Source organism: Streptomyces sp. NPDC001832 (assembly GCF_040297265.1).
Taxonomy (GTDB): domain Bacteria; phylum Actinomycetota; class Actinomycetes; order Streptomycetales; family Streptomycetaceae; genus Streptomyces.
Genome location: NZ_JBEOYU010000013.1, coordinates 57,672 through 156,988 on the forward strand (window position 1 = coordinate 57,672; position 99,317 = coordinate 156,988).

General features: G+C 69.0%; 83 protein-coding genes and 6 pseudogenes. 42 read left to right on the forward strand and 47 right to left on the reverse strand.

The genetic code is table 11. The features are described 5' to 3' along the window. Positions 1–315: 315 nt before the first annotated feature. The gene (locus tag ABT115_RS13410; protein ID WP_351788006.1) at positions 316–2,529 is read left to right on the forward strand and encodes a terpene synthase family protein; all 2,214 of its coding nucleotides are present in this window, start codon (positions 316–318) and stop codon (positions 2,527–2,529) included. Here ABT115_RS13410 and ABT115_RS13415 read toward each other — a convergent pair. The 7 genes from ABT115_RS13415 to ABT115_RS13445 all read right to left on the reverse strand — a co-directional run bounded on the left by ABT115_RS13415 (position 2,505) and on the right by ABT115_RS13445 (position 10,514). Next, positions 2,505–4,907, reverse strand: coding sequence for a glycoside hydrolase family 95 protein (locus ABT115_RS13415; RefSeq protein ID WP_351788009.1), 2,403 nt, complete (start codon positions 4,905–4,907; stop codon positions 2,505–2,507). The two genes, ABT115_RS13410 and ABT115_RS13415, sit on opposite strands and share 25 nt — an antisense overlap. 153 nt (positions 4,908–5,060) lie before the next feature. After that, positions 5,061–5,561, reverse strand: coding sequence for a hypothetical protein (locus ABT115_RS13420; protein WP_136202497.1), 501 nt, complete (start codon positions 5,559–5,561; stop codon positions 5,061–5,063). A gap of 319 nt (positions 5,562–5,880) precedes the next feature. After that, the gene (locus ABT115_RS13425) at positions 5,881–6,282 is read right to left on the reverse strand and encodes an ACT domain-containing protein (protein WP_351788013.1); all 402 of its coding nucleotides are present in this window, start codon (positions 6,280–6,282) and stop codon (positions 5,881–5,883) included. 261 nt (positions 6,283–6,543) lie between these two features. Then, entirely contained in the window at positions 6,544–7,710 is a 1,167-nt protein-coding gene (locus ABT115_RS13430) for a thiolase family protein (protein ID WP_351788016.1), read from the reverse strand. Then, complete coding sequence (locus tag ABT115_RS13435) at positions 7,703–8,755, reverse strand: thiolase family protein (RefSeq protein WP_351788019.1); 1,053 nt, start codon at positions 8,753–8,755, stop codon at positions 7,703–7,705. Before ABT115_RS13435 ends, ABT115_RS13430 begins: the two co-directional genes overlap by 8 nt. After that, complete coding sequence (locus tag ABT115_RS13440; RefSeq protein WP_351788022.1) at positions 8,756–9,697, reverse strand: Zn-ribbon domain-containing OB-fold protein; 942 nt, start codon at positions 9,695–9,697, stop codon at positions 8,756–8,758. 16 nt (positions 9,698–9,713) lie between these two features. Then, positions 9,714–10,514 carry a crotonase/enoyl-CoA hydratase family protein gene (locus tag ABT115_RS13445; protein ID WP_351788024.1) on the reverse strand — a complete coding sequence of 267 codons (801 nt, stop codon included), beginning with the start codon at positions 10,512–10,514 and terminating at the stop codon, positions 9,714–9,716. 184 nt (positions 10,515–10,698) lie between these two features. Here ABT115_RS13445 and ABT115_RS13450 point away from each other — a divergent pair, with 184 nt between their 5' ends. The 3 genes from ABT115_RS13450 (at position 10,699) to ABT115_RS13460 (ending at position 14,864) form a co-directional block, all read left to right on the forward strand. Beyond that, a complete protein-coding gene (locus ABT115_RS13450; protein ID WP_351788027.1) occupies positions 10,699–12,327 on the forward strand; it encodes an acyl-CoA synthetase in 1,629 nt (542 codons plus the stop codon). 333 nt (positions 12,328–12,660) lie between these two features. Beyond that, positions 12,661–13,758, forward strand: a complete 1,098-nt coding sequence (locus ABT115_RS13455; RefSeq protein ID WP_351788029.1) for a right-handed parallel beta-helix repeat-containing protein — start codon at positions 12,661–12,663, stop codon at positions 13,756–13,758. 35 nt (positions 13,759–13,793) lie between these two features. Next, complete coding sequence (locus tag ABT115_RS13460; RefSeq protein WP_351788031.1) at positions 13,794–14,864, forward strand: methyltransferase; 1,071 nt, start codon at positions 13,794–13,796, stop codon at positions 14,862–14,864. 67 nt (positions 14,865–14,931) lie between these two features. On the opposite strand, the gene ABT115_RS13465 is transcribed toward ABT115_RS13460, so the two are convergent. The 7 genes from ABT115_RS13465 to ABT115_RS13495 all read right to left on the reverse strand — a co-directional run bounded on the left by ABT115_RS13465 (position 14,932) and on the right by ABT115_RS13495 (position 20,237). Continuing rightward, a complete protein-coding gene (locus ABT115_RS13465; protein WP_351788033.1) occupies positions 14,932–15,267 on the reverse strand; it encodes a TcmI family type II polyketide cyclase in 336 nt (111 codons plus the stop codon). 70 nt (positions 15,268–15,337) lie between these two features. Further along, a complete protein-coding gene (locus ABT115_RS13470) occupies positions 15,338–15,817 on the reverse strand; it encodes an SRPBCC family protein (protein ID WP_351788035.1) in 480 nt (159 codons plus the stop codon). A 1-nt stretch (position 15,818) separates the two neighbouring features. Next, positions 15,819–16,076 (reverse strand): phosphopantetheine-binding protein, encoded by a 258-nt coding sequence (locus ABT115_RS13475; RefSeq protein ID WP_351788037.1) that lies wholly within the window; start codon positions 16,074–16,076, stop codon positions 15,819–15,821. A 16-nt stretch (positions 16,077–16,092) separates the two neighbouring features. After that, on the reverse strand, positions 16,093–17,343 hold the full coding sequence (locus tag ABT115_RS13480) for a ketosynthase chain-length factor (RefSeq protein WP_351788039.1): 1,251 nt from the start codon (positions 17,341–17,343) through the stop codon (positions 16,093–16,095). Beyond that, the gene (locus tag ABT115_RS13485) at positions 17,340–18,608 is read right to left on the reverse strand and encodes a beta-ketoacyl-[acyl-carrier-protein] synthase family protein (protein ID WP_351788042.1); all 1,269 of its coding nucleotides are present in this window, start codon (positions 18,606–18,608) and stop codon (positions 17,340–17,342) included. The genes ABT115_RS13480 and ABT115_RS13485 overlap by 4 nt, the downstream gene beginning before the upstream one ends. Then, the gene (locus ABT115_RS13490; protein WP_351788045.1) at positions 18,605–19,039 is read right to left on the reverse strand and encodes a cupin domain-containing protein; all 435 of its coding nucleotides are present in this window, start codon (positions 19,037–19,039) and stop codon (positions 18,605–18,607) included. Before ABT115_RS13490 ends, ABT115_RS13485 begins: the two co-directional genes overlap by 4 nt. 76 nt (positions 19,040–19,115) lie before the next feature. After that, positions 19,116–20,237, reverse strand: coding sequence for a SchA/CurD-like domain-containing protein (locus ABT115_RS13495; RefSeq protein ID WP_351788048.1), 1,122 nt, complete (start codon positions 20,235–20,237; stop codon positions 19,116–19,118). 267 nt (positions 20,238–20,504) lie between these two features. Here ABT115_RS13495 and ABT115_RS13500 point away from each other — a divergent pair, with 267 nt between their 5' ends. After that, positions 20,505–22,133 (forward strand): FAD-dependent oxidoreductase, encoded by a 1,629-nt coding sequence (locus ABT115_RS13500; RefSeq protein WP_351788049.1) that lies wholly within the window; start codon positions 20,505–20,507, stop codon positions 22,131–22,133. A gap of 29 nt (positions 22,134–22,162) precedes the next feature. On the opposite strand, the pseudogene ABT115_RS13505 reads toward ABT115_RS13500, so the two are convergent. Beyond that, positions 22,163–22,456, reverse strand: a pseudogene (locus tag ABT115_RS13505) (alpha/beta fold hydrolase); the annotation flags it as partial. 114 nt (positions 22,457–22,570) lie between these two features. Between ABT115_RS13505 and paaK the strand changes: the two are divergent. After that, positions 22,571–23,857, forward strand: coding sequence for a phenylacetate--CoA ligase PaaK (gene paaK / locus ABT115_RS13510; RefSeq protein WP_351788051.1), 1,287 nt, complete (start codon positions 22,571–22,573; stop codon positions 23,855–23,857). A 144-nt stretch (positions 23,858–24,001) separates the two neighbouring features. Here the strand turns inward: paaK and ABT115_RS13515 are convergent, their stop codons facing one another. The 3 genes from ABT115_RS13515 to ABT115_RS13525 form a co-directional block, all read right to left on the reverse strand. Then, entirely contained in the window at positions 24,002–25,501 is a 1,500-nt protein-coding gene (locus ABT115_RS13515; protein ID WP_351788054.1) for an acyl-CoA synthetase, read from the reverse strand. Between the two features lie 158 nt (positions 25,502–25,659). Beyond that, positions 25,660–27,210 carry an acyl-CoA synthetase gene (locus ABT115_RS13520; RefSeq protein WP_351788056.1) on the reverse strand — a complete coding sequence of 517 codons (1,551 nt, stop codon included), beginning with the start codon at positions 27,208–27,210 and terminating at the stop codon, positions 25,660–25,662. After that, positions 27,207–28,316, reverse strand: a complete 1,110-nt coding sequence (locus ABT115_RS13525) for an NAD(P)H-dependent flavin oxidoreductase (RefSeq protein ID WP_351788059.1) — start codon at positions 28,314–28,316, stop codon at positions 27,207–27,209. The genes ABT115_RS13520 and ABT115_RS13525 overlap by 4 nt, the downstream gene beginning before the upstream one ends. 174 nt (positions 28,317–28,490) lie before the next feature. Between ABT115_RS13525 and ABT115_RS13530 the strand changes: the two genes are divergently transcribed. Next, positions 28,491–28,622, forward strand: coding sequence for a hypothetical protein (locus tag ABT115_RS13530; RefSeq protein ID WP_351788062.1), 132 nt, complete (start codon positions 28,491–28,493; stop codon positions 28,620–28,622). Between the two features lie 451 nt (positions 28,623–29,073). Then, positions 29,074–32,289 (forward strand): cytochrome P450, encoded by a 3,216-nt coding sequence (locus ABT115_RS13535; protein ID WP_351788064.1) that lies wholly within the window; start codon positions 29,074–29,076, stop codon positions 32,287–32,289. An 83-nt stretch (positions 32,290–32,372) separates the two neighbouring features. On the opposite strand, the gene ABT115_RS13540 is transcribed toward ABT115_RS13535, so the two are convergent. The 4 genes and pseudogenes from ABT115_RS13540 to ABT115_RS13555 form a co-directional block, all read right to left on the reverse strand. After that, positions 32,373–32,996, reverse strand: coding sequence for a TetR/AcrR family transcriptional regulator (locus tag ABT115_RS13540; protein WP_351788067.1), 624 nt, complete (start codon positions 32,994–32,996; stop codon positions 32,373–32,375). Between the two features lie 268 nt (positions 32,997–33,264). Then, positions 33,265–33,462, reverse strand: a complete 198-nt coding sequence (locus ABT115_RS13545; RefSeq protein ID WP_351788069.1) for a hypothetical protein — start codon at positions 33,460–33,462, stop codon at positions 33,265–33,267. A gap of 11 nt (positions 33,463–33,473) precedes the next feature. Further along, a pseudogene (locus ABT115_RS13550) lies at positions 33,474–34,244 on the reverse strand (acyl-CoA dehydrogenase family protein); the annotation flags it as partial. A 234-nt stretch (positions 34,245–34,478) separates the two neighbouring features. Further along, positions 34,479–36,098, reverse strand: a complete 1,620-nt coding sequence (locus tag ABT115_RS13555; protein ID WP_351788072.1) for an MFS transporter — start codon at positions 36,096–36,098, stop codon at positions 34,479–34,481. A 183-nt stretch (positions 36,099–36,281) separates the two neighbouring features. Between ABT115_RS13555 and ABT115_RS13560 the strand changes: the two are divergent. Further along, positions 36,282–37,457 (forward strand): annotated as a pseudogene (locus ABT115_RS13560) (AfsR/SARP family transcriptional regulator); the annotation flags it as partial. A gap of 445 nt (positions 37,458–37,902) precedes the next feature. After that, positions 37,903–39,618, forward strand: coding sequence for an ATP-binding protein (locus ABT115_RS13565; RefSeq protein ID WP_351788074.1), 1,716 nt, complete (start codon positions 37,903–37,905; stop codon positions 39,616–39,618). A gap of 366 nt (positions 39,619–39,984) precedes the next feature. On the opposite strand, the pseudogene ABT115_RS13570 reads toward ABT115_RS13565, so the two are convergent. Beyond that, a pseudogene (locus ABT115_RS13570) lies at positions 39,985–40,056 on the reverse strand (hypothetical protein); the annotation flags it as partial. Positions 40,057–40,548: 492 nt separating this feature from the next. On the opposite strand from ABT115_RS13570, the gene ABT115_RS13575 reads away from it, so the two are divergent. The 4 genes from ABT115_RS13575 to ABT115_RS13590 all read left to right on the forward strand — a co-directional run bounded on the left by ABT115_RS13575 (position 40,549) and on the right by ABT115_RS13590 (position 45,162). Then, the gene (locus ABT115_RS13575; protein WP_351788077.1) at positions 40,549–42,399 is read left to right on the forward strand and encodes a serine hydrolase domain-containing protein; all 1,851 of its coding nucleotides are present in this window, start codon (positions 40,549–40,551) and stop codon (positions 42,397–42,399) included. Between the two features lie 76 nt (positions 42,400–42,475). Beyond that, positions 42,476–43,351, forward strand: coding sequence for a phosphotransferase (locus ABT115_RS13580; protein WP_351788079.1), 876 nt, complete (start codon positions 42,476–42,478; stop codon positions 43,349–43,351). A 359-nt stretch (positions 43,352–43,710) separates the two neighbouring features. Next, positions 43,711–44,931 carry an MFS transporter gene (locus ABT115_RS13585; protein ID WP_351788082.1) on the forward strand — a complete coding sequence of 407 codons (1,221 nt, stop codon included), beginning with the start codon at positions 43,711–43,713 and terminating at the stop codon, positions 44,929–44,931. 9 nt (positions 44,932–44,940) lie between these two features. Continuing rightward, positions 44,941–45,162 carry a hypothetical protein gene (locus ABT115_RS13590; protein WP_351788085.1) on the forward strand — a complete coding sequence of 74 codons (222 nt, stop codon included), beginning with the start codon at positions 44,941–44,943 and terminating at the stop codon, positions 45,160–45,162. A gap of 45 nt (positions 45,163–45,207) precedes the next feature. Here ABT115_RS13590 and ABT115_RS13595 read toward each other — a convergent pair whose 3' ends face one another. Next, complete coding sequence (locus ABT115_RS13595) at positions 45,208–46,329, reverse strand: LacI family DNA-binding transcriptional regulator (protein WP_351788088.1); 1,122 nt, start codon at positions 46,327–46,329, stop codon at positions 45,208–45,210. Positions 46,330–46,553: 224 nt separating this feature from the next. Here ABT115_RS13595 and ABT115_RS13600 point away from each other — a divergent pair, with 224 nt between their 5' ends. From ABT115_RS13600 to ABT115_RS13650, 11 genes are read left to right on the forward strand one after another with little or no spacing between them, the layout of a single operon-like run. Then, the gene (locus ABT115_RS13600; RefSeq protein WP_351788091.1) at positions 46,554–47,822 is read left to right on the forward strand and encodes an ABC transporter substrate-binding protein; all 1,269 of its coding nucleotides are present in this window, start codon (positions 46,554–46,556) and stop codon (positions 47,820–47,822) included. A gap of 12 nt (positions 47,823–47,834) precedes the next feature. Then, a complete protein-coding gene (locus ABT115_RS13605; RefSeq protein ID WP_351788093.1) occupies positions 47,835–48,803 on the forward strand; it encodes a carbohydrate ABC transporter permease in 969 nt (322 codons plus the stop codon). Continuing rightward, positions 48,790–49,713 (forward strand): carbohydrate ABC transporter permease, encoded by a 924-nt coding sequence (locus tag ABT115_RS13610; protein WP_351788096.1) that lies wholly within the window; start codon positions 48,790–48,792, stop codon positions 49,711–49,713. The genes ABT115_RS13605 and ABT115_RS13610 overlap by 14 nt, the downstream gene beginning before the upstream one ends. A 45-nt stretch (positions 49,714–49,758) precedes the next feature. Further along, positions 49,759–50,523, forward strand: a complete 765-nt coding sequence (locus ABT115_RS13615) for an SDR family NAD(P)-dependent oxidoreductase (RefSeq protein WP_351788099.1) — start codon at positions 49,759–49,761, stop codon at positions 50,521–50,523. After that, on the forward strand, positions 50,511–52,301 hold the full coding sequence (locus tag ABT115_RS13620; RefSeq protein ID WP_351788102.1) for a heparinase II/III domain-containing protein: 1,791 nt from the start codon (positions 50,511–50,513) through the stop codon (positions 52,299–52,301). The genes ABT115_RS13615 and ABT115_RS13620 overlap by 13 nt, the downstream gene beginning before the upstream one ends. 3 nt (positions 52,302–52,304) lie before the next feature. Continuing rightward, positions 52,305–54,290 carry a DUF4962 domain-containing protein gene (locus ABT115_RS13625; RefSeq protein ID WP_351788105.1) on the forward strand — a complete coding sequence of 662 codons (1,986 nt, stop codon included), beginning with the start codon at positions 52,305–52,307 and terminating at the stop codon, positions 54,288–54,290. Positions 54,291–54,292: 2 nt separating this feature from the next. Continuing rightward, positions 54,293–54,895, forward strand: coding sequence for a hypothetical protein (locus ABT115_RS13630; protein ID WP_351788108.1), 603 nt, complete (start codon positions 54,293–54,295; stop codon positions 54,893–54,895). After that, entirely contained in the window at positions 54,892–55,047 is a 156-nt protein-coding gene (locus tag ABT115_RS13635; protein ID WP_351788110.1) for a hypothetical protein, read from the forward strand. Before ABT115_RS13630 ends, ABT115_RS13635 begins: the two co-directional genes overlap by 4 nt. 26 nt (positions 55,048–55,073) lie before the next feature. Beyond that, positions 55,074–56,195 (forward strand): SGNH/GDSL hydrolase family protein, encoded by a 1,122-nt coding sequence (locus ABT115_RS13640; RefSeq protein WP_351788113.1) that lies wholly within the window; start codon positions 55,074–55,076, stop codon positions 56,193–56,195. A gap of 10 nt (positions 56,196–56,205) precedes the next feature. After that, entirely contained in the window at positions 56,206–58,629 is a 2,424-nt protein-coding gene (locus ABT115_RS13645; RefSeq protein ID WP_351788116.1) for a polysaccharide lyase 8 family protein, read from the forward strand. A 4-nt stretch (positions 58,630–58,633) separates the two neighbouring features. Then, a complete protein-coding gene (locus ABT115_RS13650; RefSeq protein ID WP_351788119.1) occupies positions 58,634–59,608 on the forward strand; it encodes an acetylxylan esterase in 975 nt (324 codons plus the stop codon). A gap of 60 nt (positions 59,609–59,668) precedes the next feature. Here ABT115_RS13650 and ABT115_RS13655 read toward each other — a convergent pair whose 3' ends face one another. Next, positions 59,669–60,544, reverse strand: a complete 876-nt coding sequence (locus ABT115_RS13655; RefSeq protein ID WP_351788121.1) for a universal stress protein — start codon at positions 60,542–60,544, stop codon at positions 59,669–59,671. Between the two features lie 345 nt (positions 60,545–60,889). Between ABT115_RS13655 and ppk2 the strand changes: the two genes are divergently transcribed. The 4 genes from ppk2 to ABT115_RS13675 all read left to right on the forward strand — a co-directional run bounded on the left by ppk2 (position 60,890) and on the right by ABT115_RS13675 (position 64,930). Then, positions 60,890–61,705 (forward strand): polyphosphate kinase 2, encoded by an 816-nt coding sequence (gene ppk2 / locus ABT115_RS13660; RefSeq protein WP_351788124.1) that lies wholly within the window; start codon positions 60,890–60,892, stop codon positions 61,703–61,705. A 297-nt stretch (positions 61,706–62,002) separates the two neighbouring features. Continuing rightward, a complete protein-coding gene (locus ABT115_RS13665) occupies positions 62,003–62,680 on the forward strand; it encodes a CBS domain-containing protein (RefSeq protein WP_351788127.1) in 678 nt (225 codons plus the stop codon). A 91-nt stretch (positions 62,681–62,771) separates the two neighbouring features. Beyond that, positions 62,772–63,410: a CBS domain-containing protein gene (locus tag ABT115_RS13670; protein ID WP_351788130.1), complete on the forward strand. Its 639-nt coding sequence runs from the start codon at positions 62,772–62,774 to the stop codon at positions 63,408–63,410. A gap of 227 nt (positions 63,411–63,637) precedes the next feature. Next, positions 63,638–64,930: a cation:proton antiporter domain-containing protein gene (locus ABT115_RS13675; RefSeq protein WP_351788133.1), complete on the forward strand. Its 1,293-nt coding sequence runs from the start codon at positions 63,638–63,640 to the stop codon at positions 64,928–64,930. A gap of 73 nt (positions 64,931–65,003) precedes the next feature. Here the strand turns inward: ABT115_RS13675 and ABT115_RS13680 are convergent, their stop codons facing one another. Next, positions 65,004–65,678, reverse strand: coding sequence for a CBS domain-containing protein (locus ABT115_RS13680; RefSeq protein ID WP_351788136.1), 675 nt, complete (start codon positions 65,676–65,678; stop codon positions 65,004–65,006). A 209-nt stretch (positions 65,679–65,887) separates the two neighbouring features. Between ABT115_RS13680 and ABT115_RS13685 the strand changes: the two are divergent. The 4 genes and pseudogenes from ABT115_RS13685 to ABT115_RS13700 form a co-directional block, all read left to right on the forward strand. Further along, positions 65,888–65,995: pseudogene (locus ABT115_RS13685) on the forward strand (DUF1918 domain-containing protein); the annotation flags it as partial. A 95-nt stretch (positions 65,996–66,090) separates the two neighbouring features. Beyond that, positions 66,091–67,437: a nicotinate phosphoribosyltransferase gene (locus tag ABT115_RS13690; RefSeq protein WP_351788139.1), complete on the forward strand. Its 1,347-nt coding sequence runs from the start codon at positions 66,091–66,093 to the stop codon at positions 67,435–67,437. A gap of 159 nt (positions 67,438–67,596) precedes the next feature. Further along, positions 67,597–68,058 (forward strand): Crp/Fnr family transcriptional regulator, encoded by a 462-nt coding sequence (locus tag ABT115_RS13695; protein ID WP_351788142.1) that lies wholly within the window; start codon positions 67,597–67,599, stop codon positions 68,056–68,058. 48 nt (positions 68,059–68,106) lie between these two features. After that, a complete protein-coding gene (locus ABT115_RS13700; protein WP_351788145.1) occupies positions 68,107–68,730 on the forward strand; it encodes a CBS domain-containing protein in 624 nt (207 codons plus the stop codon). 24 nt (positions 68,731–68,754) lie between these two features. On the opposite strand, the gene ABT115_RS13705 is transcribed toward ABT115_RS13700, so the two are convergent. Further along, entirely contained in the window at positions 68,755–69,678 is a 924-nt protein-coding gene (locus tag ABT115_RS13705; RefSeq protein ID WP_351788148.1) for a universal stress protein, read from the reverse strand. Between the two features lie 274 nt (positions 69,679–69,952). On the opposite strand from ABT115_RS13705, the gene ABT115_RS13710 reads away from it, so the two are divergent. Continuing rightward, positions 69,953–70,381 carry a CBS domain-containing protein gene (locus ABT115_RS13710; protein ID WP_351788150.1) on the forward strand — a complete coding sequence of 143 codons (429 nt, stop codon included), beginning with the start codon at positions 69,953–69,955 and terminating at the stop codon, positions 70,379–70,381. A gap of 42 nt (positions 70,382–70,423) precedes the next feature. On the opposite strand, the gene ABT115_RS13715 is transcribed toward ABT115_RS13710, so the two are convergent. Beyond that, entirely contained in the window at positions 70,424–71,029 is a 606-nt protein-coding gene (locus ABT115_RS13715; protein WP_351788153.1) for an Rv1733c family protein, read from the reverse strand. 247 nt (positions 71,030–71,276) lie between these two features. On the opposite strand from ABT115_RS13715, the gene ABT115_RS13720 reads away from it, so the two are divergent. Both ABT115_RS13720 and ABT115_RS13725 read left to right on the forward strand, forming a co-directional pair. Beyond that, positions 71,277–72,008, forward strand: coding sequence for a helix-turn-helix domain-containing protein (locus tag ABT115_RS13720; protein WP_351788155.1), 732 nt, complete (start codon positions 71,277–71,279; stop codon positions 72,006–72,008). Positions 72,009–72,199: 191 nt separating this feature from the next. Next, positions 72,200–72,910: a response regulator gene (locus tag ABT115_RS13725; RefSeq protein ID WP_351788157.1), complete on the forward strand. Its 711-nt coding sequence runs from the start codon at positions 72,200–72,202 to the stop codon at positions 72,908–72,910. Positions 72,911–72,929: 19 nt separating this feature from the next. On the opposite strand, the gene ABT115_RS13730 is transcribed toward ABT115_RS13725, so the two are convergent. Next, positions 72,930–74,645: a sensor histidine kinase gene (locus tag ABT115_RS13730; RefSeq protein ID WP_351788160.1), complete on the reverse strand. Its 1,716-nt coding sequence runs from the start codon at positions 74,643–74,645 to the stop codon at positions 72,930–72,932. A gap of 350 nt (positions 74,646–74,995) precedes the next feature. Between ABT115_RS13730 and ABT115_RS13735 the strand changes: the two genes are divergently transcribed. Further along, positions 74,996–76,051 (forward strand): lysylphosphatidylglycerol synthase transmembrane domain-containing protein, encoded by a 1,056-nt coding sequence (locus ABT115_RS13735; protein ID WP_351788163.1) that lies wholly within the window; start codon positions 74,996–74,998, stop codon positions 76,049–76,051. A 95-nt stretch (positions 76,052–76,146) separates the two neighbouring features. On the opposite strand, the gene polX is transcribed toward ABT115_RS13735, so the two are convergent. Together polX and ABT115_RS13745 are read right to left on the reverse strand one after the other, a co-directional pair. Beyond that, positions 76,147–77,874 carry a DNA polymerase/3'-5' exonuclease PolX gene (gene polX, locus ABT115_RS13740; RefSeq protein WP_351788166.1) on the reverse strand — a complete coding sequence of 576 codons (1,728 nt, stop codon included), beginning with the start codon at positions 77,872–77,874 and terminating at the stop codon, positions 76,147–76,149. A 275-nt stretch (positions 77,875–78,149) separates the two neighbouring features. Further along, positions 78,150–79,373: a glycoside hydrolase family protein gene (locus ABT115_RS13745; RefSeq protein WP_351788169.1), complete on the reverse strand. Its 1,224-nt coding sequence runs from the start codon at positions 79,371–79,373 to the stop codon at positions 78,150–78,152. A 749-nt stretch (positions 79,374–80,122) separates the two neighbouring features. Between ABT115_RS13745 and ABT115_RS13750 the strand changes: the two are divergent. Together ABT115_RS13750 and ABT115_RS13755 are read left to right on the forward strand one after the other, a co-directional pair. Continuing rightward, a pseudogene (locus tag ABT115_RS13750) lies at positions 80,123–80,299 on the forward strand (LutC/YkgG family protein); the annotation flags it as partial. A gap of 123 nt (positions 80,300–80,422) precedes the next feature. Then, entirely contained in the window at positions 80,423–81,106 is a 684-nt protein-coding gene (locus tag ABT115_RS13755; RefSeq protein WP_351788232.1) for a GntR family transcriptional regulator, read from the forward strand. Between the two features lie 27 nt (positions 81,107–81,133). Here the strand turns inward: ABT115_RS13755 and ABT115_RS13760 are convergent, their stop codons facing one another. The 14 genes from ABT115_RS13760 to ABT115_RS13825 form a co-directional block, all read right to left on the reverse strand. Further along, entirely contained in the window at positions 81,134–81,988 is an 855-nt protein-coding gene (locus tag ABT115_RS13760) for an amidohydrolase family protein (protein ID WP_351788171.1), read from the reverse strand. Next, on the reverse strand, positions 81,985–83,013 hold the full coding sequence (locus tag ABT115_RS13765; RefSeq protein ID WP_351788173.1) for an aldo/keto reductase: 1,029 nt from the start codon (positions 83,011–83,013) through the stop codon (positions 81,985–81,987). Before ABT115_RS13765 ends, ABT115_RS13760 begins: the two co-directional genes overlap by 4 nt. Continuing rightward, positions 83,013–83,768 carry an SDR family NAD(P)-dependent oxidoreductase gene (locus tag ABT115_RS13770; protein WP_351788176.1) on the reverse strand — a complete coding sequence of 252 codons (756 nt, stop codon included), beginning with the start codon at positions 83,766–83,768 and terminating at the stop codon, positions 83,013–83,015. The genes ABT115_RS13765 and ABT115_RS13770 overlap by 1 nt, the downstream gene beginning before the upstream one ends. Beyond that, positions 83,765–84,025: a hypothetical protein gene (locus ABT115_RS13775; RefSeq protein ID WP_351788178.1), complete on the reverse strand. Its 261-nt coding sequence runs from the start codon at positions 84,023–84,025 to the stop codon at positions 83,765–83,767. The genes ABT115_RS13770 and ABT115_RS13775 overlap by 4 nt, the downstream gene beginning before the upstream one ends. Next, a complete protein-coding gene (locus ABT115_RS13780) occupies positions 84,018–84,869 on the reverse strand; it encodes a fumarylacetoacetate hydrolase family protein (RefSeq protein ID WP_351788181.1) in 852 nt (283 codons plus the stop codon). Before ABT115_RS13780 ends, ABT115_RS13775 begins: the two co-directional genes overlap by 8 nt. A 72-nt stretch (positions 84,870–84,941) precedes the next feature. After that, a complete protein-coding gene (locus tag ABT115_RS13785) occupies positions 84,942–85,265 on the reverse strand; it encodes an L-rhamnose mutarotase (RefSeq protein WP_351788184.1) in 324 nt (107 codons plus the stop codon). Next, on the reverse strand, positions 85,262–86,806 hold the full coding sequence (locus ABT115_RS13790; RefSeq protein WP_351788186.1) for a sugar ABC transporter ATP-binding protein: 1,545 nt from the start codon (positions 86,804–86,806) through the stop codon (positions 85,262–85,264). Before ABT115_RS13790 ends, ABT115_RS13785 begins: the two co-directional genes overlap by 4 nt. Next, a complete protein-coding gene (locus ABT115_RS13795; protein WP_351788189.1) occupies positions 86,803–87,879 on the reverse strand; it encodes an ABC transporter permease in 1,077 nt (358 codons plus the stop codon). Before ABT115_RS13795 ends, ABT115_RS13790 begins: the two co-directional genes overlap by 4 nt. Continuing rightward, positions 87,876–88,952, reverse strand: coding sequence for an ABC transporter permease (locus tag ABT115_RS13800; RefSeq protein ID WP_351788191.1), 1,077 nt, complete (start codon positions 88,950–88,952; stop codon positions 87,876–87,878). Before ABT115_RS13800 ends, ABT115_RS13795 begins: the two co-directional genes overlap by 4 nt. Further along, complete coding sequence (locus ABT115_RS13805) at positions 88,949–90,037, reverse strand: mandelate racemase/muconate lactonizing enzyme family protein (RefSeq protein WP_351788193.1); 1,089 nt, start codon at positions 90,035–90,037, stop codon at positions 88,949–88,951. The genes ABT115_RS13800 and ABT115_RS13805 overlap by 4 nt, the downstream gene beginning before the upstream one ends. Positions 90,038–90,073: 36 nt before the next feature. After that, a complete protein-coding gene (locus ABT115_RS13810; protein ID WP_351788196.1) occupies positions 90,074–91,162 on the reverse strand; it encodes a substrate-binding domain-containing protein in 1,089 nt (362 codons plus the stop codon). Positions 91,163–91,509: 347 nt separating this feature from the next. Further along, positions 91,510–92,688, reverse strand: a complete 1,179-nt coding sequence (locus ABT115_RS13815) for an acyl-CoA dehydrogenase family protein (protein ID WP_351788199.1) — start codon at positions 92,686–92,688, stop codon at positions 91,510–91,512. Between the two features lie 102 nt (positions 92,689–92,790). Next, on the reverse strand, positions 92,791–93,948 hold the full coding sequence (locus tag ABT115_RS13820) for a methyltransferase (protein ID WP_351788201.1): 1,158 nt from the start codon (positions 93,946–93,948) through the stop codon (positions 92,791–92,793). A gap of 83 nt (positions 93,949–94,031) precedes the next feature. Then, positions 94,032–94,232, reverse strand: coding sequence for a hypothetical protein (locus ABT115_RS13825; RefSeq protein ID WP_351788204.1), 201 nt, complete (start codon positions 94,230–94,232; stop codon positions 94,032–94,034). Between the two features lie 249 nt (positions 94,233–94,481). On the opposite strand from ABT115_RS13825, the gene ABT115_RS13830 reads away from it, so the two are divergent. Then, a complete protein-coding gene (locus tag ABT115_RS13830; protein WP_351788207.1) occupies positions 94,482–95,306 on the forward strand; it encodes an endonuclease I family protein in 825 nt (274 codons plus the stop codon). A 66-nt stretch (positions 95,307–95,372) separates the two neighbouring features. Here ABT115_RS13830 and ABT115_RS13835 read toward each other — a convergent pair whose 3' ends face one another. After that, complete coding sequence (locus ABT115_RS13835; RefSeq protein ID WP_351788209.1) at positions 95,373–95,939, reverse strand: hypothetical protein; 567 nt, start codon at positions 95,937–95,939, stop codon at positions 95,373–95,375. A 243-nt stretch (positions 95,940–96,182) separates the two neighbouring features. Here ABT115_RS13835 and ABT115_RS13840 point away from each other — a divergent pair, with 243 nt between their 5' ends. After that, positions 96,183–97,298 carry a baeRF3 domain-containing protein gene (locus tag ABT115_RS13840; protein ID WP_351788212.1) on the forward strand — a complete coding sequence of 372 codons (1,116 nt, stop codon included), beginning with the start codon at positions 96,183–96,185 and terminating at the stop codon, positions 97,296–97,298. A 133-nt stretch (positions 97,299–97,431) separates the two neighbouring features. Further along, complete coding sequence (locus ABT115_RS13845) at positions 97,432–97,755, forward strand: plasmid stabilization protein (protein WP_351788215.1); 324 nt, start codon at positions 97,432–97,434, stop codon at positions 97,753–97,755. 28 nt (positions 97,756–97,783) lie between these two features. Here the strand turns inward: ABT115_RS13845 and ABT115_RS13850 are convergent, their stop codons facing one another. After that, positions 97,784–99,208: an NADP-dependent succinic semialdehyde dehydrogenase gene (locus ABT115_RS13850; RefSeq protein WP_351788218.1), complete on the reverse strand. Its 1,425-nt coding sequence runs from the start codon at positions 99,206–99,208 to the stop codon at positions 97,784–97,786. Between the last annotated feature and the right edge of the window lie 109 nt (positions 99,209–99,317).

Here is a 99,317-nt window from a genome sequence, read left to right on the forward strand (position 1 = left end):
ACACTCTCTGACCTGAGATGACGGCACGTCAAGGGCTCAGTGGAGGTCATGAGTCGAGCCAGTGGACCAGACCACTGGCAGGGTGTCTGACCTGCGGCCGGAAAGAAGCAACTGGTTGCTGACGGCGCCTCGATACCGGGGATTCACGGAGCCGCCGGCTGGTCGGCGACATGCGCCCGTAGACCACGCACGACCACACTATTTGTGTGACTAATCCCGGATATGCGTGCTCCGAACGGACGAAGGGTAGTGCTCGCGCGGACACGACCGGTCCGTGCAACGTACGCACGGAGATCCAGGAAAGGCCGAACGCACATGGCTCAGCCCTTCACCCTGCCGGATTTCTACGTTCCGTATCCGGCGCGGCTCAACGTCCATGTCGAGGAGGCACGACAGCACACCAAGAAGTGGGCGCGCACCATAGGGATGCTGGAGGGTTCGGGTATCTGGGAGGAGAAGGACCTCGACTCCCACGACTACGCGCTGCTGTGTGCGTACACCCATCCCGACTGCTCGTCCGAGGCGCTCTCGCTGGTCACCGACTGGTATGTCTGGGTCTTCTTCTTCGACGACCATTTCCTGGAGCTGTTCAAGCGCACGCCCGACCGTCAGGGCGGCAAGCGGTATCTGGACCGGTTGCCGTCGTTCATGCCGATGGACCGTGGGGCTCAGATGCCGGAGCCTACGAATCCGGTCGAGGCGGGGCTGGCCGATCTGTGGGCGCGGACAGTGCCGAGCATGTCCGACGCCTGGCGGGTCCGGTTCGCCGAGGCGACGAAGAACCTGCTCAACGAGTCGCTGTGGGAGCTCGCGAACATCAACGAGGGGCGCATCGCGAACCCCGTCGAGTACATCGAGATGCGGCGCAAGGTGGGCGGCGCCCCGTGGTCGGCGGGTCTCGTGGAGTACGCGGCGGGCGCGGAGGTCCCCGAGTCGGTGGCCGACGAGCGTGCGCTGCGGGTACTGCGGGATGCCTTCTCCGACGGCGTACATCTGCGCAATGACCTCTTCTCGTACCAGCGGGAGGTCGAGGACGAGGGCGAAAACAGCAATGGCGTACTGGTCCTTGAGCACTTCCTCGGCTGCTCCACGCAGGAGGCCGCCGATGCGGTGAACGATCTGCTGACGTCGCGGCTGCAGCAGTTCGAGAACACGGCGCTCACCGAAATCGGTCCCCTGTGCGTGGAGAAGGGGCTGGACCCGGCGGACGCGGCGGCGGTTCTGGCGTACGTCAAGGGGCTGCAGGACTGGCAGTCGGGCGGTCATGAGTGGCACATGCGCTCGAGCCGCTACATGAACGACGGCGGGGCCGGTGAGACCGGGCCCGGTTTCGGTATGGCCGCGGCATCGATCCGGCTGACCCCCCGATCGGAGTCGGCCCGACTGCGCAGCCACACCCATGTGCCGTACCAGCATGTCGGTCCGTCACTGCTGCCCGACTTCGAGCTGCCGTTCGATACGACGCTCAGCCCGCATCTGGACGGGGCCCGGGTACGGATCGTCGACTGGGCGAACCGTATGGGGATCCTGGAGGCGCAGCCGGGGGTGCCGGGATCACACATCTGGGACGAGGAGCGGCTCGTCGCGATCGACCTGCCGTTGTGCGCGGCGGGTCTGCACCCGGACGCGACTCCGGAGGAACTGGATCTCTCCTCCCAGTGGCTGGCCTGGGGGACGTACGGGGACGACTGGTTCCCGGTGGTGCACGGGCGGCCCCGTGATCTGGCGGGCGCCAAGCTCGCCAATGAGCGTCTGTCGCTGTTCATGCCCCTGGACGGGTCCGCGATGCCCGAGCCGGTCAACGCTCTGGAGCGGGGGCTGGCCGATCTCTGGGCGAAGACCTCGGCCCCGATGGACGCGAGCGGGCGCCTCGCCTTCCGGACGGCGGTCGAGGACATGACCGCGAGCTGGGTGTGGGAGCTGGCGAACCAGGTACAGAACCGCATCCCGGACCCGGTGGACTACGTCGAGATGCGGCGGAAGACCTTCGGCTCGGATCTCACGATGAGTCTGTGCCGCCTGGGGCACGGCAGGAAGGTGCCGGAGGAGATCTACCACAGTGGTCCGCTGCGCTCGCTGGAGAACGCGGCGTCGGACTACGCGTGTCTGCTCAACGACCTGTTCTCGTACCAGAAAGAAATCGAGTACGAGGGTGAGGTGCACAACGGCGTCCTGGTGGTGCAGAACTTCTTCGGGGTGGACTACCCGACCGGGGTGAAGATCGTGTACGACCTGATGAAATCGCGGCTGCGGCAGTTCCTGCACGTCGCGGAGCAGGAACTGCCGGTGCTGTACGACGACTTCGAGCTGGACACGGAGGCGAGGGAGATCCTGGCCGGGTACGTCCAGGAGCTCAAGCACTGGATCGCGGGCATCCTGATCTGGCACCGGGGCTGCCGGCGCTACCGCGAGCAGGATCTGCGGCGGGGCACCGGCGCCCCGTGGCACCTCAGCGGTCCCACGGGGCTCGGTGTCGCGGCGGCTCGGGTAACCGCGCTGTTCGCTCAGCCCTCGGCCACCAGGGTGTAGCGTCCGCCCGCACGCGCCTTGAAGACCTTTTCGCCGCTCGCGAACAGCGAGCTGCGGACGGTTACTTCGCGGCTGCGGCTCGCCGTGATCACCACACGGCGGGCCTGCCCGGCCGCCCACTCGATGTCGACGGTGAAGCCACCCCGGGCGCGCAGCCCGCGTACCGATCCCTCCGGCCAGCTCGCCGGGAGGGCCGGGAGGATCTCGACGGCGCCGTGCTGGCTCTGCAGCAGCATTTCGGCGATGCCCGAGGTGGCGCCGAAGTTGCCGTCGATCTGGAACGGCGGATGGGTGTCCCAGAGGTTGGGCAGGGTGGAGTTCTTCAGCTGTTCGGCGAGCATCTTGTGGGCGTGGTCGCCGTCGCGCAGCCTCGCCCAGAAGTTGATCTTCCACGCCTTGGACCAGCCGGTGCCGCCGTCGCCGCGGGCGGCGAGGGAGACCTTGGCCGCTTCGGCCCACTTGCTGCCCGGTTCGATCTGCCGCCCGGGATGCAGGGCGAAGAGGTGCGAGACGTGGCGGTGGGTGTCGGCCGGGTCGTCCCGGTCGGCCTTCCATTCCTGGAGCTGGCCCCAGGAGCCGATCCGCAGCCCGGGGTCGAGCCGGTCGAGGGCCGTTTCCAGGCGGCTGCGGAAGGCAGGTGCGTCGCCGAGGGTACGGGCGGCCTCCAGGGTGTTGGTGAGCAGATCGTGGACGATCTGCTGGGACATCGCGGCACCGGCAGTGAAGTCGCCGTGCTCGGGAGAGTAGCTGGGGGTGACGACGAGCAGTCCGTCGCGCGGGTCGGTACGCAGGTTGGCCAGCCAGAATTCGGCGGCCTCCTTCATCGCCGGGTAGGCGGTGGAGCGCAGGTAGTCGGTGGAGCCGCCGAACCGGTAGTGCTCGTACATCTGCTGGGTGAGCCAGGCGGCGGCCTCGGGGAACCAGAAGGCGGTGGACCAGTCGTGGACGCCCGTGAAGCCGTACGGGTTGGTCTCGTTGTGCACGACCCAGCCCGCGGTCCCGAACATTTCCTTCGCCGTCATCCGGCCTGGGGCCCGCATCGCTTCGACATAGCGGTCGTACGGTGCGGTGGTCTCGGCGAGGTTGGTGACCTCGGCGAGCCAGTAGTTCATCTGCAGGTTGATGTTGGTGTGGTAATCGGCGGACCACGGTGGGGTGGTGGAGTTGTTCCAGACACCTTGGAGGTTGGCGGGCAGCGAGCCGGACCGCGAGGAGGCGATCAGCAGGTAGCGGCCGTACTGGAAGAACAGCACTTCCAGGGCGCGGTCGGCGGGGCTCGTACCGTCCGTGTACCGGGCGAGCAGCTGATCGGTGGGCAGGTCGGGTAGTTGCTGGCCGATGTCGAGGGCGACCCGGTCGAAGAGGGCGCGGTGGTCGCGTACGTGGATGTCCCGGACCTTCTCGTACGACGACCGGGCGGCGGAGTCCACGGCGGCGGTGACCGCCCTGTGCGGGTCGTCGCCGCGGTAGGAGGGGTAGCGGTCGGCATAGTCGGTGGCTGCGGCAAGGACGAACCAGGCGCTGTCGGCGCCGGTGACGGTGAGGGAGCCGTCCGCGCCTGCGGTGACGGTGCCGCCGCTGGTCCGGATGCGGATCTGGGCTTCGAAGCGCAGGCCGTTGTCCTTCAGCGCGCCGCGTACGGTGAGCCGGTCCTTGTCAGCGGTGGCGGTGTAGTCACTGCGGGGTGAGGTGTAGCGCAGGGTGAAGGACACCTGTCCCGGACGGTCGGCGGCGAGGCGCCCCACGATGACTCTGTCCGGGTGGGAGACGAAGAACTCCCTTGTGTGGACGGCACCTTGATGGGTGTACGTGACGGCGGCGAGGGCATTCCGCAGATCGAGTGTGCGCCGGTAGGAGGCATCGGGGGCGGCCGGGGCGTTCGGCAGGTCCAGCCGCAGGTCACCGAAGACCTGGTAGGCGCCGTAGCCGCGGCGCGCCTTGCCGAGCTCGGCGGCGACGGCATCCGGGCCGAGAGCACCCTGACTGTCGAGTCGTTGCTGTACGTCGGCGAGGGCGCCGGGCCTGGGGGCGGTCCAGTTCCCGAAGTCGTAGCCCTCGGCGGAACCGGGGCCGCCGGTCCACAGCGTCTTCTCGTTGAAGGTGAGCCGCTCGGAGGCCAGTGTTCCGTACACGCTCGCGCCGAGGGCACCGCCGCCGATGGGCAGCGACTCGCGCTCCCAGCCCGCGGCAGGTGCGTCGTACCGGAGTGTCGTTTCCGTCGGCTTCTTCGAGAATGCGGATCCCTTCACCTCCTTCGAATCATCGGAGGTGCTGGCGGCCGCCGCTGTTCCGGAAAGGGCAGGGATTCCCAGCGCAAGAACGCCGGTTGCGCCAATCGCTGTCTTCACTGTGGTGCGTCGCGTCATCCCGGATGTCATGCGGCCGACGGTAAAGGTCCGACGACTTACTGGACAAGGCACATGACAAAGCGGCCCCTTGGACAGAGGCCGCAAACACTTGGACAGATGGGTCGTTGGGTGCGCCGCGGCCGCCCGATGCGTACGGACGGCCGACGAAGGGACGTTTCAGTTTCAGCCCTGCTGGAACAGCTCGGCGGGCAGCGGCTTCAGCAGGGTGTACAGATCATCGGTGATCGGCCGGTCCCAGCTGGCGATGGTGACGAGCACGCCGTCGCTGCGGTCGAACTGGACGCAGGAGATCCGGCTCTCCGAGAGCTTGACGCGGCGGACGATCAGCAGGTTGTCGCCCTGCATCACGGGCATGTCCTCGGTGCCGGTGACCTCGACCGGTTCGTCGTTCTCGAGCGCGAGCAGCAGCTGGGCGACCTCGAACGGGATCTGGCCCTCCTCGGTCTCGCGAGCGGGCGACCCCTCCGGGAGATTGCCGATGATCATCGCGGGGCCGCGGCCACCGAACAGGTCGTAGCGGAGAAAGACGCCCTGACAGCTCCCGTCCGGCGCGGGCAGCAGACCGGCGCCGAGGTTTCCGGGCCAGTCTCCCGGGTCCATGGCCAAGACGTCGAAGTCGGGGCCAGCGGGTGTGGCGGCGCTACGGCGGCGGAGGAAGGACATGCAGACATGGTACGTGTCCCGGCTCACGTTACGGACCCGGGTCCGCGCAGGCCGGGGGACGGTCGGGCCCACGGGCCGGGGCCGGGAAGCCAGGCGGCTCGGGCTCGGGAGGCTCCACGGACCAGCCGTCGACCGCAACCCACGACTGGTGCCGCCAAGGGCTGTCCCGTGATCCCTGGCGGGCGCACGACGACAGTTACGACACCTCGCCGCATTGCCGGAACGTCCGAGTACATCCAGTTTGCGGACGCCCCTCCGCCTTGCGGCGCACCGCGTCCGACGCCGCGCGCTGATCCACCGGGGGATCACGGGACAGCCCTCAGCTGGATTCCGCGGCCAGTGCCTCCAGCACGTCGACCGCCTCGGCGGCACGGTCGTACGGAACGAACAGGTGATCGTGATGGAAGCCCGCCACCACGTTGCAGCTCAGTCCGGCGTCGGTGAGCGCCAGGGACACGGCGGCGGTGAGCCCCACCGCGTCCAGGGCGGAGTGAATACGGAGCGTGATCCAGCCCGCGACGTAGTCGTGCCGCAGGCCGGCCGAGACGGCTTGCGCCTCCGGGAGCACCAGGGTGAGACCTTCAGGCTCGGTGACCGTGACGACCGGGTCGACGCCCTCGGGCACCGTGCCGTGAGGTGTGGTGGTGAAGACATAGCGGCCCGGGTTCAGCTCCGGGCGCATGCCGCTCAGCAGGGTTCGGAGATCGCGCTCGCCCGTCATGGGCCACCATGCTACGTGGCGCGATGGCACCAGTAATCTCGGGCGCCTGCGGGATGCAGCCCGACCGTCATCGTACGGCCGAAGCCCGGACCGAAGTCGGCCACGTGTTCTTCCCGGCATGGCGCACCCGGGTCAAACTCGCCTTCGAGCGGCTTTCGTTGCCGGGAAGCGGCCCTCTTTCCGAGGAACCCGCACGACGCTCAGTGGGCGGTCCCGGAAAGGCCGCGTGACGGGCTTCCTGCGGTCCGGGACGACCTGCGGTCAGCCGGTGGGAGGTTCGGCTCCGACCAGCCACATGGAGAAGAACTGCGCCCCGCCGCCGTAGGCATGACCGAGAGCCTTCCGCGCCCCCGCCACCTGGTGCTCGCCCGCCTGCCCCCGTACCTGTAGCGCGGCTTCGGCGAAGCGGATCATGCCGGAGGCGCCGATGGGATTCGTGGAGAGCACCCCGCCCGAGGGATTCACCGGCAGATCGCCGTCGAGTTCGGTGACGCCGGCTTCGGTGAGCTTCCAGCCCTCGCCCTCCTCGGCGAAGCCGAGGTTCTCCAGCCACATGGGCTCGTACCAGGAGAACGGCACGTACATCTCGACGGCGTCGATCTCCCGTCGCGGATCGCTGATCCCCGCCTGCCGGTACACATCGGCGGCGCAGTCCCTGCCCGCCCGCGGCGAGACGAAGTCCTTGCCGGCGAAGAGCGTCGGTTCGCTGCGCATCGCGCCGCCGTGCACCCAGGCGGGCGGGTGCGGCGAACGGTCCGCTCCGGCACGGTCGGTGAGGACCATCGCGCAGGCCCCGTCGGAGGACGGGCAGGTCTCGGAGTAGCGGATCGGGTCCCAGAGCATCGGGGCGGACTGGACCTTCTCCAGGGTGATGTCCGGGTCGTGGATGTGCGCGTACGGGTTCTTGAGCGCGTTGCGGCGGTCCTTGTACGCGACGAGGGAGCCGATCGTGTCGGGCGCCCCGGTGCGGCGCATGTACGCCCGGACGTGCGGGGCGAAGAAGCCGCCCGCTCCGGCCAGCAGCGGTTGCTGGAACGGAATGGGCAGCGAGAGGCCCCACATGGCGTTGGATTCGGACTGTTTCTCGAAGGCGAGCGTGAGGACGGTGCGGTGGACCCGTGCGGAGACCAGGTTGGCGGCGACGAGTGCGGTGGAGCCGCCGACCGAGCCCGCGGTATGCACCCGGAGCATCGGTTTGCCCACCGCGCCGAGGGCGTCGGCGAGATAGAGCTCCGGCATCATCAGGCCCTCGAAGAAGTCGGGTGCCTTGCCGATGACGACGGCGTCGATGTCCGCCCAGGTCAGTCCGGCGTCCTCCAGCGCACGGACGGCGGCCTCGCGGACGAGCCCGGCGATGGAGACGTCCCGGCGGGCGGAGACGTGCTTGGTCTGGCCGATGCCGACGACGGCCACGGGCTCCTCAGGCATGAGCGCTCTCCCCTTCGAGTACGGCGACCAGGTTCTGTTGCAGGCAGGGGCCGGAGGTGGCGTGGGCCAGCGCCCGGTCGGACTCGCCCCGGTGGATACGGGACGCGGCCTCGCCGAGACGGATCAGCCCGGCGGCCATGACGGGGTTGGCGGCGAGCGCACCGCCGGACGGGTTGACGGTGACGCTGCCGTCGAGCCCGAGCGCATTGCGCAGCACCACCTCCTGGGAGGTGAACGGAGCGTGCAACTCAGCTGTGTCCACCGGCCGTTCGAAGACACCGGCGCGTTCCGCGGCAAGCCGGGTGGACGGTGATTCGGTCAGATCCCGGACCCCGAGGCTGTGGGCCTCGATGCGGTGGTCGATACCGCGGATCCAGGCGGGGCGAGGGCACAGGGCCCGTGCGGTGTCTTCGGCGGCGAGGATCACGGCGGCCGCGCCGTCGCCCACCGGCGGGCAGTCGCCGGTCCGCAGCGGCTGTACGACGTATTCGCCGGCCGGGACCGGGCCGGCGAGCTGAGCATGCGGGTTGGCCGCGGCGGCCGTGCGGCTGCGGGTGGCGATCGCGGCAAGGGCGGCTTCGTCGGTGTCGCCCGCGTCGATCAGCGCCTGCGCCTGGAGCGCGGCGAGGGCTACGGAGTCCGGCCAGAGCGGGCCGACGTAGTACGGATCGAGTTGGCGGGTGAGGACGTCGCGCACCTCACCGGGCGAGGACTTTCCGTAGGAGTACACGAGCGCGGTATCGGCCGCACCCGTCTGGATCTTCACCCAGGCCTCGTACAGCGCCCAGGCGCCGTCCATCTCCACATGGGACTCGGATATCGGCGGGTACGCGCCGACGCCGTCGAGCGCCATGGTGAAGGAGAAAGCGCGGCCCGCGAGGTAGTCGCTGGAACCGGAGCAGGTGAAGCCGATGTCGCCGGCCCTGAGCCCGGTCGCGTCGAGGACCTGATGAAGGACGGGCATCAGCATCTCGACTTCGGAGAGTTCGTCGGTCCGCCGCAGGTGGTCCGTCTGCGCGAAGGCGACGATCGCTACGTCTCGCATCTACAGCAGCTCCTTGTACGCGTCGTAGTCGGCGTCCGGCTCCCCGGTCGGCCGGTAGTGATCGGGGTGGCGTCCGCCCTCGGTCCAGACCGGTTCGACCCGCAGGCCCATGCGCACCTGGTCGTACGGGATTCCGCCGATCCGTGCGTGCAGTGCGAGGTCGGCACCGTCGAGGGCGATGTGTGCGTAGACGTAGGGGACCTCGATGTCGAGGTTCTTCGCCTTGATGTTGACGACGCAGAATGTGGTGACCGTGCCTCGCGGGCCGACCTCGACCTGTTCCGTGGTGGCGACACCGCAGGTGGGGCAGGCTCCGCGTGGCGGTACGTACACCTTCGTGCAGGAAGGGCAGCGCTCGCCGACGACGCGCCGCTCGGACAGTGCGCCGATGTACGCGCTCTGGGCGCGGCCGGGGGTGTACCGGTAGTCGAGGCGGGCGGGGGTGACGATGCCGCGAACAGGTTCGGTGAACTCATCGCCGTGCGGGGCAGGTTGACCGGCCGGTCCGTCGTACGGCTCGAAGCAGGCGATGTCCGTGATGGCGCCGGTCCGCTCTGGGGCCCAGCAGATCCGTACCCGCATGCCGGTGCGGACGGCTTCCGGGCCGGGCGCGGCAAGGACGTGCAGCAGGGCCGTGTCGGCGCCGTCGAGCCGGACCAGGACCCAGGCGAAGGGGGTGTCGAGGGGCTGGCCGGGGCGCGGGTCCGGGTTCCAGGCCCAGGTGGTGACGGTGCCGGTGGCGGCGACCTCGGTCAGCTCACGGATCTCCTCCGCGGTCACGGGGTCGTACTCGACTGGTGGGACCAGGACCTTTCCCTCACTGGTCCGCACGCCGAGGACGGTGCGTTCGCGCAGTCCGGTGAGGAAGGCGCTCTGCACCGGTCCGAGGGAGCGGGTGAAGGGGAATTCGAGCACCAGCGGTGCGCTGAGGATGTCGGGCACGGTTGGCCTCCTTGGCTCAGGCACGCCGGTAGACGGGCGGGCGCTTCTCGGCGAAGGCGCGCGCGCCTTCCTTGGCGTCGTCGGTGGCGAAGACCGGCCATCCGCGTTTCAGCTCCGCGGCAAGTCCCTCGGTCTCGGTCAGTTCGGCGGTCTCGTACACGGATGCCTTGACGGCTTCGACGGCGAGCGGCCCGCAGGCGTTGATCTGCCCGGCGACGGCGAGGGCCTGTTCCAGCGCGGTGCCGTCGGGGACGACCCTGCCTATCAGCCCAATGCCGGCTGCCTCCTCGGCGCTGTACGGGCGTCCGGTGAGGAGCATTTCGAGCGCGTGGGTGCGGGCGATCTGGCGCGGCAGCCGAACCGTCGACCCTCCGATGGGGAAGAGCCCCCGCTTGACCTCGAAGAGCCCGAAGGTGGCACTGGCCCCGGCGATTCGGATGTCGGTGCCCTGCAGGATCTCCGTGCCGCCGGCCACGCAGTGGCCCTCGACGGCGGCGATGACCGGTTTACGGGGGCGGTGGTGGCGCAGCATCGCCTTCCAGTGCAGATCGGGGTCGGCGGCCATCCGGTCGCGGTACTGCTCGCCCTCCATCCCCTTGCCCGCCAGGGCTTTGAGGTCCATGCCGGCGCAGAAGCAGCCGCCCGCGCCGGTGAGGACGACGGAGCGAACGGTGTCGTCCTCGTCCGCCGCAAGCCAGCCGTCGTACAGCCCTACCAGCATCGGCAGCGAGAGGGCGTTCTTCGCCTCCGGTCTGTTCAAGGTGAGCACCAGCGTGGCGCCCTCGCGCTGCACGGTGAGGTGTTCCGTACCACCCATTGCCTGTCTCCTGTCTCAAGACCCAGGGCGTGTTTCGGAAGAGAACAGGTTGCAGCAGGCGCGGGTCCAGTTCAATAGTTTTCTGACAGTCAGTCAGATTTCTTCGACAGCACCCCTTCCCACTTGTGCCTCCCGGCGCTCTAATGACCGCCGAGCCAGTCTGCATCCGGGGTCAGGAGGAACGGTGGAGTACAACCTTGCCGACCTGTTCGAGTCTGTCGTCGACGCGGTCCCGGAACGCGAGGCGCTCGTCTACCTCGATCATCCCGGTACGGGTGCGGAGCGCCGGCTGACCTACGCGGAGCTGGACGCGGCTGCCAATCGCATCGCCCACCATCTGATCGAGGCGGGTATCAGCCCCGGCGAGCATCTGGGGGTGCACCTCTACAACGGGGTCGAATACCTCCAGACGGTGCTGGCCTGCCTCAAGGCACGCATCGTCCCAGTCAATGTCAACTACCGCTACGTGGAAGATGAGTTGGCGTACCTCTACCGTGATGCGGATCTGGCGGCCCTGGTCTTCGATGCCGAGTTCGACGAACGGGTCTCGGCCGCCGCACCGCAGGCCCCGACCCTCCATCACCTGATCCGGGTGGGGGCACCGGCGGCGGGTGTCCGCAGCCCAAAAGCCGTGGCGTTCACGGACGCCGAGGCGGCCGGGAGCCCGGAGCGCGGCTTCCCGCCGCGGTCATCCGACGACCAGTTCATCATCTACACCGGCGGCACGACCGGAATGCCCAAGGGAGTGATGTGGCGCCAGGAGGACCTCTTCTTCTCCGGCCTCGGCGGCGGCGCGCCGACCGGCGAGCCGGTGAAGACCCCGCAAGAGCTGGCCGAGCGGGTGGCCGCGGGCGGTGACGGGATCACCTTCTTCCCCACTCCCCCACTGATGCACGGCACCTCGACGCTCACCGCGTTCATCGGTTTCAACTTCGGGCAGCGGGTCGTGATCCACCGCAAGTTCGTGCCCCAGGAGGTCCTCCGTACGATCGAGAAGGAGAAGGTCACCAGCGTGTCCCTGGTGGGCGATGCGATGCTGCGGCCGTTGATCGACGCACTGAAGGGTCCACTGAAGGGGACCGACTGTTCGTCGATGTTCTCCGTATCCAGCTCGGGCGCGATCATGTCGGAATCGGTGCGTGCGGAGTTCCAGGCGCTGGTGCCGACAGTGATGCTGCTCAACAACTTCGGGTCGTCGGAGTCCGGCTTCAACGGTACTGCGACGGCCGACTCGGGCCCGGAAAAGGGGTTCCGCCTCCAGGTCAACTCCCGTACAGCGGTGGTCGATCCGGCGACGTACAAGCCGGTGGCTCCGGGCGAGCCGGGGCGGATCGCCCAGCGCGGCCATGTGCCACTCGGGTACTACAACGACCCGCAGAAGACCGCGGAGACGTTCTTCCGCAGGGGCAACGAGCGCTGGGTTCTGCTCGGTGACATGGCGACCGTCGACGCGGACGGCATCGTCACGGTCCTCGGCCGTGGTTCGCAGTGCATCAACACTGGGGGCGAGAAGGTGTATCCCGAGGAGGTCGAGCAGGCGCTGAAGGCCCATCCGGACGTGTACGACGCGCTGGTCGCCGGTGTGCCCGACGAGCGGTGGGGAAACCATGTCGCGGCGGTGGTGCAGCTGCGCGAAGGGGCGGCAGAGCCGTCGCTCGACGACGTCCAGGCACACTGCAGGACCCGACTGGCCGGCTACAAGATCCCCCGCCGGCTGGTGATCACCCCGCAGATCCAGCGCTCGCCGAGCGGCAAGGCCGACTACCGGTGGGCGCGATCGGTCGTCGCGCCCCGGCGCGGACCCGAGGATTGAGACCGCGAACCGAGGACCGAATGTCACCCGGATGGCGCCTGGCCCGGTTCACCCGAGGGACACCTGCACGGGCTCCGGCCCGGATCACCGAGCACGCCGTCGCGTGTCCGCTCCGGGCGGCAGGCGGCGGGCGGGCGGCCGGCGGCGGGCGGCCGGCGGCGGGCGGCGGGCGGCCGGCGGCGGGCGGCCGGCGGCGGGCGGCCGGCGGCGGGCGGCCGGCGGCGGGCGGGCGGCGGGCGGGCGGCGGGCCCGGCGTAAGCCATTCGGACGCGCTCTGCACCCATACGCTCACCCTATGTGGCAATAGGGGGAAATCGCCCATAACTTCGGCTCATGAGGAAACGACACATCACGAGCCTTGTCGCGGTCGCGGTCGTCTCGGCCGCAGGAATCGGTGCGGCGGCGGTCATTGAGTCCACCTCCACCTCCGACACCGCCATCGCCACCGCCGCGAGCCCGCGGGTGGTGCACCCCGGCGAGTCGATCCAGAAGGCGGTGAACGCCGCCAAGCCGGGCGAAACGGTCGTCGTCCTGCCCGGCACCTACCGGGAGAGCGTCCTGATCGACAAGCCGAACCTGACCCTGCGCGGCCTCGCCGGCCGGACCGTCATCAAGCCCCCGGCGACGAACACGCAGTCCACCGACGCCTGCGCGAAGGCCGGCAACGGAATCTGCGTCCTGGGCAAAAAGGGCCGGACCGTCGACGGCGTGAGCATCGACTCGCTCAACGTCTCCGGATTCAAGAAGAACGGCATCTGGGCCTCCTGGACCGACCGGCTGACCGTCCGGCGGGTGGCCTCCGAGCACAACGGCGTCTGGGGCATCGCCCAGGAGCGCTCCACCCGCGGCCGGTTCACGGGCAACACCGCCCGCGCCAACGGCGACGCGGGCATCTTCGTCGCGAACACCGTCGACGAAGAGGGCGGCGCCACCGACACCCGCGGCACCGAGCTCCAGGACAACACGCTGACGGACAACCGGATCGGTTTCACCGCCAGACGCGTCAGAAACCTGTCGGTCCACAACAACACCTTCGCCGGCAACTGCAACGGTGTGTTCGTCGTGGGCGACGAGGGCAAGCCGCAGGCCGGAGCCATGACGGTCCAGGCCAACCAGATCAACGACAACAACAAGTACTGCCCCAAGACCAAACGGCTGCCCGCCATCCAGGGTTCCGGCATCGTACTCACCGGCGCCGCGGACACCAAGGTGCGCTGGAACACGATCAGCAACAACGTGGGCTCCTCGCCGTTCTCCGGCGGCGTCGTGCTGTTCAAGAGCGTCGTGGGCACGAAGAACATCGGCCACACCATCAGCGGCAATGTCGCGCTCGGCAACAAGCCGGCCGACCTGGCCAATGGCGACACCGGTAAGGGCAACACCTTCGTCGCCAACGTCTGCACGAAGTCCACACCGACCGGGATGTGCTGACCGGTGCATCCCCGCACGAGGAGAAGCGAAACAGCATGACTACTGTGAGTCCCACACCCACCCCCGTACACGCACCCCTCCCGCACCCCGTCACGACACCTCAGCCGGCGATGCAACTGCGCGAGATCGTCTTCGGAGCGGCCCGCGCAGCCGCCATACGCGCCGCGGCCCGGCTGGGCGTCCCCGACGCGCTGGGCGAGACACCGGCGACCGCGCAGGAGCTCGCGACGCTGGTGAAGACCGAGCCGGTGCCCCTGCGCCGACTGCTGCGCGCCCTGTCCTGCTACGGGATCTTCACTGAGACCCCGGACGGGTGCTTCGCCCACACCGAGATGTCCCGCCTGCTGCGCAAGGACGACCCGAACAGCCTGCGCGATATCTCGCTGTGGTGCACCGAGCCCTGGACCTGGGAGATCTGGCCGCACCTCGACGACGCGGTGCGTACCGGAAAGAGCGTCTTCGCGGACGTGCACGGCAAGGGGTTCTTCGACTACCTCCACCAGGACGCCCACGAGTCGGCCCAGATATTCAACCGGGCCATGACCACCTCGAGCATCCAGTCCGCGCTGGACGTCGCCGAACTCCTTGACCTCACCGGCGTGTCCGCGGTAGCGGACATCGGCGGCGGCCAGGGGCACGTACTGGCAAGTCTGCTGGAGAAGCACCCATCGCTCCGCGGCACCCTGATGGACCTGCCGGGTGTGGTGGCGCGGGCCGACGCCCGGCTTCGGGACGCGGGGCCGCTCGTCGACCGGACTCGTATCGTGGCAGGGGACTGCCGCGAGGACATCCCCGTCGAGGCCGATCTCTACATCATCAAGAACATCCTGGAGTGGGACGACGACAGCACGCGCAGGACGTTGCGCAACATCGTCGCGGCAGCCCGCCCCGGAGCCAGGGTCGTCGTCATCGAGAACCTCGTCGACGACACCCCGTCGATGCGGTTCACCACCGCGATGGACCTGCTGCTGCTCCTCAATGTCGGCGGTGCGAAGCACACCAGGGAAAGCCTGGTCAGCCGGATCTCGGATGCCGGGCTGCTGATCGGCGAGGTCGTCCCGGTCAACGCCTACCTCCACGCGTTCGAATGCGTGGTGCCCGACTGATCTCCTACCCCGCACAGGAAATCGCCCCGGGTCCGGCGGGCCGGACCCGGGGCGATTTCCTATGTTCTCAAGCGTTGCAGCTGCCGCGCTCCCACCGGTAGAACTCATGGGCCATGGCGTCCTTGGGGCTGCGCCAGGTCTGCGGGTCGTACGCGCTCACATAGGCGGTGAGCTTGTCACTGATGTCCTTGAACGCCGGGTGCTCCGTCACCTTGGCGATCTCGGGGCCCGGCGGGCGTTCCGATTCGATCAGGTGCAGGTATACGTCACCGAACTGGAAGAGCTTGCGCCTGGTGACTCCGACGAGGTGCGGCAGTTCGCTGCTGTCGGAGGCGGCGAACAGCTCGGCGATGTCCGGCGCCGAATCCGGTGCCATCCGGGCGACGATCAGAGCGTGGTGCATCGTGGGATGCCTTTCTGGTCCCGGCCGCCCGGCCGGGCGGCCGGGCGGCGAGTCGTGGGCGGACGGCAGATCAGCGTGCAGTGACCGAGGCGGTGCGGCGCTCCCGGGCGCGCTGCTCGATCTTGTCCCGGATGAGCTCCATCTGGACCTTGGAGTTGCGGTTGATGTTGTCGGTCATCCACGCGTCGTCGACGGGTGCGTCGGGCCGCATCGCGAAGTCCTGGGCCCAGCGCATCTTCGTACCGCCGGGGACTTCCGAGTACTCCCACCGGATGTTCATGTGCTGGAACGGGCCCGGCTCGACACGGCGGGCGCGGACCGTACGTCCGGCGCGGTCGACGGTGCGCTCGGAGACCCAGCTCCACACCTTGTCGTTCTCGTCGGGGTGCATGGTCAGACGGAACGTCGTGCTGTCGCCGTCCCGTTCGATGACTTCGACCGCGGCATACTCGCTGAACAGCCGCGGCCAGTTCTCCAGATCATTCGTCACGTCCCAGACGAGGTCCAAGGGGGCGGCGATGGTGATCTCGTTCTCGGTGTGTCCGGACACTTCAGGCTCCAGTCATGAGGGTGTTGTTGACGAGGTCGAGGAATTCCTCGGGGGTCTTGCAGCGGTCGGCATCGGCCGGCAGCGCCCTGCCATGCCGGTTCTCCAGCACGCCCACGATGCCGAGGAGGCCGAGCGAGTCGAGGCCGAACTCGTCGAAGGCGGACCCGGGGCGCTTCTCCATGTCCCGCGGGTCGACGGTGAGCCCGGCGCCCTTCTTCATGAGGACGGCGAGTTCCGTGTAGGTCAGTCGATCGGTCATGAGGACTTCTCCTTAATCACACTTGGATGTCGTTGGGGCGCCGCAGCACCATCGCCGCGTTCGAGCCCATGAGCCCGCGGCTGAGCACGAGCGCCGTCCGCAGTTCCGCGGGGCGCGCCTGGCCGGTGACCACATCAAGGTCGTGGCACACGTCGTAGACGTTCGGGGTGGGCGGGATCAGCGCGTTCTCCATGGAGAGCACGGCGGCGGCCGCATCCAGCACCGGCGCACCGCAGTAGGCGCGCCCAATGCCGGTCTTGGGCGCCGTCACCGGTACCCGCCGGCCGTGCGCGCCGAGTGCGTCCGCGATCGCGAGCGCCTCGGCGCGGTCGGCTGCCGGTACGCCGAGTGCGTCCGCGAAAACGACGTCGATCTCGTCCGGCGCGCAGTCGGCCTCCCGCAGGGCGCCGATGACCGCCTGGGCGAGGCCCTCCCGGGACTCCTCCCAGCGGAACGCTCCGGTGAACGTGGCAGCGTGCCCGGTGATTTCGGCCCGGACACGGGCCCCGCGCCGACGGGCCGACTGCTCCTCCTCGACGACCAGCATCGCGCCGCCCTCGGCCGGCACGAAGCCGCAGGCGTCCGAGGTGAACGGCCGGTAGGCGCGGGCGGGGTCGTCGCTGGTGCTCAGGTCCTCGTACCCGAGCTGGCAGACGACCGAGTAGGGCGCCAGCGGTGCCTCGGCCGCACCGACCACCACCGCTTCAGTACCGCGGCGGATCGAACGGGCGGCATGCGCCAGCGCGTCCAGACCGCCCGCCTCGTCGCTGGCCACGACCGCGCACGGCCCCTTGAAGCCGCCACGGATCGAGATCTGGCCGGTGCTGGCGGCATAGAACCAAGCGATGGACTGGTAGGGACCCACGTAGGTGGATCCCTGTCCCCACAGCCGTTGGAGCTCGCGCTGACCGAATTCGCCGCCCCCGGACCCGGCAGCGGTCACCACGCCGACGTCGAACGGCGAATTCTCGTAGTCGGCGCGGCCCAGTCGGGCGTCGTCCAGCGCGATGTCCGCGGCAGCCATCGCGAAGTGCGTGAACCGGTCGGTCTGGACGATGAAGCGCTCTTCGATCAGCTCCACCGCCTCGAAGCCCCGCACCTCGCCCGCGACCCGCAGCGGAAGCTGCTCGCACCCCTCGCGGGTGACCCGGTCGAGGACGCTGATCCCTTCGTGCGTCCTCTTCCAGAAGGCCTCGGTGTTGGTGCCGTTGGGGGCGACGACACCGATACCGGTGACGACGGTGCGCCGCGCTTTACGGGTTCTCATGGTGTCCTCCCACCTGTTCTCGTCAGGGCCACCGCGGACTGGAAGCCGCCGAACCCGCTGCCGACCGAAAGGACGCTGCGCAGCTTCAGGGGACGTGCGGTGCGGGGCACGTAGTCGAGGTCGCACTCCGGGTCCGGACTCTCGTAGTTCGCCGTCGGCGGCACCGTCTGGTGCACCAGGGCGAGTACGCAGGCGGCAATCTCAATGGCCCCGATTGCCCCCAGCGAGTGGCCGACCATGGACTTGATCGAGCTCATCGGTACGTCGTAGGCGTGCGCGCCGAGTGCCCGCTTCACGGCGGCCGTCTCGTGCCGGTCGTTCTGCTTGGTGCCCGAGCCGTGTGCGTTGACGTAGTCGATCCGCGAGCCGTCCATGTGGGCGTGGTCGAGGGCCCGGTTGATCGCCTCGGCCATCTCCAGCCCTTCGGGGGTCAGCCCGGTCATGTGGTAGGCGTTGCCGAAGGTGGCGTAGCCCGCGATCTCGCAGTACACGGTCGCGCCGCGGGCCCGGGCGTGCTCCAACTCCTCCAGTACGAGCACCGCTCCGCCCTCTCCCATGACGAAGCCGTCGCGGCGGGAGTCGAACGGCCGGGAGGCGTGCTCGGGGTCGTCGTTGTTCGCCGAGGTGGCCTTGATCGCGTCGAAGCACGCCACCGTGATCGGGGTGATCGGTGAGTCGGACGCTCCGGCGATGCAGACGTCGACGCGGCCCTCCTCGATGGAGTGAAAGGCGTACCCGATTGCGTCGAGACCGGAGGTGCAGCCCGTGGAGACGGTCTGCACCGGGCCGTGTGCGCCGACCTGTTCGGCCACCGCCGAGGCGAGGGTGCTGGGTGAGAACGCCCGCTCCAGATGGGGACCGGCCGGCCGGTGGTCGACGTCCCAGCGGGCGCCGCTGTTGCTGACGGCGACGTAGTCGTGCTCCAGTCGGGTGGTGCCGCCGACAGCGGTGCCCAGCGACACACCCATCCGCCAGGGGTCCACCTTCTCCAGATCGAGCCCCGCGTCGCCGAGGGCCTCCCTGGCGGCAACCATCGCGAACTGGACGTACCGGTCCGATCTGGCGACCTGGTCCGCGTCCAGTCCGTGCGCCGCCGGGTCGAAGTCGCACTCGGCGGCGATACGGGAGCGGAAGCCGGCCGGGTCGAAGAGCGTGATGCCCCGGGTCGCGGTGCGTCCGTTCGCGAGGAGGTCCCAGAAGGCCGGCGCGCCGATGCCCCCGGGGGCCACGACGCCGACACCGGTGACTCCGACGCGGCGGGTCATGAGGCGGCCTCGGTTCGTTCCGGCGGCGCGACGCGCTCGGCGGACTCCGTGTGCTCGGTGTCGACGTGGCCGAGTTCCGGGCGCGGGGCGAGGGGGCCGAGGTGGAAGACCATGCGTGCCTCGACATCGCCCACATTTCGGAATCGGTGGCGTACATGGGGAGGGATCAGCAGGCCCTGGTCGGGCCGCATCTGGTGCGGTTCACCGTCCAGATCCACCTCCAGGAGACCGTTCACGACGTACACGAACTCCTCGGAGTACGGGTGATAATGCTCGCCGATGCGGTCGCCGGGCTGAACGATGGCCAGCCCCATGAAACCGCTGGTTGCTCCCACCGCCGTCGGCGTGAGCATGGCTCGAAGGTCGCCTCCGCGCCTGCGGTTGGGCTGCGTCTCGCTGAGGTCCACGATGCGTGGCCGGTGCATGGTCATGACTGCTTTCCTCCTGGCGCATTGCGCGTTGTGTTGACGGGTTGAGCGAGAACCCCCCAGGGTGCGGATGCGCGGTTCAGGACTCCATGGCCCGCCGATCTGTGACCAGGGTCATCTCGGACTCCGTCAGGAAGTGCGAGATCCCCTGCTCGGTCGTGGGGACGGCGGTCGCGTCCGCGTCGAGGAGACGTCCGAGCCTGGCCACCTTGCCGGGTCCGTCGATGCCGACTACCTGGGCCGGCTGCGCGTCGATCGGTCCGACCGCTTCGAGGAGGCGGACGACGACGTCGTCACGCTGGAAGATGGTGCTGCTGGCGATGATGCTCGCCGGGTCGTCGGCCGCCTCTTCGTCGTGGCCGGCGAGCAGCCGGGCGAGTGCCATGCCACAGCCCTCCTTGGCCTGGTAGCAGAGTGCGTGCCGGCGGACGTCCTCAGCCTTGTGCCGGCCCGCGGTGACGTGGTGGACGATCGGGAGCGCCGCCCGGGTGAAGAACATCCGGGCGGAGTCCGGGTTGCTGAGGTCCCGGTCCTGTTCCAGATAGGGGTTGATGGCCTCTTCGACGGCCCTGACCTCGGGCTGCCGGGAGACGTGCCGCAGGGCCGCGAGGAGGTCGCCCTCGACCTCGATCGCCCGCACGACTCGGTTTCCGTGCATGAAGAGCGACGTACGGCGCAGTTGGGTAACTTCGTCGACACGAGCGCTCGGTGAGTCGTAATCGGCCAGGATCTTCGCCACGATGTCCTCCGTCCCCGGCTTGACCGTGAAGGTGAGTGCGTGGCGCACCACTCCGTCGCCGAGCCGGGGTGACGCCTGCAGCCGGCCCTTGGCCGCCTGAGGAGCCAGATCGAACGCCTTACCGGTCTCCCGCAGGATGCTGTAACGCAGCGAACGGGTGTCGCGTACGCAGTTGTGCAGCGGCTGAACGGTCTGGACGTGCTCCTCGCTGTTCACCCAGGCGAGGAACGGCGGTGCGCTCTCCCATTCGCTGGTGATCAGCCACTGTGAAGGGTTCTCGATCGACTGGCACAGCTGGTCGCTGACGTGTCCGGGGACGGATGCCACCTGATTGCACAGGTGCTCATACGCCTCCAGGAACTGCTGCTGGGCCCCGTCGTAGAGGTCCAGCAGCAGCACGACACGCAGCCTGGAACCGTCGAAGGCGGACTGGGAGATCCGTTCCGAGAGGGTGGCGGTCATCTTTCGATCTCCTTCGAGACGGTGTCGTGGTCAGGCCGGATGGCATGCCGTCAACCGTCGGTTGGCGTGTGGATTCGAAGCGGGGACTCTCCGGGCTGATGTGATCGGTTCATCCCCGTGACTGCGGGCATCGTCTCCGTGACCGATCGTGAAACGCTGGTCCGGGTGGCGCGAGATTTATGAACCGTTCAGGTGAGCGGCCGTCCGAACCGCCGAGACAAGGGCATTGAACAATGCATCTGAACGGCGTCCGAGCTGGAGCAACTGATGAACGAGAACGTCGACATTCGCGTACCGGTCCTCATTGTGGGCGGCTCCCTGGTGGGCCTGTCCGCCTCACTCTTCCTCGGCCGGCTCGGCATCGAGCATCTGCTGGTCGAGAAGCACCGAGCTACCTCGACACACCCTCGCGGACGCGGCAACAACGTGCGGACGATGGAGGTGTTCCGCACGGCGGGTGCCGAGCCGGGCATCCGGGAGGCGGCCTCGGTCCTCGCCGACAACCACGGCATTCTGCAAGCCGGCTCGCTCACTGGGGACGACCAGGAATGGCTGTTCAAGGAGATTGACCCGGGTGGCGGACTTGCCCGCTTCAGCCCGACCGGCTGGTGCCTGTGCAGCCAGAACGATCTGGAACCCGTGTTGGTGAAACTGGCCCGCGAGCAGGGCGGTGACCTGCGATTCTCAACCGAAATGCAGAGCTTCGACCAGGACGGTTCGGGAGTGGAAGCGGAACTCAAGAACCGCGAGACCGGAGAGCACATCAGTGTGCGCGCGGACTACCTCATCGCGGCCGACGGGCCGCGTAGCCCCATCCGCGAGCATCTGCGCATCGACCGGACCGGTCCCGGCGATCTCTTCCACAACGTCAGCATCACCTTCCGCTCCCGGCAGCTCGCCGATGTAGTGGGCGACCGGCGCTTCATCGTCTGCTATCTGACCAACCCCGCAGCGGACGGGGCCCTGTTGCCGGTGGACAACAAGAAGGAGTGGGTGTTCCACGCGCCGTGGCAGCCTCAACTCGGCGAAACTCTCGAGGACTTCACCGACGAGCGATGTGCCGAGCACATCCGCACGGCGGTCGGCGCTCCGGACATCGACATCGAGATCACCGGCAAGGCCCCGTGGCACGCCGCGGAGCGGGTCGCGGAGCGGTACGCCTCCGGCAGGGTTTTCCTCGCCGGGGACTCGGCCCATGAGATGTCCCCCACCGGGGCGTTCGGCTCCAACACCGGTATTCAGGATGCGCACAACCTGGCCTGGAAGCTCGCCGCCGTACTGAAGGGCGAGGCGGGCCCGGGTCTGCTGGACACCTACGAGCCGGAGCGACTGCCGGTGGCGCAGGCGACGAGCGCGCGGGCCTCGGCGCGCTCCAGCGAGCACAGTCACCCAGGATACGCGGCGGCGCCGGGCGTGGGCGGCAGGAAGCAGGGCGGCATGCTCACCGTGGCACTGGGCTACCAATATGTCCGCGGCGCCGTGCTGGGTGCCGATCCGCAGCAGCCGGTGGTGCCGCAGGGCATGCAGCTCAACGGTCAGCCCGGCAGCCGGGCGCCGCATATGTGGGTCCGTCAGGCCGGTGATCGCAAGTCCACTCTGGATCTGTACGAGCACACCTTCGTGCTGCTCACCGACGGTGAGGACACGGTGTGGCGGCGGGCCGCGGCACAGGTGGCCGAGCGGCTCTCGGTACGGCTCCCGGCCTACGGCATCGGCCCGGGCGCCGATCTGGAACCGGAGAACGGCGCCGACTGGGCCGAGATCCACGGCACGACGCCCGAAGGCGCCGTGCTGGTGCGCCCCGACGGATTCGTGGCCTGGCGTTCAACGGGTTCCGTGGCCGACGCCGAGGCCACCCTTCAGGAGGTCCTGACCTCCCTGCTGCACCGGCCCTGACCCTGCCGGCGGGGCGCCCGGGGGAAGGCTCAGACCAGACCGAACGACCTCAGCTCCGCGAGGAATTCGTCCGGCCGCTCGGTGTGGACGAGGTGTCCGGCCTCGATGGTGACGAAATGGCCACCGGGTATCCGCCCCGCCATCCAGACCAGCCTTTCCTGGGAGATCTGGCTGGCGGGGCCGCCGCCGATCGTCGGCGGGCGTTCGGTGATCTCGGTCCAGGTCCTGCTGTCGCCGCTACGACCGTGTACGAGCACGACGGGCGGTGCCGACGGATCCCCCCACACCCGGTAGGCGAGCCGGGTGCCACCGGCCTGCACGCTGCGGGAAGAGATGAGCTGTGTCGCCCCTCTTGCCATGCGGCGGAGCAACCTGAATTACTGCTACCAAAAGATCGACCGAACGATCGGTCGACTGCAGTGAAGAGGGAGATCCGGATGACGGCTCTGCTGGACGCGGCGGAACGACTGGGCCGGGACGAGCTGGCGGCACTCCAACTGGAGCGGTTGCGGGCCACGCTGCACCACGCGTACGAGAACGTCGGCCACTACCGGTCCGCGTTCGACAAGGCCGGGCTGCACCCGAACGACTGCCGTACGCTCGCCGATCTCGCCCGCTTCCCCTTCACGACCAAGGCGGATCTGCGGGACAACTACCCGTTCGGTATGTTCGCTGTGCCCGAGGACCGCGTACGGAGGATTCACGCGTCCAGCGGGACGACGGGCCGTCCGACCGTGGTCGGTTACACCGAACGGGACCTGGACACCTGGGCGGACGTGGTCGCCCGCTCGATCCGGGCCGCCGGCGGCCGCCCGGGGCAGAAGGTCCATGTGGCGTACGGATACGGGCTGTTCACCGGTGGGCTGGGAGCACACTTCGGGGCGGAACGGCTCGGCTGTACGGTCATCCCGGCCTCCGGTGGCATGACGACCCGTCAGGTCCAGCTGATCCAGGACTTCCGGCCCGAGATCATCATGGTGACGCCGTCGTACATGCTGACGCTCCTCGACGAGTTCGAGCGGCAGGATGTCGACCCGCGGACGACTTCCCTGAGGGTCGGGATCTTCGGTGCCGAGCCGTGGACGGAGGAGATGCGGCGCGAGATCGAGGAGCGGTTCGCGATCGACGCGGTCGACATCTACGGCCTTTCGGAGGTGATGGGACCCGGAGTCGCGCAGGAGTGCGTGGAGACCAAGGACGGCCTGCATATCTGGGAGGACCACTTCTACCCGGAGGTCGTCGATCCGCTCACCGGTGACGTACTGCCGGACGGCGAGGAGGGCGAGCTGGTCTTCACCTCGCTCACCAAGGAGGCCATGCCGGTGATCCGCTACCGGACGAGGGACCTGACCCGGCTGCTGCCGGGCACGGCACGCGTGTTCCGGCGGATGAAGAAGGTGACGGGGCGCAGTGACGATCTGGTGATCCTGCGCGGGGTGAATCTCTTCCCGACCCAGATCGAGGAGATCGTGCTGCGCACACCGGGGGTGGCGCCGCACTTCCAGCTGCGACTGACCCGCGAGGGCCGCCTCGACGCACTGACCGTACGGGCGGAGGCACGGGCCGAGGCCACACCGGAGCAGCGGATGGCCGCCGCCGAATCGATCACGGCGGCCGTCAAGGACGGGATCGGGGTATCGGTCGGGGTGGAGATCGTCGATCCCGAGACGCTGGAGAGGTCGGTCGGCAAGTTCAAGCGGATCGTGGACGAGCGCGGGCGTTAGCGTGTTTCGAAAGTCCCGTCTGGCCGGGGGCGGACGACGCTACTTTCGAAAAACGCCCTAGGCAGGCCTCCTCTTTCGGACCTGGCCCGGCACAATCCGAAGCCGGGGCGCCGGACGCCGCCCTCGCAACACTCACCGAGCCCCCTACGCGAACCGGTCGCGCAGCTCCCGTTTGAGGATCTTGCCGCTTGCGTTGCGCGGCAGTTCCTCCACGAAGAGGACCTTCTTCGGGGCCTTGAAATGGGCGAGCCGCTCGCGGGCGTGGTCGATGAGTTCGGTCTGCGTCGCTTCGCCGCGCAGCACGACCACGGCGGTGACAGCCTCGATCCAGCGGTCGTCGGGCAGCCCGACGACCGCGACCTCGGCAACGGCGGGATGGGTGTAGAGGGCGTCCTCGACCTGGCGGGAGGCGACGAGGACGCCGCCGGAATTGATGACGTCCTTCACCCGGTCGACGACGGTGAAGAAGCCCTCCGCGTCGCGCACGGCGAGGTCGCCGGAGTGGAACCAGCCGTCGCGGAAAGCTTCCGCGGTCTCCTCGGGCTTGTCCCAGTAGCCGTCGCACAACTGGGGCGAGCGGTAGACCACTTCACCGGCCGTGCCGTCGGGGACCTCCTTGCCGTGCTCGTCCACGACCCGGGCCTCGACGAAGAGGACGGGCCTGCCGCAGGAGTCCATCCGGCCCTCGTGCTCGTCCGGTCCGAGGACGGTGGCGAGCGGGCCGATCTCGCTCTGTCCGAAGCAGTTGTAGAAGGCCAACGCGGGTAGCCGGTCGCAGAGCCGTTCCAGTACGGGTACGGGCATGATCGACGCGCCGTAATACGCCTTGCGCAGTGCGCCGAGTTCGCGGGTGGTGAATCCGGGGTGCTGGGAGATGCCGATCCAGACGGTCGGCGGCGCGAAGACGCTGTCGGCCTGCCCCGTCTCGACGAGGTCGAAGATCCGGCTCACATCGGGTGCGTCGAGGATGATGTTCACTGCACCGACCGCGAGGTAGGGCAGCAGGAACACATGCATCTGCGCGGAGTGGTAGAGCGGCAGTGAGTGCACCGGCCGGTCGGTGGCGCGCAGATCGAGCGCCGTGATCGCGCTGAGGTACTCGTGGACGAACGCGCCGTGGGTCATCATCGCGCCCTTGGGCAGTGCTGTGGTGCCCGAGGTGTAGAGCAGCTGGACGAGGTCCCCCGCGGCTGGTTCGCGCTCCGGGGTGAAGGGACGCGGGGCGGCGGTGGCGTCCAGGAGGGAGTCCGGTGCGTCCCGCAGCGCGCGTACGGAGAACGCGGCCGGAATCCGGTCGGCGAGGTCCGGGTCGGTGAGGACGAGGGCGCTGCCGGACTGTTCGAGGATGTACGTGAGGTCCTCGCCGGTGAGGTTCTGGTTGACCGGCACATGGACCAGGCCCGCACGGGCACACGCGAGGTAGCCGATCAGATACGCGTCGGAGTTGTGCGCGTAGCAGGCGACCCGGTCGCCGGGGTGCAGCTCGTGCTCGCCGGTGAGCACCGCCGCCGCGGTACTGACGGCCGTGTCGAGTTCCGCGTAGGTCCAGGACCTCTCCGCGTACCGCAGGGCGGTGCTCGCGGGGGTGCGCCGGGCGCTGCGGGCCACGACGCCATCGACTGTGCTGCTCCGTACACCTGTCATGGCGTGATCCTGTGCGGCCGGAACCCGGCGGTCAAGGGGCCGGGATGTCGACAGGGGTCGAGGGTGCCGACCGGGTGAAGTCGCTGCGTGCCTGGGCGGACGTGCGCCGGGCCGTGCAGGCGCGGCGCCGCGCCTGCATGGCCCGGGCGGACAGCGGTTCACAATGCTCGCTGGTGCCCTTCCCAGTACGGGTCGCGCAACCGCCTCTTGTACAGCTTGCCGTTGGGATCGCGGGGCATCTCCTCGATGAAGTCGATACTCCTTGGGCGCTTGTACCCGGCCAGATGGTGTTCGCAGTGGCCCAGTAGCTCGGCGGCCAGCGTGTCCCCCGCCTCGTGTGTCCCGGCCGGTTCGACGACCGCCTTGACCTCCTCACCCCAGTCGGGATGCGGAATGCCGAAGACGGCCACGTCGGCGACCGCGGGGTGCCTGAGGAGGGCACCCTCGATCTCGGCGGGATAGATGTTGACACCACCGGAAATGATCATGTCGATCTTGCGGTCGCGGAGGAAGAGGCAGCCGTCCTCGTCGAGGATGCCGAGGTCGCCGACGGTGAAGAAGTCGCCGATGCGGTTCTTCTTCGTCTTGGTCTCGTCCTTGTGGTAGCTGAAGCCGCCGGTGTTCATCTTCATGTAGACGGTGCCGAGCTCGCCGGGCGGCAGGCGGTTGCCGTCGTCGTCGAAGACAGCGAGTTCGCTGATCGGCCAGGCCCTGCCGACCGTGCCCGGTTTCTTCAGCCAGTCCTCCGCGGTGGCGAAGGCGCCGCCGCCCTCGCTGGCCGCGTAGTACTCCTCGACACACCGCCCCCACCAGTCGATCATGGCCCGTTTGACGTGGTCGGGGCAGGGTGCTGCACCGTGGATGGCGTGGCGCATGGCTGTGACGTCGTATCCCCGCTTCACCTCGTCGGGGAGGGCGAGGAGGCGGTGGAACTGGGTCGGGACCATGTGCGTGTGAGTGCAGCGGTGGGTGTCGATGAGCCGCAGCATCTCTTCGGGCGTCCACTTGTCCATCAGGACCAGCGGGTGCCCGATGTGCAGGGACGCGCCTGCGAACTGGAGGACTGCCGTGTGGTAGAGCGGCGAGCAGACCAGATGGACGTTGCCGTCGAAAGGTTTGATGCCGAAGATGCCGAGGAATCCGCCGAGGTGGCTCTCCTCGGGGAGCCGGCCGGAGAGCGGACGGCGAATGCCGCGCGGGCGGCCGGTGGTGCCCGAGGTGTAGTTCATGACCCAGCCAAGGGTGCGGGCCTCGGGCGGTACGTCGGGCTGTCCTTCGAGCAGTTCGGCGTACGGGCGGAAGCCGTCGACCGTTCCCACGGCATAGCGGTGGCTTGCCGGGAGCGTCGCCTCGTCCGCGGCCGCGGTCGCCGCCTGGGCGAAGCGCTCGTGGGCGATGAGCACCTTGGCTCCGGAGTCGGAGACGATCCAGGCGATCTCGGGGCCGACGAAGTGGTGGTTGACGGGTACGAGATAGAAGCCGGCCTGGGTGGCTGCGAGGTAGGCGGTGAAGAACTCGGCACCATTGGGCAGGACGACCGCGAAGGCATCGCCCCGTTGGAGCCCGGCCGCCCGCAGTCCGTGGACGAGGCGGTTGGCTGCGGTGTGCAGCCGGCCCGCCGTCCAGCTCTCGCCGTCGGGTGCGACCAGGACCGTACGGGCGGGATCGGCGGCGGCCTGGGCCCAGAAGCCGTTGGGGGGTGGGGTCATGAGGCGCTCCGTCCGGCGATGCGGTTGATCCGGTCCACGGCTCGCTCGAAGCCGCGGGTCAGGTCGTCGAAAACCGCCCGCACGCTGCGTTCGCTGTTCATCCGGCCGACGATCTGGCCGACGGGGGTGCCGAGCAGCGCGCCGGTCTCGTACTTCTGGATGCGTGAGACGGCCTCGGCCACCAGCAGCCCCTGGAGCGGCATGGGAAGGGGGCCGGGCCCTGCCGGGTCGTCCCAGGCGTCGGTCCATTCGGTACGGAGCTGGCGTGCGGGTTTGCCGGTGAGCGCGCGGGAGCGGACGGTGTCGCCGGAGCCCGCTGCAAGGAGTTTGCGGGTCAGCACGCGGGAGTGGAGGTCGGCCTCTTCCGTGGTCAGCCAGAGGGAGCCGAGCCAGACGCCCTGGGCGCCGAGGGCGAGTCCGGCGGCGATCTGCTCGCCGCTGCCGATCCCGCCGGCGGCGAGCACGGGAAGCGGTCCGACGGCGTCGACCACGTCCGGGACCAGGACCATGGAGGCGATCTCGCCGGTGTGTCCGCCCGCCTCGTACCCCTGGGCGACGACGATGTCGATGCCCGCGTCGGCGTGGTGGCGGGCATGCTTGGCGCTCCCGGCGAGGGCGGCGACGAGCACGCCCCGGTCGTGGGCGCGTCGAACGACGTCGGCGGGCGGCGACCCGAGGGCGTTGGCGAGGAGCCTGATGGGGTAGTCGAAGGCGACGTCGAGCTGGTTGCGTGCTACTTCCTCCATCCAGCCGGTGATGCGCCAGCCAGACGTCTCGCCCTCGGGGAGTTCCGGTACGCCGTGCTTGGCGAGGGTGTCCTGGACGAACTGGCGGTGTCCGGCCGGGATCATCGCCTCGACGTCGGCCTCGGTCACTCCCTCCACCTTTTTCGCGGGCATGACGACGTCGAGACCGTACGGCTTGCCGTCGGTGTGCTCCTGCATCCAGTCGAGGTCGCGCGCGAGGTCGTCGGGGGCGGTGTAGCGGACCGCGCCGAGTACGCCGAATCCGCCGGCCCGGGTGATGGCCGCGGCCACCGCGGGGAACGGCGTGAAGCCGAAGATGGCGTGCTCGACTCCCAGTTTCTTGCTCAGCTCCGTCTCCATGGGCCGCAGGATGCCGCAGCCGGACATCCGAGGGAAGAGAATTTCTGATGCAGTGTCAGATTCTTTTGTGCCGCAGGGGGCCTCCGTGACGGCGGGGGTGACAGTAATCTCTGCGGCGGGGTTTAGCGCAGTGGAGGGCGAAATAGCACCTCCTGGGCGAATGGCGACCAGTGCGTGAGGGTGAACGCGCAGCGGTTCGGGTGGGAGCAGCTGGTGCCTGTACAGCAGTGGATCCTGGAGAACACCCTCAAGATCACACCGGCCGAGGAAGACGAGCGGCCGGTGAAACGAAACGCAGGACACTAGGTGGGCCCTCAACCTCGCGGCAGCCCGCCGCTCCTTACCGAACGAGGCCGCGCTAACCGCGCAGCCGCGCCCCGGTACGGTGTCCACCGGCTGGGCCTGTGTCACTACCGGTGATCAGCTTTTCACCCAACCCCCTGTGCCCCGGATCAGTGCCCTGGCCCGGGGCACAGCCGTGTCTTCGCTGACAGCACGGTCCGTTCGGCACTCTGTGCCCATGACCGACGTCTTCGAGCACACCCCTCCGGCCAGCTGCCGCGCATGCGACTTGGTCGAGCGACCAGGTCGATAGACAAAGTTGGATGTCAGTCGACGGCGGCCAACGTTTTCCGCCGGCCGATAGTTCCATCGCGTGGTCATGTCGCTCGACACAATCGATGGACTTGGTCGAGTGACAAACTCGTCTGTATCTTGGTCGAGAAGCGATTGATGATGCGGAACGAAAGGCACGCTGATGACTCACGCGTCCGTGGCCATGGCCCAGGCGATACCCGAGCGCAAGGCGCTGCCCCTGATCGGCCACGCGCTCAACTGGCCCAAGAACGCTGCCGAATTCCACGCCCACGTGATGGAGGAGATCAAGGAGTTGGGGCCGGTGTTCCGGGTCCGCGCCTTCGGGACCGAGATCGTCATGGTCGGCGGCCTGGATCTGGTGACGGAGCTGTCGGACGAGTCCCGGTTCCGTAAGAACGTGCTTCCGGACCTGGTCGAGATCCGCAAGTTCGCCGGGGACGGCCTGTTCACCGCCTTCAACGGCGAGCCGAACTGGCGCAAGGCCCACGACATCCTCATGCCGGCGTTCTCACTCGGCGCGATGCGCAGCTACCACGGCACCATGCTCCGGGTCGCGCGATCCCTTATCGCGAAGTGGGACCAGGCCGTCGGGGCGCAGGCAATGGACGTCCCCGAGGACATGACCCGGCTGACGTTCGACACCATCGGGCTGTGCGGCTTCGGCTACGACTTCCAGTCGTTCCGCAGTGACAAGCTGCACCCCTTCGTCGAAGCGATGTCACGGGCGCTGGTCTTCACCCAGGAGAAGCTCCAGTCCCTCCCGGGCACGGAAGTGTTCAGGAGGAGGCAGGCCGAGCAGTTCCGCCGGGACACCAAGCTGATGACGGACCTGGTCGACGATGTCATCCGGCAGCGCAGGGCGTCCGACGACACGAGCACGGACGATCTGCTCGGTCGGATGCTGCACACCCGGGACGAGGTGACCGGCGAGTTCCTGGACGACGCGAACATCCGCAACCAGGTGATCACCTTCCTCATTGCCGGGCACGAGACCACCAGCGGCGCCCTGTCCTTCGCCCTGTACTACCTGACCAAGCGTCCAGAGGTGCTCGCGCGGGCCCAGGCCGAGGTGGACGCCCTGTGGGGGGACACGGACACCCCCGAACCCGACTACGGCGACATCGGCAAGCTCACCTACATCCGCCAGGTGCTCAACGAGAGCCTGAGGCTGTGGCCGACCGCGGTCGGCTTTGGCGTGGAGCCCCTTGAGGACACCGTCATCGGCGGCAAGTACCCCGTGCGCAAGGGCGAGGCGCTGACGATCTACGCCCCGGCCCTGCACCGCGACCCCGCCTGGGGTGAGAACGTCGAGCTGTTCGACCCCGAGCGCTTCTCACCCGAGCAGGAGGCGAAGCGCTCGGTCCACCTGTACAAGCCGTTCGGCAACGGTGAACGCGCCTGTATCGGACGCCAGTTCGCCCTGCACGAGGCCACCATGCTGCTCGGTCTGCTGGTGCACCGCTACCGGCTGATCGACCACGCCGACTACCAGCTGAAGATCAAGCAAACCCTCACCATCAAGCCCGGCGAGTTCGCCCTCACGCTGGCCCGGCGACCCGGCGGCGAGCGCCGTCTGCCTGTAGCCGCCACGAGCAGCGCCCCCGCCGGCCAGGACGGGTCTGCGGCCCGAAGGGCCGCGGGCACCGCGCTCACCGTTCTGCACGGCTCCAACCTGGGCACCTGTGCGGGCATCGCCCGCGATCTGGCGGCGGCCGGCGCCGAGCATGGGTTCGCCCCGTCCGTGGCACCCCTCAACGGCCACGTCGGCAAGCTGAATGCCGCGCAGGGCCCGGTGGTGATCGTGGCCGCCTCCTACAACGGCAAGCCCACCGACGACGCCGCTGAGTTCGTCGCGTCGCTGGAGGGACTTGAGCCCGGCTCGCTCGACGGTGTCCCGTACGCCGTGCTCGGTGCCGGCGACCGCAACTGGGCGGCCACCTATCAGCGGATCCCCACCCTCATCGACGAGCGCCTGGCGGCGGCTGGCGCCACGTCACTGCTGGAGCGCGGCGTTGCCGATGCCTCCGGTGATTTCGCGGGCGCGGTGGACCGGTGGACGGACGACCTGTGGACCGCCTTGCTGGAGCGGTACGGCGACCCGGCGGCCCAAACCGCGGCGGCCGCCGAGCCGGAGGAGGACCAGGGCCTGTACGAACTCCAGGACACCACCGAGTCGGTCATCGACGGACTTGCGACACGGCACGGCGTACAGTCGATGGAGGTGCTCGACGCGTACGAGCTCGTGGACATGGACCATCAGCTCGGCCGCTCCAAGCGTTTCCTGAGGCTGCGGCTGCCCGAGGGCGTCACCTACCGCACCGGCGACCACCTGGCCGTGCTCCCGAGCAACCCGGACGCCCTCGTGCAGCGGGTCGCCGACCGGTTCGGTCTAGGCCTGGACCGTACCGTCCGACTGCAGGCACGCCGCCGCAGCCGCAACACCCTGCCCGTCGACCGCCCGCTGACGCTGCGCCGGCTGCTGACCGACTTCGTGGAGTTGCAGGACGCCGCCACCCAGGAGCAGGTCGCCGTGCTCGCCGAGCACACCGCCTGCCCGCCCGAGAAGCGCCCCCTGGCCGAACTCGCTGCGGCGGCCCCCGAGACCTTCCACGAGCAGGTGACGGCCGCCGGACGCAGCATCCTGGACCTGCTGGAGCGGTACCGCGCCTGCGAGCTGCCCTTCGAACTCTTCCTGGAGCTGCTGCCGGTCATGCGCCCGCGCCACTACTCGATCTCCTCGTCCGCCGAGGCCTCTCCCAGCGAGGTGGACCTGATGGTGTCGCTGCTCGCCGCACCCCACCGAAGCGGCGAGGGCACTTTCCACGGCATCGCCTCGCACCACGTCCAGACCGTGACCGCCGGTGACACCCTCCAGGCCCGGGTGCTGCCGTGCAGCGAGGCCTTCCAGCTTCCCAAGGACCCGTCCACGCCGGTCATCCTGGTCAGCGCAGGCACCGGGCTGGCGCCCTTCCGCGGTGCGGTCCTCGACCGGCTGCACACCCGGTCGACCGGAATGCTGCTGTGTTACTTCGGCTGCGACCACCCCGACGTCGACTACCTCCACCGAGAGGAGTTCGAAGCCGCTGAGGCGGCCGGAGCCGTCAGCATGCGCCCCACCTTCTCGCGCGTGCCCGAGGGCGGCGCCCGCTTCGTCCAGGACCGCATCGCGCGCGAGAGCGAAGAGGTCTGGGCCGCGCTGGAAGCCGGCGGCCGGGTCTACATCTGCGGCGACGGCCGCCGCATGGCCCCCGCAGTGCGGGAGGCGTTCATGGCGATCTACCGCGAGAACACAGGCACATCCGACAAGGAGGCTGCCGCCTGGCTGACCTCCCTCACCGAGTCCGGTCACTACGTCGAGGACGTCTGGCCCGGCTGACCACAGCCGCCCCACCCCGCTCAACCAAACGGCCACGGCCACGGACGCATAGCGCGCCCGTGGCCGTGGCCGTTTGTGGCGATTCAGTCCGTCGGTACTTCCGCGAGGCCCAACTGCCCCGTGGCCAGAGCCGTGGTCGCGGAAACCAGGCTCCTCAGACCCAGGGTTTCGGCGGCCGCGTCCGGTGCGTAGAGGTGCTGTACTGTCAGCCCGTCGAAGCCGGCGAGGAAGAAACGAGCGACCGTCTCCGCGGGCTGGGACAGCTCGTGTCCGGCGCGCGTCGCCGCCTCGCCCATCAGCCGCGCCGTCACCTCGATGACTCCGCGGTAGTGGGCCTGGCCGGCCACACTCAGCTTGGGGGTACTCAGCGCCAGCAACGACAGCTCCGTCAGCAGGTGGTAGCTGGTCGACTCCTCGCTCACCATGCGCCACAGGGCGCCGGCCAGCGCAGCAATAGTCTCCTCGAAACCGGCGTCCTCGGGAGCCGCCTGCTCGACCTGCGCGATCAGGTCCTCGGTCAGCTGGTCCATGACCGCGCGGTACAGGTCCTCCTTCGTGCCGAAGATGTAGTGGACCGTGGCCTGCGCGACGCCGAGCTCGGCAGCGATAGCACGCGTGCTTCCGGCGGCCGCGCCCTTCCTCGCCATGAGGTCGATGGCCGCCTTGATGAGCTGGGGTCGGCGCTCGGCCGCGGAAACATGAGCCATACGCGGATTATATCGACTTGATCTTACGAACAAGTCGGCAGATCAAGTCGGAGCGCCGACGAGCCTGCTGTCGCCTCACCTTGACTCTGCCGGGGATCTTGGATGGTCGGACTCAGGTACCGGGAGTCCGCCAGGACTTCGACCGGGGGATGTCGTTCTGGTCCAGGAAGGTCTGGAAGACGGTCGGCGGTCTCAATGAAGAAGCTTCCTCGGTCACTGACCGGCCGCCGAGGCGTTCGATGTTCACGGCAATGGCCGTGAGTACGTGTTAGAGCTCGGCGTTGGTGTTCGGATGCATCAGGGCGTGGAGGTTGACCGCCTGAACGTCGCGCTGGAACCGCTGGATCGGGACGTCCCGGCGGATCGACGAGGCCCCGCTGGCCGTGTTGAGGATGTCCACGGCCTCCTTCGCCGGCACACCGCGCCCATGTCGGCGCGTGCCCTGGCCCGTTCCAGCAGCGTCCACTCGGCCCCCTCGGCCGCCTTGGCGTCCACCTGAGCGGTGAGCCGGTGGGCGTGGAACTCCGCCTCGTCGATCCTGATCGCCGCGTCCGCGACCTGGAGGTGCGTCAGCGCGGCATCGCTCTGCCGCTCGTAGGAGGTGTAGGTGATCTTCCGCTCGGGCAGCCGCTGGAGGAACGCGTCCATGGCGCCCTTGGCCATCCCGACGACGGGGCCCACCGACGAAGCGGCGGCGACCGGCAGCAGCGGAGCCCGGTAGATCGACTGGCCCGCGTTGGCCTGGGAGGCGGACTGGCCCTGGAACACCGCGCCCAGCGGCAGCACCCGCTCCTCCGGGACGAACACCCCCTCGGCGACCGTGGTGACGCTGCCCGTGCCCTTCAGCCCCGCCGTGTACCAGTCGTCGATGACGGTCAGGTCCTCCATCGGCACGAGCGCCATGAAGGGCATGGGCTCGCTGTCCGCACGGATCAGGACCGCGACGATGAGCTGCCAGTGGGCTTGCAGGGCCCCGGTGATGAACCCCCACCGCCCGTCGACCACGATGCCGCCGTCCGCCGGGGCGGCCGTCGCCGTCGGGCTCAGCGTCCCGCAGATCCGTACGTCGGGGGTGGAGAAGACCTCCGCCTGCGCCCCGTCGGGGAACAGCCCCGCCATCCAGCTCGAGATCCAGTACACGGACGCCGTCCAGGCGGCGCAGCCGTCGGCCCGGCCGAGCTCCACCGCCACCTCGTACAGGGTGCGGGTGTCGGACTGGTGACCGCCGTACTGAGCGGGCGCCCGCATGCGGAAAGAGGCCGGCGTCGGTCAGGACCTGGATGAACTTGTCATGGATCCGCCGGTTCTCCTCCGACCAGTCGGCGTGCTCGCGCAGCGTGGAGGCCGACTCCGTCGCGTTGCGGACCAGTTGTTCTCGCGTCGTCGTCTGAGCCGTCAGCACCGTGTCCTCTTTTTTTCTCGGGTGAAGAGATCCGGATGAAGCGCCTCGAGCATGGCAACGGGGCCCGCACCCGCACATCGTCAGGATTGCGTAGTGGCTCTTCCGACCGTGCTGGGCTCCGACTTGCCAGCCGTCTCGTCGGCCGTGCCGTCGGGCTGCTGTTCACTCTCCGCGCTGGGGCGTACGTGCCGCAGCACCACGACGGAGAGCACGGCGAAGGCGACCATGGCGACGGCGGCCGAGACGGCGACGATGTGCAGCCCGCGGGTGAAAGCCTCACGGGCGACGGACAGCAGGTCTTCCCCCACGGCCCCGGGGAGATCGGCGGCGGCCTGCGAAGCGCCCGAGAGGCTGTCGCGCGCGGTGTCGGCGGTGCCCGCCGGAACGCCGGCGGGCATGTTGTCGTCCATCCGGCCTCCGTAGACGGCCGCGCCGACGCTGCCCAGGACGGCGACGCCCATCGCGATGCCGAACTCGCCGTTCGTCTCCGACATCGCCGCGGCCGAGCCGGTCTTCTCGGGAGGTGCGGAGCCCACGACCAGTTCGGTGCTCAGCACGCCCATCGGGCTGGTGCCCGCGAACGCGATGGCGTATCCGGTCACCACCAGGGCGATGCCGCCCTTGTCGTCGACCTGGGTGATCAGCAGCAGGCCGACCGCCGTCACCAGCAGGCCGATGGCGAGGGCGTAGGCCGGCCGGATGCGGCGCGCCAGGTTGGGCGCGGCCAGGTTGCCGACGATCGCCAGGGCGAAGGACGGCACCAGCCACAGCCCTGCCTCCAGCGGGGAGAGCCCCGCCACCTGCTGGAGGTACAGGGAGACGAGCAGCGTCACGCCGCCCATGGTGGCGGAGCACAGCAGGGCGACGCCGAGGGCGGAGCTGAGCGTGCGGTTCCGGAACAGCCGCAGGTCCAGCAGCGGGCTGGCCAGCTTGCGCTGCCGCTGGACGAACACGACGCCGATGACGACCCCGGCGAGGAGGGGCAGCAGCGTCGTCGCCGCGAATCCGTCGGTGGCCAGCTTCTTGGCCGCGTAGATGACCGGCAGGATCATGGCGAGGGAGAGCACGACGCTCGGCAGGTCGGTCCTGCCCGCCGTCGGGTCGCGGTGCTCGGGCAGCAGCAGCGGGCCGAGGATCAGCAGCAGCACCATGACCGGCACGCCCAGCAGGAACACCGAACCCCACCAGAAGCGGTCGAGCAGCGTGCCACCGGCGACCGGGGCGAGCGCCATGCCGCCCATGAAGCAGCTCATCCAGACGCCGATGGCCGTGCCCCGCTGCTTGGGGTCGTGGAACATGTTGCCGATCAACGCCAGCAGGGACGGCATCAGCGTCGCCCCCGAGATGCCGAGGACCGCGCGGGCGGCGATCAGGGTGGTGGGGCTGTCGGCGTAGGCGGCGAGGGCCGATGCGACGCCGAAGGCCGCGGCGCCGCACAGCAGCAGCTTGCGCCGCCCGATGCGGTCGCCGAGGTTGCCCCAGGTGATCAGGAACCCGGCGATCATGAAGCCGTAGATGTCCATGATCCAGAGCTGCTGGGTGGCGCTGGCGCCCAGGTCCGCGCTCAGGTGGGGGAGGGCCAGGTTCAGCACGCTGACGTCCAGGGACAGCAGGAGCGTGGGCAGGGCCAGAACGCCCAGGCCGATCCACTCCCGCCGCCCCGCCCTCGCGGGAGCCTCGCTGGTCGTTTTCGTATCCATCACTGAACCTTCCGTCTACTCCGTCAGGGGACCGAGCGGGGCCCGGCAGTTTGTGGAGGCACCAGGCAGACGCCGGGGAATTCGCGGCTGCCCGATGCCCCTCCCACTCTGCCCAGCAGCGCTTTCGGAGCACTGTCGGACGGCATTCGCTCCCCTGTCGGACGGCACGCGATACCGTTGCGCATGCGTTTCGGTGTGTTGGGCCCGCTCTCGGTACTGACCGAGGACCATCGTCCGGTCAGGATTCCCGAGCAGAAGATCCGTGCTCTGCTGGCCGATCTGCTGGCCCACGGTGGGCGCCCAGTCTCCACCGACCGGCTGGTGCACGACCTGTGGGGCGACGCCCCTCCGGCCAACCCGGTGGGCGCGCTGCAGATCAAGATCTCCCGGTTGCGTCGGGTGCTGGAAGAGGCCGAGCCCGGCGGCAAGAACCTGCTGGTGTCGCTCGCGACCGGATACGCGCTGGAGGCCCCCGGCGACGCGGTGGACGCCAGCCGGTTCGAGACGCTGGTCGAACGGGCCCGGACGGCTCCGGAGCCGCGGGGACGCGCGGCCCTGCTGACCGAGGCGCTCGGGCTGTGGCGGGGGGCGGCGTTCGCCGACTTCGACGATCAGCCCTTCCTCCAGCCTGCGATCACCCGTCTAAGCGAACAGCGCCTGTCGGCCTGCGAGGACCAGGCCGAGGCCCGGCTGGCGCTGGCCGAGCACCAGGCCCTGACCGGGGAGCTCGGTGAACTGGTGGGCCGGTATCCGCTCCGGGAGAGGCTGCGGGCCTCGTACATGCTCGCCCTCTACCGATCGGGGCAGCAGGCCGAGGCGCTGGCGACGTACGAGGAACTGCAGCGGCTGCTCGTCGAGGAGATGGGGCTCGACCCGGGCGCCGAGCTGGTCGGTCTGCACGGGGCGATCCTGCGGCAGGACCTGGCGCTCACCCCGATGCCCGGTTCCGGCCCCGGCAGCGCCCCGGTGACGCCCGCGGGCAGCAACCTGCCCTCCCCGATCACCGCGCTGATCGGCCGGGACACGGCCGTCGCCGAGGTACGCGCCCTTCTCGGGGCGGGCCGTCTGGTCTCCCTCATCGGGCCCGGCGGAGTGGGCAAGACCCGGCTCGCCCTGGAGACCGCGAGCCGGTCCGTCGGCACGTTCCCCGACGGGGTGTGGCTGGTGGAACTGGCCCCGCTGGCGCGCTCCGGCGTACCTGAGCAGGCGGAGCCGGCGACCGAGTCGGTGGCCCAGGCGGTGATGGCGGTACTGGGGGTGCACGAGGCCGCCGCTGCGGACCCCGAGGCCGCCGGGGGAGGCAGGACACCGGCCGGGCAGCTCACGGACTATCTGCGCACGAAGCAGGTCCTGCTGGTCCTCGACAACTGCGAGCACCTGATCGAGGCCACCGCGGCGCTGACCGAGACCCTGCTGCTGGCCGCGCCCGGCCTGCGGATCCTGGCGACGAGCCGGGAGCCGCTCCAGCTCGCGGGCGAGGCCCGATGGCCCGTGCCCCCGCTGGAGCTGCCCGACCCCGCGGACGACGCACGCCCGGAGGCGCTGGAGAGGTCCAGCGCCGTACAGCTTTTCGTGGCCCGCGCCCGCGACATCGTGCCCGGATTCTCGCTGACCGCGGACAACGCCCGCGCGGTCTCCACGGTCTGCCGCAGACTCGACGGCATCCCGCTCGCCCTGGAGCTCGCCGCCACCCGGATCCGTGCTCTGGGCGTAGGGGGCCTGCTCGCCCGGCTCGACGACCGATTCCGGCTGCTGGCCGCCGGGTGCCGGGGGGGCCGCTCCGCGTCAGCAGACGCTTCGCGCGATGATCGACTGGAGCTGGGAGCTGCTGGCCGAGCCCGAGCGCATCGTGCTGCGCAGGCTGGCCGTCCAGGTGGACGGCTGCACGCTGGAGGCGGCCGAGGCCGTGTGCGGCGGCGAGGACGTGGCGGCCCGGGACGTGCTGGACCTGCTGGCGCGGCTGGTGGACCGCTCCCTGGTGGTGGCCGTGGAGCGTGTGGGCGGCCACCGCTACCGGCTGCTGGAGTCCGTCGCCGAGTACTGCCGCGAGAAACTGCGGGAGGCCGGGGACACCGAGCCGGTGCGGCGTCACCGGCGCCACTACCGGGAGCTCGCCGAACGGGCCGGGCCGCACCTGTACACCGCGGACCAGCAGGGGTGGCTGGACCTCCTCGACACGGAGCGCGGAAACCTACGCAGCGCGCTCACCGGCGTGATCCGGGACGCGGCCGAGAACCGGGCGGGCGCCAAAGACGCGGCCCTGCGGTTCGCGAGTTCACTGGCCTGGTACTGGTTCCTGCGCGGGCGGCTCCGCGAGGGCATGCGACAGCTCGGCGCGGCCCTGGACGCGACGGCCCCGGACGGCGGGGAGACGGAGCCTGTGCCGGGCGCCGTCCGCGCGGTGGCCTTGGCCTGGCAGGCTGGTTTCACGGTGCTGTCCGGGGACGCGGCGGACGACGGACCCAGGCGGCGGGCGGCACAGGCGCTGGACCGGGGGGACGACGAGCCCGCCGACCGGGCGCGGGCGCGCTGGTTCCTCGGCTTCATCGAGTGCGACTTCGGCGATCTATCGGTCAGTGAGGAACTCGTCGGCGCGGCGCTGGCCGCCTTCGACGGGCTCGGCGACCGGTGGGGCACGGCGGCGGCGCTGGGGACCCGCGCCAAGCACGCGATGGTGCGCGGGGATCTGGCCTCGCTCCGACGGGACGGCGAACGCAGTGCGGCGCTCTTCCGGGACATCGGCGACCGCTGGGGGTACCTCCAGGCGACGGACTCCCTGGGCAACCTGGCCGAGATCGCCGGCCGTTACGAGGAGGCCACCGAACTGCACTGGACCGGGCTGCGCACCGCGCAGGAGCTGGGCCTGTGGTCGGAGGTTTCCAGCAGGCTCTCCTGGCTCGGCCGGGTGGCGATGCTCACCGGCGAGTTCGAGCAGGCCAGGGAGCTTCACGAGCGGGCGATCCGGCTCGCCAGGGAGCACAGCTTCAAACCGGGGGAGATCTTCGGGGAGATGGGGCTTGGGATCGCGGCCCGCAAGGCGGGAAAGCTGGAGATGGCCGAGACACATCTGCGGCGAGTGCTCGACTGGATGCCGCAGGAGCGGTCGGGACTGGGCAACACCCTGCCGCTGGCGTTGATCCTGCCCGAGCTGGGGTTCATCGCGGAGGCGCGGGGCGAAACCCGGGCCGCGCTGGCCCTGCACCTGGAAGGCCTCGACGTCGCACGGCAGTTGGCGGGGGACCCCCGGGGGGTGGTGATCGCGCTGGTGGGACTGGCCGGAGTGCACGCGCAGCTTGGCCGCCACCGCGATGCCGCGCGGCTGCTGGGTGCGGCGGCCGAGGCCGGGGAGGCGACGAACGCTCCGCCGGCGCCGGCGGAGCGGGGCGACATCGAGCGCATCACAGCGAAGGTCCGTGGCGCCCTCGGCGACAGGGCCTACCGGGACGCGTACGCGGACGGCCGCCGGGCCGACCTCGACGAGCTGAGGTCGGTGGCCGGGGACCTGCCCTCTCAGCCCTGAGCCGGCGGATCCCCGGCGGCCCGGCACTCCCGTACGGCAGCGGTGAACTCCCTGACGACGGTGTGCACTTCGTCCTCCCGCAGCGCCTGGTGCGGCGGCAGCAGCAGCGTGGTGGACCAGGCCTCGTCGGTGCCCGGCAGGACGGGGGGCGGCCCTGCCCTCCGTAGCGGTAGAGCGGGACGTGGTGCAGCGGCATGTAGCGGAAGGTCGTGTAGATGCCGCGCTCCAGCAGCGTCTTGGCGACCCGGTCGCGGATGTCCTCGGCGAACTGGACCCAGTAGAAGTAGTGGGTACTGCGGTGCCCCGCGGGCGGACGGGCCGCAGCCGCACCCCGTCGAGTCCGGCGAGCCCGGTGTCGTACACCTCGGTGAGGGCCGAGCGCCGGGCGACGAATCCCGCGAGGCGGCGCAACTGTACCTGTCCGATGGCGGCCGTCATGTCATTGCCGATCAGGCGGCGCCCCAGGTGCTCCACGTCGGTGGCGGGGCGGAATCCGCCGGTCCACGGGTGCTGATCTGGTGGCGGGGCCGCGGTGAGAACTGCGTCGGCGTCCCATGCCAGGCTGACCGGCGTCAGGGTTCGACCTTTGAAGCTGTTGTCAAACCCCCGCTGGATCAGCTCGGGGCGTCTGGTGCGGTCGATCGCAAGGCGCCGGAGTGTCCTCGGATGGGGTCTCCCCTGCTCCTTGAGAGCTCGGGGAGGGAGCTTTTAGGACATTTCGGCAACGCAGTGAGCGGCCGTGCCAGGCGTTCCGAGCCCAGCGGGAGTTGGACAACAGCTTCTTTGGCCTTGGCGAGGGCCTGGCACTTCTTCGCGGCCCGCGCTGCCGCGTCCCGGTCGATGGCGACAACCATGTCGCGTGCGGTAGGAAGTTTCATTGTGGGACGAAATTTCGAAAGTTACTTTCGCGCAGCGGGAAGGGGTTCCGGAATGACCGAGGACGCGGCGGGCAGAGGGATCAGCCGACGGAGGCTGGGCGGTGGGATGCTGGCCCTGGGCGGGGCACTCGCCCTGGCGCCGATTCCGTTCGCGGAGCAGGCGTCGGCCATGGAGTCGGGGGCGGGGTCGTCGGGTATGCACGGAGGGATCGGAACGAGCGCGGCATCCGGGCAGGCACGCCCGACTCTGCGGCGCGGATCTGCCGCCCGCGCAGGGTTGTTGCAGGAACCTTTGGACCAATTGGTCGTAGATGCGGAGAAGTTCCTCTCCGACTCCCCCAAGCACCCTTGGTACGCCGGTGCGGTGCTGCTCGCCGGGCGCGGCGGCACAGTGGCGCTGCACCACCCGATCGGCAAGGCCGTGCGCTACGCGGCGTACGACGAGAAGACCGACACCGGGGTCGAGTTCCCGCCCGACCAGCAGATCGCCATGGCCGAGGACACGGTCTTCGATCTGGCTTCGGTGTCGAAGCTGTTCACCTCGATCCTGGCAGTGCAGCAGATCGAGCGCGGAACGCTGGAGCTGGAGGCGAAGGTTGCCTCGTATCTGCCGGATTTCGCCGGTGGCGGCAAGCAGGACATCACGATCCGTCAGCTGCTCACGCATACGTCGGGCTTCCGCGCCTGGATTCCGCTGTACAAGGCACCGACGCGGGAGGGAAAGCTGGAGCTGCTCTGGAACGAGGCGCCTGCCAACCCGCCCGGCACGGTCTACCTCTACTCCGACCTCAATCTGATCTCGCTGCAACTTGTCCTGGAGAAGATCACCGGCCGCACGCAGGATGTCCTGCTCCGTGAGCAGATCACTGCTCCGCTCGGCATGCACCGCACTCGGTACAAGCCGCCGGCCTCATGGAAGCCGAAGATCGCCGCAACCGAGGATGCCCGGCTCCCCTGGTCCGGCCTCGACCGCGGGCTGGTCTGGGGCGAGGTGCACGACGAGAACGCGTACAGTCTGGACGGCGTGGCCGGCCATGCCGGAATCTTCTCCTGCGCCTGGGACCTCGCGATTCTCGCCCGTACGCTGCTCAACGGCGGCGTCTACGGCCGCGCGAGGATTCTCTCCGCGGAATCGGTGGACCTGCTGTTCACGGACTTCAACACCGCGTTCCCCGGCGATGCACACGGACTTGGTTTCGAGCTCTACCAGCACTGGTACATGGGGGCGATGGCAACCCCTCGTACCGCAGGCCACACCGGATTCACCGGAACCAGTCTGGTCCTGGACCCCACGACCGACTCGTTCCTCATCGTCCTCGGCAATTCGGTGCACCCGGTGCGCAGCTGGCGCTCCGGCAGCGCGCCGCGCGTCGCCACCGCCAACCAGATGGCGCGCGCCGTCTCGGTCCGTCCCGCCCGGGAGCGTACGGCGTGGTTCTCGGGAATGGCGAGCGCGACCAGCGCCACGCTCACGCTGCCCGTGCTGCGTCTCGCGTCGTCGCGGGCCCGGCTGAGCTCGGCCCTCTGGTGGGACACCGAGCCCGGGTCCGATTTCCTCTTCCTGGAGGCGTCGGCGGACGCCGGGGCGACCTGGCAGGCGGTGCCGTTCACCACCGCACCGATGGCCGGTCAGCACCACCCGACGCCCGAACCACATCCGACGGGCTCGGTCTCCGGCTGGTCCGGCCGGGTCTGGCACCGTCTCGACGCGGACCTCGCCGCATGGCGCGGCAAGGAGGTGCGACTGCGGTGGCGGTACGCCACGGATCAGCGGTACGTCGGGCGCGGGGTGTACGTGGACGCCGTCCGGGTCGAGGACGGCAACCGGACGGTCTTCGACGAGAGCCGGTCCGGCGATGCCGCGGGCATCGAGGCGCTGGGCTGGACGGCGTCGGCGGACTGAGACGGGCTGCGGCGGATTGGGGCGGGCTGCGGCACCCCCTTCCACGGGACGGGCTCCCGCGACGGAGAATGCTCCGATGACTATTTCCCCCCAGAACTGGACGCGCACCGAGCGGCTTGATGCCGGTCGGCTGACAGAGGCCCTGTACGCCGAGACAGGTGTCCGGCTGGTGGTGGAGGGGCCCTGTCCGGGAGGCGAGGTGGGTGCCTCGTACGTGCGGTGGCCGGACGACCACCGGTCCGTGCTGAAGTGGCGGCAGGACACCCGGCTCGAGGATCTGCGGGCGGGGCCGTTGGCGGTGTGCGAAGTGCTGCGCGCGCACGGGTATCCCTGTCCGTCGACGGAGTTGGCGGTCCAGGTGGATCACGCGGTCGTTCTGGTCCAGGAATGCCTGCCGGGTGCGCCGGTGAAGTGTCTGGACCACCATGGGCTGGAGCAGGCACTCGCCCTCAACGAGTCGCAGGTCGGACTGTTGGCCGGGCGTGCTGATGTCCCGTTGTTGAACCTGTATCTGCTCGACGACGGCCCCGGCTACTGTCTTCACGAGCCACTGCGTCGGCACAGCCGGCGCAGTGGTGCCCTGGAGCACCGGGTCAGGTCGGTCGGGGCCGATCACCCACACCAACTGCCCGGGGACGACGTCGTGCACCAGGACTTTCACCACGGCAATCTGCTCGCCCTCGACGGTTCGGTCACCGGCGTCATCGACTGGGACGGCGCCGGCCGGGGCGACCGCCGTTTCGACCTGGTCACCCTGCGCTTCGGGCTGCATGCGAACGAGCAGGCCGCGGGCGTGACGAGCCGCCTCGACGAGATTCTGGACGGCCTGCCCGACGAAATCCTGCGTCCCTCCTGGGCGCATATGAGTCTGCGTATGGTCGATTGGGCCATCAGGCATTTCCCTCCGGGCGACGTCGAGCACTGGCTCGATCTGGCCGAGCAACGCGTGTGAGGAGCGGAGGGCACGTGTGCTGCGGCGGAGCTGTGCTGAGCAAAGCGTTGCAAATGCCGGCAGGGGGATGACCTTCTGCGGTCAGCGGGTCGACACGAAATGAGATCCGGCGCAACCGGCTGCGACTACCAGTACCACCTCTCCACCGCCCCGGGCACCGAAACGAATTCCCGTCCGCGACGCGCGTGGGAGCCGGTGGAGGTTCGCGGCGACCGTTGGAAGGCGCGGGGCCGACCCTTGGCGACCTCGGGGGTGTGTACCTGTTCCAGTGCCCCAGCTGCCCGGGGCGGCCGTACACGCACCGCTTCGACTGCTCCGGGAGGGAGGTAGGGTGCCCGCCGGGCGTCCTCAGGAGGAACATGAAAGCCGCGGTTGAATTACCAACAACTTCCCTGAAACCATTGCGAGTTGCTGCTTTCCGGCGATTCGTTTTCGCCAATCTCATCTCGGCGGCCGGGTCCGCGATGGCTCCCCTCGCACTCGCCTATGCGGTGATCGGACAGGGCGGCGGAGCCGGGTCGCTCGGCGTCGTGCTGGCCACGAACTCCGTACCGACGATCGTCTTCACCATCGCGGGTGGCGTCCTCGCGGATCGTCTGTCGCGAAGCCGGATTCTGTTTCTGGGCAATCTCCTGTCCGCAGCCGCGCAGGGGGTGCTCGCCGTGCTGGTGGCCACTCATCATGCGACAACCGCTTCGATTGCCGCGTGCGGCTTCGCATCGGGGGTGGCCGTGGCCTTCACCGCGCCGGCCGCGGTCGGCGTGGTGGGACAGCTCGTCGCGGCGGAGCACTTGCAGCAGGCCAATGCGCTGGTCCGGCTTCCGAACAACGCCATCAAGGTGCTTGGCCCCGTCGTCGGAGGTCTGATCGTCGCGGTCGGCGGCCCGGCGTGGGCCCTGTCGTGGGATGCGCTCACCTTCCTGGTCGCAGCGCTCCTGCTGCTCGGCCTGCGGCTGGACGCGCCGGTCACGACGGGCAGTGCCCTGGCCGACCTGCGGGCGGGCTGGTCCGGCTTCCGTTCACGCACCTGGCTGTGGGCGTACACCGCCGCCGGAACGGTCGTGGTCGCCGCGTGGCTGGCCGGCTATCAGCTCCTCGGTCCGGTCGTCGCCGCCGAGCACTACTCGGGGGCGCGTTTCTGGGGGCTCGTCCAGGGCGCGTTCGCATTCGGGCTGCTGGCGGGGACGGTGGTGTGCCTGCGCTGGAAGCCTGACCGTCTGCTGGCCGTTGCCGTCATCACCGGCGCCGGGCTCTGCCTGCCACCGGCGGCATTGGGATTGGGCCTGGCCCTGCCCTGGGTGCTGCACAGTGCCGTGCTCGCGGGCGTCGGGCTGGATGTTGCCATCGTGGCGTGGAACACCGCGCTCCAACAGAACGTGCCCCAGGAGGAGCTGGGCCGCATGAGCTCGTTCAACGGTGTCGGGGAGCGTATCGCCATCCCGCTCGGCTACCTCGTCACCGCGCTCGCCTCACATGCCTGGGCCGATCGGACCGTCCTCCTGGTCTGTGCCGGCGCCATCGTGGTTGCCACGTTCCTCAACCTCTGTGTACGGGACGTATACCGCATCAATCGTCTCTGAGTGCCGTGGTTGAGCCGATCCCCGGCGACGCAGGTCGGCGTCTTCGTGGACATCGACGGAAAGAAGGCCCTCCGCGAGCGCCTCGCACGTTGCTCAAGGGCGCCCGGTACGCAACCCTCTCAGGCCGTTGCCTCCGTGACCGCGCTGGGCCAGCGGCTCGCCGCCGCCGAAATGGCGGGGATTCTGGTGATCTCAGCCGGTCTGGCCGGCCTGGCCTTCACGGACGGGTGACCTCGGCGGCCCAACTGCCCGCACTCGCCGCTGCGGTGCGACGCCCTACGCCGACCGTCCCGCCACCCGCTGCCCGCCTCCGCTCGTCCCCGGCACCGGCACCGGCACAGAGGCGGCCACACCGGCGGGGGCCGGGGCCGTCGACTCCCGTACGACCAGTCTCGGCCGGATGAGCAGCGAACGTCCCGCCGCAGGCGCCGAGTCGATCCGTGCCCGCAGCTGCTGAAACGTCTCCGCAGCCATCTCCGGCAGTGGCTGGCGGACCGTCGTGAGCGGCGGTTCGAAGAGGTCGGCGAGGAGGATGTCGTCGAAGCCGACCACGGAGACGTCCTGTCCCGCGCTGCGCCCGGCGTCCTTGGCGCCCCGGCAGATCCCGATCGCGCACATGTCGTTGATGGCGACGAACGCGGTGGGCGGGCGCGGTCCGACGAGAAGTTCCCTGGCCGCGCTCCGCCCCAGTTCGGCGGCGTCCTTGTCGCCGAACTCGGCGGTGTCGGCGCCGGGCCAGACAATCGCGTCGGCCGGGTCGAGACCGGCCGACTCCAGGGCAGCCTGGAAGCCGCGCAGTCGCTCACGGCGGTTGACACTGTTGACCGAGCCGGAGACGAACGCAAGTCGGCGGTGACCGAGTTCGGTCAGATGACGGGTGGCGAGCTCGGCTCCCATCGCGTTGTCGACACTGATGGAGGCCAGCGACGGCGGGTCGCCCGCCTGTGCGGTTCGGTCGAAGGCGACCATGTTCAGTCCGCGGCTGAGCAGCGGTGTCACATGGTCGAGCGAGGGCAGCGAGGAGCAGAGCACCACTCCGCTGACCCCGTCCGCGAGCAGTTCCTCGCCGTACTTGAGCTCGCGGGCCGGATCGCGCTCGCTGTTGCAGAGCAGTACGTGATAGCCCTCGGCAAGCGCGATGGCCTCGAGCTCACGTGCCAGCGCCCCCCAGAAGGGGTTGGCGACGGACGGCACGATGAGACCGATGACCTTGATGCGGCCGGTGCGCAGCATCCGGGCCGCACGGTTGGGCCGATAGCCGAGCTGCTCGATCACCTGCTCCACACGGGCCAGCGTGGTCGCCTGCATGCGGCCCGTACGCCCGTTGAGGACGTTGGAGACCGTGCTCGCGGAGACCCCCGCAGCCTCCGCGACCTGATGGATCGTTACCCCGCTCATGCCACCTCCGGTTCGGAACGCATCTGACCTTGAGTGTATCGATTTACTCAACTCTGTTCACCGTTACACGAGTCAACGTCCTTAAAAATTCATGCACATCAGCTGTTGACGTCTCTCTCACGGCGTTCCTAGCATCAGTGCATCGATTTACCAGCGCTTCCCAGCCATGGCCGGGTTGCCATCGCTGGATCGATCCACAGCTTCCACCTCAAAAGGGGTGTCCCATGGAACTCAAAAGACGGTCGCTGCTTGCTGCCATCGGCGCCGGCACCGCTGCCGCCGCCCTCAGCGGGTGCGGTACCGGCACTTTGGCGGCCGACTCCGCCAACGGCCCCGCCGAAGGCGAGATCACGCTGCTCACCCCGATCTACGAAGACGCCGACGGCAAGACGCTGTTGGAGAAGGAGATACTCGGCGGGTTCCGGAAGAAGTATCCGGACGTCAAGGTGAACGTGGACTACACCACGTACGAACAGCTCAACGAGAAGATCACCACCGGATTGGCGGGCGGTCTGCTGCCCGACGTGCTGATGATGGGCGTGGGCTGGATCCCGCCGTTCGCCGCGAAGAAGGCGATCGCCGAGCTTCCGGAGAAGTTCGCCACCGCGCACGACTACGAGAAGCGGGTGCTGGAGCCGTCCCGGTACGACGGGAGGCTGTACGCGCTGCCGGTCGTCCTCGACACCCGCATCGTCGTCTACCGCAAGGACCACTTCGCCGAGGCTGGCATCAAGAAGACCCCGGCGAACTGGGCCGAACTGCGTGCCGCGGCCAAGCAGCTGACCAAGGACGGCCGGATCGGGTTCGACCCGTTCTCCATCCATCTGCGCCAGTGCTGGGAGACCTTCCTCTTCGCCAACGGCGGCCAGCTGTTCAGCGCGGACGGCAAGAAGGTGCTGTTCACCGACGCCCGCGGGGTCGAGGCGCTGCAGTTCTTCAAGGACCTGATCAAGGACGGCTCCGCCGACTACACCAAGAAGACGGACCTTGGTGCCCCGACCAACGTACAGACCGGCAAGGCGTCGATGATGATGACGAGCAGTGCCCTGTGGGATCAGGTCGGGGAACAGAATCCGGAACTCCTCAAGGACGACAAGCTCGGGGCGTTCATCCTCGCCAACCGCAAGCCCGCGATGCTCCAGGGCGGCACCCTTGTCACCCAGTCCGCCAGTTCCAAGCACCCGGCGGCGGCCCGTGCGCTCGTCGAGTACCTCGCGACGCCCGAGTCGATCCTCGGTGCGGCCATCCAGCGCGGTTCGGTGCCCGGTCTGAAGGATCTCAGCGACTCCAGCTATGTGAAGGAGAACAAGTTCGTCGATCTCTCCCTGCAGAGCATGGGCGACGCGTACTCGGAGGGCGGCACCGCTGCCTGGATGGAGATCCGCGAGAAGATCAAGCCCACGCTGGAGCCCGCGATCGTGGGCGGCCAGTCCGCGAAGGACGCCATCGCGGAACTCGGCCGGCTCGCCGAGGCCGCCATCGGCCGGATGTAAGGACCCGTCACTGTGGGAGCGACATCCGTAGTGAAGGCGAGGCCCACGCGGCCGCCTTCCCCGACCGAGCACACGGTCGCGAAGAAACGCACCGGCCGGGCACCCACCGGCCCGGGGCGCCGCCGGCAGCGCGCCGGCATGCTGATGGTGGCGCCCGCGCTGCTGCATGCCTCGCTCTGGATCGGCCTGCCGGTCGTCGCATCGGTCGTTCTGGCCTTCACGAAGTACGACGTGCTGACGGCGCCGCAGTTCGTGGGCCTGGACAACTTCCGGGAAATGCTGGGCGACGCGGTGTTCCGCAAGTCCATCGTCAACACCGTCGTCTACACCTTCTTCACCGTGCCGTTCGGCATGATGCTGGGGCTGCTCATCGCCCTGGCCCTGCACACCGGCCTGAAGGCACAGGGCATCTTCCGTACCGCGGTCTTCATTCCCCAGGTGACGGCGACCGTCGCGATCGCCCTGGTCTGGCTGTGGATCTACAACCCGGGCAACGGGCTGCTGAACACACTTCTGTCGTTCCTCGGGATCCAAGGCCAGGCCTGGCTGGTGTCGACGTCGTGGGCGATGCCGTCGGTGATCCTGGTCGGCATCTGGCAGGGCATCGGCATGAAGATGCTCATCTACTTGGCCGCGCTGCAGTCCCTGCCCAAGGAACTGTACGAGGCGGCTTCGGTGGACGGCGCGTCCAAGGTGCGGCAGTTCTTCTCGATCACTCTGCCGCTGCTGAAGCCCGCGACGTTCTTCGTGCTCATCACGTCGATGATCAGCGCGTTCCAGTCGTTCGACCAGATCTACATCCTGACCGACGGCGGCCCGGCCAACAGCACCACGATGATGACGTTCGAGATCTACAAGTCCGCCTTCCGGGAGTTCCGCGTCGGCTACGCCTCCGCGCAGTCACTGGTGCTGTTCGTACTGCTGATGGGCTTCACCCTGGTCAACCGGCGGATCATGGGAGGCACCCGTGGCCACAACTGAGCTGCACAGGCCCGGGGCCGTGGCGAAGGCGCGGCCCCGGACGAAGGGCGAGCCGCTCTCCGCCGGCCGGATCGCGCTCTATGCGACGCTGACCGTCGTCTCGCTGCTGATGGTGGCGCCGTTCGTCTGGATGGTGCTCACCTCGCTCAAGACACCGGTGGAGATCGCCTCGCAGGACGCCGGGCTGCTGCCGGAACACTGGGAGTTCGGGAACTATGTCGACGCGCTGAAGGCGGCGCCGTTCGCAACGTACGCGCGCAACAGCTTCATCATCGCGTTCAGCCACACCGTGCTCAATGTGGTGGTGGCGTCGATGGCGGGGTATGGGCTGGCACGGATCAGGTTCCGGGGCAGCGAGGTCATCTTCTACGCCTTCATCGCCGCGCTGATGATCCCGACGTACACCAAGGTGCTGCCCGAGTTCCTGATCGTCCGCTTCATGCCGCTGGCCGGCGGGAACGACATCTTCGGCCAGGGCGGCAGCGGCTGGCTGGACTCCTGGTGGGCGCTGATCATTCCCGGCGCCGTCACCCCGTTCGCCGTCTTCCTCTTCCGCCAGTTCTATCTGGACCTTCCGGTGGAGCTGGAGGAGGCAGCCAGGCTCGATGGTCTGGGCGAGTTCCGGATCTACGCCCGGATCATGACGCCGCAGGTCAAGCCCGCGCTCACCACCGTGGCGCTGCTGACCTTCGAGGCGTCGTGGAACAACTTCCTCTGGCCACTGCTGGTGACCCGTACGGACAGCCTGCGGGTGATCCAGGTCGGGCTCTCCGTCTTCAAGACGGAGAACGGCCCCCAGTGGCACTTCCTGATGGCCGGCACCACGCTGGCCACCCTGCCCATGGTCGTTCTCTTCCTGATCGGCCAGCGCTATTTCGTGCAGGGATTCGCAACTGCCGGTCTCAAGTGACTGGTTCCGGTCCTGAGCGGCCGGTTATCGAAAGGTTTTCACTTCATGTCTGCTGATCTCAACGGCTCCCGCGCACTGGTGACAGGGGCGGGCCACGGAATCGGCCGCGCCATCGCTGTCGCCCTTGCCGAGGCCGGCGCCGATGTCGCCGTCCACTACCACTCCTCCGCCGACGAGGCTGCGCAGACGGTCTCCGCGATCGAGGCGCTGGGCCGCAGGGCGAAGGCGTTCAAGGCCGACGTCACCGTGACGGGCGATGTGGACCGGCTCGTCGAGGACGCGGCCGGCTTCCTCGGCGGCCTGGACGTCCTGGTCTGCAACGCGGGCCATCTGATCGGCCGGGCCACGATCGCCGGGATGTCCGACGACCACTTCGAGCAGGTCATTTCCACCAATCTGACATCGACGTTCCGCACCGTGCGGGCCGCGCTGCCGCATCTGACGAAATCGTCGGCCGGGCGCATCATCACCATGTCCTCGCTGGCCGCGCACAACGGCGGCGGCCCCGGTTCGGTCGCCTACGCGGCGGCCAAGGCCGGTGTCCGCGGCTTCACCAAGGGCCTGGCCAAGGAGCTCGGCGGTACCGGCATCACGGTCAACACAGTGGCGCCGGGCTTCATCAAGGGCACCGCCTTCCACGACACGTTCACCGCGCCCGAGGCGCAGCAGGCGATGGAGGCCGGCATCCCGGTCGGCCGGGCCGGCACCCCGGAGGATGTCGCCGCCGCGGTCGTGCATCTGGCGTCACCGTCGTCCGGCTTCCTCACCGCCACCACGGTGGACATCGACGGTGGCGTGTGGCCGCGTTGAGGCGGATCGCCCGGGAGCGTGGCGGCTGGTGGCACGCGTACGTCTGCCCGGCGCACGGTGTGGAGCTCGACCATGGTGATCTGCTCGCCGGGGTCTTCCCGGCGGGCGGTGCGCGCTGTGCCTACGGCTGCCGGGTGGATGACGAGGCAGTGCGCGGTGCCTGGCTTGTGCTGTCGCATCAGGCGTGGGCGCGGCACCTTCGGGTGCTCGCCCACCGGGGCGAGCGTGCTCAGGCGGTGGAGCGGCTCGTCGAGTACGCCGGTCTGTACGCGGAGCTCGCCACCGAGCGGCACGGCGAGGCACAGACCTGGATGCTGCGTGGCCGGCTCTTCCACCAGGCGCTGACCGACGCTATCTGGGCGGTCAACATCGGGCACACCGTGATCACGCTCGCCGAGGAATCCACGGAACATCTGGCAGCGGTGCTGCCACTCCTCGACGACTTGGAGCAGGCGGCGCTGGACGCCCGGGATGTGCTGACCGGTCAGGGCCATCTCGCCTCCAATTACACGGCGTGGCTCAACGCCGCCGGTGTGGCGGCGAGTCGGGGCGCCGCCGCGGCCCGTGGCCAGGAGTGGGGCGGCGCCAAGCAGTGGCTGGAGGGCGAGCACGGGCTGTATGCGCATCTGCGGGTCGCGGTCGCCGATGACGGCTGGGAGTGGGAGGGCAGCACCTACTACCACGGGTTCGTGCTGCGGGCCGCGCTGCTGGCGCTGCGCGGCACCGACACTGCCGCCGTTCCGTCCGATGTGGTGGACGTTCTGTCCGGGATGACGGACGTATTGGCGACGATCGCCACTGCGGGCGGCATCCTGCCGGCGTTGCACGACGGCCCGTATCAGCGCGATCCGCTCGCGCTGGAGTGGCTCGAACTTGTCGCACTGGCAAAGCAGTTGGTTCCCTCTCCCGCCCTTGATGCGGTGGCGGCACAGGCCCGTGACGAGCTCGGCGCGCACGACGACGGGCTCGACCGCGAACTTGGCGGATGGTTCGCCGGGCCACCGCTTGCGGAGCGTCCGGCGCCCGGGCCGGTCACGGTGTTCCCCACCGCCGGATACGCGGTGCTGCACCACGCGGGCGTCCACGCACTGCTGGACTTCGGTCCGCACGGCGGCTCGCACGGACACCGCGACAAACTGTCGCTGTATCTGTACGGGGAGACCACGCCGTGGCAGCCCGACCCCGGTCAGGTTCCCTACGCGCACGCCGAATTCCGTGATCTCTACGCATCCACCCAGGCACACCCCGCCTTCCGGGTGGACGGCGCCGAACAGGGCGAGTGCGCCGGGAAGTTGCTTGGCTGGGACGGCTCCTCCGTCACGGCCGAGGTGACCACGGCATACGAAGGTGTGCGTGCGGTGCGGCAGGTCGCGCTCGGCGGCAGCTACCTGGTCGATCTGCTGACCGTGACTGCCGAGGACGAGCGGCGGGTCACCGCGCAGTTGCGTCCCGGTGTCGCGCTGGACATCCAGCTCCAGGCCGCGGGGCCGGTGCGCACCACCTGGTACGGCGACGAGACCCTGCACGGCTGGCACACCCACAGCCCCGGCGCGGCCGTGCGTCCGGTCACCCGGCCGGGCCCCGGTCCGGCCGACGATCCGCAGCGCATGCGTACCCGGGTCGACTTCACCGCGCAGTCGGACCGGATCACTTTCGCCTCGGTGTATCAGGCGGCGTCGGCGGGCCCTGCCGTCACCGACGTACAGCTGGGCGGTGACGGACTGCTGATGGTCTCGCTGGCCGACGGCAGCACCGCACTGTTCCGGACGGAGGGCTGAGCCTTGTTGCTCTCGGCGACCCCGCCGCCCGGCCCGCGCCTCGCGCAGGAGGTGCGGTTGTACGAGGAGGCCGCCCGGCACCGCGGGCTGACCCCGCCCCGTACGCACCCTCTCGCAAGCATCACCTGGCTGGGCCCGGCCGCCTCCAACCCGGCGCTGGCCTACCGGGTCGGTGGCGATCCGGCCCATCTTGTGGAGAGCCGTCGCTGGATCGAGGCCGCGGTGCGGCTGCCGCACTGGGGCAAGGCTCATATGCCGGACCACGATCTGGACGCAGGCTGGCTGCTGCACCATCTGTCGCTCGCGTACCGGTGGATCGGTGACGATCTGCCGGACGGGGTGCGGTCGCTGCTGCGGTACAAGCTGCTGCTCCAGGGGCGGCGGATGTACGAGTACGCCGTGGCGAGCGAGGGCGGCTGGTGGTCGTCGTCGTACTGGCAGAACCACAACTGGATCTGTTACGCGGGTCTGGCGACGGCCGGTTATGTGCTGGGCAAGGAGGAGTGGACCGAGCGCGCCAAGGACAATCTCGGCACGGTCCTCGATCTGATGCCCGAGGACGGTTCGCACGCCGAAGGTGTCGTGTACTGGCGTTATGGCGTGCCCTTTCTCGCCATGCATCTGGACCTCCTTCAGGAGGCCGAGGGCATCGACTGGTGGGGGCGGGGCGGTTTCCTGTCGCGCACCTTCCGCTACCGGCTGCACCAGACCGCCCCCGGTTTCGCGTTCAACGTCGACCACGGCGACTGTCACGACCGGCGCAGTGGGCACAGCGCCGGTCTGTACTACCGTCTCGCGGCCCAGTACGGCATCCCTCAGGCGCAGTGGATGGGCGATCTCGCCTCGGGTGAACTGCTGTGGCAGGAGGCCGCGGAGAGCGGGGTGCGGCCCGGGATTCTGCCGGAGGCGTATCTCGAATACCTCTGGTACGACCCGTCCGTGGCCGGCGCCCGTCCCACCGAGACCACGGCCTACTTCCCGGATCTCGGTCTGCTCGCGGCCCGTACCGGATGGGACGACGACGCCACGCTCGTCTCGTTCAAGGCGAGTCCCGGCGGTGGCCACAAGGCCTGGGAGACGTCGGCGAAGCACCGGGCCGAGCAGGGCTGGGAGACCCTCAATCAGGGACACCATCACCCCGATTCGGGCTCGTTCGTGCTGGTCTCGCAGGGTGCGTTCCTCGCGGTCGACGAGGGCTACAGCAACCGTAAGCGGGCCGCGCACCACAACCTGCTGCTGGTGGACGGGCAGGGGTACGCGGACGAGGACCGCTACCACGTCTACAAGGACATCCCGTACGAGCGGCAGGCCCGGCAGCGTGATGTGCTCGCCGCCCCCGACTGCGGCTGGGCGCACGCCACGGCGGAGATCGCCGCGATGTACGCCCCCGGGCTCGGCGTGCGGCGACTGGACCGGACGCTGGTGTTCACCCCTTCGGGACAGCTCGTACTGCTGGACCTCGCCGAGGCGGACACGGAGCGGGAATGGACGTTCCTGCTCCAGACCGACCGGCCGACCGAGCCGCAGCCGGACGGCGGCCGACTGATCCGTTCCGGGGCGGCCTCGGCGCTGGTGCGGCAGTTCGCGCCGCTCGACGGTTCGATCGTCTCCGAGGCCACCGAGATCGAAGCCAATCCGACGTCCAGCACGCCGGAGCTGCGCCTCACCCGCACGCTGCACACACTACGTTCGACGACCGCGCGGTCGGCGAACGGTCTCTTCCTCACCACCATCACCCCGGGCGCCGAACCGGTCGCCGCGGAGCGGGTCGTGTGTGCGGAGGGCGAGGGCGTCACCTTCGGCGAGGAGACCGTGCTCCTCTCCCCCGTCGCCCGCCGCATCCGTACCGCCGCCGTCTCGGCCGATGCGGCGGCGGTGCTGCTCGGCGGCGACGGCTACGCCCCGTATGTGGTGGCGGCCACCCGGCTGGAGCTGGACGGCCGCGTGCTGCTCGATGTCCCGGAGCCGTACACAGGAAAGGTCGGCTGATCGTGCGGGCACCCCTCTCATCCGGCTGGCCGACGCTGCTGCGGCGGCTGGAGTTCGTGGCCTACCCGGCCGCTGCCGGGGCCGCGTTCGCCGTGTTGTCGCTCGGTGTCGTGACCTGGCTGCCCGCGCTCGCCACGATGGGGCACGCCCTGCAGCGGTGGCGGGCGGAGGGCGACAGCCGTTGCTTCACCAACGCGTTCAGCACCTTCCCGCACTACTGGCGGGCCCTGTGGCAACACTCTGTGGCGTCCACCGCGGCGGGGATCGTCCTGACCGCCAACATCTTCTATCTGCTGGGCCGTTCGGAACCGTGGACGTTCGTGCTGCTCGCCGCACAGGTGGGCATCGCGGCCGCCCTGGTCATCCACCATGTGACGCTCGCGGCCGAGGCGGGCCGGTCGCCGCAGGGGACGGTCCGTGCCTGGTCGCGCGGTGCGCTGGTTCTCGGCTTCGGGTCCGCGGCCCGTGGCACCGCACTGCTCGGCGCGGTGATCTCCGCCGCGCTGTTCTCCCTCGTCGTACCGCTGGGCCCGCTGCTCCTCGGCCCCAGCATCCCCGTACTACTTGCTCTGTCCTTCGCAGATCCCAGGAGACACACCCCATGAGCCGTGTACTACGCACCACTCTCGTCGCCGCGCTTGCCGCCGGCGCCCCACTCGCCTTCCCCCCAGCGTCCGTGGCCGCCGAAACAGCCACCGCGTACTATGTGTCGCCGTCCGGAAGCGAGTACGCGCCGACCGGTGCGTGCCCCCAGTGAGCGGGCGGGGACCCGCGAGACGGCGGGTGCTGACGGCGGCGGCCGGTCTGGCGGCGGTCGCCGCGACCGCGCCCGGCGCGCAGGCGGCCGAGGCTTCGGCCGGCGGTGTGGGCCGGTCGCGGTGGACGACGTCGTGGGCGACCGCGCAGACCGCGCCGACCGCGACCGACGCGGTGGCGAGCGCCGGGCTGACCGACGGAACGTTCACGGCCAACGTACGGCTGTCGGCGGGCGGAACGGTCCGGCTGCGCTACGGGCACGCCTTCGGCACGGTCCCTGTCCTGATCGGCCCGGTGACGGCGGGCGGTCGGCCGGTGACCTTCGGCGGACGACGGCAGGCATGGATCGCCGCGGGCGCCTCCCTGACCAGTGACCCGGTCGAGGGACTGCGTATCACCGAAGCGGCCCGGCTGACCGTCGAGACGCGGCTGCCCGGGCCCACCGGGCCGCTTTCCTTCCACCGCAACACCCATGCCTCGCACACCGTCGACGGCGTGCGCACCCCATCGGTGTTCCTGCTGACGGGTGTCGAGGTGACGGGCGCGCACGGGCCGGTGATCGCGGTGCTCGGCGACTCCATAGCGGAGGGCGTCGGCACACCGGACGACGCCGATCTGCGCTGGCCCGACCAGTTGGCCAGGCGCCTTCCCGGTTCGGCCGTTGCCAATCTCGGGATCAGCGGCAACCGGGCGCTGCTGGACGACGCCCGGTTCGGACCGAGCGGACAGGCCCGTTTCGACCGCGATGTGCTGTCGCTGCCGGGGCTGCGGACCGTACTGATCCATCTCGGCGTCAACGACCTCCAGCAGCCGCCGAGCCAGACCGATCCGGCGCTCGTCCTGGCCGGGTACCGGCAGCTGACGCTGCGCGCCCGCGGTGCCGGACTGCGCGTGATCGGCGCGACCATCACCCCGTTCGAGGGCTGGACCCGCTGGACGCCGGAACTGGAAGCGGTACGGCAGCAGGTCAACGCCGCGGTGCGGACCGGCCGGGTCTTCGACGCGGTCGCCGACTTCGACGCGGCACTGCGTGACCCGGAACGCTCGTCGCGAATGCTGCCCGCGTACGACAGCGGCGACGGACTCCACCCCAACCCCGCCGGTCACGCCGCGCTGGCCGCGGCCGTCGACCACCGACACCTTCTGTGAGGGCCGGATCATGAACCCAGGCACCACTCCGGGCACCACCCGGCGCACCCTGCTCGCCGGGGCGGCGGCGCTCGGCGCAGCCGCCGCCCTGCCGCTCACGCTCACCACGGCCACCGCGCACGCGGACGCAGGGAACACCGTCGTCGATGACGCCGCCGCCCTGCGCACCCGCTGGCACACCCTGCTCACCGGCGGTCCCGGCCTCGACCTGATGGACCCGCAGATCGCGGCGGCCATCGCCAGGATCGGCAAGGCGGCGACCACCTCGGTCAAAGGCCTCGACCCGACCCGCACCGACGGGCTGTTCCCGGACCTGACCAGCACCACGCTCTCCAACCACGTCACGACGTCGTTCAAGCGGCTCGCCACGGTCGCCACCGCGTGGGCCGTGCCCGGCACTCCTCAGTACGGTGACACCGCGCTGCGCGACCTGCTGCTGGCCGGCATCGACTGGATGCTGACGAACCGTTACGGCCCCGGCCACACCCGGTTCGACAACGACTGGGACTGGGAGATCGGGTCCGCGCTCGCGCTCAACGACGCGGCCGTGCTGCTGTACGACGCGCTCGGGACGGAACGGCTGGGCCGGATCACCACCGCCATACGGCACTACACGCCCGACCCGAACCTCTGGCGGGCCGACCGGCAGATCGCGACCGGCGCCAACCGGGTGTGGATCTCCACCGTCGTCGCCGTCAACGCCGTGCTCAGCGGCAACGGCGACGATCTGGCCCGGGTCCGTGACGCTCTTTCGGACGTCGAGGGTTCGGGCGCCAACAGTGTCCTCGCCTTCAACGACGCAAGCACGGCGGCGGAGGGCACCGGCGAGGGTTTCTACTCCGACGGTTCGTTCCTCCAGCACTACAAGCACCCGTACAACGGCGGGTACGGCAAGGAGCTGCTGAACAATCTCTCCCGGCTGCTGAACCTGCTCGCCGGTACGGCGTGGACGGTCACCGACCCCGATGTCGACAACATCCGCAGCTGGGTCGACGACGGCTTCGACCCGCTGCTGGCCCGCGGCGATGTGATGGCGTCGGTGTGCGGGCGCGAGATCGCCCGTCCCAGCAAGCAGGGCCATGTCTCAGCACAGACGGTCATCGAAGCCGTGGTGCGGCTGATCCCGAGCTTCCCCGGTGAGACGGCCGACCGGTTCACCGCCCTGGTCAAGCAGTGGATCGCGGAGGACACCTACCGGGACTTCCTGGCCGTCACCGACCTCGCCTCGCTCGTCGCAGCCCGGCAGATCATCGCTTCCCCGGTCCCGGCACGTGGTCCGCTCGTCACGCACAAGCAGCACCCGCGGATGGACAAGGCTGCCCACCACCGGCCGTCCTTCGCGCTCGGCATCTCCGCGTACTCGTCCCGGATCTACAACTACGAGTCGATCCAGAACGAGAATCTGCACGCCTGGCATCTCTCCGACGGCATGGTCCTGCTCTACACCGACGACCTCGGGCACTACAGCGAGGACTACTGGCCGACCGTCGACCCGGCCCGGCTGCCCGGCACCACCGTCATCGCCGGCCGGCCCGCGGATGCGGCGGGGCAGCGCACCACCAGCAGCGCTGACTGGGCGGGCGGCACCGCACTGCCCGGGACGACGCTCGGTGCGTACGGCATGGAGCTGTGCGCGTACGGAAGTTCGCTGCGCGGGCTGAAGAGCTGGTTCTGCCTGGACGATGTGATCGCCTGTGTAGGCTCGGGCATCACCTCCGACGCGGGCACGGCCGAGACGGTCGTGGAGAACCGGAAGCTGCGCGACCCGAGAGCGTCCCTGCTCGTCAACGGCACGGCGGCGCCCACGGACGCCGGCTGGTCGGCAGAGCTCGACCAAGTGCGGTGGCTGCATGTCGCCGGGACCGGCGGCTACATCTTCCCCAAGCCCGCCACACTCCACGGCCTTCGTGAGGACCGCACCGCGACCTGGCGCGAGATCAACCTCAAGTACGGCACGGACACCCCGGTCACCCGCCCGTATCTGACGCTGTGGCAGGACCACGGCACGGCGCCGAGCGGGGCGGGCTACTTCTGGCTGCAGGCACCGGCGGCCTCCGCAGAGCGTACGAAGCAGTGGTCGTCCGCGCCTCCGGTGAAGCTGATCGCCCGCTCCACCGCCGTGCATGCGGTACGTCGCTGCGCGGACGGACTGGTCGCCGCGAATTTCTGGACCGCGGGAGCCGTGCAGGACCTGGCCTCGGACGGTCCCGCCTCGGTGCTCGTACGACCGAACGGAAAGACGGTGAAGGTCTCGCTGTCCGACCCGACACAGCTGCGGTCCTCGGTGGTCCTGGACCTGGCGCAGCGCGGCCTGACCGTCGCCTCCGCCGATCCGGGTGTCAGCGCCGCCCCCACCGGCAATGGCATCCGGATCACCGCCGACACCACTGAACGCCACGGCGCCACCCTCAACCTCACCCTGAAGAGGAGCTAGACCCTTGCTGTTCGACATGCCTCTGGACCGGCTGCGCGACTACCGGCCGGATCCGGAAGAGCCGGCCGACTTCGACGCCTTCTGGGAGAAGACGCTCACCGAGGCGGCCCGCCACCCCCTGGACGCCGAGTTCGTCCCGTACGACGCCGGGTTCGCGACCGTCGACGTGCTCGATGTGACGTTCCGGGGGTGGGGCGGGCAGCCGGTGAAGGCGTGGCTGCTGCTGCCACGGGTGCGCTCGGGCCCGCTGCCCGCCGTGGTGCAGTACATCGGCTACAACGGCGGCCGGGGCATTCCGTACTCCTGGCTGACCTGGAGCGCACTCGGGTACGCGCATCTGGTCATGGACAACCGGGGCCAGGGCGGCGGGGGCAAGAACACCGCGGATACCCCGGACATCGGTCCGGACGGGCACGGCTCGTCCTCCCCCGGCTTCCTGACCCGCGGCATCGAGGACCCGTACCGCCACTACTACCGGCGGCTGATCACGGACGCGGTCCGGGCAGTGGACGCGGCGAAGGCCCATGAGGCGGTGGACGCTTCACGGGTAGCAGTCCTCGGGGGCAGCCAGGGCGGCGGACTCGCCCTGGCCGTCGCCGGGCTGCGGGCCGACATCGCGGCGGCGGTCGCCGATGTGCCGTTCCTCTGCCACTACCGGCGCGCCTCGCAGATCACGGATGCCGGACCTTATGCGGAGATCGCCCGCTGGCTGTCCGGGCACCGCTTCCGGATCGACGAGGCGATGGAGACCTTGTCCTACTTCGACGGGGTCAACTTCGCGGCACGGGCGACCGCGCCGGCGTGGTTCTCGGTCGGTCTGATGGACAAGATCTGCCCGTCGTCCACAGTGTTCGCCGCATATCACCGCTATGCGGGTCCGGCCGAAATCGAGGTGTTCACGTACAACGGGCACGAGGGCGGCGCGGAGTACGACATGCCGCGCAAACGCGATGCGCTGCGGCGTGTGTTCGGTCGCTAGGGCGTGTTGCGAAAGTAGCGTCGTCCGCCCGCAGGGCGGGGCCGGGGGCGTCCGGTGCGCTCAGGCACGGGGGACGACGGCGACAGGGCACCGCGCGTGATGGATGGCAGCTTGGGCTACGGGGCCCAGGTGTGGCGCCAGAGCGCGGCGGTGCTCACGTCGGCCGACAACCAGCAGCCCGGCGCCCTCCGCGGCCCGTACGACAGCCTTGGCGGGGCTTTCGAGGGCGATGCTCTCGGTCACCTCCACCAGCGGGAACTTGTCACGCCAGGGGCGGAGGGTCTGTCTCAGGCGCCTCTGCGCGTCCTGCGTGATTCCTTCCGTCACCTCGTGATCCACGCCCCAGGGCACGTAGGCTTCGAGCGGCAGACTTTGGCCATGAACGGCCCGAAGAGGCATGCCCCGCGCCGCTGCGGTACCGAAGGCGAATTCGAGCAGGTCTTCGCAGGAGCCGTGCAGCTTCAGTGCCACTACTACGCCGCCTGCCGCAGCGGGAGTGGGCTGTGGTCCTCTTCCGCTCGTTCCGGCCCGCACCAGGACCACGGGCCTCTCGGCGCGTGCCACGACGGACATGCTGATGTCCCCGAGGAAGTAGCTCTCGACAGGCACCAGCCCCCGCGAACCGAGCACGATCATCTCGGACTCCGACGCCGCTCTCAGCAGCGCGTTCTGGGCGTCGTCGGCAACCAGGCTGCCGACGACAGGGAGGCCGGGGTGACGCGTCTGGAGCTCAGCCCGCGCATTGTGCACAATCCGCCTCGCCCAGTAGTTCTGATCCATCTCCGCAGGGACGTTGGGCTGTTCCGGCACCAGCAGAGGCCACGCGTGCAGCAGGCGCAGCGTGAGCTTGCGCCGCTCGGCTTCGTCGGCGGCCCAACGGGCAGCGGCAAGGCTCTCGGGTGAGCCGTCGAGGCCCACGGTGACGACTGGCTCCATGACGACTGCCTCCGTCTCGTAAGAAGCTGCTATGGCGTGAGCGAGCCCGCCTTTCCGGACCGGGTCCTGGTCCGTAACCGGACAGACGCCGGTGAGGGGCCACCGATGGTGTGAGCAACTGCGCCGAGCACGGCTTCTCTCATTAGACGAGTACCCCAGATCTCCTGGTGGCGCATGCGGGCCCTGATGGGCAAAGCCCTGCGCGGGCGCGGAATCCGGCACAAGGAGAAAGATGCCCACGCCCGTGGCCCGGGCTGCGTTCGCGTAGGCCCATGGCGTCGTGGCTCACCGTCGTTCGGCGCTGATGCTTGACTTGGAGCGTGGTCTCTTCCGTAACGTCGTCCCATGGCAGACGAGAAAGGCGTGGGCAAGCCCGGAAAGCTGCCCCGCTCGCTGTACGAACGCGAGCTGTACCGACTCCAGACCGAGCTCGTGAAGCTTCAGGAGTGGGTCCGGGAAGAAGGCGCACGGCTCGTCGTGGTGTTCGAGGGGCGTGACGCGGCGGGCAAAGGCAGCACGATCAGGCGCGTCACCGAACACCTCAATCCCCGAGTGGCGCGCATCGTCGCGCTGCCGCGGCCGACCGAGCGCGAGCGCAGCCAGTGGTATTTCCAGCGCTACGTCGAGCAGCTTCCAGCAGCGGGGGAAGTGGTTCTGCTCGACCGGAGCTGGTACAACCGCGCGGGCGTCGAGCGCGTCATGGGTTTTTGCACCATGGAGGAACACCAGCGGTTCCTTCGCCAGTGCCCGATCTTCGAGCGGATGCTGGTGGAGGACGGCATTCTGCTGCGTAAATACTGGTTCTCCGTGAGTGACGCGGTGCAGGAGGAGCGGTTCCGACGCCGACTGCACGATCCCACCCGCCGGTGGAAGCTCTCGCCGATGGATCTGGAATCGATCACCCGATGGGAGGCCTACTCGCGGGCGAAGGACGAGATGTTCGTCCATACGGACATCTCGGAGGCTCCCTGGTATGTCGTCGAGAGCGACGACAAGCGCCGGGCCCGGTTGAACATGATCGCCCATCTGCTGTCGACCGTGCCGTACGAGACAGTGACCGCGCCAGTGATCGAGCTGCCCCCGCGGCCGCCGGCCACCGGATACCAACGGCCGCCGAGGGACCTTCAGACGTACGTCCCCGACCACGCGTCAGAACTCTGAGGGTGAGGCGGGAGGCCCGAGACCAGGGGCACAGAAGTATCTGCCCTCACATTCGCACCGAAGTGGGACGGTTGTGAGCACCGGTCCGGCCCTGATGCGGAACGTTCGGCAAGTCCCGGTGGACGTGGTGCCCGGCACCGGCCTCGCCGGTTGCTCAACCGACGAGAGATTCTGGGAGAGACTGGAGAGAGCGCAGGCCTGCGGCGCGCAGGAGGTTCCCGCCCTGTGTTTCACGCAACCGCCCCGTGGCCGTCATCGCCCACGACTGACGTCCCCGAGCGAAAGGGAATTCGGACCATGATGCATCGCACTGTCTCCGAAGTCATGACCCGGGAGGTGGCCACGGCCAGTCCCGAAGCGTCACTCAAGACGGTCGCCTGGAGCCTCAACTACAACCATGTCTCGGCACTGCCCGTCGTCGACACGCGTCACCACCCCATCGGTGTCATCTCCGAAGCTGATCTCCTCCGCCAGCAAGCCGGTCTGCCTGACACAGAGGGTCGTGACCAGATGCGCCGGACGGGGGCCGTGGACGCCCGCACCGCAGGCGATCTGATGTCCACCCCTGCCCTGACAGCCCGGCCCGAGTGGGGCATCGTCGAGACAGCCCGCTTCCTGCACGAGCGGGGCGTCAAACGCCTTCCGGTGGTCGATGACACCGGAACACTCGTGGGGATCGTCAGCCGCTCCGATCTACTGCGCCCCATGCTCCGCCGCGACGATGCCATACACGATGAAATCATCGACGAGGTGCTGGGCCGAACGCTCCGGATGCCCCCGGGCGGCGTAGCAGTAACCGTGCGAGAAGGAATCGTTACTCTGAGCGGCACAGTTGAGGAGCGCTCAAGCATCCCGATCATCGAGCACCTGTGCTTGTCCGTCGATGGTGTCGTCTGCGTCGACCAGTCCCTCGAATACGCCGTGGACGACCTGGCGTCGGATCCCGGACCAGCGCATAGCACCGGCGACCGCTGAGCACCCCGGCATGAGGAGGAAGAAGCCGACCGCTTCTCGCAGACACAGGGTCCCTTGTTCTTGGAGGATCCGTGAATGAAGGAGTGCGACGATGAGGCATCGCAGCGTCTCCGACCTCATGACACCCACGGCTGTCACCGTCCAGCGCGGCACCACGTTCAAGGAAATCGCCCGGCTCCTCGACGAGTTCGGCGTCACGGCCGTGCCCGTCGTGGACGAGAAGGAGTGTCCCGTGGGCGTCGTCTCCGAAGCCGACCTGCTCCGCAGGCGCAGCGCCGGGAGCGGCGCGAACACCGCCGTCGGTCTCATGAGCCACCCGGTGATCACTGCGGCACCCGAGTGGAGCGTCGTCCGCGCGGCCCGAATCATGGAGAAGCACAAGGTCAAGCGACTCCCGGTCGTCGACAGCGAGGGCCGGCTCATCGGAGTTCTGAGCCGCAGCGACCTCCTGCAGCTTTTCCTGCGCAGAGACCGTGCAATCCAGGAGGAGATCCTGGAAGACGTCCTGACCCACACGCTCCGGCTCAGTCCGTCTTCGCTGACCGTCGAAGTATCCGATGGTCTCGTGACCCTCAGTGGCACCGTGGGGCGGCACAGCCTCGTCCCGATCGTCCTGCGTCTGTGCCGGAGCGTCGACGGAGTCGTGGACGTGGTCAATCGGCTCAGCTATGAGCGGGACGACATGCCGGTCGATGCACGAACGGGCAGCCAGGGCGTGTTTCGAAAGTAGCGTCGTCCGCAAGCAGGGCCCACGAATGAGGTCCCCGCGGCGCCGCGCCCCCGGGGTTCGTCCCCTCCAGGCAGCCCGTGGCGAATGGCGTACGGCCGTGCATCATCGATGCGTTCCACCGCTCGGGTGAAAGCTGCGGTCATGCCCCGCGGCTGGATCCTCACGACGCCACAACCACCCAGAATCGGGCCTCCGCCGACGGTGCGGCCACGATCACGGAGTTCAGGGTGGATGGAACCTTCTCACTGATCCTGCTTCTTCTCTTTCTCTGGGGTTTGTACTCGCAGTGCCTCGCACGCGTCGAACTCACTGCCCCCGTAGCGTTCGTGCTGCTCGGCCTGCTACTGGGCGAAGGAATCGGAGTACTGGACCTTGCCCCCTCACCCGGAACTGTGCGGGCACTCGCCGAGGTCACGCTGGTGTGGGTGCTGTTCACCGATGCCGCGCGGCTGTCCTTCCAGGCCCTTCGCCCGGAGCTCGGTCTGTATGTACGACTTCTGCTTCTCGGGCTGCCGATGTGTATCGGTCTCGGCACCCTGCTGGCCATTTGGCTGCTCCCCGGAGTGTCGGGCTGGGCCGCGCTGTACGTCGCGGCCGCACTCGCTCCGACCGACGCCGCGCTCGGCGCCACGATGATGGTCAATCCGGTGGTGCCCGCGAGGATCCGCCGGCTCATCAACGTCGAGAGCGGCCTGAACGACGGCATCGCCACCCCGTTCGTCGTACTCGCCCTGGCCGGAGTCGCCGCGGCCGGCGGTGCGACGGACACCCATGCCCCCGGCAGCGCCCTCGTGGAACTCGCCATCGGCCTGGTCTACGGCACGGTGCTCGGGCTGACCGCCGGATGGCTGCTGCGCTCCGCCTTGCGCAGAGGCTGGGCCACCGAGGACGTCGCCGGGGCGGGCGTCCTGGCATTGGCCCTCCTCGGCTACACCTCAGCCATCGCGATCGGCGGCAACGGCTTTGTCGCCGCCTTTACCGCCGGCCTGGCCTTCGGGTCGGTGCACGGTGCGCCGCACCGCGTGCTGTTGTTCGTCGAGCAGTCCGCTTCGCTGTTCTCCCTACTGGTGTGGCTGCTCTTCGGTGCCGTACTGGTACCGGCCGCCGTCGATCACCTCACCTGGCAGGCACTGCTCTTCGCGGTACTGAGCCTGACGGCGGTACGCATGGTGCCAGTAACCCTTTCCTTGGCCGGAAGCGGTCTGGACCCGAAAACCGTCCTGTTCGTGGGCTGGTTCGGCCCACGCGGGCTGGCATCAGTCATCTTCGCTCTGCTGGCGGTCGAGGGACTCGACCCGCAGGCCTCGCAGATGATCGTCCCTGTGGTCGCCTGCACCGTGCTGCTCAGTGTCTTCGCACACGGCATCACCTCTGCGCCTCTCGCCCAACGCTACGGCAAAGCATCAGCCGTCACCGGCAAGCCGTCGGCCGGTCCGGTTTTGAACGATCTGCCCATCCGGGGAATGACGCCGGGCACCGCCAATGGTCACCGGTACGGCAGGCGCGACGGGCACGCATGACCAACACCGCACACGTTGCCGCTCGGCCGACGAACACGCGGGTCGAGCGGCTGAGTGCGTCGTGCGAGCAGTCTCACACGCCGGTGGAGGAACTCGGGGCGTCGTCGATCCGGTAGGCGATGTGCTCGGCGACGGAGACCACGCCGTCGACGCTCAGGCACAACCGTTCGATGATGGGGATCAGGCTCTTGAACTCGACGGATCCGCTGAGGGCGACCTGCCCCTGCCGCACCTCGACCGTGACCGCTGAGGGAGCGAGGCCCATCGTCTGCTGCAGCACATCCCGGTTGATTTCCTCACGGATGGCGTCGTCGTGGCGCAGGAAGACCCGCAGCAGGTCGCCGCGGCTGACGATGCCGAGCAGCTTGTCCGTCTCGTCCACGACGGGCAGGCGTTTGACGTTCTGCACTTCCATGAGGCGGGCCGCCTCGACCACGGTCCACTCCGGACGCGCACACACCGCGGGAGCCGACATCAGCTCCTCCGCGCTGGCCCCCTCGGCCTTGGCCCGCTCCCACGCCTCCAAGTGCGGGATCGGCGTCAGGCCGGACGGGTCGCCCCGGTCGGAAGACTTGCGCAGCAGGTCGGCCTCGGACACCACACCCATGGGACGGTCCAGTTCATCAACCACGGGTACCGCGGTGACATCGTTCTCCGCCAGCAGTTTGACGATCTCCTTGAACTGCAGGTCACGCCGCGCCCGGACGACGTCTCTGGTCATGAGCTCTGCAACCGTTCGGTGTCGCATGTGCCTTCCTCCTTCAGGGCGTGACAGTCAGTAGTGGTCTGCGCCGAGCGGGTCAGGAGCCAGTCGCCACGGTTGAGCCGGCCAGGCCGCTCGGGAAACCCAGCGGGCCCACCCACTCGGCCCCACGGGATCGGGCCTTCTTCCTGCGCGGGGGCACGCCGCGCGTGGCAGTTCGGTTACAGCAACATAATGAGGAAGTGGTGACCGCCATGCGAGCGCACCTCGGCGATCAACTTGTTGTCGAAAGTCCGGCCACCGGCGCCAGCAGGCGCGACGGTGAGATCGTCGGACTCCGCCATGCGGATGGAACCCCTCCTGTGCTCGGCAGTTCTGTCTGCCACTCCGGCATCTGGCTGGCTGACGAGGCACAGGGGGCCGATAGTGGAAGGGGGACAGCGAGGAAGGTGCCTGGATGTCGAATGCCACGAGCACCGACCTCTACGAGGTCACGATGGCTCAGTCGTACCTGCGCGAGGGCATGACCGCTTTGGCGACGTTCAGTCTGTTCGTACGCGATCTGCCGCCGGACCGGGGCTTTCTTGTCTGTGCCGGGCTGGATTCGGTCCTCGATTTCCTCTCCGCCTACCGTGTGGACGCAGATGACGTGGACGTCTTCGCCTCTGTGATGGAACGACGGCCCGAGGATCTGGCCCCTCTGCTCGGCCTGGAATTCAGCGGCGAGGTCCGGGCAGTGCCCGAAGGACACATCGTGCTGCCCGGAGAACCCCTGCTGGAGATCACCGCGCCTCTTCCGCAGGCCCAGCTCGTTGAAACCTATGTACTCAACCGCCTCAGCCACCAGACCGCCGTGGCCTCCAAATGCGCCCGATGTGTGATGGCCGCCGACGGACACCCGGTCGTGGACTTCTCCCTGCGCCGCACTCATGGCATAGAAGCGGGACACCAGGCGGCTCGGCTGGGTGCCATGGCCGGCTTCGCCGGAACCAGCAATGTGGCAGCTGCTGACTCCGAGGGCCTGACCGCTGTCGGCACGATGGCCCACTCGTACATCGAGGCGTTCGGTACCGAGGAGGACGCGTTCCGGGCCTTCGCCCGGTCCCATCCGGGCCCGGTTACATTTCTCGTGGACACCTACGACACCATGACAGGCGTGGCAACAGCGGCGCGCGTACTACGCGATCTGGGGCTCGGCCCGGGATGTGCCATCCGGCTGGACAGCGGTGACCTCGGAGCCCTGGCCGTACAGGCGCGGGCCACCCTCGATGCCGCCGGCCTCCAGGAGACCCGGATCATCGCGAGCGGTGGTCTCGACGAGTTCGCCGTCGACAGTCTGGTCCGTTCCAAAGCACCCATCGATACGTACGCCGTCGGTACCCGGGTCGGCGTCTGTGCGGATGCCCCGTACCTGGATTCCGCGTACAAGCTGGTCGAGTACGACGGTCGGCCGGTGATGAAACTGTCATTGGCCAAGATGACGGCACCAGGTCGCAAACAGGTGTTCCGCCGACCGGGATACGCGGATCTGATAGCCCTCATCGATGAGCAGCCGCCGCCGGACAGTGTCCCGCTGCTGGAGTCGGTCATGCGGGAGGGGAGACGCGTTTCAAAACGCGCAGAGCTGGACACAGCCCGGCAGCGGCTCTTCGCCGACCTCGCGGCACTGCCGCCCGAGGCACGCACCATAAGGGCACCGACCGCTCCGAAGGCGGAGCTGTCGGGGCGCCTCGGCTCACTCGCCGCCGATGTCCGTCGACACATCGAGAAGGATCTGCTGGGGGACGCTCACGGCGCCGTCTGATCCGGGGGCACGAGGAGAGTGCGCTCAACCAAGTGCGGCGAAAAACCGAATGCTTTCCCGCCCCGGGCCGGACGGGTACACACAGGGGGCCGGTCGACCCATGTCCGTGAACCCGCTCCACAGCGATGCTGAAATCGGAGGCTACAGAGGAGGCCACCGATGAGCACTTCTCCGACTCGCATCACCGCAGCTTTGCCTGCCCTGTACCGTGCCCGTCTGATGCAGATCGGGCGTGAGGTCAATTTCGACGAGGGAACCCGTCTCTTCCACGAAGGAGACCGCGCAGACCGCTTCTGGATCCTGCGTTCAGGCACCGTCACGCTGGATTTCCGCGTACCAGGAAGCTCCCCGGCCGCGATCGAGAGCCTCGGGGCCGGCGAACTGGTGGGCTGGTCCTGGCTGTTCGAGCCCTACATCTGGCACCTCGGAGCCGAGGCGATGACGCCTGTCCGTACCCATGAGTTCGACGCAGCGACGGTCCGGATGATGATGGACGCGGATACCGCCTTCGGTTCGGCCATCGGCCACTGGGTCGGGCAGGTTCTGGCCCACCGGCTGCAGGCCGCTCGGATCCGGCTACTCGATCTCTACGCCCCTCACGGCAGCGGCGGCTTCGTGTGATGCATCCCGCCATTCCGCCATCGAAGAGCCACGCCTGAGGAGCACGCCATGGCTGCATCCCGGTACACCGTCAGTGACGTCATGACCCACACGGCCGTGGCCATCGGCCGTGAGGCTTCGTACAAGGAGATCGTCGAGCTGATGCATCAGTGGAAGGTCAGCGCGGTGCCGGTACTCGAAGGCGAGGGCCGTGTGGTCGGGGTCGTATCCGAGGCGGACCTGCTGCCGAAGGAGGAGTTCCGACAGGACGGCCCGGAACTGCCCGGCCAGTTGGAGGAGGCGTCCAAAGCCGACGCGGTGCTGGCCGAGGAGCTGATGTCGAGCCCGGCCGTCACCGTCCATCCCGATGCCACCCTCGCCGAGGCCGCCCGCATCATGGCGCGCAAGCAAGTGAAGCGTCTTCCCGTCGTCAATGGCCTCGGGATGCTGGAGGGCGTCGTAAGCCGCAGCGACCTGCTCAAAGTGTTCCTTCGGCCTGACGAGGAGATCGACGAGGAAATCAGATCCGCTGTTGTCGCCGAACTCTCTCCCCTGGATCGCGTGGAATTCTCCGTACTGGACGGTGTCGTCACCCTTCGGGGACCGCTGCGGAACCGTTCCCTGGCGCCACTGCTGGCTCGGGCCATGCGGGCGGTCGAAGGCGTCGTGGACGTGCGTGTGGAGCTTGCCTGATTTTTTCTCCAGGCACCGTCCGTCTCACGACGTTCGATGGCGCCCGTCACGGCTCGCCCCGGGCCCGGGGCCCTGCCGCGGAATGAGCTGCACGGGGCAATGCGCGTGGTGCAGAAGGCTGTGCGTCGCGCGCCCAAGGGTGGGGCCTATGTACCCGGGCGACCGCCGCCCGCCCATCACCAGCAGATCCGCCTCCCGCGATGCCTCCACCAGAACTCCGGCCACGGTCAAGCTCTTCTCCGCATCCGCCCGCACGGTCAGGGCCGGGAATTCGTCGCGGATCCGGTCCGTCACGGCGGTCAGGTGATGGACGTGTTCGCCGGCCATCGCTTCGACGTTGTCAAGCATGGTCACGGCGATTCCGGCGGACTCGAAAACGTTCCACACGTGAAGCAGCCGCAACGAAGCCTTACGGATCTCTGCTTCGCACGCCGCATACCGGGCGCACTCGTCGTCGTGCTCGTCACGGACCGCGGCGAGCACCACTCCGGTTGCGGCCCCGTCGTCGATGCCTCTGACCACAATGACGGGCGTTGTGGCACCAGCGGCGACTTTCAGACCGACGGATCCGAGCATCAGGTATTTGAATCCGCCGAGACCACGGTTGCCCACCACGACAGTGCCGCGAAGACCTGCGGTCCGTTGCAGGCTGGGGACGGGTGCGCCGCTGCTGTACTCCGTGGTGACGCTCAGGCTCGGACACTGTTCCGCGACGACAGCGGCCGTGTCCCGCAGCAGTTCGCGGCCCGCGCTGCGAACACGTTCGATGCTGTCCACGGAAAGGTAGAGAGCCCTGCCGTCCGTATCGGCGGCGTGAAGGATGTGCAGAGGGCTGTCACGGCGTACGGCCTCGGCCGCCGCCCACAGCGCTGCCCGGCGGGCCGACTCGGAGCCGTCGACGCCGACAACGACAGAGCCCAGTACCGGGCTGTCGGTGGTGCCTTTCATGGTTCCTCCTCACCGAGGGCCACTGACGTGTCAGCTCTCACGCTGGCACAACGGGACCCGGGACGGAGAGGGCCGCCCAGGGCCCGCCCGGGGCCCGATTGGTCCCTGCCGAAGAAATCCTGCCGTGTCCGCGCGCCCGAGCCAGGTCCGGCCGGTCCCGGCCGCGCCCCATTCGGCCCTTCTGGTCCCGGTACGGCCCGGCGGATCGTGGTTTCTGAACGACCTGCTGCGTTGCGTCCGGGTGGGTCCCTGTGAGACGGCAGGAGGTGCTTCCATGAGGCACATCAAGGTGGGAGACCTGATGACCGACGAGGTCGTCTCAGTAGTCCCGGTCACCTCCTTCAAGGAGGTCGCGAAGCTGCTCGCACAGTACGACATCAGCGGACTGCCCGTACTCGACGACGAGGACCGGGTCGTCGGCGTCGTCTCCGAGAGCGACCTGCTGAGCCGACAGGCGGCGGGGCACCCGGTGCCCGGCGACGCCCCTGACACCGCCACCAGGGACATGGCCGAATTGACCGCCGCCGAAATCATGTCGGTGCCGGCCGTGACCGTCCGCGCGGAGGAGACCGCACCGGACGCCGCCCGGCTGATGACTCGCCGGGGCGTGGAGAGGCTTCCCGTCGTGGACGACGAGGACCGGCTCGTCGGCATCCTCACGCGTCGGGAACGTGACCCGCACGGAATGTCGGTGGAGCCGTAACGGCCTCACGCGATTGGCAGAGGTGCGAGAAGATCCGCGGAGCTAACCGTTGCGGAATCGCCGGGACAGTTCGGCTTCCACCTCGTCCCACTCCTTCTCCCACCCCGCACACCTGCGGCTGTCCACCAGCTTCGTGAAGAGTTTCCACACCACAACGAAGATTCCGGCCGCAACAACGAAGGTCCCTGTCGCCGTCAGCCACGCAGACGCAACGACCTCGCCATGCGTTGCGGGTGGACTGCTGGTGACCACGCCTTGAGCAGTGGTCCAGACCGGTACGGTCGTACCGGCCGGGCTGCCCGCCCAGACGCTGACCACCGCCGTGCGCTCGGTGCCGTCGGGCTGTGTCCACCGGACGGGGGCGCGCACCGTGGTCTGTGTTCTGGCGGCTGTGGCACGGCTGCCGGCGTCGGAGATCAACCGTGCGTCCACCTTCCTCAGCTCAGGAATTGTGGTGGGAGACTGCGTCGCGGCTTCAAGCACGGCGCGGCCCGTGGCAGCCGATGCCAGGGGTGCCGCCAGCAGGAAGACCACCACAAGAAGAACCCTGCCCCAGCGCTCGATGTGATCTGATGCGCGGATCGGCAGCCTGCGAGTGGTGGGCGCACCGCGTTCATGGCCTTCGCCGGAGGAAACTTCTTCAGTCATGTCCAGGCCTCGTTCCTCTGCGACAGCGATCTCTGCCCGCAGCGCGTCGCGAGGGCTGCGGGCAGGAGCGCGTGTCTCCATCCTGTACACACGGCACGGCTCATGGCATGGGCTGAGCGGGTGCGAGACCGGGCCGGTCGGCCCAAGCGCCGTACATCGTCAGCGGCACATGATGGGGTGGATGAAGGGTTCGCAGAGCAGTGGCAGGCCGGACGGCGGGACCGATTCCACAAAGGGTGTGTGCAGCATGGTGCGCGGAGAGAGCCACTCATCGGACAGCAATCAGGGCAGAATCCTGCCGGGCGACCTGGGCAGACGGGTTTCCGCGCGTCGCGAGCAGCTCGGGCTCAGCAGGCAGGCAGTGGCCGAGCGGGCCGGTTCGGCACCCGGTTACATCCAATACGTCGAGGAGCGGCAGGCCACGCCCGGCATCGGGTTTCTGCTACGGCTTGCCGAAGCGCTGGAGACCACGGTGGCCGAGCTGACCGGGAGCACAACGGAGCTGCCCCCCGGGATCGGCCGTGCCGGCTACCACACCCAGTTGCTCGAACTCGGCCCCGAGGAGTGCCATCGGCTGTTGTCCACCCACGGAGTGGGCCGGATCGGTGTGACGACGGACGACGGGCCGGCCATCCTGCCGGTCAATTACGTCGTGGACGGTGACCGGATCGCGTATCGAAGCGCCCAGAACGCACTGCCCGCGGCCGCCGCGGACCAGCAGATCGCCTTCGAAGTCGATCATATTGATGAAGCGCTGAGTCAAGGGTGGAGCGTCCTCCTCGTCGGTACGCCAACGGTTGTCACCGATCCGGAAGCCGCGCGGAGACTGGACGAACATGCCTACACCACGCCATGGGCCGGCGGCCCGCGGAATGTGTGGCTGACCATCGCTCCCACGCGCATGACCGGGCGCCGCATCCGCGTGCTCAGAACCCACGCTCCTGGTGCCGGTGGTGGTTCACGCGATCCCTCGGACTGAAGCCGAGCCACAGCGCGCCTACCGCGAGGCCCAGAGCGCACGGTGCGGTTCTGGTCACCGGTGGTCACCGGTATGCGGTCTACGGGCTCGGTGCGGCGTGGGACCGTCCGGCCCTGGTGCGTGTCTCCTGCGCGGACCCACGATGAGTAGGGGCGGGATGGGGGCAGCGCGTCGACAGCGAGGAGGACGCCATGAGCGACGAGAGTGGGTTCTCGGCGCAGAAGCCGATCCGCGTGTTCCTGCTGGACGACCACGAGGTCGTCAGGCGCGGCGTACAGGATCTGCTCGACGCGGAACCCGATATCGAGGTCGTCGGCGACGCCGGAACAGCCGCTCACGCACTGGTCCGCGGCCCGGCGCTCCGTCCCGATGTCGCGATTCTCGATGTGCGGCTGCCGGACGGCGACGGGATCACGGTCTGCCGTGAGCTGCGCTCATGGATGCCGGAACTGGCCTGTCTGATGCTCACCTCGTTCGACGACGACGAGGCGCTGCTCGATGCCATCATGGCAGGTGCGGCAGGCTACGTACTCAAGGAGATCAAGGGTTCGGACCTCGTCGCCGCCGTCCGCACACTGGCTTCTGGGCGCTCGACCCTCGACCCGGCGACCACGGCACGGCTGATGAGCAGCCTGCGCGAGGATGAATTCGGCACTGAACCTGCGGAAGACGACGCGCTCTCGGGGCTGTCGTCCCGTGAGAAGGACGTCCTCGTTCTGATCGGCGAAGGGCTGACCAACAGTCAGATCGGAAAGCGCCTCTTCCTGTCGGAGAAGACGGTGAAGAACCACATCTCCCGTCTGCTGGCCAAGCTGGGCGTCGAGCGCCGCATCCAGGCGGCCGTGATCGCGGCGCACGCCGCGGATCACTCCCCGCCCGGCACCGTGCGGCATCAGAGGTGACTGTGCGGCCCCCAGGGCCTCAGGAAGGCCGCAGCGGCACCCGCCAGCTCAGCCGGGTGCCGCCCCGCGCCGACGCACCCACGCTCATGTCGCCGCCGAGTTTCTCGGCGCGCCGTGCGAGGTTGTCGAGCCCGCTTCGGGAACTGCCGTGCTCGGGCATGCCCACACCGTTGTCGGAGACGACAAGGTTCAGTGCCCCCTTACCCACCACCAGCGAGATGTCCACCGCTGTCGCCCGTGCATGACGGGCGACGTTGGTCAGTGCCTCGCCGAGGACTGCGATCATCTGCTCGGCGATCTCGGCCGACACATCCGTATCGATCAGCCCTCCCATCCGCAGGGAGGGCTGGAAACCCAGGGTCCGTACGGCCTGCTCGACCGTGGTCACCGTCCGGGAGCGCAGCCCTTGGCCTGCACGGCCCGATTCACGGGTGCGGAGGCCGAAGATGGTGGACCGGATGATCTTGATGGTCTCGTCCAGGTCGTCCACTGCGCGCAGCAACCGCTCGCTCGCCTGTGGCTGTTCCACGAGCCGCACCACGCTCTGCAGCGTCATCCCGGTGGCGAAAAGCCGTTGAATGGCCAGGTCGTGCAGATCCCTGGCGATGCGGTCGCGTTCCTCCAGCAAGGCGATCTGTTCGGCGGACTCACGCCGCTCGGTGAGCTCCATCGCCAGGGCTGCCTGCCCGGCGAACGCCAGAAGGGGCGCGGTATCCGAATCGGTGAAGGCAGGACGCCCCTGTACCCGGGCCAGCAGCAGCACCCCTCGGGTCCGCTCCCCCGTCACCATCGGTACCGCGACAGCAGGGCCGAGCCCCATCCATCTCGGGGGGCCTTCGGTGATCCTCGGATCGTGCGTGACATCGACGCTCGTGATCGCCGCTCCCGTGTTGAGGGCCGCACCGACGAAGGATCCTTCACGTGACAGAATCAGACCACGATGCATTTCGGCGTCAACGCCGGACGCGACTGCCACACGGAGGGACGTTCCCCCGGCTGGAAGCGCCAGGACGCCGAGATCCGCGCCGAGGATACACGCGGAGTGATCGACGATCATCTGCAGGACATGCGGCTCGTCCGCCCCGCTCAGCAAAGCCGCGACAATCTCGCTGTTGGCTTCCTGCCAGCGTTGACGGTCGCGCGTCCGCGCATACACACGGGCGTTCTCGATGGCGACTCCCGCTGCCACCGCGAGTGCCGAGAGGACGATCTCGTCCTCGGCGTCGAATTCGCGGCCGCCCCGTTTTTCGGTGAGATACAGATTGCCGAACACCTCGTCGCGGACCCGGATGGGTACTCCCAGGAACGAGTGCATCGGGGGATGGTCCGGCGGAACCCCGTGGGAGGACGGGTGCTCGGAGAGTTCCCTGAGCCGCAACGGCTGGGGGTGGCGGATCAGCTCGCCCAGGATGCCATGCCCTCCGGGCAGCGGCCCGATGGCCTCACGCTGCTCCTGCGTCATACCCACCGGCAGGAACTGTGTGAGCCGGGTTCCCTCACCGACCACACCCAACGCCCCGTATTCGGCGTCGACCACGACGACCGCGGCCTCGACGATCCGGCGCAGCACCTGGGGCAGGTAGAGCCCTCTGCCCACCGACATGACGGCCTCCAGCAGAAGGGCCGCCTCGGCAGGTCCACGCTTCACGGTGTCGAGGCGCCCGTGGAGGTCCTCCGGCAACGTGCTCAGCCGACGTCTCTCCTCGCCGCAGCGTTCGGTTCCGTTGTCGCCCACCGTGCCTCCGTCTTGCGCCGCGCATCCCGGGCCGGTTACACCTCCACGTTAGTATCCGCGCACCGATCGGCACCCGGGACGGGGCTCCCCCGGACGCCGTCGGAAAGTCCCTGGCACGCGGCAGCCTCCAGCGGGAGCGGCGTGCCTGTCGCAGTGCTGGTATGCCCTGATGATGTGCTGACACGGACAGTGATTCTGAAGGAGTGCCGTGGAAAGCGTCCCTCCCCGGGCTCCGGCAGGGGCCGTCTCCGGTCTGGCCTGGCAAGCGGGCCGGGCGTTCTTCGCCTCCTGCCGGCTGCGGGCCCTTCGAAGCCGTCCGGCCCTGACGCGGTGCTCGGTGGTGACGACCGGTGTCTGAGCGGCCGCAATCCGAGGCAGCCGACCATGGAGGCTGGGAGGCAGGCCGTCTCGTGCGGCCGGGCCCCGTGTGGTGGCTCGGCGCCGGCCTGTTGGTGGGGGCCGCGGCCGTGGTGGCCGTCTGGCGACGGCACGAGCTCACCCAGGCGTTCTACCTCATCTCTCGGGTGCGTGTGCCGCAGCTGGCGGTTGCCGTGGGGTGCGAGGCGCTGTCGGTGGTGTGCTTCGCCGCTATGACCCGTCGGCTGCTGCTGGCGGGCGGAGTGCGGTGGAGTCTGCGGCGGATGACCGCGATCGTGGTGGCCGCCAACGCCGTGGCCGGCGCGCTGCCGGGCGGGGCGGCCTTCGCTACCGCATGGGTGTACCGGCAGCTGAGCCGTCGGGGCGTGGAACCAGTCCTCGGGGCCGCCGTGCTGCTGGTCGCCGGGGCGCTCTCGGCGCTCGGCCTGGCGATCCTGACAGTGCTGGGGATGTTCACGGTCGGTGCTGCCGGTGCCGCTGCCGTGGTGCGTCCGGTTGCCGGGCTCCTGGTGCTGGCGCTGGTGATCGGTCTGGTGGTCTTCAGCCTGTCTCGCTTCGCGGGCTTCCGCGCAGCGGTGCGGCGGGCCTGGTTGGGCGCGGGCGGGCGGTCCAGGCGGGTACGGCAGGCCGAGCTGCTGCTGGTCCGCGTGGTGGAGCGGGCCAGAAGCCTGCAGCCCGGCTTCCGGCCGTGGCTGAGGCCGACAGCGTATGCCCTGATGAACTGGGGCTTCGACGCTGCCTGCCTGGCGGCCTGCCTCTGGGCGCTGGGCATCGGCGTGCCCTGGCGCGGTGTCCTGCTCGCGTACGCGCTCACACAGATCCCCGGCAGTCTGCGTCTGACACCCGGCAGCATCGGGGTGGTCGAGGCGAGCCTGTCCGCGTTGCTGGTGCTGTACGGCCTGCCTCCCGGACCGGCAATCGCTGGGGTGCTGCTGTACCGGGCCATCAGCTATTGGGCACTGCAGACGGTCGGCTGGGCGAGCTGGATCGGCGTGACCTTCCAGGCCCGGCGAGCTGGATCGGGGTGATCTTCCAGGCCCGGCGAGCTGGATCGGCGTGACCTTACAGACCCGGCGTCCTGGGCGTCGGACAGTGTGCGTGTTGTCGGGCGGCGCGTGCGGCCTCAGTCCGCCCGGTCTTTGCACAGGAACCGGCGTAGCCGCCTCAGTGGCCACGTGTTGATCACATCGTCCGTGGTGAGCCATCCTCGTTGTGCTGTGCCGATTCCGTAGCGGAGGTACGCGAGCTGGGGGATCGAGTGGGCGTCGCTGTCGACAGCGAACTTCACCCCGTGGCTTCTGGCGCGGAGGATGTCCTCGTCGCCCAGGTCGAGGCGGTCGGGCTGGGCGTTGATCTCCAGGGCCGTGCCGGTGCGGGCGCACGCGGCGAACACCTCGTCGAGGTCGGCGTCGATGCCCGGCCGTTTACCGATGAGGCGGGTGGTGGGGTGTCCGATGACGTTGATGTGGGGGTTCTCGCAGGCGCTTACGATCCGCCCGGTCATCGTCTCGCGGCTCATGCTGAAGTGGGAGTGCACGGAGGCCACGCAGATGTCGAAGCCCTGGAGGAACTCGTCGGGCCAGTCCACCTCCCCTTCCGGCCCGATGTTGAGTTCGGTGCCGTGCAGCAGCCGCATCCCGTGGTGCTTGCCGTCCAGCGACCGCAGCTGCTCGCGCTGGGCGAAGATCTTCTGGTCGGTCATGCGCTGCATGTACAGGTTCGGTGCGTGGTCGGTGACGGCGTAGTACGCGTAGCCCCGCTCGGCCGCCGCCGCCACCATCTCCTCCAGCGGGGCGAGGCCGTCGGTGAGGTCGGTGTGGGTGTGCAGGTCGCCTCTGACGTCGCCCTCCACCACGACCTCGGGCAGTTCGCCGCGCAGACCGGCTTCGATCTCCCCCCGGTCCTCACGCAGCGTGGGCGGGATCCAGGGCAGGCCGAGCCGGGCGTACACCTCGTCCTCGGTCCCGGAGGCGACCCTCTTCCCGCCCTCGGTCTCGAACAGCCCGTACTCGGAGAGCTTCAGCCCCTGGTGGACGGCGATCGTGCGGGTGCGGATGTTGTGCGCCTTCGAGCCGGTGAAGTACTGCAGGCCGGCGCCCCAGGAGCCAGGTCGCACAACGCGTAGGTCAACCTGGATGCCTTTGGAGGTACGGATCGAGGTCTTCTTCTCGCCATGTGTGATGACCTCGGCGGTGGAGGGCAGTTCGGTGAGTGCGTCCATGAAGGGGGCCGACCGGTCGGCGGCGACGAGGATGTCGATGTCACCGATGGATTCCTTCATGCGGCGCAGGGATCCGGCGTATGCGCAGTTCTCGCAGCCGGTGACGCGTGAGAGTTCGGCCACGACGGCCTCGGCGGCCTCCATGGCCGCGCTCAGTGGGATCCGCCCTCCTGCCTGCTGCATGAGGGCGATACCGTGCAGGATGTTCTCCTCGGTCTTCTTCCCGAAGCCCTTCAGGTCGCGCAACTTCTCCGCCTTGATGGCGTCGGCCAGCTCGGCCACTGAGGAGATGTGCAGGTCCTCGTAGAGGGTCATTGCCTTCTTGGGGCCGAGCGTGGGGATGGTGGTGAGCTGCCTTACCCCTGCGGGAATCCTGGCCCGCGTCTCCTCGACCAGCGTGACCTTGCCGGTGCGGAAGTATTCGGTGACCTTCTCGGCGATCGACTTGCCGACGCCCGGAATCTCTTTCAGGCCCGCGACATCGAGGTGGGAGACATCAGCGGGGTAGCCTCCGATCGCACGGGCGGCCTTCTCGTAGGCGCGCGCCTTGAACGCGTCACCTCCGGTGATGGCGACGAGGTCCGCGTACTCCTGAAGGAGTGCCTCGACCTCCTCGTTGGGCCGGGCCACGTCTCACAGTCTAGGGCGTGTTTCGAAAGTAGCGTCGTCCGCCCGCAGGGCGGGGGCCGGGAGCGTCAGACGCCCCCGGCCAGACGGGACTTTCGAAACACGCCTTAGCGGCCTCAGAAGCAGACCCGATAGGTCGATTCACCACTGGAGACGTTTCCGCCCGCCCCGCCCGGAAGACTGGGCCATCAGGCCGTACCTCTGCAGGCGCTGATGCGGTCTCGCATCATGGACTGCGTTCTTAGGGCCTGGTGCACGATAGCGAGTGGATCAGGCCGTTACGACCAACGCAGCGGGATGGCGACATTCTGGGTTCCAGCAGCGGTGCTGCCACGGGCCATGGCGGCGTGCAGTGTCACCGGGCGGCCGTTGTGGTCGAAGAGGAGCTGGGGTCGCTCCAACGAACCGAGAGTGATCAGCGAGCCGTCGGTGAGCCTCAACTGCTTCAGCGAGACTACCGAGTGCTTGGCCGGCTCCCACGCGAGGCCATCCTTGGAGGTGACCATGCCGAGCGCTCCGAACTGGGGAGTGAGCGCCTTGGACCGGTCGGCTCCGTTATAGAAGTCCTTGACGATCGCGTAAAAGCGGCGCTCGGCATGGTCGTACCAGAGATACGGATCCTCCGCCTGGGTCTCGGTCGTACCCAGAGCGGTGGCAGTGTAGGGGAAGGGGCCCTCGGGACGGTCGGACTCGCCGACGACGGTGATGTAGACGCCCTTGGCGTTCCACGTCTTGTACGTCATGAGGAAGCGGGGGCGACCGCCGACGGCGGGGGCCTCGGTGACAGACGGGTTGACCACCATCTGGAAGGTGTTCACATAGTCGGGGCCCGCGATGGGGACGTCGCTACGGGTACCGCGGCCGGCGATCAGGTCCTCCAGGGTGCGCGCGGTGATCACACCGATGCGCTGGCCGGCGTGGTACTTCAGCCAGAGAGAGGGCTGCCGGGAGTACCACGGCTCGGGGGTGTTCGCCGGGTTGTTGGCGATGAAGTACAGGTAGTAGCGGCCGCGGAAGTAGCGGATGTGCGGGTTGTGCGCGTTGTAAAGGTCCCAGCGCCCGGGGTCTCCCGTCCCCTGCACGACGGTTCGCAAGTGCCGGTACGGACCCTGGGGGCCCGGGGAGACTGCGACGGCGATCTCGCTGTACTTCATCCAACCGCTGAAGCCATAGAAGATCTTCTCCGAGGGGTCGGGGCCGCGGCCGGCCGAACCGTGTTGCCAGCGTGAATAGAAGAGGTAGTACGCTCCGTCGCGGCCGCGGATGGGGGTGCCGCACCAGGTGTACCAGCCGTCGGTACCAAAGATCTGCACCGTTGGGTCAATCGGCTGGATTGCTGCCTGAAAATCGGGGGAGGACGGTCCGGCGGAGTCATCGGTGGCCGCTGGACCATCGAGGGAGGTGGCGGCCAGGGCCGCCGGTCCACTGAGGGAGGTGGCGGCCAGGGCCGCCGATATCGTCGTGAGCGCTCTGCGTCGCGTCATGCCATTGCTGCCGGTCAAGACCAGCTCCTTTCGGTCCCTGGGGCTTGGCGTCGTGCATTGGCCCCTTTTGAGGTTCCTCAACTCGCCCTGCGCTGTTACCTGCTGGTGGAGTTGCGCAATGGGCGGGGCCCACGGCGCGCGCCGCGTGGCCGCCGCGGAAAGCGCTGCTCTGAGTGGCGGGTGTGCCGGACGCGAGATTGCGCAGCTCGCTGCCAGGTGGCGGAACCGCTCTTGCGGCTGTCGGAGGTACGGCGATCGCCAGAGCGTCGATCAACCGTGCCCTCGAAGGCATGGGAAGGTCTCCCTGCTGCGGGGCGACTGAGGCTTTACCTATATGATCTTCCGCCCATCGGGAGAACGTCAAGACGTGGGACGGGGGAGATCCCTGCGGGGTCAGCCGAAGCCGATCACCCTGTGGGCCTCGTCGCGTGGATCGCTCCCAGGCACCCTTCCCGACCGGCCGCGATTGCGGGTGGGGCCTGCCTGACGGGGATTTGGCGGTTTCATGTACCGGTCGAAGCCTGGCGCCGGGAGTCCCGGGTGCCGCCGAGCGAAGTCTGGACCGGTCTCCTGAATGTCGAAAGCGCCTTCGCCGGCGCACCGACCCTTCGAGCAGAGTGAATCCTATACGATATGATCGCAGAGCTTCTTTCTGAGGGTGCTTCGGTGAGGTGATTTCGTAGGGTATTGCGGGTCGTTGCGTCGGCTGCGGGCGAAACGGAACGGTGTGGTCGGACCATAGTTACGACCCCGGGGGGACGGGTCGGCTGGTGGACCTCTCCTCGGTCGCCGCCGGTGTGCCGGAGGCGCTGGCCCGACTGGTCCCCGAACATCCGACGACCCTGATCAGTGGGTTGTCCGCCACGTCCGGCATCGAACTTGAGCGCGTGGAAGGGGTACACGGACTGCGCACCCTCGTCGTGATTGTTCGTACTGACGTGTGAAGCGAACGCAAGGACACGTCCGCTTCCACAGCTGCCCGACTAAACTGCCAGTTGCCGTACCGCCCCAGAAACACAGAGGAGAGAACCCGGATGTCGGCTCACGACCCGTCCGTCTCCGACGACATGGCCGGGGCGAGCAGGCGGTCCGCGTCGCCTGTCCGCCAGGTGTTGTCCGACAGCGTCTACGAGGACACCAAGGCCATGGTCATGGACCATGAGATCGCCCCCGGCGCTCGGGTCGGTATCGAAGCCCTGGCACGCACACTCAATGTCTCCCCGACTCCCGTACGCGAGGCACTGGCCCGGCTGGAGGCCGACGGGCTCGTCGTCAAGCGCTCCTTGTCCGGTTACCGGGCCACCGAACTGCTGACCCGGCAGGGACTGGAGGAGCTGTTCGAGATGCGGCTGCTCCTTGAGCCGCGGGCCGCCGCACTGGCCGCACTCCACGCCGACGAGTCGCAACTCGACGCCATCGAGGCGCTCCTGGAAGACATGCAGTCCCACCCCGGCCCCGCGGGACCATACACGTCCTACCGCGACTTCGCCGCACTGGACCAGCGCTTCCACAACGCCGTCGCGGAGTCCGCTCACCGGCCCCTGCTCGCGGACGCAGTGGAGCGACTCCACTCGCATCTGCACATCTTCCGCCTGAGCAGCCCGCAGGGCGAGGGCGATTCGACCGTGGCGGAGCACGAGCGTGTCGTGCGCGCGATACTGCGCCACAGGGCCGAACGTGCCGCCGAGGCGATGGCGGACCATCTCAATCGCAGCCTGGAGCGCCAGCTCGGCCGGTTCGAACAGGATTGAACGGCCGGCCGGCGCCCCGAGGCCGGATCAGCCGGCGTCGGCCATCCGGTAGACGCGCCGGGCAGTACCGGCCCACACCTGGTCCTGCTCGGCAGCGGTGAGCGTGACGGTGAGCTCCCGAGTGGCAGCCACGACCTCGCCGTAGCCGGCGGCGAGGGTGCACACCGGCCAGTCGGAGCCGAACATCAGCCGCCGGGGGCCGAAGGCATCGATCACGGTGTCGGCGTACGGCCGGAGGCCGTCGACCGTCCACGACGGCCAGTCGGCCTCGGTCACCATGCCGGAGAGCTTGCACACCGTGTTCGGCAGGGCGGCCAGCTCACGCACGTGCCTTGACCACGGTTCCCGTTGCCCGGACGCGATCGGCGGCTTCCCCAAGTGGTCGAGGACGAAGGTGAGACCGGGGACAGCCGCGGCCGCCCTCGCCGCCGCCGGCAGTTGGTGCGGCAGGACGACGAGGTCGTAGACGAGCCCGGCCTCCGCGACCGCGCGCAGGCCGCGCAGCACCTCGGGCCGCGTCAGCCAGTCGGGGTCCGGCTCCCCCTGGACCTGGTGGCGGATGCCGCGCAGGAACCCGCCGCCGGGCAGCGAGCGCAGCCGGGCCAGTTCACCGGCGACGCCGGGCGACGTCAGATCGGTCCATCCCACGACCGCTCCGATCACGTCGCTGTCCGCGGCCAGGGACAGGAATTCGGGAGTCTCCTCGGGCACGATGACCGTCTGCACGAGCACCGTGGCCGCCACCCCCGCTTCCCGGACCTCCGACTCGAGGTCCGCCAGCATGAAGGAACGCCGCAGCGGGGCGAGTTCGGGGCCGCTGATCCACTCCTGGTCGCGTACGCCGAGGTCCCACAGATGGTGATGGGCGTCAATGACGGTCATGGCACTCTCCTCCCGGGCACAGGTACACCGTCGGACAGCAGGTCCTGCGCCCGCAGAGCCTGCCACATGGCGCCGGGAACCGGCTTGCGGTACTGCTCGGCCGCGTCTTTGACCTGGGCCGCCGAGCGGGCGCCGACGAGGACCGCCGCGACCGCCGGATGTCCGAACGGGAAGCGGAGCGCGGCGGCACGCAGCGGCACCCCGTGCGCTTCGGTGACGTCGCGCATCCGCATGGCCCGGCGCAGGAGGTCCTCGGGCGCCGCCGCGTAGTCGTACATGGCCCCGGGCGCGGGATCGGCCAGCAGCCCGGAGTTGAATACGCCGCCGACGATCACGCTCTTGCCGGCGGCCTCGGCGGCGGGCAGCAGCGCCTCCAGCGCGCCCTGCTCCAGCAGCGTGTAGCGCCCGGCGCAGAGCACCGCGTCGACATCGGTGTCGGCGAGGAAGCGGGCCAGCATCCGGCTCTGGTTCATCCCGGCGCCGATCGCCCGAACGACGCCCTGCGAGCGCAGTTCCTCCAGCGCCGGGTACGCCTCCTTGAACGCCTGTTCCTCATGGTCGTCGGCGTCGTGGATCAAGACCAGGTCCACGCGGTCGAGCCCGAGCCGGGCGAGGCTGTCCTCCAGCGAGCGGCGTACGCCGTCGGCGCTGAAGTCCCACCGGCGCCGGTGGGTGGCAGGCACGGCGAATCCGTTGGCCAGGTCGTCGCCGCCGCCGTCGTGTGGTTCGAGCAGCCGGCCCACCTTGGTGGAAAGGGTGAAGGCGTCCCGGGGCTTGGTCCGCAGGACCGTGCCCAGTCTGCGTTCCGACAGGCCCAGACCGTAGTGCGGGGCGGTGTCGAAATAGCGGATGCCGTCGGCCCACGCCGCCTCCACGGCAGCGGCCGCCTCGTCCTCCCCCACATCCTCATAGAGCCCGGCGACCGCGGCGGCACCGAAGCCGAGGGCGGTAACAGGGACGCCGCTACGGCCGAGGGTGCGCACCGGCAGAGCGGCGGGCTTTGAACCGTTCCCATCCATTGCCATCACTGTCCCTTCGGCCGCAGTCGCAGCCCCTGCATTCCGCCGTCCACCGCGAGGGCGGAACCGGTGACGCTGGCGGCGGCCGGGCCCGCCAGGTACACGATGGCGGCGGCCACCTCGTCGGCGGTGACGAGACGGCCCATGGGCTGGCGGGCGTTGAGCGCTGCCCGTTCGGCCTCCGGGTCGGTGGCCCGGTCGAGGAGGCGGCCCACCCACGGAGTGTCCGCGGTACCCGGGTTCACACAGTTCACGCGGACGCCCTCGCGGACGTGGTCTGCGGCCATGGCGAGCGTAAGGGCCTGAACCGCGCCCTTGCTCGCGCTGTACAGGGCGCGCTGCGGGAGTCCGGCTGTGGCCGCGATCGAGCAGGTGTTGACGACGGCGGCGTGCGCGGAGGCACGCAGCAGGGGCAGCGCGGCACGGGTGGTGCGGACGATGCCCAGTACGTTCACGTCCATGACGCGGTGCCACTCGGCGTCGTCGTTGTCCTCGACGGTGCCCGCGGCGCCGATGCCGGCGTTGTTGACCAGGATGTCGAGGCCGCCGAGGTCGTCGGTCGCGGCGGCGACGGCGGACCGTACGGAGATGTCGTCCGACACGTCGGCGACGTATCCGCGCAGCGGCTTGTCGACGGACGAGGGGTCGAGGTCCAGGACGGCGACGTCGGCGCCGCGCGCGGCCAGCAACTGTGCGGTGGCCCGGCCGATACCGGAGGCGCCACCGGTGACCAGGGCCTTGAGTCCGGTCAGTTCGCTCATGAGTGGATGTCCTTCGCGTGTTCGGCTGCGGCCCGATCGGCGACACAGAAGGCGCCGTTGGGGTAGCGGTGGGTGTTGATCGAGGCGGCGTGCATCCGGGACGAAAGCAGCTGGCTGCCGCCGTTCAGGGCTTGGCGCACCGTTCCAGGGTCTGCGAACACGGCGTCCACCTCCCGCGAGGTGGCCAACCGGATGTCGATGACGTCGGCGTCCGTGATGTGAGTGGCAGTGCCGTGGTCGCTCATCGGATCAGGCATCCGCGAAGGTCTGACGCTGGCGGCCGAGTCCGTCGATCTCCAACTCCACCGTGTCGCCGGCGCGTAGGTAGGGGGTGTCCGGCAGGCCGAGGGCGACGCCGGCGGGGGTGCCGGTGTTGATGACGTCGCCGGGCTCCAGCACCATGTACTGGCTCAGGTACCAGACGATGTGCGCCACGGAGAAGATCATGTCCTTGGACGTGCCGTTCTGCCGCTGCACGCCGTTGACGCTCAGCCGCAGGCCGAGCGCCTGCGGGTCCGGCACCTCGTCGGCGGTGACCAGCCACGGCCCGAGCGGGTTGAACGTCTCGCACGACTTGCCCAGGTCCCACTGCGGGGACAGCTCCAGCTGGAAGGCCCGCTCGGATACGTCGTTGCTGACGGCGTAGCCCGCGATGACTCCTGCCGCGTCGTCGGGTCCCTCCAGATACCGGGCCCGACGCCCGATCACCACCGCGAGCTCGACCTCCCAGTCGGTCTTCCGAGAGCCCCGAGGCACGAGCACCGTGTCGTAGGGACCGACGACGGTACCGGGGTCCTTCATGAACACCACCGGCCGCTCGGGCACGGCCGCGCCGGTCTCGGCAGCGTGGTCCCGGTAGTTGAGGCCGACGCAGACCACCTTGCCAGGACGGGCAACGGGCGCGCCGACGCGAACTCCCTCTGTGTTCAAAGCGGCCAGTGTGCCGGCCTGCAGGGCGGTACGGACCTGCTCCACGCCATCCCCGGCGAGGAAGGACCCGTCGATGTCGCGGGTCAGTCCGGTGAGGTCGTAGGTGATTCCGTCGTCGGCGAGGACGGCCGGTCGTTCGGAGCCGGGAGCGCCGAGGCGCAGCAGTTTCACGTGTTCTCCTTGTGGTCGCGGCACGGTTCGTACCGCGTGGTGGTTCTGGGGTGGGGCGGACGGAACGTGGGCCTACTCCATGAGGAAGACCTGTTCCATGTCGGCCCACCACTCGCCGGGTGCGGCCTCGTCGACAGGCCGCTGGCAGGGCGCGGTGAGCTTCCACCACTCCTGGGTGGCCGGGTCCTCGGCCATCGCGGCGAGGTCCGCCGCGAGGTCGTCGCCGTGGTACTCGAAGTAGGCGAACAGCCGGTCGCCGAGGAGATGGATCGAGTAGTTGGTGATGTGGGAGCGCCGCAGCCGGTCGAGGACCGGTCCGGGTATGTCGCGGTGCAACTCCCGGTACTCGTCCACCTTTTCCGGGACGATGTGAATGACCTGGGCGACCCGCTTCACGAGGCGGCTCCCTTCGCGGTCACGGCCGAGACGGCACGATCGTGGATGATCCGGATGATCTGCCCGCTCATGCGGTCGTAGTCGTGGTCGTTGTCCACCTCGCCGCGGATGCGGTGGTCGGCCATGACCACCACCCGGTCGGCGAGGGTGATCATCTCGGTGAGGTCGCTGCTGATGAGCAGGATGGGCAGGCCGCCGCGGGCCAGCTCCCAGATGAGTTCGTGGAAGGCGTGCTTGGTGCGCACGTCCACCCCGACGGTCGGTTCGTCGACGACCAGCAGTCGGGTGTCGGCCGCGAGCCACTTCGCCAGGCTCACCTTCTGCTGGTTGCCGCCGGACAGTTCACCGGCATTCTGCTCGAGACCGGAGACACGGATGCCGAGACGGTCGACGAGGTCCTGCGACACCTCCCGTTCCTGACGGAAGGAGATGTCACCGAGGAAGCGGCCCAGTTTCTTCCACACCGTCACGGTGATGTTCCGGACGATGGGTTGCTCCAGGAAGACCCCTTCCTCCTTGCGGTTCTCGGTCAGATAGCCGATGCCGTAGGTGTGCAGGGCCTCCCGGGGGGAGCCGATCCGGGCCGGCTCGCCGTACACCCGGATCTCGCCGGCCGTGACCCGTTCGAGGCCGAGGACGGCCTTGACCAGTTCGCTGCGGCCGGCGCCGACCAGTCCGTACAGGCCGACGATCTCGCCGGGCCCGACGTCGAGCGAGACGTCCTGGTGTCCGGCCGCCGTGCACAGTCCCGACAGGGTCAGCGCCGGTTGGGCGGAGGTGTCCACCGTGCGCGGGGTCATGTCCGTCACCGAGTGGGCGCGGCCGACCATGAGGGTGACCACGTCGTCCTGGGCGTACTCGGCGAGGGGGGCCGACTCGAGCACCGACTTGCCGTCGCGCAGGACGGTGACGGTGTCGCAGATCGCGAAGACCTCCTCCAGCTTGTGGCTGACAAACACGACGCAGGTGCCGCGTTCCTTGAGCCGGCGTACGACGTCGAAGAGGCGCTCCGCCTCCTGCGGGGAGAGGGAGGCGGTGGGCTCGTCGAGCAGCAGCACCCGGCTCTCGGTGTACAGGGCCTTGGCGATCTCGACCAGCTGCTGCTGGGCGACGGACAGTTCCCGCACCGGTTGGTGCGGGTCGATGTCCAGGCCGAGCTCGGCCAGGCAGCGGAGGGCCGGGGCCGTCATCGCCTTCCGGTCGACCAGCCCGCGGCGTGACGGAGGGCTCTGCAGCGTGATGTTCTCCGCGACGGAGAAGCCGGGGATCAGGTTGCGCTCCTGGTGAACCACGCCTATACCGGCCCGGGTGGCCTCCAGCGGGGAGCGCAGGTGGATCTCCTCACCGCGCCGGAGCAGTCTGCCGCCGTCCGGCAGGTGCACGCCGGTGATCACCTTGATCAGCGTGGACTTGCCCGCTCCGTTCTCCCCCAGCAGGGCGTGCACGGAACCGGCGGTCAGGGTCAGGCCGACGCCGTCAAGGGCGCGTACGCCGGGGAAGACCTTGACGATGTTCTCGCATTCCAGCAGTACGTCGCTCATCGGGCGCCTCCGGGGCTCGGCAGGGCCGCGGCCGGTGGGGTGTCGCTTCCCGCCGGTGAGGGTGGCGTGCGGCCGGGCGTCGTGCCCTTCTTCTCGAGTCGGGTCTGGTGGATGCGGCCGCCGACGACCGTGCCGAGGACGACCAGGCCGATGAGGAAGTTCACCCAGCTCGGGTCGAGGGAGAACTGAGCGCGCGCGGTGTCGATGAGCCGCATGACGAAGGCGGCGAGTACGGTGCCGGCGACCGCCACGGAGCCGCCGGTCAGCGCGACGCCGCCGATGATGGGGGCCGCGAAACTGGGCAGCATCCAGTCTCCGCCGACACTGCGGTTGACGCCGGGCAACGAGGCGGTCGCGATCAGCGCGGCGATGCCGATGAGTAGGCCGGACAGGGTGTGGGCGACCACGATCTGCCGGTCGCTGGAGATGCCCGACAGGCGGGCCGCGAGCGGGTTGCCGCCGGCGGCCAGCAGTCGCCGGCCCGCGATGGTGCGGTACATGAACGCTGCGAGCAGGGCAGCGGCGGCGAGCGCGGTGACGAAGACGAGCGGGATGTTCAGCGGAGCGGCGCGGCCGAAGTCGCGCAGCGTGGCGGAGTATCCGTCGATGGTGCGGGTGCCGGAGAGCCGGTACTGCGCTCCGAGCAGGATGGTCATGGTGCCGAGGGTGACGATGAAGCCGTTGATGCGGGTGGCGACGATGAAGACGCCGGTCAGCAGGCCGACGAGGGTGGCGGTGAGGACGCCGACGAACACGGCGAGCCCGGCGGGCACCCCGTGGTCGACCATCAGCACGCCCATCAGGCAGGCGGTGAACCCGCCCAGCGCGCCGACGGCGAGATTGAGCTGACCGACGCACAGGGCCACCATCTGGGCCAGGCCGATGAGGATGGGCGTGGCAAGGTACTGCAGGAACGTGCGGAGGGAGGACCCCTCGAAGAAGGAGCCGGACGAGGCGATGCCGAGGCCCACGTAGCCGACGACGACCACGCACAGCAGGGTCATCGTGGCGGACCGGGAGAAGCGCCGCAGTGCCGGGACGGCCATGGTTTGCTTGTCGCGGAGCGTCGTCATGTGGAGCGCACCACCTTGCGATAGGACACGACGGTGCGTACCCGGTCCGCGGACAGAGCCAGCAGAAGTACGCAGCCGAGGTAGATGTTGAGACTTTCCAGACCGACACCGAGCAGGTCGAGGCCCTTGCGGATGACGCCGACCAGGGAGGTACCGAGCAGGGCGCCGATGACGGAGACGACGCCGCCGGTGAGCAGGGTCCCGCCGAGGACCGCACCGAGGAAGGAGGGGAGCATGAAGTCGTCGCCGATGGAGGCGCGGAACGTGCCTGTGCCGACGGCGGCCATGAAGCCGGCGAGGGCCGCGAGCAGTCCGGACAAGGCGTGGGCCAGGATGACCCGGCGTCCGGTGGGGATGCCGGACAGTTCGGCGGCGGCGGGGTTGGCGCCGGTCAGCAGCAGTTCCCGGCCCATGCGGGTGCGGGCGTAGAGGAAGCCGAGGCCGGCCAGGGCGAGCACGGTGAACTGGGCCAGCTGCGGAATCGCCGGCGAGCCGCAGACGGGGCCGACGCAGATGTCGGCGAGCGAGTAGGAGCGCAGTTCCGCGAGCCCGTCGGGTCGTGTGGTGAACGCGGCGTTCTGCGTGAGAGCCGAGTAGAGCAGGGAGACCAGGCCCAGCAGGGCGAAGTCCATGGCGAGTGTGACGACGAACGAGTTCACACCGGTGCGGGCGATGATCCAGCCGGTCAGTGCCCCGATGGCGCATCCGGCAACGAGGCACAGGATCAGGCCCAGCGGCAGCGGCAGCCCGAGCTGGTCGTAGCCGAAGCCGGCGAAGAAGGCACCGAAGGCTGCCATGCGTCCGACGGCGAGGTTCATGTGTCCGATGGACAGCACGACCATCTGCGCGAGGACCACTACGGTGAGCGTCGAGATTTCCCTCATGAGCGGGAAGAGCACCAGCCGCTCGTCGAAGAAGGCGGGGCGCAGCACGCCGAACAGGGCGGCGAGCGCGACGGTGATCACAAGCAGACCGAGGCGCTGGTTGACCCAGAAAGGCAGCCGGTGAGCCGGGCGGGCTCCGTCCGTGGGGCGGTCGGTCTCGCTGCCGGTGGGTTTGGCAGCCGTCCTCATGAGACCCTCCGGTCGTCGATGGCGTCCATGTCCCAGTCGATGCCGATGCCCGGCTCGTCCGGCGCCACGGCCTGTCCGTCGCGCAGGACCATCTCGGTGCGGGTCACGGCGCGCAGCTGCGGAATGTACTCGACGAACGCGCCGTTGGGTACTGCGGCGACCAGGCTGACGTGCAGTTCCATCAGGAAGTGGGGGCACACCTTGACGTTGAAGGTCTCCGCGAGATGGGCGACCTTCAGCCACGGGGTGATACCGCCGATGCGGGCGACGTCCACCTGCACGATAGAGGCGGCGCCGGTCTCCAGGTAGCTGCGGAACTGCATGGGCGAGTACATCGACTCGCCGACGGCTATCGGGATGCGGGTCGACCGGGCCAGCTGGGCGTGGCCGCTGATGTCGTCGGCGGGCATGGGTTCTTCGAGCCAGTACGGGCTGTACGGTTCGAGGGCGGCGGCCAGCTGCACCGCGGAGGACAGCGACTGCGACTGGTTGGCGTCCGTCATGATGTGCAGGGACGGTCCGACGGCCTCGCGTACGGCGCGCAGGCGCTCCGCGTCCTCGGCGACGTGCGGCTTGCCCACCTTGATCTTGACGCCTGAGAACTGGGCGTCCTTGGCCGCGAGCGCGGACTTGACCAGGTCCTCGGTGCCGAGGTGGAGCCAGCCTCCCTCGGTGTCGTAGACGGGGATCTCCTGGCGGTGGCCGCCGGCCAGCCGCCACAGTGGTTCACCGGCGCGCTTGCAGCGCAGGTCCCACAGGGCCGTGTCCACGGCGGCGAGCGCCAGTGAGGTGATGGCACCGGTGGTGGTCGCGCGGGTCAGGCCGAACAGCTCCTGCCAGAGCCCTTCGACGTTGCGTGCGTCCTGGCCGGTGAGCCGGGGCAGGAGGTGCTCTTGGAGCAGCGCCAGTACCGAGCTGCCGCCGGTGCCGATCGTGTACGCGTAGCCGGTCCCCACCAGGCCGTCGGCCGTGGTGAGGGTGACGAGGACAGTCTCCTGCTTGACGAACGACTGCACGGCGTCCGTGCGGTCGGTCTCCACGGCGATGTCGGCCAGCAGGGCGGTTGCGTTGGTGATGAGGGTCATGCGCGTGCTGACTTTCTGTATGAGAGGCGGGGGTGGTTAGCCGCAGGAGAGGAGCTCTTCGGCGAACTGTTTCTTCAGCTCCGCCGTCTTGGCCTTGCGCGCGTCGTCATAGCTGGAGACGTTCTTGCTGGTGACCACGAAGGAGCCGGAGTCGACAGTCTTGCCGGGCTGCTTCATCGAGCACTGCTTGGTCTGCAGCAGGGCCAGCGCCCAGGCGCCGACCTCCACCTGGCCGACGGGATTCTGCACGACCGTGGCACTGACGGAGCCGTTCTTGATCGAGGAGAGGATCTTGGAGTCGTCATCGACGGCCACAACCTTGGCCTTCGAACCGGACTCGCGCACGGCTTCGGCCGCGGCGACTGCCGGGTTATAGGCGGTCGAGACGATGCCCTGGATCTGGCCGCCCTTGGCGGCGAGCAGGTCGGAGACCGCCTTCTGCGCGGTCTGGAGGTCCTTGTCGATGTCGGTGATGGTCTGCAACAGGGTGATCTTGCCGCCGGTCTCCTTCACCGCCTTCTCCACGCCCCGTTTACGCAACTGGGTGTTGGCGTCAACGTTGTTGCCGGTCAGGTGGACGAGGGTGCCCTTGCCGCCCATGGCCTCGATGGCGGCCTTCGCGGCCTTGTACGCGGCGAGCTCGACGTCTGTGGAGAGGCAGAAGTCCGCCTCGTCCTTGTCGCCGGCCGGGCAGGAACCCAGCGAGGCGACAGCGAAGCCCTGGGACCTGAGGTCGGCGAAGGTGGTATTGATGTCGGTCGGGGAGACGCCGAAGACGCCGAAGGCGTTGTAGCCGCGGGCCGCGAGAGTCGAAACCAGGTTGTTCTGCTTCTGCTGGTCCCACTCGGCAGTCTCGTCGAAGGTGACGTCGCCCAGCCCGAGTGTCTTCTTGGCATCCGCGCCGGCCTGCTTCCAGGGATGGAAGTAGGGGTGAGCGCCGCCGGGCACGAGCGCGACCTTGGTTTTGGAGCCGTCGGCGAGTTCTGCCGTCCCGCCGTCGGCCTTTCCTGAGACGGCGGCCGCCCCACCCGGCTCGCCGGAGTTCTTGATGGTGCAGGCCGACGAGGCAGCGGCGAGGAGTGCGAGGGTGACAGTGGCTGTCATCGCGGTTCTACGACGGCTCATGGTGGTGCCCCACTCAAATCAAATAGGATTTTGTTGCCGTGATATTCCGCGAGAGCGAGGGGTCGCGTCAAGACCCGCGGGGGATCAGGGCGGCGATTTTCCATTACGAACCGGTCTCAGGGCGCACGAAGGCGCCGTAGCTCCAGGCGCTCCCCGCGGCCACTTGCTTCGCAACCGGCCATGTCCTGCGCGACCAGATTCCAGAAGGATCATATAGAATACGAGGGGTTTGACGGAACGTCACAGGCGGACATCGGTGCCAGAGGGGAAGCTGGAGGATGCCGCTGGACACGGACGAGCCCAAAGCTCGCCGACCCTCGCTCCACGGCGGGAGGTGCTACACCCGCTCAGCGCCGTACGCGCGGCATCCCCAGGCCGATCCACGAGATGATTTCCCGTTGGATCTCATTGTTGCCGCCGCCGAAGGTGAAGATGACTGCGGACCGGTATCCGCGTTCGAGTTCGCCGTGAAGTACGGCGCCAGCCGATCCTTCCTTGAGCGGTCCCGCCGAGCCGACGACCTCCATCAGCCAGGCGTAGGCGTCGCGGCGTGCCTCGGAGCCGTAGACCTTGACGGCGGAGGCGTCCTGCGGTGTGAGAGTTCCGTTCTGAACCGCTGACACCATCTGCCAGTTGAGGAGCTTCATGGCGTCGAGCCTGGTATGGGTGCGGGCCAGAAGAGCGCGGACCCAGCCGAGGTCGATGACGCGGCGGCCGTCGGTGAGCCGGGTGTCCGCCGCCCAGCGCTGGACGTTGTGGAGGGCGCGGATGGCCATGGTGCCGTGGGCGGCGAGCGTGACGCGTTCATGGTTGAGCTGGTTGGTGATGAGCCGCCAGCCCTTGTTCTCGTCGCCGACGCGACGGGAGACGGGTACGCGGATGTTCTCGTAGTAGCTGGCGGTCGTGTCGTGCGAGGCGAGGGTGTTGATGATGGTGCAGGAGTAACCGGGGTCGCTGGTCGGGACGAGGAGCATGGTGATGCCCTTGTGGGGCGGGGCGTCCGGGTCGGTGCGGACGGCGAGCCAGACCCAGTCGGCGGTATCGCCGTTGGTCGTCCAGATCTTCTGCCCGTTGACGACATAGTCGTCGCCGTCGCGCACGGCCCGGGTCTTGAGCGCGGCGAGGTCAGTGCCCGCGTCGGGTTCGCTGTATCCGATCGCGAAGTCGATCTCACCGGCGAGGATCTTCGGCAGGAAGTAGGCCTTCTGTTCGTCGGTGCCGAACTGCATGATCGTCGGGCCGACGGTGTTGAGGGCCATCAGAGGCAGCGGCACGCCCGCCTGGGCGGCCTCGTCGAAGAAGATGAACTGTTCCATCGGGGACAGGCCGCGTCCGCCGTACTCCGTCGGCCAGCCGACGCCGAGCCAGCCGTCGGCGCCGAGGCGCCGGATCGTCTCGCGGTAGAAGTTCTTCTGGGAGGAGGGGTCGGCATAGCGCGCGTAGGCGTTGTCGGGGACCAGCCCGGCGAAGTACGTACGCAGCTCGGCGCGCAACTGCTGCTGTTCAGGCGTGTATTCGAGGTGCACGGCCCCTCCAGGAGTCTCGCGGTCGCGTCGCCCGTGTGCGGCGGCGCACACAGTAGAACGCGTTGCAAGAATCCGGAAGGGTCAGGACGTCTCCGGCGAGTGTCAGCGCTTGATGGCACGCAGGACGACGAACTTCGGGTCGCCCGCGATGGTGGTGCAGTTGCCGAAGGTCCGACGCAGCTGGGTGTGGTAGCCGAGGTGCCGATTGCCGACAACCCACAGCTCGCCGCCAGGCCGCAGTGCGGCGCGCGCCCCGTGGAACATGTTGCGGGCCGTTGCGTCGGTGGTGGCCTGGTGGGTGTGGAACGGCGGGTTGTTGAGCACCAGATCCACACTGGCAGGCGGCAGCTGTGCCAGCCCGTCGCCGACGACGAAGTCGGCCCTCGCATCGGGGCCGGCGTTGGCCCGGAAGGTCTCCTCGGCGGAGGCGACCGCCTGGTACGACTCATCAATGAAGGTGACCATCGCTTCAGGGTTGGCGAGCGCGGCGGACAGGCCGACGACGCCGTTTCCGCAGCCGAGGTCGACGACCCGGTCGGGGCCGCTGCGCGCGGGGAGATGGCCGAGGAAGAAGCGGGTGCCGATGTCGAGGCGCTCGGCGCAGAAGATCCCCGCATGGTTGGTGACCGTCCTGCCGGAGACCGGTCCGACGCCCTCCGGCAGGTCGTAGCGGTACGGCCAGGGGCTCGGCGTGCGGGCCAGGGCCGGGTCCGGGGTGCAGAAGATGAGCCGGGCCTTCTTGACCGCGAGGGAGGTGCGGGTCGGGCCGATGATCCGCTCGAAGAGTTTGAGGGTGGAGCTATGGATCTCCTTGACCATGCCGGTACCGATGACGACGCTGCCCGCATGGATGGCCGGCGCGAGCCGGTGGAGCTGGTCCTCCAGGAGCGCGAGGCTCTTCGGGACACGTACCAGCAGGACGTCGATACGGTCCGGCGGTGTGTCCCTGGCCGATAGGAGACGTACGGCATCCGCGTCCACGCCGTTGCGGTCCAGATTCGCCAGGGTCGCGCGCTGCGCCAGGTAGGAGTCGGTGATCTGTACGGGGCGGTGCCCGGCCAGCACGGTGCTCAGGGCGCCCCAGCGGTCGCCCACCACGACCACGACGCCCGACAGGTCGACCGGTCCCGGCTCGTCGGTCCCCTCCAGCCGCCGCAGCAGATACTCATCGGCAGCGTCCCAGGCGCGGAACGGGTCGCGCGGGTCCTCGGGGAAGCGGGCGAGGTCGTACCCGGCCCCTGACGTAGTCAAACGGTTCATTGTGCAACCAGGCTAGCCGAGCCGCGGGGAGCACCCGCACGCTCCCCGCGCCGGCCACCGGGCTACGGGCTACGGGCTACGGGCTACGGCAGCGTCTTGTCGATCGCCGACCGGCCCTCCCGGGCGAGCCTGCGCTCCGCCCACTGAAGATTCTTAGGAGTCAGGTCCCGCCCGGAGGCGAGCACCAGGTCCTCTGCCGACGGATTGTCGCTCCCGCCGGTGTGCAAGAGGCTGTCGGGAGTCACTCCCCGAGCTGCGTATACGGATTCGGGCTCGTCGCTCATGCCGCCTCCTCGTCCTTTCGGTCATTCTCGCCCCACGCCCGGCCCGCCGCATCCGACACCTCCCCCGATCCGCTCCCGGCGCCACAGAGACGCTCACTTGACCTGCACATGATAAGTACACGGCGTTCACTCCATGGTCACGGTGCGTGTGGAAGGCTCCCGCTGACCGATTACCACCCGACCGACGCGGCGCCGCCCCCACCCTGTGGCGGCTTCGTGGTGCCCGCACTTTCGGAGAGGACACCCCACATGTCCCGTCGTCACCTTCATTACCGGCGCCCCCTGCTGGCGACCCTTGCCGCGTTCGCGGTACTCGCCGGCACCGCTGCCGCCGCACCGGCCGCCACACCCCAGGCTTCGCCGGTCGCCGCGACACCGCTCGGGGCTCTCGACGACACGTACTATCAGGACGCGCTCGGCAAGTCCGGAACCGAGCTCAAGAACGCACTGCACACCATCATCAGCAGCCAGACCAAGATTTCCTACAGTCAGGTCTGGGACGCCCTCAAGAACACGGACGAGGACCCCGCCAACCCCTCGAACGTGATCCTCCTGTACTCCGGCCGTTCCAAGTCCAAGAACGACAACGGCGGCTCGGTCGGCCAGTGGAACCGCGAGCATGTCTGGGCCAAGTCCCACGGCGACTTCGGCACCGCCACCGGCCCCGGCACCGATATCCACCACCTGCGGCCGGAGGATGTCACCGTCAACTCCATCCGCGGCAACAAGGACTTCGACAACGGCGGCAGCGCAGTCAGCGGCGCACCGGGCAGCTACACCGACAGCGACTCCTTCGAACCGCGCGACGCGGTCAAGGGCGATGTGGCCCGCATGATCCTCTACATGGCGGTGCGCTACGAGGGCGACGACGCCTTCGCCGACCTCGAACCCAACGACAGGGTGTCCAACGGCTCCGCACCGTACATCGGCCGCCTCTCGGTGCTGAAGGCGTGGAGCCAGGAGGACCCGCCGGACAGCTTCGAGAAGCGGCGCAACGACGTCATATTCGACCGGTACCAGCACAACCGGAACCCGTTTATCGATCACCCGGAATGGGTCGACTCCATCTGGTAGACGGCCCCAACGGACTCCGTCCCGTTTCAGCCGCCCAGGCCGCTCGCGCACTCACCGGCCCAGCTGTCAGCTGCGCTCGGCCTGGGCGATCCGGGGGGACGTCTTGACGCCTGCCGCCTTGCGGCTGTTGGCGTGCTGGCTGGCCGTCTGGCCGGGCGGGACGTCCGCGAAGCCGAGCACCACGGAGTCGAGCACCTTCTCGGACGATTCGACGAACTCCACCTTGACGGCATAGAAGGCGGCCTTGTCCGTGCGGTTGGTGACGCGGACGAGGGCGCTGCGGAACTGCTCGGACTTCACGACCGGCAGCCCCGACACCGAGACGTCCTTGACCGCGTTGCCCCGCCCCTGGACGCCTTCGAGCTGCTTCACGGCCTGCTGCCGGTTGCGCTCGGCAGCGGCGGAGACCGAGGCCGCGAATTCCTTCTGGGTACGCGGACTGGCGGTTGCGGACCGCGTCCTGGTCGGTTCCGGGGACACCGTACGAGTGCTTCTGGCCGTGCCCTGCGAGGAGGATTCGGAGCCGCCACAGGCGGCGGTACCGGCGGTGATCACCGCGGCCAGCACGGCTGGGGTCAGGTTGCGGGCTGCGCGGCCGCCGAAAACGTGCCGCAAGGGGCTGGTCGGGTTCACGGACGCTCCGTCTGCTCGGAAGGGCGTAAGGGAGATGGAGAGGTATCGAGCGATGAGGAAATGGGGTGACGCGGAGACAGTGCGGGGAAACCTGGCCGGCGGGCACCCCGCTCTGCGTGTTCACGTTGCTGTGCGATCGCGGCACCCATCGCTCATATTAGGAACAAAAGGTATGAATTGACTCGTTGAATTCACCCGCTTCACTCGGGAGCGGATGCCAGCCGAAGCCCCTGGGAGAGAACGATGGATACGGACGCCCTGACCGCCGGCCTGTTGCAGGAACTGCGGGCAGCCAAGCCCTATCCGGCCCTGTCCCTGACCATGCCGACGCATCGCCGCGCTCCGGACAATGCCCAGGACGCCGTTCGGCTGCGCAATCTGGTGGCCGAGGCCGTCAGCCGACTGGAAGCGGATCCCGCGGTCACCCGCGAGGCCCGGACCGCTCTCAAGGAACAGCTGGACCGGGCGGTCACCGAGGTGGACCCGCGCCGGGCCCTGGATGCCCTGGTCGTCCTCGTCACCGCGGACGAGCACCAGATCTGGCAGCTTCCCCGCACCGCACCCGAGCGGGTGGTGCTCAGCGACACCTATCTGACGCGCAACCTGGTCGCAGCGAAGGCCCAAGCCCAGCCGTTCTGGGCGCTCACCGTGTCGGCCGAGCACGCCGCCCTGTGGAGCGGCACGGCGGACGCCCTGCACGAGGAGCAGACCGGCGGGTTCCCGCTGACGGCTCCGAGGGAGGCGCCCAACCCGCAGCGCGAGGAGCGGATCGGCGACACCCCGAGCACCTTCAGCGACGAGGAGACGCGCAACTTCCTGCGCACCGTCGACGAGAAGCTGCGCGCGGTACTGGCCACGGACCCGCGCCCGCTCTATCTGGTCGGCCTCGCCCCCGCGCTCGCCCTGCTGGACGAGGTCGGCGAGAGCGCCAAGTCGGCCGTGGGCCGGGTCACCAAGGGTGTGCCGGTCGACACGACACCGACTGCCCTGCTCAAGGAGCTGCGGCCGGCTCTCGACGAGCGGCAGCGGCGGTTCGCGGCGGAGATCGACGGCAAACTGGACGAAGCGCGCGGCCGTCGCGCCTTCGCCGGTGGTCTGGACGAGGTGTGGGCCGCGGTACGGGAAGGGCGCGCCGGACTGGTCGCGGTGGAGGAGCACTTCCAGCAGACGGTAAGGCGGGCGGACGAGCACCTCGAACCGGTGAGCGGTGAGGCCGCGGATCTCACGGACGGTTCGGTGCGGGAGGACATCGTGGACGAGCTCGTCGAGGCGGCGCTGGACAGCGGCACCGACGTGGTCTTTCTCGCGAACGACTCGCTCACGGAGCACGGACGGATTGCGGCGACCCTGCGCTACTGAACAGACCGGCGCCACGCCGTACACCGCATCCAGCCCCACGCCACAGGCATGCGGGCGCCGGGGGCCGCTGGGACACTGAGGAGGGGCTCGAACAAGCCCCAGGGGCAGGTCCCACGAGAGGAGTGAGCGCACCATGCCACGCGGATCCAACGCCAAACGAGAACGGCAGTACGAACACATCAAGGAGAGCGCGCAGGAGCGCGGGGTCAGCGAGGAGCGGGCCGAGGAGATCGCTGCTCGCACGGTCAACAAGGAGCGCGCCCGCGCCGGTGAGTCGAAGACCGCGAGCCGCACCTCCATCGAGGACATGTCGTCCTCGCGGCGCGGTGGTCTGCGCTCCCACAGCGGAGCCGAGGGGCCGACTCGCGCCCAGCTCTACGAGGAGGCAAGGAAGAAGAACGTCCACGGACGGTCGCACATGACGAAGGCCCAGCTGGCACGGGCGGTCGGCCGCTGAGCCCGCGTCGCAGGGACCGGGGTCTCCCCTAGGACGTGGCGCCGACGGGCTCGGGGCCGTACCAGACCGTGGTCGCGTTGCAGAACTCGCGGATGCCGTGCCCGGCGAGTTCACGTCCGTAGCCGGAGCGCTTCACACCGCCGAAGGGCAGTGCAGGATGGGACGCCGTCATGCCGTTGAAGAAGACACTACCCGCCTCCAGGTCGCGCACACAGCGACGGGCCTCGTCCGCGTCGCGGGTCCATACGTTGGAGCTGAGGCCGAAGGGGCTGTCGTTGGCTAGCGCCACGGCTTCGTCCAGCCCCTCTACGCGGTAGAGCGTGGCCACGGGGCCGAAGGTCTCCTCACGGTGGATGCGCATGCCGGGCGTGATCCCGGTGAGGACGGTGGGGGCATAGAACCAGCCGCCCTCCAGCTCGGGGCCCAGGTCGTCGGGCCGGCCGCCCCCGCACAGCGCGCTCGCGCCCTGCCGTACCGCGTCATCCACCAACTCCTCCAGGTCGGCGCGGCCCTGTTCGCTGGAGAGCGGTCCGACGTCGGTGGATTCCTGCAGCGGGTCGCCGACCGTCAGATCCCGCATGCCCACGGTGAACCGCTGGGCGAACTCGTCGAACACCTCCGTGTGCACGATGAACCGTTTGGCGGCGATGCAGGACTGGCCGTTGTTCTGTACCCGGGCGGTCACGGCAGTACGGGCGGCCCTGGCGACATCCGCCGACGGCATGACCAGATACGGGTCACTGCCGCCCAGTTCCAGCACGGTGTGCTTCACCTCGTCGCCGGCGATCGACGCGACCGAGCGGCCGGCCGGCTCACTGCCGGTGAGAGTGGCGGCGGCGACCCGGTGGTCGCGCAGGATCGACTCGACCGCCCCGGATCCCACGAGCAGTGTCTGGAAGCATCCCGCCGGGAATCCGGCCCGGCGGAACAGGCCCTCCAGGTACATCGCTGTCTGCGGGACATTCGAGGCGTGCTTGAGCAGGCCGACGTTCCCGGCCATCAGCGCGGGGGCAGCGAACCGTACGACCTGCCAGAGCGGGAAGTTCCACGGCATCACGGCGAGGACGGCGCCCAGCGGGCGATAGTGGACATAGGCCCTGGAGGCACCGGAGTCCTGCACGTCTTTCGCCGGCGGATGCTCGTCCGCGAGGAGTTCCGCGGCGTTGGCCGCGTACCAGCGCATCGCCTTCACGCACTTGGCGGCCTCCGCCCGGGCCGCCTTGACGGGCTTGCCCATTTCGGTGGTCATGGTGCGCGCGATGTCCTGCACGTCCTCTTCGAGTAGACCGGCGGCCGCGTTCAGCAGGCCGGCCCGCTCGCCGAATCCGGTGGTGCGGTACTTCCGGAACGCGGTGTCGGCGGCGTGGAGCTTCTCCTCGATCTCCGCGTCTCCCAGCGCGTCGAATGTTCTGAGGGTCTCGCCGTTGGCGGGGTTGACCGTCGCGATGGGCATGACTTTGGCCTCCTTGCCTCGGTACTTCGACCGTGCAGCGCCGCGCGCCGTGCCGCAACGCGGGCGCTGCCGGGCGGACACCCTCCCGGCGCGGACGGCGTGCGGTGTG

Coding starts and splice junctions, on each gene's coding strand:
- ABT115_RS13830 (WP_351788207.1), top strand. CDS start 94,482: ATGTCCCGTCGTCACCTTCATTACCGGCGCCCCCTGCTGGCGACCCTT.
- ABT115_RS13425 (WP_351788013.1), bottom strand. CDS start 6,282: ATGACGGGCGAGCGCGATCTCCGAACCCTGCTGAGCGGCATGCGCCCG.
- ABT115_RS13490 (WP_351788045.1), bottom strand. CDS start 19,039: ATGACCATGCACCGGCCACGCATCGTGGACCTCAGCGAGACGCAGCCC.
- ABT115_RS13430 (WP_351788016.1), bottom strand. CDS start 7,710: ATGCCTGAGGAGCCCGTGGCCGTCGTCGGCATCGGCCAGACCAAGCAC.
- ABT115_RS13595 (WP_351788088.1), bottom strand. CDS start 46,329: ATGAGCGGGGTAACGATCCATCAGGTCGCGGAGGCTGCGGGGGTCTCC.
- ABT115_RS13460 (WP_351788031.1), top strand. CDS start 13,794: ATGACTACTGTGAGTCCCACACCCACCCCCGTACACGCACCCCTCCCG.
- ABT115_RS13655 (WP_351788121.1), bottom strand. CDS start 60,544: ATGGAGCCAGTCGTCACCGTGGGCCTCGACGGCTCACCCGAGAGCCTT.
- ABT115_RS13805 (WP_351788193.1), bottom strand. CDS start 90,037: ATGACCCTCATCACCAACGCAACCGCCCTGCTGGCCGACATCGCCGTG.
- paaK (WP_351788051.1), top strand. CDS start 22,571: ATGACGGCTCTGCTGGACGCGGCGGAACGACTGGGCCGGGACGAGCTG.
- ABT115_RS13795 (WP_351788189.1), bottom strand. CDS start 87,879: ATGACGACGCTCCGCGACAAGCAAACCATGGCCGTCCCGGCACTGCGG.
- ABT115_RS13525 (WP_351788059.1), bottom strand. CDS start 28,316: ATGGAGACGGAGCTGAGCAAGAAACTGGGAGTCGAGCACGCCATCTTC.
- ABT115_RS13850 (WP_351788218.1), bottom strand. CDS start 99,208: ATGCCCATCGCGACGGTCAACCCCGCCAACGGCGAGACCCTCAGAACA.
- ABT115_RS13455 (WP_351788029.1), top strand. CDS start 12,661: ATGAGGAAACGACACATCACGAGCCTTGTCGCGGTCGCGGTCGTCTCG.
- ABT115_RS13575 (WP_351788077.1), top strand. CDS start 40,549: ATGACCGAGGACGCGGCGGGCAGAGGGATCAGCCGACGGAGGCTGGGC.
- ABT115_RS13765 (WP_351788173.1), bottom strand. CDS start 83,013: ATGGCAATGGATGGGAACGGTTCAAAGCCCGCCGCTCTGCCGGTGCGC.
- ABT115_RS13435 (WP_351788019.1), bottom strand. CDS start 8,755: ATGCGAGACGTAGCGATCGTCGCCTTCGCGCAGACGGACCACCTGCGG.
- ABT115_RS13810 (WP_351788196.1), bottom strand. CDS start 91,162: ATGAGCCGTCGTAGAACCGCGATGACAGCCACTGTCACCCTCGCACTC.
- ABT115_RS13705 (WP_351788148.1), bottom strand. CDS start 69,678: ATGAAAGGCACCACCGACAGCCCGGTACTGGGCTCTGTCGTTGTCGGC.
- ABT115_RS13600 (WP_351788091.1), top strand. CDS start 46,554: ATGGAACTCAAAAGACGGTCGCTGCTTGCTGCCATCGGCGCCGGCACC.
- ABT115_RS13420 (WP_136202497.1), bottom strand. CDS start 5,561: ATGTCCTTCCTCCGCCGCCGTAGCGCCGCCACACCCGCTGGCCCCGAC.
- ABT115_RS13710 (WP_351788150.1), top strand. CDS start 69,953: ATGAGGCACATCAAGGTGGGAGACCTGATGACCGACGAGGTCGTCTCA.
- ABT115_RS13760 (WP_351788171.1), bottom strand. CDS start 81,988: ATGACCGTCATTGACGCCCATCACCATCTGTGGGACCTCGGCGTACGC.
- ABT115_RS13475 (WP_351788037.1), bottom strand. CDS start 16,076: ATGACCGATCGACTGACCTACACGGAACTCGCCGTCCTCATGAAGAAG.
- ABT115_RS13535 (WP_351788064.1), top strand. CDS start 29,074: ATGACTCACGCGTCCGTGGCCATGGCCCAGGCGATACCCGAGCGCAAG.
- ABT115_RS13680 (WP_351788136.1), bottom strand. CDS start 65,678: ATGCGACACCGAACGGTTGCAGAGCTCATGACCAGAGACGTCGTCCGG.
- ABT115_RS13775 (WP_351788178.1), bottom strand. CDS start 84,025: ATGCCTGATCCGATGAGCGACCACGGCACTGCCACTCACATCACGGAC.
- ABT115_RS13845 (WP_351788215.1), top strand. CDS start 97,432: ATGCCACGCGGATCCAACGCCAAACGAGAACGGCAGTACGAACACATC.
- ABT115_RS13800 (WP_351788191.1), bottom strand. CDS start 88,952: ATGAGGACGGCTGCCAAACCCACCGGCAGCGAGACCGACCGCCCCACG.
- ABT115_RS13715 (WP_351788153.1), bottom strand. CDS start 71,029: ATGACTGAAGAAGTTTCCTCCGGCGAAGGCCATGAACGCGGTGCGCCC.
- ABT115_RS13695 (WP_351788142.1), top strand. CDS start 67,597: ATGAGCACTTCTCCGACTCGCATCACCGCAGCTTTGCCTGCCCTGTAC.
- ABT115_RS13825 (WP_351788204.1), bottom strand. CDS start 94,232: ATGAGCGACGAGCCCGAATCCGTATACGCAGCTCGGGGAGTGACTCCC.
- ABT115_RS13700 (WP_351788145.1), top strand. CDS start 68,107: ATGGCTGCATCCCGGTACACCGTCAGTGACGTCATGACCCACACGGCC.
- ABT115_RS13690 (WP_351788139.1), top strand. CDS start 66,091: ATGTCGAATGCCACGAGCACCGACCTCTACGAGGTCACGATGGCTCAG.
- ppk2 (WP_351788124.1), top strand. CDS start 60,890: ATGGCAGACGAGAAAGGCGTGGGCAAGCCCGGAAAGCTGCCCCGCTCG.
- ABT115_RS13580 (WP_351788079.1), top strand. CDS start 42,476: ATGACTATTTCCCCCCAGAACTGGACGCGCACCGAGCGGCTTGATGCC.
- ABT115_RS13720 (WP_351788155.1), top strand. CDS start 71,277: ATGGTGCGCGGAGAGAGCCACTCATCGGACAGCAATCAGGGCAGAATC.
- ABT115_RS13515 (WP_351788054.1), bottom strand. CDS start 25,501: ATGACAGGTGTACGGAGCAGCACAGTCGATGGCGTCGTGGCCCGCAGC.
- ABT115_RS13585 (WP_351788082.1), top strand. CDS start 43,711: ATGAAAGCCGCGGTTGAATTACCAACAACTTCCCTGAAACCATTGCGA.
- ABT115_RS13615 (WP_351788099.1), top strand. CDS start 49,759: ATGTCTGCTGATCTCAACGGCTCCCGCGCACTGGTGACAGGGGCGGGC.
- ABT115_RS13790 (WP_351788186.1), bottom strand. CDS start 86,806: ATGAGCGACGTACTGCTGGAATGCGAGAACATCGTCAAGGTCTTCCCC.
- ABT115_RS13415 (WP_351788009.1), bottom strand. CDS start 4,907: ATGACATCCGGGATGACGCGACGCACCACAGTGAAGACAGCGATTGGC.
- ABT115_RS13445 (WP_351788024.1), bottom strand. CDS start 10,514: ATGGGTGGTACGGAACACCTCACCGTGCAGCGCGAGGGCGCCACGCTG.
- ABT115_RS13670 (WP_351788130.1), top strand. CDS start 62,772: ATGAGGCATCGCAGCGTCTCCGACCTCATGACACCCACGGCTGTCACC.
- ABT115_RS13555 (WP_351788072.1), bottom strand. CDS start 36,098: ATGGATACGAAAACGACCAGCGAGGCTCCCGCGAGGGCGGGGCGGCGG.
- ABT115_RS13665 (WP_351788127.1), top strand. CDS start 62,003: ATGATGCATCGCACTGTCTCCGAAGTCATGACCCGGGAGGTGGCCACG.
- ABT115_RS13840 (WP_351788212.1), top strand. CDS start 96,183: ATGGATACGGACGCCCTGACCGCCGGCCTGTTGCAGGAACTGCGGGCA.
- ABT115_RS13465 (WP_351788033.1), bottom strand. CDS start 15,267: ATGCACCACGCTCTGATCGTCGCCCGGATGGCACCGGATTCGGCGCCG.
- ABT115_RS13645 (WP_351788116.1), top strand. CDS start 56,206: ATGAACCCAGGCACCACTCCGGGCACCACCCGGCGCACCCTGCTCGCC.
- ABT115_RS13565 (WP_351788074.1), top strand. CDS start 37,903: ATGATCGACTGGAGCTGGGAGCTGCTGGCCGAGCCCGAGCGCATCGTG.
- ABT115_RS13410 (WP_351788006.1), top strand. CDS start 316: ATGGCTCAGCCCTTCACCCTGCCGGATTTCTACGTTCCGTATCCGGCG.
- ABT115_RS13500 (WP_351788049.1), top strand. CDS start 20,505: ATGAACGAGAACGTCGACATTCGCGTACCGGTCCTCATTGTGGGCGGC.
- ABT115_RS13480 (WP_351788039.1), bottom strand. CDS start 17,343: ATGAGAACCCGTAAAGCGCGGCGCACCGTCGTCACCGGTATCGGTGTC.
- ABT115_RS13635 (WP_351788110.1), top strand. CDS start 54,892: ATGAGCCGTGTACTACGCACCACTCTCGTCGCCGCGCTTGCCGCCGGC.
- ABT115_RS13725 (WP_351788157.1), top strand. CDS start 72,200: ATGAGCGACGAGAGTGGGTTCTCGGCGCAGAAGCCGATCCGCGTGTTC.
- ABT115_RS13495 (WP_351788048.1), bottom strand. CDS start 20,237: ATGACCGCCACCCTCTCGGAACGGATCTCCCAGTCCGCCTTCGACGGT.
- ABT115_RS13755 (WP_351788232.1), top strand. CDS start 80,423: ATGGCCGGGGCGAGCAGGCGGTCCGCGTCGCCTGTCCGCCAGGTGTTG.
- ABT115_RS13770 (WP_351788176.1), bottom strand. CDS start 83,768: ATGAGCGAACTGACCGGACTCAAGGCCCTGGTCACCGGTGGCGCCTCC.
- ABT115_RS13485 (WP_351788042.1), bottom strand. CDS start 18,608: ATGACCCGCCGCGTCGGAGTCACCGGTGTCGGCGTCGTGGCCCCCGGG.
- ABT115_RS13540 (WP_351788067.1), bottom strand. CDS start 32,996: ATGGCTCATGTTTCCGCGGCCGAGCGCCGACCCCAGCTCATCAAGGCG.
- ABT115_RS13520 (WP_351788056.1), bottom strand. CDS start 27,210: ATGACCCCACCCCCCAACGGCTTCTGGGCCCAGGCCGCCGCCGATCCC.
- ABT115_RS13820 (WP_351788201.1), bottom strand. CDS start 93,948: ATGAACCGTTTGACTACGTCAGGGGCCGGGTACGACCTCGCCCGCTTC.